Annotated in this window: 102 protein-coding genes and 3 pseudogenes (1 of these 105 cut by a window edge); 44 read left to right on the top strand and 61 right to left on the bottom strand. The window is 60.8% G+C overall.

Translation table 11 applies throughout. The features are described from left to right. Positions 1-161: 161 nt before the first annotated feature. The 4 genes from PSH91_RS06775 to PSH91_RS06760 all read right to left on the bottom strand — a co-directional run bounded on the left by PSH91_RS06775 (position 162) and on the right by PSH91_RS06760 (position 3667). A complete protein-coding gene (locus tag PSH91_RS06775; RefSeq protein ID WP_305467665.1) occupies positions 162-1379 on the bottom strand; it encodes an SAM-dependent methyltransferase in 1218 nt (405 codons plus the stop codon). Positions 1380-1529: 150 nt separating this feature from the next. Next, the gene (locus tag PSH91_RS06770; protein ID WP_047228014.1) at positions 1530-2147 is read right to left on the bottom strand and encodes a TPM domain-containing protein; all 618 of its coding nucleotides are present in this window, start codon (positions 2145-2147) and stop codon (positions 1530-1532) included. Between the two features lie 28 nt (positions 2148-2175). Continuing rightward, entirely contained in the window at positions 2176-2922 is a 747-nt protein-coding gene (locus PSH91_RS06765) for a YgcG family protein (protein ID WP_173407285.1), read from the bottom strand. 136 nt (positions 2923-3058) lie between these two features. Continuing rightward, positions 3059-3667 (bottom strand): LemA family protein, encoded by a 609-nt coding sequence (locus PSH91_RS06760; protein ID WP_305467663.1) that lies wholly within the window; start codon positions 3665-3667, stop codon positions 3059-3061. A 262-nt stretch (positions 3668-3929) separates the two neighbouring features. Between PSH91_RS06760 and bglX the strand changes: the two genes are divergently transcribed. Further along, a complete protein-coding gene (gene bglX, locus PSH91_RS06755; protein ID WP_305467662.1) occupies positions 3930-6221 on the top strand; it encodes a beta-glucosidase BglX in 2292 nt (763 codons plus the stop codon). A 126-nt stretch (positions 6222-6347) separates the two neighbouring features. On the opposite strand, the gene PSH91_RS06750 is transcribed toward bglX, so the two are convergent. From PSH91_RS06750 to PSH91_RS06730, 5 genes are all read right to left on the bottom strand, one after another. Further along, on the bottom strand, positions 6348-7505 hold the full coding sequence (locus PSH91_RS06750) for a phosphatidylserine/phosphatidylglycerophosphate/cardiolipin synthase family protein (RefSeq protein WP_305467660.1): 1158 nt from the start codon (positions 7503-7505) through the stop codon (positions 6348-6350). Between the two features lies 1 nt (position 7506). Beyond that, on the bottom strand, positions 7507-8097 hold the full coding sequence (locus PSH91_RS06745; RefSeq protein WP_047228019.1) for a YceI family protein: 591 nt from the start codon (positions 8095-8097) through the stop codon (positions 7507-7509). A gap of 100 nt (positions 8098-8197) precedes the next feature. Then, positions 8198-8509, bottom strand: a complete 312-nt coding sequence (locus PSH91_RS06740) for a hypothetical protein (RefSeq protein ID WP_047228020.1) — start codon at positions 8507-8509, stop codon at positions 8198-8200. Beyond that, positions 8506-9600: a serine hydrolase gene (locus PSH91_RS06735; RefSeq protein WP_305467659.1), complete on the bottom strand. Its 1095-nt coding sequence runs from the start codon at positions 9598-9600 to the stop codon at positions 8506-8508. The genes PSH91_RS06740 and PSH91_RS06735 overlap by 4 nt, the downstream gene beginning before the upstream one ends. A gap of 169 nt (positions 9601-9769) precedes the next feature. Further along, positions 9770-10642, bottom strand: a complete 873-nt coding sequence (locus PSH91_RS06730) for an acyl-CoA dehydrogenase (protein ID WP_305467658.1) — start codon at positions 10640-10642, stop codon at positions 9770-9772. 145 nt (positions 10643-10787) lie between these two features. Here PSH91_RS06730 and olsB point away from each other — a divergent pair, with 145 nt between their 5' ends. Both olsB and PSH91_RS06720 read left to right on the top strand, forming a co-directional pair. Continuing rightward, complete coding sequence (gene olsB, locus PSH91_RS06725) at positions 10788-11543, top strand: L-ornithine N(alpha)-acyltransferase (protein WP_047228023.1); 756 nt, start codon at positions 10788-10790, stop codon at positions 11541-11543. Next, positions 11543-12334 carry a lysophospholipid acyltransferase family protein gene (locus PSH91_RS06720; protein ID WP_107322057.1) on the top strand — a complete coding sequence of 264 codons (792 nt, stop codon included), beginning with the start codon at positions 11543-11545 and terminating at the stop codon, positions 12332-12334. Before olsB ends, PSH91_RS06720 begins: the two co-directional genes overlap by 1 nt. A gap of 145 nt (positions 12335-12479) precedes the next feature. On the opposite strand, the gene PSH91_RS06715 is transcribed toward PSH91_RS06720, so the two are convergent. Then, positions 12480-13064 (bottom strand): ACP phosphodiesterase, encoded by a 585-nt coding sequence (locus PSH91_RS06715; protein ID WP_047228025.1) that lies wholly within the window; start codon positions 13062-13064, stop codon positions 12480-12482. Positions 13065-13220: 156 nt separating this feature from the next. Here PSH91_RS06715 and PSH91_RS06710 point away from each other — a divergent pair, with 156 nt between their 5' ends. The 4 genes from PSH91_RS06710 to PSH91_RS06695 all read left to right on the top strand — a co-directional run bounded on the left by PSH91_RS06710 (position 13221) and on the right by PSH91_RS06695 (position 16624). Next, positions 13221-13523 (top strand): helix-turn-helix transcriptional regulator, encoded by a 303-nt coding sequence (locus tag PSH91_RS06710; protein ID WP_047228026.1) that lies wholly within the window; start codon positions 13221-13223, stop codon positions 13521-13523. Positions 13524-13540: 17 nt separating this feature from the next. Beyond that, on the top strand, positions 13541-14707 hold the full coding sequence (locus PSH91_RS06705) for an MFS transporter (protein ID WP_047228027.1): 1167 nt from the start codon (positions 13541-13543) through the stop codon (positions 14705-14707). Between the two features lie 32 nt (positions 14708-14739). Further along, positions 14740-15789, top strand: coding sequence for an alkene reductase (locus tag PSH91_RS06700; protein ID WP_076386007.1), 1050 nt, complete (start codon positions 14740-14742; stop codon positions 15787-15789). A gap of 328 nt (positions 15790-16117) precedes the next feature. Next, positions 16118-16624 carry a hypothetical protein gene (locus tag PSH91_RS06695; protein WP_076386009.1) on the top strand — a complete coding sequence of 169 codons (507 nt, stop codon included), beginning with the start codon at positions 16118-16120 and terminating at the stop codon, positions 16622-16624. A 211-nt stretch (positions 16625-16835) separates the two neighbouring features. Here PSH91_RS06695 and PSH91_RS06690 read toward each other — a convergent pair whose 3' ends face one another. Continuing rightward, positions 16836-17468, bottom strand: a complete 633-nt coding sequence (locus tag PSH91_RS06690; RefSeq protein WP_305467654.1) for a TetR family transcriptional regulator — start codon at positions 17466-17468, stop codon at positions 16836-16838. Positions 17469-17733: 265 nt separating this feature from the next. Here PSH91_RS06690 and PSH91_RS06685 point away from each other — a divergent pair, with 265 nt between their 5' ends. From PSH91_RS06685 to PSH91_RS06670, 4 genes are all read left to right on the top strand, one after another. Further along, a complete protein-coding gene (locus PSH91_RS06685) occupies positions 17734-18891 on the top strand; it encodes an efflux RND transporter periplasmic adaptor subunit (RefSeq protein ID WP_047228031.1) in 1158 nt (385 codons plus the stop codon). Positions 18892-18894: 3 nt separating this feature from the next. Beyond that, entirely contained in the window at positions 18895-22059 is a 3165-nt protein-coding gene (emhB, locus tag PSH91_RS06680) for an efflux RND transporter permease subunit EmhB (RefSeq protein ID WP_305467652.1), read from the top strand. Next, positions 22056-23513 (top strand): AdeC/AdeK/OprM family multidrug efflux complex outer membrane factor, encoded by a 1458-nt coding sequence (gene adeC, locus PSH91_RS06675; RefSeq protein WP_047228033.1) that lies wholly within the window; start codon positions 22056-22058, stop codon positions 23511-23513. The genes emhB and adeC overlap by 4 nt, the downstream gene beginning before the upstream one ends. Before the next feature lie 1408 nt (positions 23514-24921). Continuing rightward, a complete protein-coding gene (locus PSH91_RS06670; protein ID WP_076386014.1) occupies positions 24922-26175 on the top strand; it encodes an OprD family porin in 1254 nt (417 codons plus the stop codon). A gap of 497 nt (positions 26176-26672) precedes the next feature. On the opposite strand, the gene pcaC is transcribed toward PSH91_RS06670, so the two are convergent. From pcaC to pcaR, 10 genes are all read right to left on the bottom strand, one after another. Then, entirely contained in the window at positions 26673-27065 is a 393-nt protein-coding gene (gene pcaC / locus PSH91_RS06665; RefSeq protein WP_047228308.1) for a 4-carboxymuconolactone decarboxylase, read from the bottom strand. Between the two features lie 11 nt (positions 27066-27076). Further along, positions 27077-27877, bottom strand: a complete 801-nt coding sequence (gene pcaD / locus PSH91_RS06660; protein WP_305467648.1) for a 3-oxoadipate enol-lactonase — start codon at positions 27875-27877, stop codon at positions 27077-27079. A 12-nt stretch (positions 27878-27889) separates the two neighbouring features. Continuing rightward, a complete protein-coding gene (locus PSH91_RS06655; RefSeq protein ID WP_305467647.1) occupies positions 27890-29254 on the bottom strand; it encodes a 3-carboxy-cis,cis-muconate cycloisomerase in 1365 nt (454 codons plus the stop codon). Between the two features lie 210 nt (positions 29255-29464). Beyond that, entirely contained in the window at positions 29465-30031 is a 567-nt protein-coding gene (gene pcaG, locus PSH91_RS06650; protein ID WP_047228311.1) for a protocatechuate 3,4-dioxygenase subunit alpha, read from the bottom strand. A 1-nt stretch (position 30032) separates the two neighbouring features. Next, positions 30033-30737 (bottom strand): protocatechuate 3,4-dioxygenase subunit beta, encoded by a 705-nt coding sequence (gene pcaH, locus PSH91_RS06645; RefSeq protein ID WP_305467646.1) that lies wholly within the window; start codon positions 30735-30737, stop codon positions 30033-30035. 37 nt (positions 30738-30774) lie between these two features. Continuing rightward, positions 30775-31980, bottom strand: coding sequence for a 3-oxoadipyl-CoA thiolase (gene pcaF, locus PSH91_RS06640; RefSeq protein ID WP_305467645.1), 1206 nt, complete (start codon positions 31978-31980; stop codon positions 30775-30777). Further along, on the bottom strand, positions 31977-32759 hold the full coding sequence (locus PSH91_RS06635; RefSeq protein ID WP_305468509.1) for a CoA-transferase subunit beta: 783 nt from the start codon (positions 32757-32759) through the stop codon (positions 31977-31979). Before PSH91_RS06635 ends, pcaF begins: the two co-directional genes overlap by 4 nt. Beyond that, positions 32756-33613: a CoA transferase subunit A gene (locus tag PSH91_RS06630; RefSeq protein WP_047228315.1), complete on the bottom strand. Its 858-nt coding sequence runs from the start codon at positions 33611-33613 to the stop codon at positions 32756-32758. The genes PSH91_RS06635 and PSH91_RS06630 overlap by 4 nt, the downstream gene beginning before the upstream one ends. A 292-nt stretch (positions 33614-33905) precedes the next feature. After that, positions 33906-35252 (bottom strand): MFS transporter, encoded by a 1347-nt coding sequence (locus PSH91_RS06625; RefSeq protein ID WP_047228316.1) that lies wholly within the window; start codon positions 35250-35252, stop codon positions 33906-33908. Positions 35253-35544: 292 nt separating this feature from the next. Continuing rightward, positions 35545-36387 carry a pca regulon transcriptional regulator PcaR gene (gene pcaR, locus PSH91_RS06620; RefSeq protein WP_092397150.1) on the bottom strand — a complete coding sequence of 281 codons (843 nt, stop codon included), beginning with the start codon at positions 36385-36387 and terminating at the stop codon, positions 35545-35547. A gap of 562 nt (positions 36388-36949) precedes the next feature. Between pcaR and PSH91_RS06615 the strand changes: the two genes are divergently transcribed. Both PSH91_RS06615 and PSH91_RS06610 read left to right on the top strand, forming a co-directional pair. Then, positions 36950-37150 (top strand): hypothetical protein, encoded by a 201-nt coding sequence (locus PSH91_RS06615; RefSeq protein ID WP_047228318.1) that lies wholly within the window; start codon positions 36950-36952, stop codon positions 37148-37150. 362 nt (positions 37151-37512) lie between these two features. Further along, positions 37513-38988 (top strand): inorganic phosphate transporter, encoded by a 1476-nt coding sequence (locus PSH91_RS06610; protein ID WP_047228319.1) that lies wholly within the window; start codon positions 37513-37515, stop codon positions 38986-38988. Between the two features lie 254 nt (positions 38989-39242). Here PSH91_RS06610 and ccoM read toward each other — a convergent pair whose 3' ends face one another. The 3 genes from ccoM to PSH91_RS06595 form a co-directional block, all read right to left on the bottom strand. Further along, positions 39243-39359, bottom strand: coding sequence for a cytochrome c oxidase subunit CcoM (gene ccoM / locus PSH91_RS06605; protein WP_025212288.1), 117 nt, complete (start codon positions 39357-39359; stop codon positions 39243-39245). A gap of 146 nt (positions 39360-39505) precedes the next feature. Beyond that, positions 39506-39667, bottom strand: coding sequence for a hypothetical protein (locus PSH91_RS06600; RefSeq protein ID WP_171061412.1), 162 nt, complete (start codon positions 39665-39667; stop codon positions 39506-39508). 94 nt (positions 39668-39761) lie between these two features. Next, positions 39762-40103 (bottom strand): aspartate-semialdehyde dehydrogenase, encoded by a 342-nt coding sequence (locus PSH91_RS06595; protein ID WP_305467642.1) that lies wholly within the window; start codon positions 40101-40103, stop codon positions 39762-39764. Positions 40104-40351: 248 nt separating this feature from the next. Here PSH91_RS06595 and rapA point away from each other — a divergent pair, with 248 nt between their 5' ends. After that, positions 40352-43198, top strand: a complete 2847-nt coding sequence (gene rapA / locus PSH91_RS06590; protein ID WP_047228321.1) for an RNA polymerase-associated protein RapA — start codon at positions 40352-40354, stop codon at positions 43196-43198. Positions 43199-43429: 231 nt separating this feature from the next. Here rapA and PSH91_RS06585 read toward each other — a convergent pair whose 3' ends face one another. The 3 genes from PSH91_RS06585 to PSH91_RS06575 all read right to left on the bottom strand — a co-directional run bounded on the left by PSH91_RS06585 (position 43430) and on the right by PSH91_RS06575 (position 46365). After that, a complete protein-coding gene (locus tag PSH91_RS06585; RefSeq protein ID WP_047228322.1) occupies positions 43430-44314 on the bottom strand; it encodes an ATPase in 885 nt (294 codons plus the stop codon). A 108-nt stretch (positions 44315-44422) separates the two neighbouring features. Then, positions 44423-45415, bottom strand: coding sequence for an NAD(P)-dependent oxidoreductase (locus PSH91_RS06580; RefSeq protein WP_139050964.1), 993 nt, complete (start codon positions 45413-45415; stop codon positions 44423-44425). A gap of 56 nt (positions 45416-45471) precedes the next feature. Then, positions 45472-46365 (bottom strand): LysR family transcriptional regulator ArgP, encoded by an 894-nt coding sequence (locus PSH91_RS06575; RefSeq protein ID WP_047228324.1) that lies wholly within the window; start codon positions 46363-46365, stop codon positions 45472-45474. A gap of 96 nt (positions 46366-46461) precedes the next feature. Between PSH91_RS06575 and PSH91_RS06570 the strand changes: the two genes are divergently transcribed. The 4 genes from PSH91_RS06570 to PSH91_RS06555 all read left to right on the top strand — a co-directional run bounded on the left by PSH91_RS06570 (position 46462) and on the right by PSH91_RS06555 (position 51791). Then, complete coding sequence (locus PSH91_RS06570) at positions 46462-47064, top strand: LysE/ArgO family amino acid transporter (protein WP_047228325.1); 603 nt, start codon at positions 46462-46464, stop codon at positions 47062-47064. A gap of 175 nt (positions 47065-47239) precedes the next feature. Beyond that, positions 47240-47836 (top strand): superoxide dismutase, encoded by a 597-nt coding sequence (locus PSH91_RS06565; RefSeq protein WP_047228326.1) that lies wholly within the window; start codon positions 47240-47242, stop codon positions 47834-47836. A 304-nt stretch (positions 47837-48140) separates the two neighbouring features. Beyond that, positions 48141-50192 carry a bifunctional diguanylate cyclase/phosphodiesterase gene (locus tag PSH91_RS06560; protein ID WP_188252327.1) on the top strand — a complete coding sequence of 684 codons (2052 nt, stop codon included), beginning with the start codon at positions 48141-48143 and terminating at the stop codon, positions 50190-50192. Positions 50193-50456: 264 nt separating this feature from the next. Continuing rightward, entirely contained in the window at positions 50457-51791 is a 1335-nt protein-coding gene (locus tag PSH91_RS06555) for an imelysin family protein (protein ID WP_047228328.1), read from the top strand. Positions 51792-52006: 215 nt separating this feature from the next. Here the strand turns inward: PSH91_RS06555 and PSH91_RS06550 are convergent, their stop codons facing one another. The 4 genes from PSH91_RS06550 to PSH91_RS06535 form a co-directional block, all read right to left on the bottom strand. Continuing rightward, positions 52007-53242: an RNA polymerase sigma factor gene (locus PSH91_RS06550; RefSeq protein ID WP_305467639.1), complete on the bottom strand. Its 1236-nt coding sequence runs from the start codon at positions 53240-53242 to the stop codon at positions 52007-52009. Next, the gene (locus PSH91_RS06545; protein ID WP_288915437.1) at positions 53242-53718 is read right to left on the bottom strand and encodes an SRPBCC family protein; all 477 of its coding nucleotides are present in this window, start codon (positions 53716-53718) and stop codon (positions 53242-53244) included. Before PSH91_RS06545 ends, PSH91_RS06550 begins: the two co-directional genes overlap by 1 nt. A 27-nt stretch (positions 53719-53745) precedes the next feature. Continuing rightward, positions 53746-54090 (bottom strand): YciI family protein, encoded by a 345-nt coding sequence (locus PSH91_RS06540; protein WP_305467637.1) that lies wholly within the window; start codon positions 54088-54090, stop codon positions 53746-53748. A 67-nt stretch (positions 54091-54157) separates the two neighbouring features. Then, positions 54158-54592 (bottom strand): nuclear transport factor 2 family protein, encoded by a 435-nt coding sequence (locus tag PSH91_RS06535; protein ID WP_047228332.1) that lies wholly within the window; start codon positions 54590-54592, stop codon positions 54158-54160. Positions 54593-54734: 142 nt separating this feature from the next. Between PSH91_RS06535 and PSH91_RS06530 the strand changes: the two genes are divergently transcribed. Continuing rightward, positions 54735-55220 carry a GNAT family N-acetyltransferase gene (locus PSH91_RS06530; RefSeq protein WP_047228333.1) on the top strand — a complete coding sequence of 162 codons (486 nt, stop codon included), beginning with the start codon at positions 54735-54737 and terminating at the stop codon, positions 55218-55220. Between the two features lie 133 nt (positions 55221-55353). Here the strand turns inward: PSH91_RS06530 and PSH91_RS06525 are convergent, their stop codons facing one another. Both PSH91_RS06525 and PSH91_RS06520 read right to left on the bottom strand, forming a co-directional pair. Beyond that, positions 55354-55842 carry a GyrI-like domain-containing protein gene (locus tag PSH91_RS06525; RefSeq protein WP_047228334.1) on the bottom strand — a complete coding sequence of 163 codons (489 nt, stop codon included), beginning with the start codon at positions 55840-55842 and terminating at the stop codon, positions 55354-55356. 75 nt (positions 55843-55917) lie between these two features. Beyond that, on the bottom strand, positions 55918-56583 hold the full coding sequence (locus PSH91_RS06520) for a LysE family translocator (RefSeq protein ID WP_107321632.1): 666 nt from the start codon (positions 56581-56583) through the stop codon (positions 55918-55920). 210 nt (positions 56584-56793) lie between these two features. Between PSH91_RS06520 and alaC the strand changes: the two genes are divergently transcribed. Further along, positions 56794-58011 carry an alanine transaminase gene (gene alaC, locus PSH91_RS06515; RefSeq protein ID WP_076386034.1) on the top strand — a complete coding sequence of 406 codons (1218 nt, stop codon included), beginning with the start codon at positions 56794-56796 and terminating at the stop codon, positions 58009-58011. 168 nt (positions 58012-58179) lie between these two features. On the opposite strand, the gene PSH91_RS06510 is transcribed toward alaC, so the two are convergent. Together PSH91_RS06510 and PSH91_RS06505 are read right to left on the bottom strand one after the other, a co-directional pair. Further along, a complete protein-coding gene (locus PSH91_RS06510) occupies positions 58180-59532 on the bottom strand; it encodes a GntP family permease (protein ID WP_047228337.1) in 1353 nt (450 codons plus the stop codon). A gap of 92 nt (positions 59533-59624) precedes the next feature. Further along, entirely contained in the window at positions 59625-60158 is a 534-nt protein-coding gene (locus tag PSH91_RS06505) for a gluconokinase (RefSeq protein WP_076386036.1), read from the bottom strand. Between the two features lie 215 nt (positions 60159-60373). Here PSH91_RS06505 and PSH91_RS06500 point away from each other — a divergent pair, with 215 nt between their 5' ends. The 3 genes from PSH91_RS06500 to PSH91_RS06490 all read left to right on the top strand — a co-directional run bounded on the left by PSH91_RS06500 (position 60374) and on the right by PSH91_RS06490 (position 62824). Next, positions 60374-61405 (top strand): LacI family DNA-binding transcriptional regulator, encoded by a 1032-nt coding sequence (locus PSH91_RS06500; protein WP_047228339.1) that lies wholly within the window; start codon positions 60374-60376, stop codon positions 61403-61405. A gap of 159 nt (positions 61406-61564) precedes the next feature. Beyond that, positions 61565-62119, top strand: coding sequence for a hypothetical protein (locus tag PSH91_RS06495; protein WP_076386038.1), 555 nt, complete (start codon positions 61565-61567; stop codon positions 62117-62119). A 282-nt stretch (positions 62120-62401) separates the two neighbouring features. Continuing rightward, positions 62402-62824 (top strand): GNAT family N-acetyltransferase, encoded by a 423-nt coding sequence (locus tag PSH91_RS06490; RefSeq protein ID WP_047228341.1) that lies wholly within the window; start codon positions 62402-62404, stop codon positions 62822-62824. A 121-nt stretch (positions 62825-62945) separates the two neighbouring features. Here the strand turns inward: PSH91_RS06490 and def are convergent, their stop codons facing one another. The 3 genes from def to PSH91_RS06475 all read right to left on the bottom strand — a co-directional run bounded on the left by def (position 62946) and on the right by PSH91_RS06475 (position 64799). Next, positions 62946-63485: a peptide deformylase gene (def, locus tag PSH91_RS06485; RefSeq protein ID WP_047228342.1), complete on the bottom strand. Its 540-nt coding sequence runs from the start codon at positions 63483-63485 to the stop codon at positions 62946-62948. 2 nt (positions 63486-63487) lie between these two features. After that, positions 63488-64432, bottom strand: a complete 945-nt coding sequence (locus PSH91_RS06480) for a YihY/virulence factor BrkB family protein (RefSeq protein WP_047228343.1) — start codon at positions 64430-64432, stop codon at positions 63488-63490. Positions 64433-64607: 175 nt separating this feature from the next. Then, complete coding sequence (locus PSH91_RS06475; protein WP_047228344.1) at positions 64608-64799, bottom strand: CsbD family protein; 192 nt, start codon at positions 64797-64799, stop codon at positions 64608-64610. A gap of 195 nt (positions 64800-64994) precedes the next feature. Here PSH91_RS06475 and PSH91_RS06470 point away from each other — a divergent pair, with 195 nt between their 5' ends. Then, positions 64995-65372 (top strand): hypothetical protein, encoded by a 378-nt coding sequence (locus PSH91_RS06470; RefSeq protein WP_030139341.1) that lies wholly within the window; start codon positions 64995-64997, stop codon positions 65370-65372. Positions 65373-65598: 226 nt separating this feature from the next. Here the strand turns inward: PSH91_RS06470 and fadD1 are convergent, their stop codons facing one another. Together fadD1 and fadD2 are read right to left on the bottom strand one after the other, a co-directional pair. Then, positions 65599-67290 (bottom strand): long-chain-fatty-acid--CoA ligase FadD1, encoded by a 1692-nt coding sequence (gene fadD1 / locus PSH91_RS06465; RefSeq protein WP_076386040.1) that lies wholly within the window; start codon positions 67288-67290, stop codon positions 65599-65601. Positions 67291-67658: 368 nt separating this feature from the next. Beyond that, the gene (gene fadD2 / locus PSH91_RS06460) at positions 67659-69347 is read right to left on the bottom strand and encodes a long-chain-fatty-acid--CoA ligase FadD2 (protein ID WP_047228346.1); all 1689 of its coding nucleotides are present in this window, start codon (positions 69345-69347) and stop codon (positions 67659-67661) included. A 245-nt stretch (positions 69348-69592) separates the two neighbouring features. Between fadD2 and PSH91_RS06455 the strand changes: the two genes are divergently transcribed. After that, positions 69593-70537, top strand: coding sequence for an alpha/beta hydrolase (locus PSH91_RS06455; RefSeq protein ID WP_076386042.1), 945 nt, complete (start codon positions 69593-69595; stop codon positions 70535-70537). Positions 70538-70577: 40 nt separating this feature from the next. After that, positions 70578-71048: a MaoC family dehydratase gene (locus PSH91_RS06450; RefSeq protein ID WP_003184579.1), complete on the top strand. Its 471-nt coding sequence runs from the start codon at positions 70578-70580 to the stop codon at positions 71046-71048. A 154-nt stretch (positions 71049-71202) separates the two neighbouring features. On the opposite strand, the gene PSH91_RS06445 is transcribed toward PSH91_RS06450, so the two are convergent. The 4 genes from PSH91_RS06445 to PSH91_RS06430 all read right to left on the bottom strand — a co-directional run bounded on the left by PSH91_RS06445 (position 71203) and on the right by PSH91_RS06430 (position 74894). Then, entirely contained in the window at positions 71203-72066 is an 864-nt protein-coding gene (locus PSH91_RS06445; RefSeq protein WP_076386044.1) for an HlyD family secretion protein, read from the bottom strand. Between the two features lie 10 nt (positions 72067-72076). Continuing rightward, positions 72077-72283 (bottom strand): DUF1656 domain-containing protein, encoded by a 207-nt coding sequence (locus tag PSH91_RS06440; protein WP_047228349.1) that lies wholly within the window; start codon positions 72281-72283, stop codon positions 72077-72079. After that, positions 72270-74270 carry an FUSC family protein gene (locus PSH91_RS06435; protein ID WP_305467632.1) on the bottom strand — a complete coding sequence of 667 codons (2001 nt, stop codon included), beginning with the start codon at positions 74268-74270 and terminating at the stop codon, positions 72270-72272. Before PSH91_RS06435 ends, PSH91_RS06440 begins: the two co-directional genes overlap by 14 nt. Before the next feature lie 159 nt (positions 74271-74429). Continuing rightward, entirely contained in the window at positions 74430-74894 is a 465-nt protein-coding gene (locus PSH91_RS06430) for a PA2169 family four-helix-bundle protein (protein WP_047228351.1), read from the bottom strand. 205 nt (positions 74895-75099) lie between these two features. Between PSH91_RS06430 and PSH91_RS06425 the strand changes: the two genes are divergently transcribed. Then, on the top strand, positions 75100-75336 hold the full coding sequence (locus tag PSH91_RS06425) for a DUF3820 family protein (protein ID WP_047228352.1): 237 nt from the start codon (positions 75100-75102) through the stop codon (positions 75334-75336). Positions 75337-75348: 12 nt separating this feature from the next. Beyond that, the gene (locus PSH91_RS06420; protein WP_305467630.1) at positions 75349-76536 is read left to right on the top strand and encodes an aminotransferase class V-fold PLP-dependent enzyme; all 1188 of its coding nucleotides are present in this window, start codon (positions 75349-75351) and stop codon (positions 76534-76536) included. A gap of 242 nt (positions 76537-76778) precedes the next feature. On the opposite strand, the gene PSH91_RS06415 is transcribed toward PSH91_RS06420, so the two are convergent. From PSH91_RS06415 to zwf, 3 genes are read right to left on the bottom strand one after another with little or no spacing between them, the layout of a single operon-like run. After that, positions 76779-77444, bottom strand: coding sequence for a bifunctional 4-hydroxy-2-oxoglutarate aldolase/2-dehydro-3-deoxy-phosphogluconate aldolase (locus PSH91_RS06415; protein ID WP_047228354.1), 666 nt, complete (start codon positions 77442-77444; stop codon positions 76779-76781). A 17-nt stretch (positions 77445-77461) separates the two neighbouring features. After that, positions 77462-78175 (bottom strand): 6-phosphogluconolactonase, encoded by a 714-nt coding sequence (pgl, locus tag PSH91_RS06410; protein WP_305467628.1) that lies wholly within the window; start codon positions 78173-78175, stop codon positions 77462-77464. Then, positions 78162-79631: a glucose-6-phosphate dehydrogenase gene (zwf, locus tag PSH91_RS06405; protein ID WP_047228356.1), complete on the bottom strand. Its 1470-nt coding sequence runs from the start codon at positions 79629-79631 to the stop codon at positions 78162-78164. Before zwf ends, pgl begins: the two co-directional genes overlap by 14 nt. 196 nt (positions 79632-79827) lie before the next feature. Between zwf and PSH91_RS06400 the strand changes: the two genes are divergently transcribed. After that, the gene (locus tag PSH91_RS06400; protein WP_171061416.1) at positions 79828-80688 is read left to right on the top strand and encodes a MurR/RpiR family transcriptional regulator; all 861 of its coding nucleotides are present in this window, start codon (positions 79828-79830) and stop codon (positions 80686-80688) included. Positions 80689-80822: 134 nt separating this feature from the next. Here PSH91_RS06400 and PSH91_RS06395 read toward each other — a convergent pair whose 3' ends face one another. The 11 genes from PSH91_RS06395 to edd form a co-directional block, all read right to left on the bottom strand. Continuing rightward, a complete protein-coding gene (locus tag PSH91_RS06395; RefSeq protein WP_047228357.1) occupies positions 80823-81677 on the bottom strand; it encodes a D-hexose-6-phosphate mutarotase in 855 nt (284 codons plus the stop codon). A 157-nt stretch (positions 81678-81834) separates the two neighbouring features. Beyond that, positions 81835-83181 (bottom strand): carbohydrate porin, encoded by a 1347-nt coding sequence (locus PSH91_RS06390; protein ID WP_047228358.1) that lies wholly within the window; start codon positions 83179-83181, stop codon positions 81835-81837. Positions 83182-83325: 144 nt separating this feature from the next. After that, the gene (locus tag PSH91_RS06385; RefSeq protein ID WP_047228359.1) at positions 83326-84486 is read right to left on the bottom strand and encodes an ABC transporter ATP-binding protein; all 1161 of its coding nucleotides are present in this window, start codon (positions 84484-84486) and stop codon (positions 83326-83328) included. Positions 84487-84488: 2 nt separating this feature from the next. Beyond that, positions 84489-85334 (bottom strand): carbohydrate ABC transporter permease, encoded by an 846-nt coding sequence (locus tag PSH91_RS06380; RefSeq protein WP_047228360.1) that lies wholly within the window; start codon positions 85332-85334, stop codon positions 84489-84491. After that, positions 85327-86235 (bottom strand): carbohydrate ABC transporter permease, encoded by a 909-nt coding sequence (locus PSH91_RS06375; protein WP_047228361.1) that lies wholly within the window; start codon positions 86233-86235, stop codon positions 85327-85329. The genes PSH91_RS06380 and PSH91_RS06375 overlap by 8 nt, the downstream gene beginning before the upstream one ends. 180 nt (positions 86236-86415) lie before the next feature. Beyond that, the gene (locus PSH91_RS06370) at positions 86416-87717 is read right to left on the bottom strand and encodes an ABC transporter substrate-binding protein (RefSeq protein ID WP_047228362.1); all 1302 of its coding nucleotides are present in this window, start codon (positions 87715-87717) and stop codon (positions 86416-86418) included. A gap of 116 nt (positions 87718-87833) precedes the next feature. Continuing rightward, positions 87834-89093, bottom strand: coding sequence for an AGE family epimerase/isomerase (locus PSH91_RS06365; protein WP_305467626.1), 1260 nt, complete (start codon positions 89091-89093; stop codon positions 87834-87836). A 244-nt stretch (positions 89094-89337) separates the two neighbouring features. Continuing rightward, the gene (locus tag PSH91_RS06360; RefSeq protein ID WP_047228364.1) at positions 89338-90807 is read right to left on the bottom strand and encodes an ATP-binding protein; all 1470 of its coding nucleotides are present in this window, start codon (positions 90805-90807) and stop codon (positions 89338-89340) included. Continuing rightward, entirely contained in the window at positions 90797-91528 is a 732-nt protein-coding gene (locus PSH91_RS06355) for a response regulator (protein WP_047228365.1), read from the bottom strand. Before PSH91_RS06355 ends, PSH91_RS06360 begins: the two co-directional genes overlap by 11 nt. Positions 91529-91712: 184 nt before the next feature. Further along, positions 91713-92672 (bottom strand): glucokinase, encoded by a 960-nt coding sequence (locus tag PSH91_RS06350; RefSeq protein WP_047228366.1) that lies wholly within the window; start codon positions 92670-92672, stop codon positions 91713-91715. Continuing rightward, positions 92669-94495 carry a phosphogluconate dehydratase gene (gene edd / locus PSH91_RS06345; protein WP_305467623.1) on the bottom strand — a complete coding sequence of 609 codons (1827 nt, stop codon included), beginning with the start codon at positions 94493-94495 and terminating at the stop codon, positions 92669-92671. Before edd ends, PSH91_RS06350 begins: the two co-directional genes overlap by 4 nt. Positions 94496-94714: 219 nt before the next feature. Here edd and gap point away from each other — a divergent pair, with 219 nt between their 5' ends. The 7 genes and pseudogenes from gap (at position 94715) to PSH91_RS06310 (ending at position 102884) form a co-directional block, all read left to right on the top strand. Then, positions 94715-95716 carry a type I glyceraldehyde-3-phosphate dehydrogenase gene (gene gap, locus PSH91_RS06340; protein ID WP_047228368.1) on the top strand — a complete coding sequence of 334 codons (1002 nt, stop codon included), beginning with the start codon at positions 94715-94717 and terminating at the stop codon, positions 95714-95716. A 157-nt stretch (positions 95717-95873) separates the two neighbouring features. Further along, positions 95874-96392, top strand: a complete 519-nt coding sequence (locus tag PSH91_RS06335) for an RNA polymerase sigma factor (protein WP_047228369.1) — start codon at positions 95874-95876, stop codon at positions 96390-96392. Between the two features lie 169 nt (positions 96393-96561). Beyond that, positions 96562-97467: a FecR domain-containing protein gene (locus PSH91_RS06330; RefSeq protein WP_218575611.1), complete on the top strand. Its 906-nt coding sequence runs from the start codon at positions 96562-96564 to the stop codon at positions 97465-97467. A 118-nt stretch (positions 97468-97585) separates the two neighbouring features. Then, positions 97586-100181: pseudogene (locus PSH91_RS06325) on the top strand (TonB-dependent receptor). 168 nt (positions 100182-100349) lie between these two features. Beyond that, positions 100350-100940: a biliverdin-producing heme oxygenase gene (locus PSH91_RS06320; protein WP_139050982.1), complete on the top strand. Its 591-nt coding sequence runs from the start codon at positions 100350-100352 to the stop codon at positions 100938-100940. Between the two features lie 135 nt (positions 100941-101075). Continuing rightward, entirely contained in the window at positions 101076-101510 is a 435-nt protein-coding gene (locus PSH91_RS06315; protein ID WP_047228373.1) for a YbaN family protein, read from the top strand. Positions 101511-101537: 27 nt separating this feature from the next. Then, complete coding sequence (locus PSH91_RS06310; protein WP_305467620.1) at positions 101538-102884, top strand: CoA transferase; 1347 nt, start codon at positions 101538-101540, stop codon at positions 102882-102884. Positions 102885-102974: 90 nt separating this feature from the next. Here the strand turns inward: PSH91_RS06310 and arcD (PSH91_RS06305) are convergent, their stop codons facing one another. Further along, positions 102975-104402: an arginine-ornithine antiporter gene (arcD, locus tag PSH91_RS06305; protein ID WP_047228375.1), complete on the bottom strand. Its 1428-nt coding sequence runs from the start codon at positions 104400-104402 to the stop codon at positions 102975-102977. Between the two features lie 395 nt (positions 104403-104797). Between arcD (PSH91_RS06305) and arcD (PSH91_RS06300) the strand changes: the two genes are divergently transcribed. From arcD (PSH91_RS06300) to PSH91_RS06275, 6 genes are all read left to right on the top strand, one after another. Continuing rightward, a complete protein-coding gene (gene arcD, locus PSH91_RS06300; protein ID WP_047228376.1) occupies positions 104798-106225 on the top strand; it encodes an arginine-ornithine antiporter in 1428 nt (475 codons plus the stop codon). Between the two features lie 31 nt (positions 106226-106256). Then, the gene (arcA, locus tag PSH91_RS06295; RefSeq protein WP_107321619.1) at positions 106257-107513 is read left to right on the top strand and encodes an arginine deiminase; all 1257 of its coding nucleotides are present in this window, start codon (positions 106257-106259) and stop codon (positions 107511-107513) included. A gap of 71 nt (positions 107514-107584) precedes the next feature. Next, positions 107585-108595 carry an ornithine carbamoyltransferase gene (locus PSH91_RS06290; RefSeq protein WP_281459483.1) on the top strand — a complete coding sequence of 337 codons (1011 nt, stop codon included), beginning with the start codon at positions 107585-107587 and terminating at the stop codon, positions 108593-108595. Positions 108596-108776: 181 nt separating this feature from the next. Continuing rightward, complete coding sequence (gene arcC, locus PSH91_RS06285) at positions 108777-109706, top strand: carbamate kinase (RefSeq protein WP_047228379.1); 930 nt, start codon at positions 108777-108779, stop codon at positions 109704-109706. Between the two features lie 64 nt (positions 109707-109770). After that, positions 109771-110130, top strand: a complete 360-nt coding sequence (locus PSH91_RS06280; RefSeq protein ID WP_047228380.1) for a DUF5064 family protein — start codon at positions 109771-109773, stop codon at positions 110128-110130. 232 nt (positions 110131-110362) lie between these two features. After that, entirely contained in the window at positions 110363-110539 is a 177-nt protein-coding gene (locus PSH91_RS06275; protein ID WP_172833804.1) for a hypothetical protein, read from the top strand. A gap of 7 nt (positions 110540-110546) precedes the next feature. Here PSH91_RS06275 and PSH91_RS06270 read toward each other — a convergent pair whose 3' ends face one another. Beyond that, the gene (locus PSH91_RS06270) at positions 110547-111440 is read right to left on the bottom strand and encodes a helix-turn-helix domain-containing protein (RefSeq protein WP_076386064.1); all 894 of its coding nucleotides are present in this window, start codon (positions 111438-111440) and stop codon (positions 110547-110549) included. Between the two features lie 163 nt (positions 111441-111603). Between PSH91_RS06270 and pobA the strand changes: the two genes are divergently transcribed. Then, entirely contained in the window at positions 111604-112794 is a 1191-nt protein-coding gene (gene pobA, locus PSH91_RS06265; protein WP_305467618.1) for a 4-hydroxybenzoate 3-monooxygenase, read from the top strand. A 53-nt stretch (positions 112795-112847) separates the two neighbouring features. Next, positions 112848-114357 (top strand): annotated as a pseudogene (locus tag PSH91_RS06260) (MDR family MFS transporter); the annotation flags it as partial. Here PSH91_RS06260 and PSH91_RS06255 read toward each other — a convergent pair. After that, a pseudogene (locus PSH91_RS06255) lies at positions 114346-115343 on the bottom strand (spinster family MFS transporter); its annotated part runs 310 nt beyond the window's last position; the annotation flags it as partial. The pseudogenes PSH91_RS06260 and PSH91_RS06255 sit on opposite strands and share 12 nt — an antisense overlap.

Genomic DNA, 115343 nt, shown 5'->3' with positions numbered 1-115343 from the left:
GGATAAGCGGCGATTACCTGACGGGCTGCACATCGCTGGATGCTGAATGCAACGTGTGGGAGCGAGCCTGCTCGCGATTCAGGCGACGCGGTTTTTCAGGTGCACCGCGTCATCGTTCAATCGCGAGCAGGCTCGCTCCCACAGGGTAATGTGTCAGTCACTCAGGCGAGGTAACCGTCAGCCCGCAGCAGGGTTTCGAGGCAGTGCTCGGTGATGTGGTAGAACGCCTTGAGTTCCTGGATCTTCGCCAGCAGCTCTGCCGGGTCCACCGGTTCGGCGCGTTTGACCGCCAGGATCATCTTGTTCTTGTTGGTGTGGTCCAGGGAAATGAACTCGAACACCTTGGTTTCGTAGCCGCACGCCTCCAGAAACAGCGCCCGCAGACTGTCAGTGACCATTTCTGCCTGCTGGCCCAGGTGCAGCCCATATTGCAGCATCGGCTTGAGCAACGCCGGACTCTGGATTTGCAAGCGGATCTGCTTGTGGCAGCACGGCGAGCACATGATGATCGAAGCGCCCGAGCGAATGCCCATGTGGATCGCGTAATCGGTGGCGACATCACAGGCATGCAAGGCAATCATCACATCCACCGCGGCCGGCGCCACGCTGCGCACATCGCCGTGCTGGAAGCTCAGGCCCGGGTGCTCCAGCCGCGCGGCAGCTTCGTTGCACAGCTTGACCATGTCCTCTCGCAGTTCGACGCCGGTCACGATCCCTTCAGCCTGCAAGGTGTTACGCAGGTAGTCATGGATGGCGAACGTCAGATAACCCTTGCCCGAGCCAAAGTCCGACACCCGCACCGGCTGATCCAGGGCCAGCGGCGAAGATGTCAGCGCATGGCTGAAGACTTCGATGAACTTGTTGATCTGCTTCCACTTGCGCGACATCGCCGGGATCAGCTCGTGCTTATGGTTGGTCACGCCCAAATCCGCCAGGAACGGGCGGTTCAGGTCGAGGAAGCGGTTTTTCTCGCGATTGTGCTCGGCCGATGGCACTTCTCGCAGCTGCTGGGGCTTGCTCTTGAACAGCGAGCTTTTGCCCTTTTTGCTGTATTCCAGCTGCGCTTCGTCGGTGACAGCCAGCAGGTGCGCGTTCTTGAACGACATCGGCAACAACGCGGCGATGGTCGCCACGCCTTCGGCCAGCGGGAAATTCTTGGTGATGTCGCGGGTTTTGTAGCGGTAAACGAAGGACAGGCATGGCTGATCCTTGACCGTCAACTGCTTGATGATCAGCCGTTGCAGGTCCGCTTCGTCACCGACGTACTTGGCCAGCACCAGTTTGATGAAGGCGTTCTGCTCAAGGCTGCTTTGCAGCAGCTCGATGAACTGGGCGTGGTGATCCGGCGCAGGACGGGCGGGGGTAGCGGTGACAGACATGGAAAAAGCGGCCTCGGGGCGGGCGGATCGGGAATGGCGGTTATTTTAGGGGGGATGGGCAGTGAGGGCACGGAAAAGTTCGTGTGGCGAGCAGTATCCCCTGTGGGGGCAAAGCTTTGCTCCCACAGGCTTGTGCTGGCAGAAATTTTTTCAGCCCAGCACCACCAGCCGATTCGGCAATTCATTGCGCGCGTGAGTCACGGGTACATGCTCCTTGAGCAATTCGCCGCAGGCCTCGATGCAGGTGACAAAACCCTGCAACGTCTGTCCTTGGCGGACCTGCTGGGTGAAGGTGGCGACAATGGCCTCCCAGCGCGTGTTGTCGAGACGCTTGGAAATGCCTTCGTCCACCAGGATTTCCACATACCGCTCGGCCTCGCAAACGAAAATCAACATTCCTGTGCCGCCGACGGTGTGGTGCAGGTTCTGCTCGAGAAACTGCCGGCGCGCCAGATTGGAGGCGCGCCAGTGGCGCACGGAACGGGGGATCAGGTGAGTGGTGATTGCAGGAATGCGAAACACCAGGCACAGCACGATAAACAGGACCCACTGCACCAGCAGCAGACTGTGCATGTTCAGCCAGCCCGTGAGGTAATGCACCATGCCGGGCACCACCAAGGCCAGCAGGCTGGCCCACAGCAGCGGGATGTAGGCGTAGTCGTCGGCGCGGGCAGCAAGCACGGTGACCAGCTCGGCATCGGTATCGCGCTCCACCCGGGCGATGGCCTCGGCGACCTTGCGTTGTTCGTGTTCAGTCAGTAATGCCATGGTTAAAAGTGCCCACTCATTATTATTGTCACCAGCCGCCCGACGAACCGCCGCCCCCGAAACTGCCCCCACCACCACTGAAGCCGCCGCCACCACCGCCGCCAAAACCGCCGCCACCGCCATAGCCGCCCCCGGAACCACCGCGTCCGGCCGGCAGGATACCGAGCATCTGGCACACGAACACCGTTACGATGAACAGCAGCACCAACAACACGAACAGCCCCGGATGGCGCCCGACGAAATCGCCCTCCTCCTGGCCGTCGGCACCGTACACCGCAGCCGGCTCATCCAGCGCATTGCCGCCCAGCACCATCAGCATCGCCGCTACGCCGTCGCTGATACCTTTGTTGAAATTGCCGGCCTTGAACGCCGGAGTGATCACCTGGTTGATAATCACCGAACTCTGGGCGTCAGTCAGGCGGTCTTCCAGACCATAGCCCACTTCGATCCGCAGTTTACGGTCATCCCGGGCCACGATCAGTAGCGCGCCGTTGTTTTTATCCTTCTGCCCAATGCCCCAGTGACGCCCCAGTTGATAACCGAAGTCTTCGATGCTGCTGCCTTGCAGGTCCGCCAGCGTGACCACGACCACCTGTTCACCGGTGGCCTGTTCATGGGCCTTGAGCTGTGCATCCAGTTGCGTGCGCACCGAGGGTTCCAGCATCTGGGCAGTGTCCACCACCCGCCCGGTCAGTGTCGGAAAACTCAACTCGGCCTGGGCCGTGATGGCAAAGACCCAGAGCAACAGCACCAGGCCAAATTTCAACACTCGCATCGTAACTCCTGTGTGGGAGCGAGCTGGTGTGGGAGCTGAGCTTGCTCGCGATGAAGGCACCTCGGTCTTTCTAATGACCGCGTTATCGTTCATCGCGAGCAAGCTTTGCTCCCACAGGCTAGCGCCCACAGTTTTTTCAGAATTTCACTTCAGGGGCTTTTTCGGCGTTGGGGCTGGTGGCTTCGAAGGTTTCGCGGATCGGCAGATCGCTGTACAGCACGCTGTGCCACAAGCGACCGGGGAAGGTGCGGATTTCGGTGTTGTATTTCTGCACCGCCAGGATGAAGTCGCGACGAGCCACGGCGATGCGGTTCTCGGTGCCTTCGAGTTGTGATTGCAAGGCCAGGAAGTTCTGGTTGGCCTTGAGGTCCGGATAACGCTCGACCACCACCATCAGCCGGCTCAACGCATCACTCAACTGGTCCTGGGCCTGCTGGAACTGCTTGAGTTTTTCCGGGTTGTCCAGGGTGCCGGCATCGACCTGGATGGACGTGGCCTTGGCCCGCGCCTCGACCACCGCCGTCAGGGTTTCCTGTTCGTGCTGCGCATAGCCCTTGACGGTTTCCACCAGGTTGGGGATCAGGTCGGCTCGGCGCTGGTACTGGTTCTGCACCTGTCCCCAGGCGGCCTTGGCCTGTTCGTCCAGGGTTGGAATGTTGTTGATGCCGCAACCGGCCAGCAGCGTGGTGAACAGTATCAGCGCCAGTATTGGCAGGTGGCGAAGGTGATCGAGTCGTAGATTCATCGGTTGAAACTCCCCTATACAGTCCATTGAAGAAAACACAGCCACCTATCTCACCAGCGTCTGGGGCATAATCTGCCGCCGCCACGGGATTGAATCGGGTCGATGGGCTAAAAGATGCCCGGTGCGAAACTAAGTTCATCCGCGTGCGTTCGAAAACAGTGCTGCTCTTATTCAGACAATACTCGAACAACAATAGCCGCTCCTCACATTTTGCTGACCGGCGAGTCCTGATTACCGCCCTTAGGCTTGCGAGAAACCATTCATGAAGAAGCTGTGTTTGCTGGGCCTGTTCGTCACACTGGCCAGTCAATCCGTATTAGCCGACAACCTGCCAACCCCGATAGAGAACAAGAATGCCTTCATCAGCAACCTGATGAAGCAGATGACCCTCGAGGAAAAGATCGGCCAGTTGCGCCTGATCAGCATCGGCCCCGAGATGCCTCGGGAGATGATTCGCAAGGAAATCGCCGCCGGCAACATCGGAGGAACGTTCAACTCCATCACCCGGGCTGAAAACCGCCCGATGCAGGACGCGGCCATGCGCAGCCGGCTGAAGATCCCGATGTTCTTCGCCTATGACGTGATCCACGGCCATCGCACGATTTTCCCGATCCCCCTGGCCCTGGCCTCCAGCTGGGACATGGACGCCATCTACCGCTCCGGCCGCGTCGCTGCCAAGGAAGCGGCGGCCGACAGCCTGGACATCACCTTCGCGCCGATGGTGGATATTTCCCGCGACCCCCGCTGGGGCCGGACCTCCGAGGGCTTTGGCGAGGACACTTACCTGGTGTCGCGCATCGCCGGGGTGATGGTCAAAGCATTCCAGGGCAGTGGCGCCAACGCGGCCGACAGCATCATGGCCAGCGTCAAGCACTTCGCCCTGTACGGCGCGGTGGAAGGTGGCCGGGACTACAACATCGTGGACATGAGCCCGGTGAAAATGTACCAGGACTACCTGCCACCCTACCGCGCCGCCATCGATGCGGGTGCCGGCGGGGTGATGGTCGCGCTGAACTCCATCAACGGCGTGCCCGCCACCGCCAACACCTGGCTGATGCACGATCTGTTGCGCAAGGAATGGGGGTTCAAGGGCCTGGCGGTGAGTGACCACGGCGCCATCTTCGAACTGATCAAGCATGGCGTGGCCCGGGACGGTCGCGAAGCGGCGAAGCTGGCGATCAAGGCCGGCATCGACATGAGCATGAACGACTCGCTGTACGGCAAGGAGCTGCCTGGACTGCTCAAGGCCGGTGAAATCGAGCAGAGCGACATCGACAATGCGGTGCGCGAAGTCCTCGCCGCCAAATACGACATGGGCCTGTTCAAGGATCCGTACCTGCGCATCGGCAAGGCCGAGGACGACCCGGCCGACACCTACGCCGAAAGCCGCCTGCACCGCGACGATGCCCGTGACGTGGCCCGCCGCAGCCTGGTCCTGCTGGAAAACCGCAACCAGACCCTGCCCCTGAACAAAAACGCAAAAATCGCCCTGGTCGGACCGCTCGCCAAGGCTCCGATCGACATGATGGGCAGTTGGGCCGCTGCCGGGCGCCCTGCGCAATCGGTGACCTTGTTCGACGGCATGACCCGCGCACTGGGCGCAGAATCGAAACTGATCTATGCCCGTGGCGCCAACATCACCGGCGACAAGAAGGTGCTCGACTACCTGAACTTCCTCAACTTCGACGCCCCGGAAGTGGTGGATGACCCGCGCCCTGCCCAGGTGTTGATCGACGAAGCGGTAAAAGCCGCCAAGGATGCCGATGTGGTGGTGGCCGCCGTGGGTGAGTCGCGCGGCATGTCCCACGAATCCTCGAGCCGCACGGAACTGAGCATCCCCGCCAGCCAGCGCGAGCTGATCAAGGCCCTGAAGGCTACCGGCAAACCACTGGTGCTGGTGCTGATGAACGGCCGCCCGCTGGCGCTGGTGGATGAAAAGCAACAGGCCGATGCGATCCTGGAAACCTGGTTCAGCGGCACCGAAGGCGGCAACGCCATCGCCGACGTGTTGTTCGGCGACTACAACCCGTCGGGCAAACTGCCGATCTCCTTCCCGCGCTCGGTAGGACAGATTCCGACCTACTACAACCATCTGAGCATTGGTCGACCGTTCACGCCGGGCAAGCCGGGCAACTACACCTCGCAATACTTCGATGACACCACTGGCCCGCTCTACCCGTTCGGCTACGGCCTGAGCTACACCGAATTCAGCCTGACGGACATGGCCCTGTCGTCCACCACGCTGAACAAGACCGGCAAGCTCGATGCCAGCGTGACCCTGGAAAACACCGGCGAGCGTGACGGCGAAACCGTGGTGCAGCTCTATATCCAGGACGTGACCGGCTCGATCATCCGCCCGGTGAAGGAGCTGAAGAACTTCCGCAAGGTGATGCTCAAGGCCGGCGAGAAGAAAGTCATTCACTTCACCATCACTGAAGACGACTTGAAGTTCTACAACGCCCAGCTCAAATACGCCGCTGAACCGGGCAAGTTCAACGTCCAGATCGGCCTGGATTCCCAGGATGTGAAGCAACAGAGTTTCGAGTTGCTCTGATTCATCAACAGCGCAAATAACCGTGGGAGCGCGCCTGCTCGCGATGAAGGCCTACCAGTCACCGCATCATTGACTGTCAGGCCACCATCGCGAGCAGGCTCGCTCCCACATTGTTTTTGCTGAACCTTAACCCCGCCGCCCCAGCACATTCACCACCAACCGATCCACCAACCCCCACACCCGTTGCTTGACCCGTTTCCACAGCGGCCGGCGCTTCCAGGCATCGAGACTGACCTCCAGGCTCTGGGCGAAGTCACGCTCGAAACTCGCCGCCACTGCCGTGCTGAGTGCGGAGTCGAGGGCTTCGAGGTTGGCTTCCAGATTGAAGCGCAGGTTCCAGTGATCGAAATTACAGGAGCCGATGCTGACCCAGTCGTCCACCAGCACCATCTTCAGGTGCAGGAAACACGGCTGGTATTCGAAGATTTTCACCCCAGCCTTGAGCAGACGCGGGTAATAACGGTGCCCGGCGTAGCGCACGGACGGGTGATCGGTGCGCGGGCCGGTGAGCAGCAGGCGCACATCGATGCCCCGGGCGGCAGCCTTGCGCAAGGAGCGACGCACGTTCCAGGTCGGCAAAAAGTATGGGGTCGCCATCCAGATCCGCTTCTGGCCGCTGTTCAGGGCCCGGGACAACGATTGCAGAATGTCGCGATTCTGGCGGGCATCGGCATAAGCCACCCGCCCCATGCCCTCACCCATCGGCGGAACCCGGGGCAAGCGCGGCAAGCCGAAGTTGGAAGCCGGTTTCCAGGCACGGCGATGGCGGTTGGCGAGCCATTGGCGGTCAAACAGCAACTGCCAGTCGAGCACCAAGGGGCCGACGATTTCCACCATGACCTCGTGCCACTCGCAGCGGTCATCCAGCGGGCTCCAGAACTCATCGGTGACCCCGGTGCCGCCAACCACCGCCAGGCGCTGGTCCACCAACAGCAGCTTGCGGTGGTCCCGATATAAATTCCGTACCCAGCGGCGCCAACTCAGGCGATTGTAAAAACGCAGCTCCACGCCCGCCTCGATCAGACCGTGGCGCAGGTCCTGGGTAAACGCCAGGCTGCCGTAGTCATCGAACAGGCAACGCACGCGAACACCGCGCTCGGCAGCCTGGACGAGTGCCTGGACCATCGCCTCGGCGCAAGTTCCCGCCTCCACCAGGTACAGCTCCAGCTCGACCTGTTCCTGGGCGCGGGCAATTTCCACCAGCATGCGCGGGAAAAACTGCGGGCCATCGATCAACAGCTCGAAGCGATTGCCCTCGCGCCACGGAAATACCGGGCCTCCCATGTCAGCGCGCCGTGAAAATCAGCACCGCATTCACCGGCACTGCGAGGCTGATGGCCGACAGCCCGGCCTGTTTGCGCAACTTCTCCAATCCCGGCGCCAGATCGAAATCCGCCGCATTGAGCACCACCGGCTCCAGGGTCACGACCTGGAACCGTCGTTCATCCAGGCGCGTTGCCAGCAGTTCGGCCTGATACACATGTTGCTTGCCGTGCAGGTCAACGGTCAGCGGCAAACGCAGTTCCAGTTGAGCGCCGTTGGCCAGGTCCTGAATCGGTAACAGGTCGAGCTGCGCGGTAATGGCGGCGTCGGCAAATTGCTTGATCTCGAACAACTCGGCGCGCATGCGCTCGTCACGCAGGGGAATGCCACTGTTGACCGACTCCAGCTCCACTTCCAGCCGGACCATCCCCTTGGGCTGGACCTGACCATGAAGCACCAGGAAACGCTGGACCTCGGAAACGTTGCCGTTTTTGCTGCTGATAAACGACAGCCGCGACGATTCGCCGTCCAGATACCAATTGGCTTGGACCGGCAGCGCGGCGCAGGCCAGCAGCAAGGTCGCGACAGCGTGAGAAAAAGACCGCTTGAACATACACACTCGGAGGGCAGATAAACCTGTGGCGAACCTTAACCGGGCCGAGGGCACTTGCAAACCTTCTGTTTCAATCCTCTATGGGAATACACAGGTCCGGTCACGGCTCCAACCGACAGCCCTGCCGCTCCCCCAGCCATCGTGCGCTATTGCTTCGTCCCAACCCGGCGACGGTGATGCGTTTCGCTTCAGGCGTTTCGAGAAAATCGCTGATGGGCACCGACTGCTTTACATAGCCACGGCAATAGTCAGCCGGTTGCTCCATCACGTAGCGACACGAGCAATACTCCTTGGCGGTGTAGGCGCTGATGATGTCGGGGAAGGCCCGCAGCGCCACCCGCTCGAGCCAGATCCAGCCGAGCAGCGCCACAACAAGCACCGACATCAGCGTGAGCAGCGGTCTGCGTCTCATGGCTGCACCGTCCCGGCGAACGCCGCCATGGCTCGCTTGAGCAACTCGTTGTGGCGGTAGCTGCCGTCGCGGTCATCAGCGTAGCGCACGATCACCAACCGGGCGCTGGGGATCACGTACAACGCCTGCCCCCAATGGCCCAGCGCGGCAAACGTATCCGGCGGTGCATCGGGCCACGGGTGGATGGCCGGGTCGGCCGCGCGGTTGAGCCACCAATGCCCACCGGGCACCGCTTCATCCTGGCCGGCCCGGAAGCGGGCGAAGGGCTCGCGATTGAACGCCACCCAGGCTTGCGGGATCAGTTGCCGCTCGCCCCAGCGCCCCTCGCGTTGCATCAACAGCCCCACACGCGCCAGGTCCCGCGCCGTGAGGTAGGCGTAGGAGGACCCGACAAACGTGCCGGCGGCGTCGGTTTCCCAGGTGGCGTGGCGGATACCCAGCGGCTCGAACAGGGCCGTCCAGGGGTAATCGGGATACCGCGCCGGGCCGACGATATTTTTCAATGCCGCGGCCAGCAGGTTGCTGTCACCGCTGGAGTAACGAAACACCTGCCCCGGCGGACTGTCGCGTTCATGCTGCGCAGTGAACGCCGCCATGTCATGACGCCCACGGGTATAAAGCATCGCCACCACCGAGGACTTGAGCGGTGCGTATTCGTAATCTTCCTGCCAATCCAGCCCCGAGGCCCAATGGAACAGATCGGCCAAGGTCATGTCCGGATGCTTGCTCAACGCCGGGTAATACCTGGCGACAGGATCCTGCAGACTGAACAGCTTTTGCCCATAGGCCACGCCAAACACCGTCGCCATCAGGCTTTTGCTGATCGACCAGGTCAGGTGCGCAGTGTCGGCACGGGTGGGCCCCGCATAACGCTCGTAGACCAGCCGACCGTCCTGTATCACCAGCAGCGCATCGGTGCGGATGCCCTGGCGAGTGGCATCGTCGCGGGGTGGGAAGGCGTATTGCTCCAGGGCTTCGATGGCCGGCCCGGTGGGGGTCGGGCCGCTTGACCATTGCTCACCGGGCCAGTCTTCAGCCTGGGCGTACAGGTTGAGCAATAGCAGCGGGATCAGGAACCAGCCTTTGGACATGCTCGGGGCTCGCAGGATTGAACCTTCGGAGCCTATTCAGACTTGATGACAATTTGGGTATGGGTGGCATTTCCCTGTGGGAGCGAGCCTGCTCGCGATAGCGCTGGCTCAGCAGCATTGATGTCAACTGACACTCCGCTATCGCGAGCAGGCTCGCTCCCACAAAGGGTTATCCCAACGCCTTGGCCAACCGCTTGGCCCGCGCACCCGCCGCCATATCCATCACGGCTTTATCTCGCGTCCACATCTCGCGCCACACCGCCGGGCCGGCGGCCAGGGCGTCGTTCAGTTCTTCATCGAGCCCGTTGAACTGGGCGAACAACCCACCCAGCAGCACATGCCCGGCCGCGCTGGACGGGTTGTGACGACTCACTTCAGCGCAACCGGCCAGCAATCCCAGCAGACGCAGCTGCAGGGCTTGGGGCCAAGCGCACTCCTGCCCCACGCCATACAGCCAGGCGGCCATGGCACTGAGCACATAAAGGTCTTCCAAGGTGCGGAACGGTTTGACGTAGGCGTCCCAACCGTCCCCGGCCAACAACTCGCACAGCGCGCCATCCAACAGCACCCGGCCATGGCTGATGTCTGGCATCAGGGCGATGGCCGGGAGTTTTTCCAGGGTCACCCCCGGCTCTCCGGGATAAACCACCGCAAGATTCAACCGCGGCGGCTCGCCGGCTGCTTCGCTGCGGGCGGCAATCAGCAGCCACTCGGCCGCATCGCCCGCAGTAACGAAATCCTTGCGCCCGTTCAATCGCAGGTCGGTGATGCGAGTCTGCATGTCCGCCGGGCGCAGGCTGCGCTGCTCCGTGGCGCACAAGGCGCCCAGGCTCTGGGGCGCGCTCGGCCAAAGCACCCGCAGCGCCGCCTGATACCCCACCAGAAAAGCCAACCCCGGCGTTGCCATCAATCGCGCCCCCATGACGGCCAGTTCGAACGGCGTAACCGGCCCCAGGCGTTGCAGCAAGGCCGCATAACCCTCAGCCAGGTCCGGATGGGCGGGCAACCGCTCGCCGCGTTCGATCAGGTTTTGCCAGGGCATGGGAGGCTCCTCAATGGGCTGTCATATAAGCATCACCAAAGCTTCATGGCGATGACACCGGGGCTACATAGCCTGACTTTGCACAACATGGCTGCATAAAGAAAGTCGATCGGCTGCAACTGAACAGCCCGCACGGAGATTCGCTATGACTCAGATCGCCCGCATCAGCGACACTGGCAATGAACGCCGCCTGCAAGCCGAACGCCTGATTGGCGCCAAGGCTTTGCAAGAAGCCCAGGCCCTGCGCTTCAACGTCTTCAGCGGCGAATTCAACGCCAAGCTCAAAGGCGCGGAAATGGGTCTGGACATGGATGACTATGATGTTCACTGCGCCCACATCGGCGTACGCGACCTGAATACCGGCCGACTCGTGGCGACGACACGCCTGCTCGATCACCACGCTGCCAGCAGCCTGGGCCGATTCTACAGCGAAGAAGAATTCAACCTTCACGGCCTGGTCCATCTCAAGGGCCCGATCCTGGAAATCGGCCGCACCTGCGTCGATCCGGCCTACCGCAACGGCGGCACCATCGCGGTACTGTGGGGCGAACTGGCCGAGGTGCTGAACGAAGGCGGCTACAGCTACCTGATGGGATGCGCGAGCATTCCAATGCAGGACGGCGGCGTCCAGGCCCAAGCGATCATGCAGCGTCTGCGCGAACGTTATCTGTGCACCGAACACCTGCGGGCGGTGCCGAAAAAACCGTTGCCGGCCCTGGACGTACCGTCCAACGTCATCGCCGAAATGCCACCTCTGCTCAAGGCTTACATGCGCCTGGGCGCGAAGATTTGCGGTGAGCCGTGCTGGGATGAGGATTTCCAGGTGGCCGACGTGTTTATCCTGCTCAAGCGTGACGAACTCTGCCCACGCTACGCCCGCCACTTCAAGGCAGCGGTGTGATGAGTCGGTTGCGGGTGTACGCGCGAATCGCGCGAGTGTTGCTGGTGGTGACGCTGGGGCTGAGCATGGCCAGCGTATTCGGGCTGTTCGAACGGTTGGGTGTGGCCAACTCCATGGTGCGCCGCCAGCGCTGGTCGCGTTTTTTCATGGCGCGCCTGAGCAATGCCCTGCCCTTCTGCGTGACGGTGCACGGGCAAATGCCGCAACAGCCCATGCTGTGGGTCAGCAACCATGTGTCCTGGACCGATATCCCGCTGCTGGGCATGCTCACGCCAATGTCCTTCCTGTCCAAGGCCGAAGTACGCACCTGGCCAGTGGCCGGATGGTTGGCGGCCAAGGCTGGCAGCCTGTTTATCCGGCGCGGCTCGGGCGACAGCCAGTTGATCCGCAAGCAAATGAGCCGACACCTGGAACAGGCCCATCCGCTGCTGATGTTTCCCGAAGGCACCACCACCGATGGCCGCTCCCTGCGCACTTTCCACGGTCGTTTATTGTCGGCGGCCATCGATGCGGACGTGGCGCTGCAACCGGTGGCGATCCGCTACCTGCGCAACGGTGAACCGGACTCGCTGGCGCCGTTCGTTGGCGATGATGATTTGCTGTCGCACCTGATGCGCCTGTTCGCCAATGACCGGGGCGAGGTGCACATCCATCTGCTGGAACCGATTGCCTGCCACGGCCAGGAGCGGGCTGCCCTGGCCTTTCAGGCGCAACAGGCGGTGCACAAGGAATTGTTTGGCGAAATCCCACAAAAGCAGCAAGTGCCGATGCGGCCTGCGATCGCGGCCTGATCCGGCGACCCTATGCAGAGCCCTTGTGGGAGCGAGCCTGCTCGCGATAGCGGTCAGTCAGTTGGTTCTTGACTGCCAGGCCTTCATCGCGAGCAGGCTCGCTCACACATTTGAACTTCAGTGACGGCAAGAACCGGCTCCAACATCACCCCTGCCGTGTTGTCTGGCTCAACGCAAAATCCTGCAACTGCGGGTAGAACAGCTGAAAGTCTTCGCTCAACGGTTCATAGAGCCTGATCAATTCTTCCATGGCCCCGGCCAGTTCCTCCGGCCGGGACAGGCGTCGGGAAATCCCCCGCAATACTTGCCCAAGCACATCGAATTCTCGATAAGACCCCAGCCAGTCATCCGCAGCCATGTAAGGCGCGATTTGCGCCAGACGCCCAGGCAACTGCGGCTCGGCGGCGAGCACTCGGTAGACCTGGGAGGTGAAGTCCATCAACGGCCCTTCGCCATACAGCGCCCAGTCCCGGGCCAGGCAATGATCAAAAAACACGTCGAGCACAATTCCGGCATAGCGCCGCCGTACGGTGGAAAAGCGCGACAAAGCGATATCCACCACGGGGTGGCGGTCGGTGTACATGTCGATGCGTCGATGCAGGGCAATCGCCGCTTCGATCTGCGGATCGTACAGCCCTTGCAACGGCCCTTTGACGAAGTCGCCGTAGAGGCTGCCGAGCAGTCGTTCCCGGCCGGGGCCGCCGAGGTGCAGGTGTGCGAGATAGTTCATGGCGCGAAGCTTAGCACCGCCGCGCCAATATCGTTATAACCCGATATAACGATTTATTCGGTTTTCAGATCAAATCCATATTGGTGTATCGCGAAATAACGATTTAAAGTTCGCCCCATCGCGATATAGCGTTTTACTCATTCCGAGCAGCCAACCATGCCCCTCGACCTCGACGAAATAATAAAAGCCCTGGCACACCCAGTACGGCGAGACATCCTCAACTGGCTCAAAGACCCCAAGGTCCAGTTCCCCGAACAGCTGCACAACCACGAATTCGGCATTTGCGCCGGGCAGATCGACCAGCGTTGCGGCCTGTCGCAGTCCACGGTGTCCGCCCATCTGGCGGTGTTGCAACGGGCGGGGCTGATCACCAGCCAGAAGGTCGGTCAATGGCATTTCTTCAAACGCAACGAGGACGTGATCCAGCAGTTCCTCAAGCAAATGAGCCAAGAGCTCTGACCCGACAAGGATCCACCATGCCCCTCTCACTTCTCATCCTGGCCCTGAGCGCCTTCGCCATCGGCACCACCGAGTTCGTCATCATGGGCCTGTTGCCTGAGGTGGCGGCCGACCTGGGTGTATCGATTCCCGGTGCCGGCTGGCTGGTGACCGGCTACGCCCTGGGCGTGGCCATCGGGGCACCGTTCATGGCCCTGGCCACCGCACGGTTGCCGCGCAAGGCCGCCCTGGTCGCGCTGATGGGGATCTTCATCGTCGGCAACCTGCTCTGCGCCATCGCCAGTGATTACAACGTGCTGATGTTCGCCAGGGTCGTCACCGCCCTGTGCCATGGCGCGTTCTTCGGCATCGGTTCGGTGGTGGCCGCCGGCCTGGTGGCACCCAACAAGCGCGCCTCGGCCGTAGCCCTGATGTTCACCGGCCTGACCCTGGCCAACGTACTCGGCGTACCGCTGGGCACCGCGCTGGGTCAGGAAGCCGGCTGGCGCTCGACCTTCTGGGCCGTGACCGTCATCGGCGTGATTGCACTGATCGGCCTGATCCGTTTTCTGCCGGCCAAGCGCGATGAAGAAAAACTCGACATGCGCTCGGAACTCGTCGCCCTCAAGGGCGCAGGCCTGTGGCTGTCCCTGAGCATGACCGCGCTGTTCTCCGCCTCGGTGTTCACCCTGTTCACTTACGTCGCCCCGCTGCTGGGAGAAGTCACTGGCGTATCGCCCCGCGGCGTGACCTGGACCCTGGTGCTGATCGGCCTGGGCCTGACCCTGGGCAACATCATCGGCGGCAAGCTGGCGGACAAGAGCTTGGCGAACACGCTGATGGGGGTTTTCACCACCATGGCTGTGGTGTCCACCGTATTGAGCTGGACCAGCGTCGCGCTGATCCCCACTGAAATCACCCTGTTCCTCTGGGCCACCGCCTGCTTCGCCGCCGTGCCGGCCCTGCAAGTCAACGTGGTGACCTTCGGCAAAGACGCGCCAAACCTGGTTTCCACCCTGAACATCGGCGCCTTCAACATCGGCAACGCCTTGGGCGCCTGGGTCGGCGGCAGTGTCATCGACCACGGCCTGGGCCTGACCAGCGTGCCCCTGGCCGCCGGTGCGCTGGCCGTGCTGGCGCTGCTGGTCACCCTGATCACTTTCCGCCAGGGCGGCAATGCCGACCTGGCCCCTGCCACTCACTGACTTTTAACCCTTAACTTTCGAGGTTGTAATTGATGACGACTATTTTCGATCCAATCAAACTCGGCGACATCGAGCTGAAGAACCGCATCATCATGGCGCCGCTCACCCGCTGCCGTGCCGACGCCGGCCGTGTGCCCAACGCGCTGATGGCCGAGTACTACGTGCAGCGTGCCTCCGCTGGCCTGATCCTCAGCGAAGCCACCTCTGTCACGCCCATGGGCGTGGGCTACCCCGATACCCCCGGCATCTGGTCCAACGACCAGGTGCGCGGCTGGAGCAACGTGACCAAGGCCATCCACGGCGCCGGCGGCAAGATTTTCCTGCAACTGTGGCACGTGGGCCGGATCTCCCATCCGTCTTACCTGAACGGCGAATTGCCGGTGGCGCCCAGCGCCATCCAGCCCAAGGGCCATGTAAGTCTGGTGCGTCCGCTGGCCGACTACCCGACGCCACGCGCGCTGGAAACCGAGGAGATCGCCGATATCATTGAGGCTTACCGCGTAGGCGCCGAGAACGCCAAGGCCGCCGGTTTCGACGGCGTGGAAATCCATGGCGCCAACGGCTACCTGCTCGACCAGTTCCTGCAAAGCAGCACCAACCAGCGCACCGACAACTATGGCGGCTCCCTGGAAAACCGTGCCCGCCTGCTGCTGGAAGTGACCGACGCTGCCATTGAAGTCTGGGGCGCCGGCCGGGTTGGCGTGCACCTGGCACCACGCGCCGACTCCCATGACATGGGCGACGAGAACCGCCTGGAAACCTTCAGCTATGTGGCCCGCGAGTTGGGCAAGCGTGGCATCGCCTTTATCTGCTCCCGTGAAAAGGAAGGCGAAGACAGCATCGGCCCGCAGCTCAAGCAAGCTTTCGGTGGCCCGTACATCGCCAACGAACGTTTCACCAAGGACAGCGCCAACGCCTGGCTGGCCGAGGGCAAAGCGGATGCCGTTGCCTTTGGTGTGCCGTTCATTGCCAACCCGGACCTGCCGGCGCGCTTGAAAGCTGACGCACCGCTGAACGAGCCGCATCCGGAAACGTTCTATGGGAAAGGCCCGGTGGGTTACATCGATTACCCCGTGATGTAAATAAAAAACCGGCCTTACAAAAAGCCCCGACTCGCAAGAGCCGGGGCTTTTTTACATCTGTTGACGGCTGACGCAATCAAACTCCGCAGACATCGAAACATCAAATAACAACACCACACTTACTCACCATGGATTAACACACCGGACAGCGCTAATAATAAGCCCGAACAACAACCCACTCAACCAATGGATTTAACCGACATCTATCAAACTTAATAAGCAACTTCAATTCTTGTAAAAAACAACACTAAACCAAGTAACTTCAATTACGCGCCATTATCTTACGCAGGCTTTAGCGCGCCTCGTAATACATGAGAGACACATTACAATGAACATGATGAAAAAATTAATCCTCGCTCTGCTACTGGGACCGGCAGCCGTCGCCACCAGCCTGGCCAACACCGGCATCACCGTGGAGCTGGTAAACAAAACTTCTCACGCCTTGGAAATGACCAACATTTTAAGTGAGCAACCCACGCCCCCGGACATGTCCTTGAGCGCTTATGATGTCCCCGCCAAAACAACCCGCGAATTCTATTTCGCCCATAACAGGAAATTCACTTATCCCGCTGCTGGCTGGCAACCGACGCTGAGAAAAATCAAACCGATTGAATTAGTTCTCTCCTATCAAATGAGCACCTTCAACTTCGGCTGCCAAATGCAAACCCGCTTTGAAGCCCCCATCGGTTTTGGCGTCCTGGAATCCAGTTACAGGCCAAACAGGAAAAGCAAAACTGCGTATACCGGCAATGGTGAATATACCTGCCGCTCGGAAATCTTCCAGAAGATGCTCGAACCCCCTTTCAACTATTCCGTGCGCCTCATTGTTGAATAAACCAGAGGGTCGGTAACAGGCCGGCACGACAAGTACAGGCGCCTCAATGGCGCCGGTACATCAACACGCCATAATCCTCCTGCACAATCGCGAATCGCGAGCGATCAACGTGTCTGCAGTTCGTCTATAAATGACTCTGCCGGGATCAAGGCCCGGCGGGGTCCTCGCCGTTCAGCTATTGACACAAACCGATGAAATTGAGCATTTTGTTTTATTTGCGCAGGTTGGGGCTCAGGTGCAGTATATCCAGCCCGATCTCCACCCAGCGCTCGGCCTCACCCGCCAGTGCGAAGCTGTCGGGAGCCAGTAGCCACTGGTACAAAATGCCGTCGATGTATGCATGTATGGCGACCGCTGCCCTTTCGGGATCCAGATCGTCCGGCAACTGGCCACGCTTCATCGCATTGCGCAACGACAACGCGATACGCACGTTGCAATCGAGACTGACCTGGCGCCGCTGCTGGCGCAAATCGCACATTTCATCGGTGAATTCGCACTTATGAAACAAAATCTCATTAATGCGTCGGGTTTTCGGGTCCAGGGCCACCTGTTGGAACAACCGCACCAGCAGCTTGCGAACACAACCCAGGGGGTCAAGCTCCTCTTCACTTTCACTGGCGCGGGCCAGATCGTCGAGCGGCTCGTGCAAGGTATCGAGCATGGCCTGGAGCAGGTCCGCCTTATTGCTGAAATGCCAGTAGATGGCACCGCGCGTTACACCGGCCAGCGTCGCGATGTCAGCCAGTGTCGTGCGGGCCACACCGCGCTCGAAAAAGGCTTTTTCGGCCGCTTCGAGTATCTGGCTGCGAGTCTCCAGAGCTTCCTCTTTGGTACGACGGACCATGGCAGTAAACACCTCAATCAGGATGCGTAAGCAATGCGTAAGGATCAACTGAACAAAATGTGAGGCGGCGTTTTTCACAACGCTTCTGCGACCTGCGCAGGCCTTTTGTCAGGCTTTTGTAAATACCGATGGTACGCAATTTGGGTGTTTACAAACAACCGTGTACGTAAGTATATTTCTTAGCATCCTACTAATTGTTTATCTCGCTCTTTTTCACCTTCCACTTTCTTGTGCGCCTCTTACGCGCCTGGACCCGAGGAGTTCCATGCAATTCAAGCCAGCTGTTACCGCTCTGGTTACCGCCATCGCCCTGGCATCGCTGCTCAGCGGATGTAAAAAGGAAGAGGCGGCACCTGCCGCACCGGCTCCTCAGGTCGGCGTCGTAACCCTCAAGACCCAGCCGTTCACCCTGACGTCGGAGCTTCCCGGTCGCACCAGCGCGTTCCGCATCGCGGAAGTTCGTCCGCAAGTCAACGGCATCATCCTCAAGCGCCTGTTCAAGGAAGGTGCCGACGTCAAAGCCGGCCAGCAGCTGTATCAGATTGACCCGGCCATGTACGAAGCGACCCTCAAAAGCGCCGAAGCAAACCTGCGCTCAACCAAGTCCATTTCCGATCGCTATAAACAATTGGTGGACGAACAGGCCGTCAGCCGCCAGGAATACGACACCGCCTTGGCCAACCGCCTGGAGTCGGAAGCCAATCTGCAGACCGCCCAGATCAATGTGCGCTACACCAAGGTCTACGCACCGATTTCCGGTCGCATCGGTCGCTCCTCGGTGACAGAGGGTGCGCTGGTCAGCAACGGCCAGGCCGATGCCCTGGCAACCATTCAGCAACTGGACCCGATTTACGTCGACGTGACGCAGAGTTCCGTGGAACTGCTGCAACTGCGCCGTGAACTGGAAAGCGGCCGCCTGCAGAAGGCTGGCGACAACGCCGCCATGGTCAAACTGACCCTGGAAGACGGCAGCCAATATGCCCATGAGGGCAAGCTGGAGTTCTCCGAAGTGTCGGTCGACCAGACCACCGGTTCGGTAACCCTGCGCGCGGTGTTCCCTAACCCTGACCACACCCTGCTGCCGGGCATGTTCGTCCACGCGCAATTGCAGGCCGGGGTCAACAGCGCGGCGATTCTCGCGCCGCAGCAAGGCGTGACCCGCGACCTCAAAGGCATGCCGACCGCCCTGGTGGTGGGCCCGGACAACAAGGTCGAGCTGCGCCAGCTCAAGGCCAGCCGTACCGTCGGTAGCCAGTGGCTGATCGAAGACGGGCTCAAGGCTGGCGATCGTTTGATCACCGAAGGGTTGCAGTACGTACGGCCAGGGGTGGAAGTCAAAGCCACTGAGGCCACCAACGTTGGCGCAAAGAACCCGGCCCCCGCACAGGCAGCTGACAAAGCCGCCGGCGGCAAAGGGGAGTAAACCATGTCGAAATTTTTTATCGACCGTCCGATTTTCGCCTGGGTTATCGCCCTGGTGATCATGTTGGTCGGGGCCCTGTCGATCCTCAAATTGCCGATCAACCAATACCCCAGCATCGCGCCGCCGGCCATTGCGATCCAGGTCACCTACCCGGGCGCATCCGCGCAGACCGTGCAGGACACCGTGGTGCAGGTCATCGAGCAACAGCTCAACGGCATCGATAACCTGCGTTATGTCTCCTCGGAAAGTAACTCCGACGGCAGCATGACCATCACGGCGACCTTCGAACAAGGCACCAACTCCGATACCGCCCAGGTGCAGGTCCAGAACAAGTTGAACCTGGCCACCCCGCTGCTGCCGCAAGAAGTGCAGCAACAGGGCATCCGCGTGACCAAGTCAGTGAGAAACTTCCTGATGGTGATCGGCGTGGTGTCGCGCGACGGCAGCATGACCCGGGAAGACCTGTCCAACTACATCGTGTCCAACATGCAGGACCCGATCTCGCGCACAGCCGGTGTCGGTGACTTCCAGGTCTTCGGTGCCCAGTACGCAATGCGAATCTGGCTCGACCCGGCCAAGCTGAATAACTACAGCCTGACCCCGGTAGATGTGACCAACGCCATTTCCGCGCAGAACGTCCAGATCGCGTCCGGCCAACTCGGCGGCTTGCCTGCCCTGCCCGGTCAGCAACTGAACGCCACCATTATTGGCAAGACCCGCCTGCAGACCGCCGAACAGTTCAAGGCCATCTTGCTCAAGGTCAATCCGGATGGCTCGCAAGTGCGCGTCGGCGACGTGGCAGATGTCGCCCTGGGCGGCGAGAGCTACAGCATCAATGCCCAGTTCAACGGTGCCCCGGCCTCCGGTCTGGCAGTGAGACTGGCCACCGGTGCCAACGCCCTCGACACGGCCAAGGCCCTGCGCCAGACCGTCGAAGATCTCAAGCCGTTCTTCCCGCAAGGCCTGGAAGTGGTGTTCCCCTACGACACCACACCGGTGGTGAGCGAGTCGATCAAGGGTGTGGTTGAAACCCTGATCGAAGCGGTTGCCCTGGTGTTCCTGGTGATGTTCCTGTTCCTGCAGAACTTCCGCGCCACCATCATCACCACGATGACGGTGCCGGTGGTATTGCTCGGCACTTTCGGGATCCTCGCGGCATTCGGCTTCAGCATCAACACCCTGACCATGTTCGGCATGGTGCTGGCCATCGGTTTGCTGGTGGACGATGCCATCGTCGTGGTGGAGAACGTCGAACGGGTCATGAGTGAAGAAGGCCTGTCACCCAAGGAAGCCACCAAGAAATCCATGGGCCAGATCCAGGGCGCCCTGGTGGGTATCGCCCTGGTGCTCTCGGCGGTGCTGCTGCCGATGGCGTTTTTTGGCGGCTCCACCGGCGTGATCTACAAGCAGTTTTCCATCACCATCGTCTCGGCCATGGCCCTGTCGGTACTGGTGGCCCTGATCTTTACCCCGGCCCTGTGCGCCACCATGCTCAAGCCGATTCCCAAGGGTGAGCACGGCACGCCGAAACGCGGCTTCTTCGGCTGGTTCAACCGCACCTTCGACCGCGGCGTCCGAAGCTACGAGCGCGGTGTGGGCAACATGCTCAAGCACAAGGCGCCGTACCTGCTGGCCTATGTGATCATCGTGGTTGGCATGGTCTGGCTGTTCACCCGCATCCCGACGGCGTTCCTGCCGGAAGAAGACCAGGGCGTGCTGTTTGCCCAGGTGCAGACCCCGGCCGGTTCCAGCGCCGAACGGACCCAGGTGGTGGTGGACAACATGCGCGAGTTCCTGCTGCGTCCAAGCAAGGATGGCGGTGAAGGCGATGGCGTGGCCTCGGTGTTCACCGTGACCGGCTTCAACTTCGCTGGTCGTGGCCAGAGCTCCGGCCTGGCGTTCATCATGCTCAAGCCGTGGGAAGAGCGTGACGCAGAGAACAGTGTGTTCAAAATCGCTGGCCGCGCCCAGCAACACTTCTTCACCTTCCGCGACGCAATGGTGTTTGCCTTCGCTCCGCCGGCGGTGATGGAACTGGGTAACGCCACCGGTTTCGACGTGTTCCTGCAGGACCGCGCCGGCATCGGCCATGAGAAGCTGATGGAAGCCCGTAACCAGTTCCTGGGCATGGCTTCCCAGAGCAAGATTCTCTCCCAGGTGCGTCCGAACGGCCTGAATGACGAGCCGCAGTACCAGTTAGAAATCGATGACGAGAAGGCCAGCGCCCTGGGCATCACCCTCTCGGACATCAACAACACCCTGTCGGTTGCCCTGGGCAGTAGCTACGTGAACGACTTCATCGACCGTGGTCGGGTGAAGCGGGTGTACGTCCAAGGTCAGCCGAATGCACGCATGAGCCCCGAAGACCTGCAGAAGTGGTATGTGCGCAACAGCGCCGGGACTATGGTGCCGTTCAGCGCATTCGCCAAGGGCGAATGGGTCTACGGCTCGCCGAAACTGGCCCGTTACAACGGCGTGGAAGCAATGGAAATTCTGGGGTCCCCGGCCCCGGGTTACTCCACCGGTGAAGCCATGGCCGAAGTCGAGGCCATCGCCCAGAAACTGCCGGCCGGCGTCGGTATTTCCTGGACGGGTTTGTCCTACGAGGAACGTCTTTCCGGCTCCCAGGCGCCTGCGTTGTACGCCTTGTCGCTGCTGATGGTATTCCTCTGCCTGGCTGCGCTGTATGAAAGCTGGTCGATTCCGATCGCGGTCATGCTCGTGGTACCACTGGGGATCATCGGTGCCTTGATGGCGACCAGCCTGCGCGGCCTGTCCAACGACGTGTACTTCCAGGTGGGCTTGTTGACGACCATCGGTCTGGCGGCGAAAAACGCTATTCTGATCGTGGAATTCGCCAAGGAACTTCACGAACAGGGCCGCACGCTGGTGGAAGCCGCCATTGAAGCCTGTAGGATGCGTCTAAGGCCGATCATCATGACGTCCCTGGCGTTCGTTCTCGGCGTGGTGCCGTTGGCGATTTCCACCGGCGCAGGTTCAGGCAGCCAGCACGCCATCGGCACCGGTGTGATCGGCGGTATGTTGACCGCCACCATCCTGGCGATTTTCTGGGTGCCATTGTTCTTCGTGACTGTGTCGTCGATAGGCCGTCGCAAAAATATCGACCAGGACGACACTCCTGAAACTTCTAAAGAGGCTGGCCAATGAGCAAGTCGCTCCTCTCTCTGACCATCGCCGCCGTCGTGCTCAGCGGCTGCTCGCTGATCCCCGATTATCAGCGGCCCGAAGCACCGGTCGCCACGCAGTACCCGCAAGGTCCGGCCTACGAGCCGGCCAAGGCGGCCAGCCAGGCCGCCGCCGAACAGGGCTGGAAACAGTTTTTCCATGACCCGGCCTTGCAACAGCTGATCCAGGTTGCCCTGGAAAACAACCGCGACCTGCGCGTCGCGGCGCTGAATATCGATGCTTACGCCGCGCAATACCGCATCCAGCGGGCGGACCTGTTCCCGGCGGTCTCGGCCACCGGTTCCGGCAGCCGTCAGCGAGTACCGGCACGGGCGTCGCAAACCGGTGAGGCAGCCATCAGCAGCTCCTACTCCGCGACCCTGGGCATCAGTGCTTATGAACTGGACTTGTTCGGCCGGGTGCGCAGCCTGAGCGAGCAAGCGCTGCAAAGCTACTTCGCCACCGAAGAGGCCCGTCGCAGTACCCAGATCAGCCTGGTGGCCAGCGTTGCCAACGCCTACCTGACCTGGCAGGCCGACAAGGAACTGCTCAAGCTGACCCAGGAAACCCTGGGCACCTACGAGCAAAGCCTCAAGCTGACCTCGCGCAGCGCCGAAGTCGGCGTGGCCTCGGCCCTGGACCTGAGCCAGGCACGCACGGCGGTGGAAAACGCCCGCGTACAACTGGCGCGCTATACCCGCCAGGTGGCTCAGGATGAAAACAGCCTGACCCTGCTGCTGGGCACCGGTCTGCCGTCCAACCTGAGCACCCAACCGCTGAGCGATGACCTGCTCAGCGAAGTGCCGGCGGGGTTGCCGTCAGACCTGTTGCAACGTCGCCCAGACATCCTCCAGGCCGAACGCAACCTGCTGGCCGCCAACGCCAACATCGGCGCCGCACGGGCCGCGTTCTTCCCCAGCATCAGTCTGACGGCCAACGCCGGCACCCTGAGCCCGGACCTGTCCGGCCTGTTCAAGGGCGGTTCGGGCACCTGGACCTTCGCCCCGCAAATCAACCTGCCGATCTTCAACGCCGGCAGCCTGCGGGCAAGCCTGGATTACGCCAAAATCCAGAAAGACATCAACGTCGCCAATTACGAGAAGTCGATTCAGACCGCGTTTCAGGAAGTCTCCGACGGCCTGGCCGCACGCCGGACCTACAATGAACAGTTGCAGGCCCAGACCGCCTTCGTCGCCGCCAACCAGGACTACTACAGCCTGGCCGAGCGTCGCTATCGCATCGGTGTCGACAGCAACCTGACCTTCCTCGACGCCCAACGTCAGTTGTTCAGCGCCCAACAATCGCTGATCACCGACCGCCTGGCGCAACTGACCAGCGAGGTCAATCTGTACAAGGCGTTGGGCGGTGGTTGGAATGCCGAACCCGGCAAGAACGAACCGGTGGCGGAGAAAGCGCCGCCGTTGAAACTGTTCTGACTTGATGCCTGAACGCTGAAACACGAAGCCCACCGGAAGGTGGGCTTTTTGTTTGTGCACGCTGTGTGGGAGCAAGGCTTGCCCGCGATGGCGGCCTGACAGTCGGCCAGGGTTTTGTTGATTGCGTACATATCCGTTTCTGCGGTAACGGCCACTTAGGGTTCCGCCCTTACGGCGGGTCACTTTCGAAAATCCGGAAGCCGGCCCAGGCGAAAGTAAGCAAAACGCTTCTGCCCCACCACTCGGTGCCTCGCCTAGGCTCGGCATGCCCGCACTCCGGCATTGCTCCGTGGGCCCGCCGCGAAGGGCCATCCATGGCCCAGCGCGGCTACCTCGGCATCCATGCCGAGGTGCCCACTGCGCAATGCCTGCGTTCGGCCAGCGTGGTTAACGGGGCGCCCGAGATCAACGTCCACCGCGAGGCGGCCTGATAGCCGACCTGATTTTTGGTGATCGCGTTCCTCCTGTGGGAGCGAGCTTGCTCGCGAAGAGGCCAGCACATCCAACATCGCCGCAAACTGACCCTACGCTATCGCGAGCAGGCTCGCTCCCACATAGGTTTGCGGGTGTTCACAACATTCGCACACGATACAAAAACCTGTGGGAGCGAGCTTGTTCGCGATGACGCCAGCACATCCAACACCACCGCAAACTGTCCCTCCGCCATCGCGAGCAAGCTCGCTCCCACAGTTGGATCGGGGTATGGCCGGAGAGACAGGTCGGCTGTCAGACCGCCTTCGCGAGCGGGCTCGCTCTCACAATGGGATCGGCGTACGACCGGGAGAGCCAGGTCGGCTACTAGGCCGCCTCGCGGTGGACGTTGATCTCGGGCGCCCCGTTAACCACGCTGGCCGAACGCAGGCATTGCGCAGTGGGCATCCCGGCATGGATGCCGGGATAGCCGCGCTGGGCCATGGATGGCCCTTCGCGGCGGGCCCACGGAGCAATGCCGGAGTGCGGGCATGCCGAGCCTAGGCGAGGCACCGAGTGGTGGGGCAGAAGCGTTTTGCTTACTTTCGCCTGGGCCGGCTTCCGGATTTTCGAAAGTGACCCGCCGTAAGGGCGGAACCCTAAGTCGCCGTTACCGCGAAATGGATATGTACTCAGTCAAAAACATCCTGGCCGACTGTAGGCCGCCATCGCGATCAGGCTCACTCCCACAAAGATCCAATCAATTTTTGCCGTTCGATAATCGCCCAAAACCCGCAAACGACAATTGAACCGATCCCAGCCGGCCCTTCACCATCCCTCGCACAAAACCAATAACAACAGGTTCGATGCCATGCCCATAGACCCCGCCTCATCCGGCTGATCCTTCGATCGCCTTACCGTCCAGCTCCACAGTGCCGACTGCAACCCAAGGTTGCGGCAGCGACCCGCTTTGCCCACAAAAACTAGAGACATGCCCATGAAACCTACACAGCATTTGTTTCCCAGCCTTATCGCTATCGCCCTGTCTGGCGCCACCCTGCCCGTCCTGGCCGCAGAGTCGGGTTTTGTCGAGGACGCCAAGGTCAATCTCAACCTGCGCAACTTCTACATCAACCGCAACTTCACCAACCCGGCTAACGCCCAAGGCAAAGCCGAGGAATGGACCCAGAGTTTCATTCTCGACGCCAAGTCCGGCTTCACTCAGGGCACAGTCGGTTTCGGTATGGACGTGCTGGGCATGTACTCGCTCAAGCTCGACGGTGGTCGCGGCACTGCCAATACCGCCTTGTTACCGGTGCATGACGATGGCCGCCCGGCCGATGACTTTGGTCGCCTGGGTGTCGCACTCAAGGCCAAGGTGTCGAAAACCGAGTTGAAGGTGGGCGAATGGATGCCGGTGCTGCCGATCCTGCGCTCTGACGATGGCCGGTCCCTGCCGCAGACTTTCCGCGGCGGTCAGGTCACCTCCACCGAGATCAACGGCCTGAGCCTGTACGGCGGCCAGTTCCGCGCCAACAGCCCGCGTAACGACGCGAGCATGGAAGACATGTCGATGAACGGCCGCGGCGCGTTCACGTCCGACCGCTTCAATTTCGGCGGCGGCGAATACGCTTTCAACGACAAGCGCACTCAGGTCGGCGTCTGGTACGCGGAACTGTCGGACATCTACCAGCAAAAATATTTCAACCTGACCCACAGCCAGCCCATCGGTGACTGGACCCTGGGCGCCAACCTGGGCTACTTCATCGGCAAGGAAGAAGGCAGTGCCCTGGCGGGCGACCTGGACAACAAGACCGCGTTCGCCATGCTCTCGGCCAAATACGGTGGCAACACCTTCTACGTCGGCCTGCAAAAACTCAGCGGCGACGATGGCTGGATGCGCGTCAACGGCACCAGCGGCGGCACCCTGGCCAACGACAGCTACAACTCCAGCTACGACAACGCCCAGGAAAAATCCTGGCAAGTGCGCCACGACTTCAACTTCGCCGCCGTCGGCGTACCGGGCCTGACCCTGATGAACCGCTACATCAGCGGTGACAACGTACACACAGGCACCATCACCGACGGTAAGGAATGGGGTCGCGAAAGCGAACTGGCCTACACCGTACAGAGCGGTGCGTTGAAGAGCCTCAATGTGAAATGGCGTAATTCGACGATGCGTCGGGATTACAGCACCAATGAGTTCGATGAGAACCGGCTGATCGTCAGCTATCCGATCAGCTTGTTGTAAAAGCCAAACATGGGTGGAGGCTGTACCGGCGTCATCGCGAGCAGGCTCGCTCCCACAGGGGGATCAGTGTCGAGCATAAAATTTGTGCTCACTGAAGATCCAGTGTGGGAGCGAGCCTGCTCGCGATGGCGTCATCACATTCAACATCGATGCAAGCTGACCCACCGCTTTCGCGAGCAAGCTCGCTCCCACAGGGGGATCAGCGTTGAGCATAAAATTTGTGCTCACTGAAGATCCAGTGTGGGAGCGAGCCTGCTCTCGATGGCGTCATCACATTCAACATCGATGCAAGCTGACCCACCGCTTTCGCGAGCAAGCCCGCTCCCACAGGGGATCAGTGTCGAGCATAAAATTTGTGCTCACTGAAGATCCAGTGTGGGAGCGAGCCTGCTCGCGATGGCGTCATCACATTCAACATCATCGCCAACTGACCCACCGCTTTCGCGAGCAAGCTTTGCTCCCCCAGTCTTGACTTCCACAGGGATTGGCGGTGGATCTCAAGCCCGTGATTCGACGCCCAGTTCATCCCACACCGACTCGGCCAGGTGGAAGGTGGCGTTGGCCGCGGGGATGCCGCAATAGATAGCACTCTGCATGATCACTTCCTTGATCTCGCTGCGGCTCACACCATTATTGGCAGCAGCGCGCAGGTGCAGTTTGAGTTCTTCGCTGCGGTTCATGCCGATCAGCATGGCGATGGTGATCAGGCTGCGGGTGTGGCGCGGCAGGCCCGGGCGGGTCCATATGTCGCCCCAGGCATGACGAGTGATCATCTCCTGGAATTCGCTGTTGAACTCAGTCAAGGCATTCAGGCTGCGGTCGACGTGGGCATCGCCCAGCACCGCGCGGCGTACTTGCATGCCTTCGTCGTAACGTTGCTTCTCGTCCACAAAATACTCCCTCAAGAACGACTGGAACCCAGCAGGAAAGCCAGCACCCGTTCGCTGAACGCAGCGCCGGCCTGGACGTTGGACAGATGCGCGGCATGGAATTCGGCGTATTCGGCGCCGTTGACCCGCTCCTGGATAAAGTGCCCGCCCGACGGTGGGGTCACGGCATCTTCGGTGCCGGCGACCACCAAGAGCGGCACGCGAATCGACGACAACTGCTCGCGGAAATCGGCATCGCGCACCGCCGCGCAGTTAGCCGCGTAGCCCTGGGGCGAAGTGGCAGCAAGCATGTCGGTGATTTTCCTGACCCTCTCTGGATGAGCCTGGGCAAAGTCCGATGTGAACCAACGGGCAATCGAGGCATCCCGCAGCGCGACCATCGCCGCCTTGCCATCACGCAGTACGGTTTCGATCCGCGGGTCCCATACGGATGGGTCGCCGATCTTGGCGGCGGTGTTGCACACCACCAGTTTGTGCAGCCGCTCACCGGCATTGATCCCCAGCCATTGGCCGATCAATCCGCCCATGGACAACCCACAGAAATGCACCTTGTCGATGTTCAGCTGATCGAGCATCGCCAGCACGTCGCGGCCCAGTTGTTCGATGCTGTACGGCCCTTCAGTCACCAATGATTGACCGTGCCCACGCGTGTCGAAACGCAGCACGCGAAAGTGTTCACTGAAGGCGGCGATCTGCTCGTCCCACATGTGCAGGTCGGTGCCCAGGGAGTTGGAGAGCACCAGCACCGGGCCATCCTGCGGTCCATCGAAACAATAGTTCAGTTCGCCTTCGGCGAGTTTGACGAATCCCACAACAGTCTCCTTTCAGGCGTTCAAGGCAAGGTGTTCAGCCACCGCGCGCGCGACCCAGGTCTGGGCCTGGCCGAGGTAGTGGGCGGGGTCGAGCAAATGATCCAGCTCAGCGGCAGACAACTGCGCAGTGACTTGGGGCTCGTCCCCCAACACGCCCCGCAAATGACGCTGCTCCGCCACGGCGCGTTTGCAACATTGCTCCAACAGATGATGCGCGGTGTCGCGTCCGACCCGCTGGGCCAGGACGATGCTCACCGCCTCGGCCAGCACCAACCCTTGGGTCAGTTCCAGATTGCGAGCCATGCGCGCCGCGTCCACTTCCAGACCTTCGGCCAGCAGCCGCGCCTGTTGCAGGGCGCCGGACACCAGGCAGCAGATCTCCGGCAAGGTTTCCCATTCGGCGTGCCACAGGCCCAGGCTGCGTTCGTGCTCCTGGGGCATGGCGCTGAACAGCGTCGACAACAGGCCAGGGACTCGGGTCGCCGCACCGATCAGCACCGCCGCGCCCACCGGGTTACGTTTGTGCGGCATGGTGGACGAACCGCCCTTGCCCGGCGCCGAGGGTTCGAACGCTTCACCGGCCTCGGTCTGCATCAACAAGCTGATGTCGCGGCCCAGTTTGCCCAGGCTGCCGGCGATCAACCCCAGTACCGAACCGAACTCAACCAGGCGATCGCGTTGGGTGTGCCACGGCTGCTCCGGCAAGCTCAGTTGCAGCTCGGCGGCCAGGGCTTCGGCGATGGGCAAGGCCTGCTCACCCAGTGCGGCAAGCGTTCCGGAGGCACCACCGAACTGCAACACCAGCAAGCGCGGTTTGAGCTCATTCAGGCGCTGGCGGCTACGGGTGATGGCTCCCAGCCAACCGGCGATTTTCATGCCCAGGGTCACCGGTGTTGCCTGTTGCAACCAAGTGCGCCCGGCCAATGGCGTGGCGGCGTAGCGTTCGGCTTGGCGGGCGAGAATCGTGGCCAGTTGCACCAGTTCGCCTTCAATCAAAGCCAATGCCTGGCGCAGTTGCAGCACCAACCCACTGTCCATCACGTCCTGACTGGTAGCCCCCAAGTGCACATAGCGCTCAGCCTCGGCGTCTTGCGCGGCAATGCGCTTGCCGAGGGCCTTGACCAGTGGAATCGCCGAATTACCCGCCGTGGCAATCGCCTCGCTCAACGCCGAAAAATCGTACAACTGCGCGTCACAGGCCTTCTCGATCGGAGCCACTGCACTGACAGGGATCAAGCCCACCTTCGCTTCAGCCCGGGCCAGCGCCGCCTCGACATCGAGCATGGCCTGCACCCGGCCCGCATCACAAAACACCTCGCGCATGTGGCGGGTGGTGAAGTAGGCATCAAAGAGCTGATTACCCGGTCGTTCGCTCATAAAAAGTCCTTGGGTGTGCAGGTCTGCCGGCCTGACGCGGTTGGGTCAAAAGCTGCGACGTAAATACGTGGGTTGTCGCACATCCTATTCATCACCCCCGCAGGCCAACCCTACGCCTTCGGGTGGAACAGGGTCATCAGTATTTTGTACGACCCACGCCCCACCGTTGTTGCGGGGCTGGGCCAAGAGCCTTCGCCACACGGGTTTCAATCAGTAGTCGAAGAACACCGTCTCGGCATCCGTCCCCTGCAAAACCACGTTCCACTGATACACGCCCGAAGCATCGGGCTTGCTCACGATAGTGGCGCGACGTTCCTCGGGCACGCAGGCCAGCAGCGGGTCGGTTTCGTTGGCCTGCTCGCCATCGAAGTAGATTCGCGTCAGCAAATGCTTGACCAGACCGCGGGCGAACACCAGCACGACAAGATGCGGCGCCTGGGTCGTGCCGCCAAGGCCCGGCACGGAGCCCGGCTTGATGGTGGTGAAACGAAAACGCCCTTCGGCATCCACCGGCACCCGGCCAAAGCCTTCGAAATTCGGGTCCAGGGGCTTGTCCTGGTCGTCTTCCGGGTGTGCGTATTTGCCGGCGGCGTTGGCCTGCCAGACTTCCAGCATCGCGTCATTGACGAATTCGCCGTTGCCGTCGATCACCTGCCCGGTGATCGCCACGCGCTGGCCGAGGGTTTGGGCGACGGTCAGGTCTTCGCGGTTCAGCCAGGTCAGGCCGATGTGGTAGTAAGGACCAACGGTGTGGGAGGTGGTGGCAGTGAGCGTCATCTTATTTCTCCATCGGCGTGGCATCGCGGCCGCGCAATACGATGTCCCAGCGATAACCGAGGGCGTAGTGAGGAATGGTTTTTTCCAGGTCGAAACGGGCGATCAGACGTTCCTTGGCGCTGGTGTCCGGCACGCAGTTGTAGATCGGATCGTAGGCCAGGAGTGGGTCGCCGGGGAAATACATCTGCGTCACCAGGCGCGTCAGGATGCTCGGGCCGAACAGTGAGAAATGGATGTGCGCCGGGCGCCAGGCATTGTGATGGTTGCCCCACGGGTAGGCGCCGGGCTTGATGGTCTGGAACTGGTACCAGCCACCGGCGTCGGTGACGGTGCGACCGGTGCCGGTGAAGTTCGGGTCCAGCGGTGCGTCGTGCAGGTCGCGGTCATGGTTGTAACGACCGGCGGCGTTGGCCTGCCAGATCTCCACCAGGATGCCAGGGACGGGTTGGCCATGCTCATCCAGCACGCGCCCGTGAATGATGATTCGCTCCCCCAGTGGCTCGCCGGCATGCTGGGCAGTCAGGTCGTTGTCCTTCTCCTGCAGGCGATCGGCACCTACGGTCGGACCGGTAATTTCCGACAGCGAATGGGGCAGGTACACCAACGGCTTTGAAGGCGAGCGCAGGTTGGTGGACTGGTACGGCGGGTGCAGGTACTCCGGTTGGGTGCCCGCTTGGGGGCGACGATAACCAGGCTTGTCAGTCATGAAGCATTCCTCGGTTTCTTATTAGTGGAACGACGTGTCAGACGCGTTCGATTGCCAACGCCAGACCCTGGCCGACGCCGACACACATGGTCGCCAGGCCTTTCTTGCCACCGGTCTTTTCCAGATGATGCAGCGCCGTCAGCACCAGCCGTGCTCCGCTCATACCCAGCGGATGGCCGAGGGCGATGGCGCCGCCATTGGGGTTCACCTGCGGCGCGTCGTCCGCCAGCCCCAGATCGCGCAGCACCGCCAGGCCCTGGCTGGCGAAGGCTTCGTTGAGTTCGATCACATCAAAGTCTGCGACCGCCAGGCCCAGGCGCTCAGTGAGTTTGCGCACCGCGGGCACCGGGCCGATGCCCATCACCCGTGGGGCCACGCCGGCACTGGCCATGCCCAACACTTTACCCCGAGGCGTCAGCCCGTGTTTTTTCACCGCTTCGGCCGAAGCCAGGATCATAGCCGCCGCGCCATCATTCACGCCCGAGGCGTTGCCGGCCGTGACGGTTTTGTCTGGACCGTTGACCGGTTTGAGTTTGCTCAAGGTCTCCAGCGTGGTGTCGGCGCGAGGATGCTCGTCCTGCTCGACCACGGTTTCGCCTTTCTTGTGGGCTACGCGCACCGGGACGATTTCCTCGGCGAAATACCCTGCGGCCTGGGCTGCCGCCGTGCGCTGCTGACTGCGCAGGGCGAAAGCATCCTGGTCAGCGCGGGACACTGCGTAATCATCGGCCACGTTATCGGCGGTCTGGGGCATCGCGTCCACACCGTACTGGGTTTTCATCAACGGGTTGATGAAGCGCCAGCCGATGGTGGTGTCTTCCAGTTTCATGTTGCGGGAGAACGCGGCATCGGCCTTGCCCATCACGAACGGTGCGCGGGACATCGACTCCACGCCGCCGGCGATGGCCAATTCCATTTCGCCGCTGGCGATGGCGCGGAACGCCGTGCCGACGGCGTCCATGCCCGAGGCGCAGAGGCGGTTGAGGGTTACGCCGGGAATGCTCTGCGGCAGGCCAGCCAGCAGCAGCGCCATGCGCGCCACGTTGCGGTTGTCTTCCCCGGCCTGGTTGGCGCAACCGAGAAACACTTCGTCCACGGCAGTCCAGTCCACCGATGGGTTGAGTTCCATCAGCGCCTTGATCGGCACCGCGGCCAGGTCATCAGCGCGCACCGCGGCCAAACCGCCCCCGAAGCGACCGATGGGGGTTCGAATCGCATCACAGATATAAACGTCGCGCATCACGCTTCTCCCGGTGCCTGGCCGTGGGCCGCGGCAGTGCGAGCTTCCAGGTCGCGCAGTGCGCGCAGCTCTGTTTCGGTCGGCTCGGCGGTGGTTTGCACCTGGCCGGCAAAACGAATCGCCCAACCGGTGGCGGCAACGACTTGCTCGCGGGTCACGCCGGGGTGCAGCGCAGTGACCACGAACTCATGGCTGCCGGCTTCCGGCTCCATGATGCACAAGTCGGTGATGATACCGACCGGACCTGCGCCCGGCAGGCCCAGGCGTTTACGCGAATCCCCGCCCTCGCCGTGACCGACCGAGGTGATGAAATCCAGCTTGTCGACAAACGAGCGCGCCGACTGCTTGAGGATGATCAGCACGCTCTTGGCCGAACCGGCGATTTCCGGTGCACCACCGGCGCCCGGCAAGCGGACTTTCGGTTGATGGTAGTCGCCCACCACCGTGGTGTTGATGTTGCCGAACCGGTCGACCTGAGCTGCACCGAGAAAGCCGACGTCGATGCGTCCGCCCTGCAACCAGTAGCGAAAAATCTCACCGGTGGGTACGACAGTGTCCGCGGTTTCAGCCAGCTCACCATCACCGATAGACAGTGGCAATACGCTGGGTTTGGCCCCGATCGGACCGGACTCGTAGATCAGAACGACATCCGGCGACGAGGTCAGCCGCGCCAGGTTGGCTGCCTTCGATGGCAGGCCGATGCCCACGAAGCACACAGCGTTGTTCTGCAATCGACGGGCTGCGGCGACGGTCATCATTTCATTGGTGGAGTACGTCATTATTTCACCTGCGAAGTGGCAGCCAGTCGGGCCTGGAATTCACTGAAATCTTTCGTTGCGTGGATGTATTCATTGATCCATGCGGTAAAGGTCTCACGGTCCCGGGCGATCGGATCCCACGCCTGGTAGAAACGGTTGTCACGTTCGGTGTAGCCGTGCGCGTAGGAAGGATGAGCGCCGCCCGGTACATGGCACACCGCGCTCAGCGCCCAGGTCGGCAGCACGCAGGCGTTCATCGGTGCGTTGAGGTCATCGACGATTTCTTCCACGGTGACGATGCAGCGCTTGGCGGCCAGGGCGGCTTCTTTCTGCACGCCGAGAATGCCCCACAACAGGACGTTGCCCTTGCGGTCGGCTTTTTGAGCGTGGATCACTGTAATGTCCGGGCGCACGGATGGCACGGCGGCCAGCACTTCCCCGGTGAAGGGGCAGGTCACGGTTTTGATCAACGGATTGACCTTTGGCAGGTCGGAGCCGGCGTAGGCCCGCAGCACCGCGAATGGCAGGCCCGAGGCCCCGGCGACGTAGGCATTGGCCAGGTCGGCGTGGCTGTGCTCTTCGATCTCCAGCGGCTGCGGCCATTGTTTTTCCACGGCATCGCGCAGCCGGTGCAGGGAGCCCACCCCAGGATTGCCGCCCCAGGAGAAAATCAGCTTGCGAGCACAACCGGCGCCGATCAACTGGTCGTAGATCAGGTCGGGCGTCATCCGCACCAGGGTCAGGTCTTTCTTGCCCTGGCGAATGATTTCATGACCCGCCGCCGTCGGAATCAGGTGAGTGAAGCCTTCGAGCGCGACGGTATCGCCGTCATTGACGAATTGCTTCACTGCGTCGTGCAGCGAAAGGATTTCAGCCATGGGGCAGGCTCCCGTTTTTCAGTAGACCAAGATGAAGAAAAAGGCGCGAGGTTAAGCGCCGGAGTGACTGAAGATTAAGCTCGGGGTGACAGCCAAACAATCCGATAATCGACTGAGTGTTCGTTTATCGAACAGATTGTTGTTTGGCTATCGATTTCCCAGACACCCTGATCCTGTGGGAGCGAGCCTGCTCGCGATTGAGGTGGGTCAGTCAACACTTATGCAAGTTGACCCACCGCTATCGCGAGCAGGCTCGCTCCCACCGGTCTGTCGCAAGGTTCAGATCATTGGCTCACGTCGCATCCGCATGACTGACCATACCCTTGATCACCACCGCCGCAGTCGCCAGGGCCGCTGGAATGACCAGGGCGGTCAGGACCTGTTCGAAGTTCCAGCCCAGGCCCAACAATGTCGCGCCCATCCAGGCGCCGAGGATCGCGCCGAACCGGCCGATACCCAGCATCCACGAGACACCGGTGGCCCGGCCTTGGGTCGGATAGAACCGCGCCGCCAGCGACGGCATCGCCGATTGCGCGCCGTTGACGCACATGCCGGCCACCAGCACCAACGTGGCAAGCAAGGTAATGTTGCCCAGACTCTGCCCTACCGCGTAGGCGAATATCCCGGCCATCAAGTAGAAAATGCCGATGACTTTGTGCGGATTGAACCGATCCATCGCCCAACCCACCCCAACCGCGCTCAATACGCCGCCGAACTGAAACAACGCCCCGATAAACGCCGCCTGCTCCATGCTCGCGCCGCTGTCGCGCATCAGCGTCGGCAACCAACTGGTCAGCAGGTAAACAATTACCAGCCCCATGAAATAGGTCAGCCACAACAAGAGCGTCCCGGCGCTGTAGGTGCCGGAGAAAATCACCGCCAGCACGTTGCGGGCTTTAACGATTTTTTGTTCCGGCACACTGAAACTCGCCGCCTGGGCGACGGTGTGCGGATCGATCGGGGCCAGGGTCTTGCGCACCTTGTCCGTGCCGCGATTGCGCACCACCAGATAACGTGCCGACTCCGGCAACCAGAACACCAGCACCACCGCCAGGATCAACGGCAGGATCCCGCCGATCAGCAGCAGACTGTGCCAACCGAACGCCGGTATCAACTTGGCCGAGATAAACCCGCCGCCGGCCATGCCCAGGTTGAAGCCGCAGAACATGCTGGTCACCAGCAACGACTTTTTACGCTCCGGGGTGTATTCCGACAGCAAGGTAGTGGCGTTCGGCATACCGGCGCCCAACCCCAGGCCGGTCAGAAAGCGCAGCACCAGCAATTGATCGATGTTGGTGCTGTAAGCCGATGCCAGGCTGAACGCGCCGAACAGCACGACCGCGCCTACCAGCACAACTTTTCGGCCGAAACGGTCTGCCAACGGACCGGAGCCGAGAGCCCCGAAGACCATGCCGATCAGCGCCGCACTCATGACCGGACCCAGGCTGGCCCGATCAATGCCCCAGTCCTGAGAGAGCGCCGGAGCGATGAAGCCCATGGCCGCAGTGTCGAGGCCGTCGAGAAAAACAATCAGAAAGCACAGAATCACTACCCGCCATTGATAGCGCGAGATGGGTTGAGCGTTGATGAAGGACTGCACGTCGAGGCAATTGCCTACGGAGGTCTGGGGTTGGTTCATCTTGTTTTTATTCCACGCAAGAAAACGCAGGCGAACAGAGGCCCGGCAAATAAACCGCAAGGCTGCAAAAAAGGTGTTGGTTAGCGGGCGATCCGGGACAGACAGGTCGGTCGATCGTCAAGGTGAAGGCCGAGCAAGGTATACATGGCAGGTGTGCCTCTCATTATTATTGGGCCGCCATCCATCGGTCGAGCCAGGCTCGATCACGTCGGATGACGCTGCCGCGACATTAATGATCCGAGGCAAATACCGTCAATTCGTCAGAGGCGACTCTGTGCGTTTATCGAACAGCTTAAGTGAACAGTTGCGCGCTCAAGTCGCGGCTGGCTCCCAACAGCCCCGGCAGGAAGCGCTGTTCCAGTTCATTGCGGCTGACCCGCCCGGCATGGGTACTGACATTCAGCGCCGCCACCACCTGGCCGGAGGCGTCGTAGACTGGCACGGCAATCGAGCGCAGCCCCTGCTCCAGTTCCTGATCGACGATGCACCATCCCTGCTGCCGCACCTCTTGCAAACACTCCAGCAAAGCCTGGGGAGTGTGCAGGGTCCGGCTGGTCTTGGCCTGCAGGTCGGCATGGTCGAGGTAATCACGCAGGGAAGCGTCGTCCAGTGCCGCCAGAAGAATCCTGCCCATCGAGGTGCAATAGGCCGGCAGACGTCCACCGACGGACAGGTCCACGGATATCAGCCGCTGGGTGGTGGCCGAACGGGCGATATAAAGAATGTCGTCGCCTTCAAGCGTCGCCATATTACAGGCCTCATGCAGCTGTTCGCTCATGCGATCCAGATACGGCTGCGCGGACACGGCCAGAGGCGTCGATGACAGATAGGCATGGCCCAGGGTCAATACTTTGGGCAGCAGCGAATAGGTTCGTCCGTCGGTGGTGGCGTAGCCGAGTTTGATCAAGGTATGCAGGCAACGTCTGACGGCGGCGCGGGGAATTTCCGTGCGGTGGCTGATCTGAGCGATGGTCAAGTGCCGCTTGCGCTCCTGGAACGCCTGGACCACGGCCAACCCTCGGGCCAGGGACGTCATGAAGTCCGGGTCACCGGTCAGGGCCTGGATGCGCTTGGCCGGCGAAGCAACGATGGGTGGCGCTACAGAAGCAAAGGCGTTGCGCAATTGGTCGTTCATATCTGGTCCTTCCCGGGGAATGGCGGCTATTACAAGCGGCTGCCCGCTGAGCAGACAAGGGCTGGCTGTCAGCACCGTTCGATTATCGAACCATCAACCGATAATCGCAATCAAGGCACCCTACCCCCCTCTTGCTTCTGTGTGAAGGGTTGATAAATAAGTAAGACGACACGAGTATTGAACGTAGTTCGCGCCAGCAGAGTGGATAGCGACATTGTCTGGCATTGCCTGAAACCTAATTGCCACAAGTTGCACATACAAATATTGATTCACACAACAACAGATTCTTTTAACTTTTCCCGATAGTGTTCTTCGGGCAGCCCGCTATAATGCACCACAGTGACGGTGCGGCAATCGACCGCTCCCGTCCGCAGGCATTGCAGGTTTCTATCCTGCGTGGTGCCGGCAGCCGGTGCCCGAAGCACCCGGATGGCGCTTCCCCGTATCGGCGGTATACGAAACTCCTGATGCTACGTCAGCTGTCAGCTCTGGTGCCGTGGCCGTCTGCATGTCTACATGCAGTGCGTATCACCAGATCCAATTCAATCCATTAGGTAATACTGTGACGAAAGACGAACTGCGCGCGGAACTTGAGCGCCAGGAACAACGTTACAAGGAAGTTTACGGCGGGGAAATCACCACCTACGCCGCGCAACCTGAACCGGAACGCAAACCCTGGCGTAAACGCGCCACCGTTCAGGACCAGGCCTTTACCCAGGAACTTCAGAAAATGGAACAGGAACTCAAAGCGGAAGAGCGGTAATGCTCAGCGCTTGATGTTCTTGTGAAGCGGTATCCGGCCGACACCCTGGCCGGCCCCGTACCGGACGCCCGCCATGAGCGGGCCGCCATTTCCCCGACAACGGTCGAGGAATGGCCTTGGCTTACCTTCTTTTCGGATTTTTCGCACAACCGCTTAAGGCTCTTGCAACGACGAGCGGCCCCTTGCCTGGCGCGTTTTCCGTTCCCGAATCAATGGCTTGCGCAACCCGCTAAAAGCCAGGGTTCGAAAGGGTGCCTGCAAATTATTTCGTTGAAGAATGTTACCGATGAGCAGGCAATGCATCGATTACCGAGGTTTTCTGGCATAATCGCGCCCCCTTACGACCGGGTCAGAAAACCTTCATGATCGATTTATTTAGCGGACTGGATGCTTGGGTGCTTGTGAGCCTCTTGCTCGCCCTGGCCTTTGTCCTCGCCTTCGAGTTCATCAACGGCTTTCATGACACCGCAAACGCGGTGGCCACTGTTATCTACACCAAAGCCATGCCGCCTCATCTGGCGGTGTTCTTTTCCGGTGTGTTCAACTTCCTCGGCGTGCTGCTGGGCGGTGTGGGCGTGGCGTATGCCATCGTTCACCTGCTGCCGGTAGAGCTGCTGATCAATGTGAACACCGGACACGGGCTGGCCATGGTGTTTTCGCTGCTCGCAGCGGCCATCACCTGGAACCTGGGCACCTGGTATTTCGGTATCCCAGCCTCCAGCTCCCACACGCTGATTGGTTCGATCCTCGGCGTGGGCCTGGCCAACGCGCTGATCAACGATATCCCGTTGGCCGACGGAGTGAACTGGCAAAAGGCAATCGATATCGGTGCCTCCCTGGTGTTCTCGCCCATGGCGGGCTTCCTGATTGCCGCACTGGTATTGATCAGTCTGAAGTGGTGGCGTCCGCTGTCGAAGATGCACAAGACGCCGGAACAGCGCCGCAAGATCGATGACAAGAAACACCCCCCGTTCTGGAATCGCCTGGTGCTGGTCATTTCAGCCATGGCCGTCAGCTTCGTCCACGGCTCCAACGATGGCCAGAAAGGTATCGGCCTGATCATGCTGGTGCTGATCGGTATCGTACCGGCGCAGTTCGTGCTTGACCTGAACAGCACCACCTACCAGATCGAGCGTACCCGCGACGCGACGTTGCACCTGAGCCAGTTCTACCAGCGCAACAGCGAATCGCTGGGTGAATATCTGGCGCTGGGCAAAAGCGTGAAGGGCGATCTGCCAGAGAAATTCCGCTGCAACCCGCAGCAGACCGAGCCCACCATTGCGGCGCTGCTCGACACCCTCAAAGGCGTGGCGGATTACCAATCGCTGCCGTCGGAAAGCCGCATCGAGGTTCGCCGCTACCTGCTCTGCCTGGATGACACGGCGAAGAAGGTTGGCAAGCTGCCAGGCCTGGCAGCTCGGGAAAAAGACGACCTGAACAAGCTGCGCAAGGACCTGACCGCCACCACCGAATACGCCCCGTTCTGGGTGATTCTGGCAGTCGCCCTGGCCCTGGGCCTGGGCACCATGGTCGGCTGGAAGCGTGTGGTGCTGACCATCGGTGAGAAGATCGGCAAGCAAGGCATGACCTACGCTCAAGGTATGTCGGCGCAAATCACCACGGCGTGCATGATCGGTGCGGCGAACATCTTCAGCCTGCCGGTTTCCACCACCCACGTACTGTCGTCCGGCGTGGCGGGCACCATGGTCGCCAACAAGAGCGGTCTGCAAGGTGGCACGGTACGGACCATCCTGCTGGCCTGGGTACTGACCCTGCCGGCGACAGTGGCCCTCTCGGCCGCGCTGTTCTGGCTGGCGTCCAAGGCCATCGGCAGCTGATATCAGCGGCTTGCAAAAAAGGTGCGACCCTTACGGTTCGCACCTTTTTTTATGCCCGGACACCTGACTACTGTGGGAGCGAGCTTGCTCGCGATGGCGCCGGGTCAGTCAACACATGTATCTACAGACATACCGCTATCGCGAGCAAGCTCGCTCCCACAATGGGCTTGTGTGGAACAGGGGAAATCTGCTCAAAAAAAAGGGCGACCGAAGTCGCCCAAAATGCCTTGCGTGCTCGTTGTAGCTGGAAAGACCTACGGCTTTTTGCGCTTGTGTGCATCTTTCCAGATGAATAATCCGAAGCCGGCGAAAAACACGAACATGAGGCCGACGGTCAACACTCCGGCAAACACCACATTATCGAAAAACATGACTGGCCTCCTGGTCTTGCCCCTGTTGCGATGGGTGCAAGTTAACCAATCAGGCCTGGATGAAAATTGACCGGGGTCAATAACGCTCGCGACGCGGCGAAAAGGAAGGGAAATAACTGATCTGTATCAATGGATAGAGGGGGGAGTCAGCGCTTTTTGGGTTTTTTCTTCGGTTTTTTCTGGGCTTTGCCCAATGGCATGGCTTGCTCAAAAGCCTGGCGGACTTCGTTAAGGCGTTTTTCGTTGAGGTCGTGAACGCGCTTGGCGCGCTCAGCACTGAGGTCGATCAGTTTGTCGTCTTGGCTCATGGCGTGTCGGCATCGTACGGTGAACTGCGGATGCTCTCATGATGAAGGCTGTCGAGCGGGTTGACCAGCCTGCATGCGTCGACAAAAGCCTGGATCAGACCTGGATATCGACCCACAAGCCCTGACGCTCTTCCCCTTCCACCAACGGCACCACAGGCACGGTGTTATCGGCGTTCAGTTCAGTGCCCCGTACGGCCAGGTGCGCTTCGGGATCTTCGTCGGCTTCGCGGCGGCGCTTGTTGCGTTCCTGCTGGCGCTGTTGCTCCTCGCGCAGCAACAGAGCAGCCTCCTCAGGGTCGCGATTTTTCAGGTCGATGGTGCTTTCGTTGGAGCTTTGCTGCACCGGGACCACGGGCGGTATGTCCGGCCGCTGGCGGACCGGATCCTGTTGAGCGGTGATGGGTACGGCGCTCAAAGGGAGCATGGGTGGCAACATAAAGGTCTCCTGTCTTCAGGTTGTCGGCTGAGCGAAGGACAGCTTGAACCGCTGGTCTGAAACTTGTGACCCGGTTGGCATTATCACAATAGGCCGGGCCGAGCTTGTTTGATCACCCAGCACACTTAAGTTCCGCACCGCCGGTAAGTAATCAATGCCCATGGCGACCCGATGTCTACGTAAATCCTTTGGTCTGAGGGATCATTCCGTTAAGATAACCGGCTTTTTCAAGGCGGGAGTCAGGCAGCATGGCGCAGCAGTATCAACCGGGGCAACGCTGGATCAGTGACAGCGAAGCCGAGCTGGGTTTAGGCACCGTTCTGGCACAGGACGGCCGCTTGTTGACCGTGCTCTATCCGGCCACTGGCGACACTCGCCAGTACGCGCTACGGAATGCGCCCCTCACCCGCGTGCGGTTTTCGCCGGGCGATGTGATCACTCACTTCGAAGGCTGGAAAATGACCGTGCGCGAAGTCGACGATGTCGATGGGCTGCTGGTCTACCACGGCCTCAATGGGCAGAACGAGGTTGTCACTCTGCCGGAAACCCAGCTGTCGAACTTTATCCAGTTCCGCCTGGCCAGTGACCGTCTGTTCGCCGGCCAGATTGACCCGCTGGCATGGTTTTCCCTGCGCTACCACACCCTGGAACACACCAGCCGCCAGTTGCAGTCGCCGCTCTGGGGCCTGGGTGGCGTACGTGCCCAGCCCATCGCCCACCAATTGCACATCGCCCGTGAAGTGGCCGACCGCATCGCGCCACGGGTATTGCTGGCAGACGAAGTGGGCCTGGGCAAGACCATCGAAGCCGGCCTGATCATCCACCGCCAACTGCTCTCCGGCCGCGCCAGCCGCGTGCTGATCCTGGTACCGGAAAACCTTCAGCATCAGTGGCTGGTGGAAATGCGCCGGCGTTTCAACCTGCAGGTCGCCTTGTTCGACGAAGAACGCTTCATCGAAAGCGATGCCAGCAACCCGTTCGAAGACACCCAACTGGCCCTGGTGGCGCTGGAGTGGCTGGTGGACGATGAGAAGGCCCAGGACGCGCTGTTTGCCGCCGGCTGGGACCTGATGGTGGTCGACGAAGCCCATCACCTGGTCTGGCACGAAGATCAGGTCAGCCCGCATTACGCTCTGGTCGAACAGCTTGCCGAAACGATTCCCGGCGTACTGCTGCTGACCGCGACCCCGGAACAGCTGGGCCAGGACAGCCACTTCGCCCGCCTGCGCCTGCTGGACCCGAACCGCTTCCATGACCTCAAGGCCTTCCGCGCCGAGAGCGAGAATTATCGCCCGGTGGCCGAGGCCGTGCAGGAGCTGCTGGACAAGGGCCGTCTCTCACCCGAGGCGCACAAGACCATTCACGGCTTCCTGGGTAACGAGGGCGAAGCGCTGCTGACCGCCGTCAATGATGGCGATGTAGAAGCCAGCGCCCGCCTGGTCCGCGAACTGCTGGACCGCCACGGCACCGGCCGCGTGCTGTTTCGCAATACGCGCGCCGCCGTACAGGGTTTCCCGGAGCGCAAACTGCACGCCTACCCGCTGCCGTGCCCGGACGAATACCTCGAGCTGCCGTTGGGTGATCACGCCGAGCTGTACCCGGAAGTCAGCTTCCAGGCTCAGCCGGACGCCAACGAAGAACAGCGCTGGTGGCGTTTCGACCCACGGGTCGAGTGGCTGATCGACACCCTGAAGATGCTCAAGCGCACCAAAGTGCTGGTGATCTGCGCCCACGCCGAAACCGCCATGGACCTGGAAGATGCCCTGCGCGTACGTTCCGGCATCCCGGCCACGGTGTTCCATGAAGGCATGAACATCCTGGAGCGCGACCGTGCGGCGGCTTATTTCGCCGACGAAGAGTTCGGCGCCCAGGTGCTGATCTGCTCGGAAATCGGCAGCGAAGGCCGCAACTTCCAGTTCGCCCACCATTTGGTGCTGTTCGACCTGCCCTCGCACCCGGACCTGCTGGAACAGCGTATTGGCCGTCTGGACCGGATCGGCCAGAAGCACACCATCGAGCTGCATGCGCCGTACCTGGAAACCAGCCCGCAAGCGCGGCTGTTCCAGTGGTATCACGAGGCCCTGAACGCGTTCCTCAATACCTGTCCGACCGGCAACGCCTTGCAGCATCAGTTCGGCCCGCGCCTGCTGCCATTGCTGGAAGAAGCCGATGACGGCCAGTGGCAAGCCTTGATCGACGAAGCCCGCACCGAACGCGAACGCTTGGAGGCCGAGCTGCACACCGGTCGCGACCGTCTGCTGGAGCTCAACTCTGGCGGCGCGGGTGAAGGCGATGCCTTGGTAGAGGCCATTCTCGAACAAGACGACCAGTTCGCCCTGCCGATCTACATGGAAACCCTGTTCGATGCGTTCGGCATCGACAGCGAGGACCATTCGGACAACGCGCTGATCCTCAAGCCGAGCGAAAAAATGCTCGACGCCAGCTTCCCGCTGGGCGACGACGAAGGCGTGACCATCACCTACGACCGCAACCAGGCGCTGTCTCGCGAAGACATGCAGTTCATTACCTGGGAGCACCCGATGGTGCAAGGCGGCATGGACCTGGTGCTGTCCGGCTCCATGGGCAATACCGCCGTAGCGCTGATCAAGAACAAGGCCCTCAAGCCCGGCACCGTGTTGCTGGAACTGCTCTATGTCAGTGAGGTGGTTGCCCCGCGCTCACTGCAACTGGGCCGTTACTTGCCGCCGGCCGCCCTGCGCTGCCTGCTGGACGCCAACGGCAACGACCTCGCCGCCCGAGTCTCGTTCGAGACTTTGAACGATCAGTTGGAAAGCGTGCCTCGGGCCAGCGCCAACAAGTTCATCCAGGCCCAGCGTGACCAGCTCTCGCCACGGATCAACGCCGGTGAAGAGAAGATCGCCCCGCGTCACGCCGAACGCGTGGCCGAAGCCCAGCGTCGCCTGGCAGCCGATACCGACGAAGAACTGGCGCGCCTGACCGCCCTGCAAGCGGTCAACCCGACGGTACGCGACAGCGAACTGGTGGCTCTGCGCCAACAGCGTGAGCAAGGTCTGGCGATGCTTGAGAAGGCGGCGCTGCGCCTGGAGGCCATACGGGTGTTGGTGGCGGGCTGAATTGCCGCCGTTACTCAACAAAAGGCCCGCAGCGATGCGGGCCTTTTTTTGTGCATTTGTCTGGTCCCACTTGCCGATCAGCGCAAGGATCGGCAAGCCCACCGGTTTGCAGCGGCTGAACACTTTGCAAGCGCACGACTCACGATGTGGGAGCGAGCCTGCTCGCGATGGCGGTGGCACATCAGCCATTGATGCAAACTGACTGACCCACCGCTCGCGACTACAGCCTCGTCACTGAGCTCGGCTGCCAAGTTGCTGCTGCAGGTTGCGGATCTGCGCTTGCAGCGTGTTGATATTGCGGGTGACCTGGCCGCGGAAGGCGTCGAACTCGGCGGTGTTGCTGCCCCCGTTGTCCTGTTGGCTCTTGAGCACGATCACGTCCTGCTCCAGACGCTCGATGGCAGAATTGGAAGTGGCGCGTTTCAGGGCGGTGATGTCGGCACCGATGCTCTTGAGCCGGGCATCGAGAGCACCATCCTCGCCCTGGTTTTTCAGGGCGGAAACTTCAGCCGCCAGCGCCTTGACCTGGTCCTGGAGTTCCTTGTTGGAAGCTTGCAACTGAGTGCTGGCGTTCTGCTGCTCAGTGGTCTGGGCAATGATCTGGGCCAGCTCCTTGTCCAGGTCGGCGGACGGACCGAACGCGACCATCTGTTGTTTGTACTGCTCCTGCAGCTTGCTTTCGAATTGCTTGCCCTGCTCCTGGAGCTTGCCTTCCAGCTGTTTGATCTGCAACTTCAAGGCTTCACTGTCGCTCATGACATTGGACTGACCGGCTACCACCTTGCCGGAAATGTCCTGCAAGCGCCCCGCCGCGTCTTCACTGATACGGGCGAAACTTTCCTGGGTGGCCACCAGCTGCTGTTCCATCAAGGAAATCTGCTGGAAGCTCCACCACGCCAGGAAGGCAAGCGCACACAACAGCGCACCGACCAGTGCCCACAGTGGCCCGGTACTGGCCCCCTTGACCTTGGCCGCCGCAACGGGTGCCGGGCGCGCTTGCACGTGGGGCGGGCGTTCGCGCTCAGGCAGAAAGTCATCGTCATCGGGAATGTCGGCCCGCATCCGCAAGCTCGGTATATCATCGAAGTCGTCGTTGGAATCGTTACGCATGGGCATTGGGTTCAACCTTTGGGAAACCGGTGTTGGCTTGATGCAGCGAGTATAACCCCCTCGCCCGCCGCACCGATTGACCCCGAACCTGGCACTCGGTTCATGACGGGGCGATCAGCGGGCATCCTGGGCTTTCCACCAGGCGCAGAACTCATCAAGAGCGGTCCACAGGCTGACCTGTGGATCGTAATCCAGATAATGCCGGGCCCGGCTGATGTCCAGGGTGAAATTCTTGTTCATGACCTGCATGCCCAGGCGCGACAACGTCGGTTCGGGACGGCCCGGCCATAACGTGCAAAAACCTTCATTCAGGGCGGCGACGCTGTAGGCCAGCCGGTAGGAACGATAACGCCGGACCTGTGGGACTTCCATCTGTCGCATCACATAATTGACCACATCCCACAACGGCACCGGCGTGCCGTTGCTGATGTTGTAAGCCTTGCCAAGGGCCGATTCGCCGGCCAAAAGACTGCTGAGCAGCGCTTCGTTGAGATTCTGCACGCTGGTGAAATCCACCTTGTTCAACCCGTTGCCGACAATGGCCAAGCGGCCCTTGCGTTGCATTTTCAACAGCCGGGGGAAAATGCTCATGTCGCCGGCGCCGGTGACAAAGCGCGGGCGCAGAGCCAGTACTTCGAGACCGAACTCCTGGGCCCCGAAGACTTTCTGTTCAGCCAGGTATTTGGTGGCGGCGTAGGGATGTTTGAAGCGTTTGGGCACCTGTTCTTCGGTCAGGTCCAGATGGTCCCGGCCGTCGAAGTAAATAGACGGTGATGACAGATGAACCAGACGCCGGACCTTCTGCTTGAGGCAGGCCTCGACAATATTTTCCGTGACCTGGACGTTGCCCTGGTGAAAATCCTGATAGCGGCCCCAAAGCCCCACGGAACCGGCGCAATGCACGACGCTGTCAACATCAAGGCACAGGTCGCGAGCCAGCAACGGGTCACTCAGATCCCCCTGAATGAACTGCGCCCCGCGACGCACCAGGTGCTCAACGCTCTCGGCCCGGCGACCGTTGACCCGTACATCCAGGCCCTGCTCCAGAGCGAAACGCGCAAAGCGCCCGCCAATGAAGCCACTTGCGCCGGTAACCAGAATTTTCATGAAGACTCCTAAAATCAGATTCGAGCTTCAAGCTACAAGCTTCAAGCCAATCGCTTTCAACTTACCGCTTGGAGCTTGCTGCTTGCCGCCTTGATCAATCGTTCAGTCAACAAACCCAGTAACTGCCCACCATTGCGCCAATGATGCCAGTACAACGGCACATCAATCGGTTTATCTGCCAGCAATTCCACCAACTCGCCCCGCTCCAGTTGCTCACGCATTTGCAACTCAGGCACCAGTCCCCAGCCAAGCCCCGCTTCGGCGAGCCGAATGAAACCTTCGGACGACGGGCAGAGATGATGTTCGAAACCGCCTTCGACCCCCAGGGAAGCAAGGTAGCGATGCTGCAGGAAATCATCCGGGCCGAACACCAGCGCCGGCGTGCGCGCCAGTTGATCGGCGCGCACCCCATCGGGGAAATGCCTGGCGATGAACGCCGGGCTGGCCAACGCCCGGTAGCGCATGGCCCCCAACAACACACTACGGGCACCAGCCACCGGACGTTCACTGGCGCAGACGCACGCCGCCACCTCACCAGCACGCATGCGTTTGAGGCCGACGGTCTGGTCTTCCACCACCAAGTCGAGCAACAGATGATGTTCGGCGCAGAAATCTCCAACGGCCACCGCCCACCAAGTGGCCAGGCTGTCGGCATTCAAGGCGATCCGCAGGCGCTCAGGCAGCCCCTCCTCATCCAGCGCTGGCACCAGGCTTTGCAGGTCGCGCTCCAACAGCCGCACCTGCTGCACATGGTTGAGCAAGCGGCGACCGATTTCGGTCGGTGCCGGCGGCGTGACGCGCACCAGCACCGGCTGGCCGACCCGCGCCTCCAGCAGTTTGATCCGCTGGGAAATCGCCGACTGCGACAAACCCAGCACTTGGGCGGCACGCTCGAATCCGGCCTGTTCGACAACCGCCGCCAGAGCGGAAAGCAATTTGTAATCGAACATCAGTTTCCCTAATGAGCAATCAGCAATATTGGTTTTTCTTATACCGCTTTGCACCAGAGAATGACACCGCATTCATACCTACTCGGGGAGTAATTTATGTGGCAAAGCTACATGAACGGACTACTGGTGGCCCTCGGGCTGATCATGGCCATCGGCGCTCAGAACGCCTTCGTGCTGGCGCAAAGCCTGCGCCGCGAACATCACTTGCCGGTCGCCGCCCTGTGTGTAACTTGCGATGCGTTGCTGGTGGCCGCCGGGGTGTTCGGCCTGGCGACACTGCTGGCCCAAAGCCCGTTGCTGCTTTCAATAGCCCGCTGGGGCGGCGCCGGGTTCCTGCTCTGGTATGGCAGCCTGGCGTTGCGTCGGGCCTGTTCGAAACAAAGCCTGCAACAAGATGAAAAACAGGTCGTGCGCTCGTTACGGGCGGTGCTGCTCAGTGCGTTGGCGGTGACCCTGCTCAACCCCCACGTCTATCTCGACACCGTGTTGCTGATCGGTTCCCTCGGGGCCCAGCAAAGCGTGCCTGGCGCCTATGTCGTGGGAGCGGCCAGTGCCTCGTTGCTGTGGTTCTTCACACTGGCAATCGGTGCGGCATGGCTGGCACCGTGGCTGGCCCGGCCGAGTACCTGGCGGATACTGGATGTGCTGGTGGCAACGATGATGTTCAGCGTGGCCATACAGTTGATCGTCTCTGGCTGATTATTCCAAACCGCTCTGGAACCTCTATCCCACACAGTTGTTGCGTGGTTATGCCGTTCCCCCGGTGCTATGATCCGACTCCTGCGCCGCAATGAGTACAAACTCCCCGGCGCTAGTCTGGCCGCCCGTGATCGGCCTTGCGCTCACCGCAACTGACCTGATTAGGAGAATCACCATGGCTTTCGAATTGCCGCCGCTGCCTTATCCACACGATGCACTGCAGCCGCACATCTCCAAAGAGACTCTGGAATTCCACCACGACAAGCACCACAACACCTACGTCGTGAACCTGAACAACCTGGTACCTGGCACCGAGTTCGAAGGCAAGACCCTGGAAGAAATCGTCAAGACTTCCTCGGGCGGTATCTTCAACAACGCCGCTCAGGTCTGGAACCACACCTTCTACTGGAACTGCCTGGCGCCAAACGCCGGTGGTCAACCTACCGGCGCGCTGGCCGACGCCATCAACAGTGCGTTCGGCTCGTTCGACAAGTTCAAGGAAGAATTCACCAAGACTTCCGTCGGCACCTTCGGTTCCGGTTGGGGCTGGCTGGTGAAAAAGGCTGACGGTTCCCTGGCCCTGGCCAGCACCATCGGCGCCGGCAACCCGCTGACCAGCGGCGACACCCCGCTGCTGACCTGCGACGTTTGGGAACACGCCTACTACATCGACTACCGCAACCTTCGTCCGAAGTACGTCGAAGCGTTCTGGAACCTGGTCAACTGGAAGTTTGTGGCCGAGCAGTTCGAAGGCAAGACCTTCACCGCTTGATCCGTAATGCCAGACAAAAGAACCCGGCGCTTTGCCGGGTTTTTTTTAGCTGGCACAAAGCCCCGGAATCTTGTCCGGCCCCCTACCTCGTGTCTGAAATCCAACAAAAATCAAACCCAGGCCTCAAGTTGCGGGCCCTTCCATCCGACACAATGGTCGTAGAGCAATAACTCTGGAAACACCGTATAACGGCCAGGTTTCAGGCGAAGACCCTTGTGTTTGATTGTCCCTTTGACTGACATCACAGGATTGCCAATACTCATGGCAACTTGACGCTACTCGCACGGAACAAGGAACCCCCTCTTTGAAGCTGGAACTCAAGAACAGCTTGTCTGTGAAGTTGCTCCGGGTCGTGCTCCTTTCGGCATTGATCGTCGGCGTGGTATTGAGCTGCGCCCAGATCGTTTTCGATGCCTACAAAACCGACCATGCCGTCGCCAGCGATGCCCAACGAATTCTTGATATGTTCCGCGACCCTTCGACCCAGGCCGTCTATAGCCTTGACCGGGAGATGGGCATGCAAGTGATCGAGGGGCTGTTTCAGGACCAAGCGGTGCGCATGGCTTCTATCGGTCACCCTCACGAGACCATGCTCGCCGAAAAAACCCGGCCTTTGCAGCACTCTGGAAGTCGCTGGCTGACCGACCTGATCCTTGGCAAGGAACGCACATTCACCACGCAACTGGTGGGTCGCGGGCCTTACAGTGAATATTACGGTGACCTGAGCATTACTCTCGACACCGCCACCTACGGCCAGAGTTTCATCGTCAACTCTGTGATCATTTTTATATCGGGCATGTTGCGAGCCCTGGCGATGGGCCTGGTGTTGTACCTGGTCTATCACTGGCTGCTGACCAAACCGCTGTCGCGGATCATCGAACACCTGACCGAAATCAACCCCGACCGGCCGAGTGAACACAAGATCCCGCAGCTACGCGGCCACGAACAAAATGAGTTGGGGCTCTGGATCAACACCGCCAACCAATTGCTCGCCTCCATCGAGCGCAATACACACCTGCGCCACGAGGCGGAAAACAGCCTGCTGCGCATGGCCCAGTATGACTTCCTCACCGGCCTGCCCAATCGTCAGCAGCTTCAACAGCAATTGGACAAGATCCTGGTGGATGCCGGGCGCTTGCAACGCCGGGTGGCCGTACTGTGTGTGGGGCTGGATGACTTCAAGGGCATCAACGAACAGTTCAGCTATCAAACCGGTGACCAGTTGCTGCTGGCCCTGGCAGATAGGCTGCGAGCCCACAGCGGACGCCTTGGCGCGCTGGCGCGACTGGGGGGCGACCAGTTCGCCCTGGTCCAGGCCGATATCGAACAACCTTACGAAGCCGCCGAGTTGGCCCAGAGCATCCTCGATGACCTGGAGGCGCCGTTCATCCTCGATGATCAGCAAATCCGCCTACGGGCGACCATTGGCATCACCCTCTTTCCCGAGGACGGGGACAGCACCGAGAAGTTGTTGCAGAAAGCCGAGCAGACCATGACCCTGGCCAAGGCCCGCTCGCGCAATCGCTACCAGTTCTACATCGCCAGCGTCGACAGTGAAATGCGCCGCCGTCGCGAGCTGGAAAAAGACCTGCGCGAGGCTCTGCTCCTCGAGCAGTTCAGCCTGGTGTACCAGCCGCAGGTCAGCTATCGCGACCTGCGAGTGGTCGGTACCGAGGCGCTGATTCGCTGGCATCACCCCGAACACGGCCTCGTGCCGCCGGACCTGTTCATTCCCTTGGCCGAACAGAACGGCACCATTATCGCCATCGGTGAATGGGTCCTGGATCAGGCTTGCAAACAGTTGCGCGAATGGCATGACCAGGGCTTCGTTGACCTGCGCATGGCGGTCAACCTGTCCACCGTACAATTGCACCATGCCGAACTACCGCGGGTGGTGAACAACTTGCTGCAGATGTACCGCCTGCCGCCGCGCAGCCTGGAGCTGGAGGTCACGGAAACCGGCCTGATGGAAGACATCACGACAGCCGCCCAGCACTTGCTCAGCCTGCGCCGCTCCGGCGCGCTGATTGCCATTGATGACTTCGGGACCGGTTATTCGTCCCTGAGTTATCTCAAGAGCCTGCCGCTGGACAAGATCAAGATCGACAAGAGCTTCGTCCAGGACCTGCTCGATGACGAGGATGACGCGACCATCGTCCGGGCCATCATCCAGTTGGGCAAGAGCCTGGGGATGCAGGTAATCGCCGAGGGGGTTGAGACGGTCGAGCAGGAAGCCTACATCATCTCCGAGGGCTGCCATGAAGGTCAGGGGTATTACTACAGCAAACCGCTGCCGGCACGGGAGTTGGGCATCTATCTCAAGCAGGCGCAGCGCAGCAAAGTCTCCATCATCTGATTCTTTCTCCTCGGGTAGTCATGCCTCTGCCGGAGTTGGCGAAGCCTGCGCTCTTTGGTTTGTTCGCTTGAGACTCAAGCGTCTGGGCAGAGATCGCCGCCTCGCTTCGCTCGGCGGCGCCTACGGAAGGCTGCCCGCGCCGCATCACAAATAAGAAATATTTACAGCTACAACCCTTTACACATAATGCAAATCTTTCGCATTATGTCGCAGCTTTGCGCACCTCGCGCCTGTCCCATCCATCACCGAAGCAGGATGTTCGCCATGATTCGTATGCCTCTGGCTACCGCCAGTTTGCTGGCCATCGCTATTTCCCTCGCCGGTTGCGGCGAAGGCAAAGACAAGGCCGCCGCGCCGCAAGCGCCCACGCCTGCAGCCAGCACCGCCGCCCCAGCCGCAGCCGGCAAAATCGACGAAGCCGCTGCCAAGGCCGTTGTCGCGCACTACGCCGACATCGTCCATGCGGTCTACAGCGATGCCGAATCCACCGCGAAAACCCTGCAAACCGCGATCGATGCGTTCCTGGCCAAACCGAACGACGAGACCCTCAACGCCGCCAAGGCCGCCTGGGTCGCTGCGCGCGTCCCTTACCTGCAAAGCGAAGTGTTCCGCTTCGGCAACACCATCATCGACGACTGGGAAGGCCAATTGAACGCCTGGCCGCTGGATGAAGGCCTGATCGACTACGTCGACACCTCCTATGCGCACGCATTGGGTAACCCGGGCGCCACCGCCAATATCATCGCCAATACCGAAGTCCAGGTAGGCGAAGACAAGGTCGACGTGAAAGACATCACCCCGGAGAAACTCGCCAGCCTGAACGAGCTGGGCGGTTCCGAGGCCAACGTCGCCACCGGCTACCACGCCATCGAATTTTTGCTGTGGGGCCAGGACCTCAACGGCACCGGCCCTGGTGCCGGCAAGCGTCCGGCTTCCGATTATCTGGAAGGTGCCGGGGCTACTGGCGGTCACAACGACCGTCGTCGCGCCTACCTCAAGGCCGTGACCCAATTGCTGGTCAGCGATCTGGAAGAAATGGTCGGCAACTGGAAGCCAAACGTGGCTGACAACTACCGCGCCACCCTGGAAGCCGAGCCTGCCGAAACCGGCCTGCGCAAGATGCTGTTCGGCATGGGCAGCCTGTCCCTCGGCGAACTGGCGGGCGAACGTATGAAGGTGTCCCTGGAAGCCAACTCGCCAGAAGACGAGCAGGACTGCTTCAGCGACAACACCCACAACTCGCACTTCTACGATGCCAAAGGCGTGCGCAACGTTTACCTGGGCGAATACACCCGCGTCGACGGCACCAAGATGACCGGCGCCAGCCTGTCGTCCCTGGTGGCCAAGGCTGACCCGGCCGCTGACAACGCCCTCAAGGCCGACCTGGCCGACACCGAAGCCAAGATCCAGGTCATGGTCGATCACGCCAACAAGGGTGAGCACTACGACCAACTGATCGCTGCGGGCAACACCGCTGGCAACCAGGTCGTGCGCGACGCCATTGCCGCACTGGTCAAGCAAACCGGCGCGATCGAACAGGCCGCGGGCAAACTGGGCATCAGCGACCTGAACCCGGACAGCGCTGATCACGAGTTCTGATCAAGGCTGGTTGACTGACGGGTTATGCCCGTCAGCCAAGCCATAAAACCCTGTGGGAGCGAGCCTGCTCGCGATAGCGATGTTTCAGCCAACAGCAATGTGACTGACATGACGCTATCGCGAGCAGGCTCGCTCCCACAGTGATTTCGGCTGTTCATAAATACGATGCACACCACAACGCCCGCTCCCACAGGAAATTTCATCGTTTGTGGTCATCACTGCAACCCCGCAAGCCTCCCCTCGATAAACCGCCTCTCCGGCAATTGCTGAGTCAATTCAAGCGCGCGTCGATATGCCGCCCTCGCCTCCTCCACGCGTCCCAACTGCCGACAGAGTTCTGCCCGCGCCGAGTGGGCCAGGTGATAATCGAGCAACTCGCCCCGGTCCAGAATCGCGTCGATCCGCTGCAAGCCCGCTTGCGGTCCATCGCGTTTGGCCAGGGCCGCGGCGCGGTTGAGTTCGATCACCGGCGAAGGCACCGCACGCAGCAACACATCATAGAGGCCGACGATCTGCGGCCAGTCGGTCTCCTGCGCCGTGGGGGCTTCGGCATGCACTGCCGCAATCGCAGCTTGCAGGCAATAAGGCCCGAACCTTCGGGTATTGAGCGCGGCTTCCACCAGGGCGCAGCCTTCGGCGATCATGTCGGCGTCCCACAAGGACCGGTCCTGCTCATCCAGCAGGATCAGTTCACCGCTGGGAGAGGTTCGCGCTCGCCGCCGCGACTCGTGCAGCAGCATCAACGCCAACAGCCCCATGACTTCGGCTTCAGGCAACAGCTCCATCAACAGGCGGGCCAGGCGGATGGCTTCGCGGGTCAAATCTTCACGCGTCACCTCAGCCCCCATCGAGGCCGAATAGCCTTCGTTGAATACCAGGTAGATCACTCGCAACACACTGTCCAGCCGCTCGGGCAGTTCCGAGCGGGACGGTACCTGATAGGGGATCTTCGCATCGCGAATTTTTGCCTTGGCCCGCACGATGCGCTGGGCGATGGCCGCCGGGGCGGCGAGAAAAGCCCGGGCGATCTCTTCGGTGGTCAGGTCGCACACTTCCCGCAACGTCAGCGGCACCTGGGCATCAGCGGCCAGGGCCGGGTGGCAACAGGTGAAGATCAGCCGCAGGCGATCGTCTTCCACGTCCTCATCACTCCAGTCGCTCTGCTCCAGTTCTTCGAGCTGGGCAATCAGCATCGGCCGGCTCGCCGCGAAGCGAGCGCGCCGGCGCAAACTGTCGATGGCCTTGAAGCGCCCGGCCGACACCAGCCAGGCCCGAGGATTGTCCGGCACACCGTCGCGCTGCCAGCGCTCGACCGCGATGAAGAAGGCCTCGTGCAAGGCCTCTTCAGCAAGGTCGAAATCCCCCAGCAGGCGAATCAGCGTCGCCAGGATGCGCCGCGAGTCTTGCCGATAAACCTGCTCGACCCGTGCACTGACTTCTTCGGCCGACATCAGTCGGGCATGCCCTGGGTCACCAGCGCTTCGAGCCGGTCAAGGCTCTGGCCCCAGCCGTCATGAAAGCCCATGGCTTCGTGGGCCTGGCGGTCTTCTTCGTTCCAGTGCAGGGCGCGGGCGGTGTAACGGGTTTTATCGCCCACTTCCTCAAGCAACACTTCGCCGGTCATGAAGGCTTTGCCGGAGGGGATCCAGCCGGGCACAAACGCATCGGTGAAGACCAACCGCTGCGGGGCAACGATTTCCAGGAACACGCCCATGGTCGGATATTCACTGCCGTCCGGGGCACGCATCAGGGTGCGAAACTGACCACCGACCCACAGCTCCATTTCGCACTCCGGCGTAGTCATGCCGTGGGGTCCCCACCATTGGACAAGCAGCGCCGGCTCGGTCCAGGCGCGGAAAATCTTCTGGCGCGAGGCGTCGATCACTCGGCTGATGGATAACTCGAACGCGGCAGGTTTGAGGTTCATGAATGAAATCCAGTTTGTGATTGTTGTTCAGGGACTCAGTTGGCGTACCGGTCGGACCTCGACGCAGCCGACCCGGGCCGCCGGAATGTTGCCGGCGACCTGGAGGGCTTCGTTCAGGTCCTTGGCGTCGATCAGGTAGAAGCCCGCCAGTTGCTCCTTGGTCTCGGCAAATGGACCGTCCGTGATCGACAACTTGCCGGCGCGCATGCGCACCGTGGTAGCGGTCTGCACCGACTCCAGGGCCTCGGCGGCAATCATACGACCGCTGCCCTGGATCGACTCGGCGTAGGCCATGCATTCAGCGTCCTGCGGGCTGTCGGGTGAGTTGTGCAGCGCATGCTCGTTGCTATAGACCAGGCATAAGTACTTCATGGAAAGCTCCGTGATCGAACTGATCAACTATGGACCGCAGAAAAGCGCTCAGCGAAGAAACCGACGATCAGGGCTGCAGGTCGAACATCACCGTACCGGCCATCGGATCAAACGGCGCGGACCAGTGTTCGTGGACAATCTTCCATTGCCCGGCCACCCGTTGATAGCAGGCGGTCGTGCGCATCCAGCAAGCCTGCTCTTCACCTTTGTCGTTGGTGCCGCCGCAATAGGCCAGCCAGTGAGCGAAGGCGATCGTGTCAGCTGCGGTAATCTCGATCTGATGGAAGTCGAACTTGTGCGGTCCAGGGCACATCTCCATGCACGCCTGCCAATGGGCCCGGTAAGCGACTTTGCCCTTGAATTGCAGGGCCTGGATGGCATCGAACGAAACGATGTTGTCGTCATAGAGCGCCATGACTTTTTCAACATTTTTTTCCATGACAGCCTGGCGATAAGTCTCGATCAAGGCCTTGATTTCGGTTTCGGTGGCTTGGGTATTCATGGTGATTCTCCGCAGGTTTTTGTTGAAGACACCCTTTGTCGTTTAGAGAAACTGCGAATCGACAACCCAAACAAAAATAATTCAAAGAAAAAAATTCGCTAGAATCCCAGGCCCATTCTGTCGGCAAACAACGGATGCTTTTGTGACCGCTCAGCTCGTACCCTACGAAGACCTCACCGAGCTGCAGCGCACGCAGGTCGAAGCCATCGAAATCCACCCCGAACAGATCAAGTTCGCCGGCGATATCCACGGCGCACTGCACACGCTGCTGTCCAGGCCCGGCCCTGGCGTCAAAGGGTTTGCGTTGCTGGCTGGCGAGGTGCCAGTGGCGTTCCTGTTACTCAAGCGCCCGCCAGTACTGCCCGCCTGGGCCAACGAACACAGCGCCACCCTGCACGCCCTGCAAGTCGATTATCGGGCCCAGGGCAAGGGTTACGGCAAGGCCTGCCTGCAAGCGCTTCCTGCCGCAGCTCAGGCGGCATGGCCGCAAATCAGGGGACTGGAGCTTTCGGTCGACGCCGACAACGTCTCGGCCATCGGCCTGTACACCCGGTTGGGCTGGGTCGACAGTGGCGAAGCGTACAAGGGCCGCATCGGTTATGAGCGGCGGATGGGGCTGGTGTTTTGACCAGGACATAACCTGTCTGTGAGCGCGAGCCTGCTCGCGATTGTGGTGGGCCAGCTTGCATGAATGTTGGATGTGGCACCGCTATCGCGAGCAGGCTCGCTCCCACCGGTTTGCATTGCCGAGAGGATGGCAATCAGCTCGGTTTGAGAGGAATCCAGATTTCCAGAGAGCCTTCGCCGGTCCTGGGGTTGAAGTCTTCGCTGTAGCGTTCGAACTCCGGGGCCTCGGCAGCTGTGTGGCCGGATCGCGGCAGCCACTCTTTCCAGATGTAGTGGAACGTCTGCGGCAGGGCTTTCAATGGGCCTTTGTGTTCGAACACTGCGTAGTGCGCAGGCTGTATTTCGATCCAGCGCAACTGTTCAGGCAAGTCATCGAGCCGGCTGACTTCCACGCCGGCAATGTATTCAAACCCACCCTTCCCGTCCGGGTTGCAACACACGCCATAGGTGACCTCATCTTTCTGCCCTGGCACTTTACCGAGCCAGGGCAAAAACTTTTCCCAGAGCAGCGGGATATCCTCGGCGGTGTCCGGGGTAAAACAGCCACCAAAACCGGCGATTATCTGAAAACGTCCGTGTTCGAAGCGTGGTTCGGCTGCGTTATCGGGTTCGTGCTTTTCCATGCGTCAACACTCCAGAAACGTGAGGTCGGGTGTTGCAGTATAGAAGCCTGATGAAGATTGCCAGGCCCGTTTCGCTTATCCGAGTCCAGGCACCACGGCCGGCGCCACTTTCCCGATAAACTCGTTGTAGCCAGAAACAATCACGTACACCGCGAAATAGCAGAAGATGGCGGCCGATGCCCAATAGCAATAGCGCAACAGTTTATCCCCCAGCAGCCTGCCGCCCTGGGTTGCTGCCAGGCACAGGCCTGCACACCAGAGAAGTCCGGCACAGAGAAATCCACTCAGGAACAGCGCCGAGCTGAGGATCGTTCCGCCGCCCGAGCGAGCGATCAATGTGCCGCCCACCGCCGCGAACCAGAGAATGGCACTGGGCGACGACATCGCCAGGAAAATCCCGCGAAAAAACTCCTGCCCGGATGAATGACTCCGCACCTCGCCAGCCTCGGCCAACGCCGCATGGTGATAGATCGCCGAATGAATCATCTTCGCTGCGAAATACAGCAGCACCACCGAGCCGCCGATCCACAGCACCCAGCGCACCGTTTCGTATTGCAGCAGCACCGTCATGCCGGCCAAGGCCAGGACCGCGTAGATCAGGTCCCCCACACATGTGCCCAGGCCCAGGGCGAAACCCTGGAAATAGCCACGTTGCATGGCCAGGGTAATCATCGCGATATTGGCCACGCCAATGTCCAGGCACAAAGAAAGGCTCAGCAGGAAACCGCTGGAAAATTCCATCATTCAGTCCATTCGTTTTTTGAACAGGGCGAGTCGTGCAGTGCGCAGGTGTTACTGAAAGTCCCCTGAGCGGATCGACAGTGTCGTCGAAAATAGTTGCGCGCCGCTACTGGACAATTGGCCATCAGCCCCTTTATCTTGCGCCGCAGGCCACCGCAGTGGCCAACGTCGCTCGGACGGTTCCGGGCGCTCACGTATCTCGAGGCAATAATGGCCAACCAAGGTTCGCCGCGCCGCTTTGCGCGCATCGATCGACTCCCCCCGTATGTATTCAATATCACTGCCGAGCTGAAGATGGCTGCGCGTCGGCGCGGCGAGGACATCATTGACTTGAGCATGGGTAACCCCGACGGCGCCACACCTCCACATATCGTTGAAAAGCTGGTCACCGTCGCCCAGCGTGAAGACACCCACGGTTACTCCACCTCCAAAGGCATACCGCGCCTGCGCCGCGCCATTTCGCGCTGGTACAAGGACCGCTACGAGGTGGACATCGACCCGGAAACCGAAGCCATCGTCACCATCGGTTCCAAGGAAGGCCTGGCGCATCTGATGCTAGCGACCCTGGACCAGGGCGACACCGTGCTGGTGCCCAATCCCAGTTATCCGATCCACATCTACGGCGCAGTGATCGCCGGCGCCCAGGTGCGTTCGGTGCCACTGGTGCCGGGGGTGGATTTCTTCGACGAGCTGGAGCGCGCCATTCGCGGCTCGATTCCCAAGCCGAAAATGATGATCCTGGGCTTTCCGTCCAACCCTACCGCGCAATGCGTGGAGCTGGATTTCTTCGAACGGGTCATCGCCTTGGCCAAACAGTACGACGTGCTGGTGATCCACGACCTGGCCTACGCCGACATCGTCTACGACGGCTGGAAAGCCCCGTCGATCATGCAGGTGCCGGGTGCAAAAGACATTGCCGTGGAATTCTTCACCCTGTCCAAAAGCTACAACATGGCTGGCTGGCGTATCGGCTTCATGGTGGGCAACCCGGAACTGGTCAACGCCCTGGCGCGGATCAAGAGCTACCACGACTACGGCACCTTCACACCGCTGCAAGTGGCGGCCATCGCCGCGCTTGAAGGCGATCAGCAGTGCGTGCGGGATATCGCCGAACAGTACCGCCAGCGCCGCAATGTGCTGGTCAAGGGCCTGCATGAACTGGGCTGGATGGTGGAAAACCCCAAGGCGTCGATGTACGTCTGGGCCAAGATCCCCGAGGCTTATGCACACTTGGGTTCGCTGGAGTTTGCCAAGAAACTGTTGGCCGAAGCCAAGGTCTGCGTCTCGCCGGGGGTGGGGTTCGGTGAATATGGCGATGATCACGTGCGCTTTGCACTGATCGAAAACCAGGACCGGATTCGCCAGGCCGTTCGCGGCATTCGCGGGATGTTCCGGGCGGATGGGTTGGTAAGCAAACCGAACGCCTGATACCAAAATCGATGTGGGAGTTTGCTCCCACTCTGGATCTTCAGATCACCAGAAGCCAATGTGGGAGCGAGCCTGCTCGCGATAGCGGCATGACAGTCGACTTCGTTGCTGACGGTCAGTGCGCTATCGCGAGCAGGCTCGCTCCCACAATGGGTGATGCGTCGTCGCTTAGATCACCAGCGACAGCAACAGGATGAAGATCAGCGCTACCACGGACAGGATGGTTTCCATCGCGGTCCAGGTCTTGAAGGTTTCGGCCACGGTCATGTTGAAGTACTGCTTGACCAGCCAGAAACCGGCATCGTTGACGTGAGACAGGATCAGCGAACCGGCACCGGTCGCCAGGACCAGCAGCTCACGGTTCACACCCGGAATCATCCCGACCACCGGCACCACGATCCCGGCACCCGTGATGGTTGCCACGGTCGCCGAGCCTGTGGCGATGCGAATCACCGCCGCCACCAGCCAGGCCAACAGGATCGGTGAAATCTGCGCACTCACCGCCATGTGACCGATCACATCACCCACACCGCTGGTGACCAGCATCTGCTTGAAGCCACCGCCTGCACCGATGATCAGAATGATTGCCGCAGTCGGTGCCAGACTCGCGTCCAGCCACTTGAGTATCTGGCTCGAACCGATGCCCTGCTTGTAGCCGAAGGTGTACAGCGACAGCAGTAATGCCAACAGAAGTGCAGAAATCGGATGCCCGATCAGGTCCATGAACGTGCGGAAGAAATTGCCTTCAGGCAACACCACATCGGCAAAGGTCTTGAGCAGCATCAGGAACACCGGCGAGAGCACGGTGATCAGCGTGATGTTGAAGCTCGGCAGATCGGCAGAATCGGTCTCACGTGCCAGTTGGTCCACCAGCTCCTGATTCGGATGGCCGGGGATATGCTTGGCAATGAATGTACCGAAAATCGGCCCGGCAATAATGGCCGTCGGCAGCGCCACGATCAGGCCATAGAGAATGGTTTTACCGATGTCGGCACCGAATACGCCAATCGCCAGCAGCGGGCCCGGGTGCGGTGGTACCAGGCCGTGGACCGCGGAAAGACCGGCCAGCAGCGGGATACCGATCTTGATGATCGAGACACCGGTGCGACGCGCCACGATGAACACCAGCGGGATCAGCAGCACGAAACCGATTTCGAAGAACAGCGGAATGCCCACCAGGAAGGCGGCGAACATCATGGCCCACTGCACTTTATCCTTGCCGAAGGCGCGGATCAGGGTTTGGGCGATCTGATCGGCCCCGCCCGATTCGGCCATCATTTTACCGAGCATCGTACCCAACGCCAGAATGATGCCGACAAAGCCCAGCACGCCACCGAAGCCGTCCTGGAACGCCTTGATGATGGTGCCGATCGGCATGCCCGAGGTCAGGCCCAGAAAAGCGGCCGCGATGGTCAGTGCAATGAACGGGTGGAGTTTGAACTTGGTGATAAGGACGATAAGTCCGATCACCGTAACCACTGCATCAAGCAGCAGAAACGTCTCGTGGGACATGCCGAACATGGGAGGTGTCTCCTGATTTGTTGTTGTTATTGAAGCGGTTATTTGTAAGCCGTCGGGACAGCGCTATCTTTCTGACGCAAAATTTTTGCAACTCAACTGGCCAGCTTCAAACCGTGATCCACCCACCAGACATAAGCCTGATGAGCCAGTTCATCGACGCTGTGGCTGGATGCATCCAGAGCCAGGGTCAGGGGCTCGCCAACAGGGGATTGAAGGGTGGCAAACTGGCTGTCGATCAGGGTCGACGGCATGAAATGCCCCGGACGATGGGACACGCGGTCGGCGGCCACTTCAGGGGTCAACTCAAGAAATACGAAGCCCAGGCCCGGCAAGGCACTGCGCAGACGCTCGCGATAACTGTGCTTGAGGGCCGAACAGGTCAGCACCGGACGCTCGCCCATCGCATCGACACGGCGCAACTCGTCGCACAGGCTGTCAAGCCAGCCGGCACGGTCGTCGTCGTTCAAGGGGATACCGGCGCTCATCTTCTGGATGTTGGCCGCAGGGTGGAAAGTGTCGCCTTCAATGGCGGTGGCGCCGCTCAACTGGCACAGGGCCTGGCTGACGCAAGTCTTGCCGCAACCGGCAACGCCCATGATGACCAGGGCGGTGATGGGATTATTCATGTAACACCTCAGCGCGCAGACAGCGCTACCTTTGCAAGTTGTGACACCAGAGCAAAAGCAGAAGTTGCCGACGCCTTCTTGTCATTTTTGTGGTTGCAGCATGTTCGTTCACAACGCTAACGGTCAGGGCTCAGGCAAACCCCGCTCACGCATTTGCAGCCGCGTCGAGACAGCGCTACCTTAGTGCCTTGATTTTTGTTTGGCAAGCCGCCCTGATGACCGTCACTAAAAACGATAAGAATACCCGCACCACCGGTCGCCCCACGCTCAACGAAGTCGCACGCCTGGCCGGTGTCAGTCCTATCACCGCCTCCCGTGCCCTGCGCGGCGTCAGCACCGTTGCCGAAAGCCTGGTGGAAAAAGTCCGCCAGGCCGCCCGCGACCTGAACTACGTGGTCAACCCCGCCGCCCGCGCCCTGGCTTCGGCCCAGAGCCATTCGGTGGTGGTGCTGGTGCCGTCGTTGTCCAACCTGTTGTTCATCGACACCCTGGAAGCCATTCATCGTGTGCTCAGGCCCAAGGGCTTCGAAGTGGTGATCGGCAACTATCACTATTCCCGGGACGAAGAAGAAGACCTGCTGCGCAACTACATGGCCTATCAGCCACGCGGTCTGTTGCTGACCGGCTTCGACCGTACCGAAAGCGCCCGGCGCATGATCGAGGCCAGCAACATTCCCTGCGTGTACATGATGGAACTGGACCCCGGTGCGGGCCTTAACTGCGTCGGCTTTTCGCAACTCAAGGCCGGCGAGACGGCGGCCGAGCACTTGATCTCCCGGGGTCGCAAGCGCCTGGCCTATGTCGGCGCACAACTGGACCAGCGCACGTTGCTGCGTGGCGAAGGTTTTCGCCGTGCTTTGCAGAAAGCCGGCCTGTACGACCCGGATCTGGAACTGCTGACCCCACGGCCATCCTCGGTGGGCCTGGGCGGCGAACTGTTCCTGCAGTTACTCGCCAGCCATCCGGACGTCGATGCAATCTTCTTCGGCAACGACGACCTGGCCCACGGCGCGCTGTTCGAAGCCCTGCGCTGTGGCATCAAGATTCCCGAACAGGTTGCGGTCCTGGGCTTCAACGATTTGCCCGCCTCGGCCCACATGGTGCCGCGCCTGAGCAGCATCAGCACGCCACGGGAAGCCATCGGCCAGCGCGCCGCCGAACAGATGCTCACGTTGATGGCCGGCAACCGCATCGCTCAGCCGGTGGTGGACATGGGATTTGAACTCAAGGTTCGCGAAAGCACCTGAGCCCGACGGTCATGTGCGGTCGATCCATGCCGTCCGACGGCAAGGATTGGCCGCCATGATCGCCGGCATACGCTACACAGGCCTTTGGATCCAGGGCTCGCGACGGCGGCATGGGATTTGCTCCTGCACATGGCTCAGCCATAACCGCAGGTATCCATCATGTTGGTCAGTGCACAACAGCAAACGATGATTTTGCTGCCCAAGCGTCCGGGCGAGGATCCCACCGCAGAAGCCGCCAGCGGCCTGCAAAGCGCCGCGCTGCAGGCATTGCGCGATAACGTCCAGGCTCAGGCCAGCCAGGGCAGCACGCAGGTGCAGGCTTCGATCGCGCGACAAGCCACACAGCAGGTCAATGCCGCCACCGCCATCAGCGACAAGGTTGATGAAGCGTTTGCCAAGACCCGGGTTCAGTTGCAGACCGTTGCTTCATCAGCCTCCGATGAGGCCAAGACACAGGGCAGCTCTGCTCTGGACGCATTCAAGGACTACATGAGCAAGACGCCTGAAGAGCGTCTGCGCGACAGCATTCTTGAAGAGATGGGCATCACCCAGGAGGAGTTCGAGGCGATGCCGCCCGAGAAGCAATTGGCGGTCAGTCAGGAGATTGCCCAGCGCATGCAGGACAAGACGGCGATGGCGCAGGTCGAGAAGGACCAGGAAAGTCGCACTTCCGGCAAAGACCCGGCTACGGACATGTTCCTCGCCTCGCTTTGATAGGCTGCTGGGGTCAGCGGGCCGATGGCCGGGATGCATCCCTGGCCCGTCGCCCGCTGGCGTCGATTCAATGACCGAACAGATTCACCTTCTTGGCCTTTTTGTCGGCGCGCTTTTCATCGGCGGTCTTCGCCGGTTTTTTCTTTGCCGCTTTTTTTGAATCCATGCCTTTGGCCATGATACGTACTCCACTCATACGGGATGTGAAGTCAGGTATACACCTATCGCCGCAGACATGTTCTTTTATAATCACCCTCCCCTTCACCGCCCCCTGACTTTGCCATGTCCCAGATCCACTACACGCGGCTCGACGAACCCTTGTGGCCGCTGATGAACAAGTTTTATCGCGCCCACCAATCTTCAATGAAAGCGGTGCGTGAAGCGCAGTTGTGGGTGGCGCGGCAGGATGAAATCATCGCGGCCCTGTGCTTGCGAGCGGTGTCGGGTGGGCATTGGCTGACGGGGTTGTTTGTCGACCCGACGTATCGCATGCAGGGGATCGCGGCGCGCTTGATCGACGAAGCGGTGAAAGGCGTGGAAGGACCGGTCTGGTTGTTCTGCCATCCTGATTTGCGCGGCTTTTATGAGCGGCTGGGGTTCAGCTTCGACCCCGTGCTGCCTTATGCGATGGCCGAGCGCCTGAGTCGCTATGCGCGCAGCAAGCCGATGATTGCGATGGGGATGGAGCCTAAAACACTCTCCTGAAGCGCATCACAATCCAATGTGGGAGCGAGCCTGCTCGCGATAGCGGCGTGTCAGTCAACAGCTTCATAGCTGACTCACCGCTATCGCGAGCAGGCTCGCTCCCACAGAGGGTTTGCGTAGGCTAGTCGTCCGCCGCCGGGTCCAGGTCCGGAAACATGACCTCGGTAAAGCCGAACTTACTGAAATCGGTGATGCGCGAGGGGTACAGCCGCCCGATCAGGTGGTCGCACTCATGCTGCACTACCCGCGCATGAAAGCCCGAGGCCGTGCGCACAATGGCTTCGCCTTTGGGGTCAAAGCCTTCGTAGCGAATGTGTTGATAGCGATCGACCGCACCGCGCAGGCCCGGCACCGACAAGCAGCCCTCGAACCCCTCCTCCATCAGTGGGCCCAACGGCGTAATCAGCGGGTTGATCAGGATCGTCTGGGGCACCGCCTCGGCGTCCGGGTAACGCTCGCTGTGCTCGAAGCCAAAGATCACCAGTTGCAGGTCGACACCGATCTGCGGCGCGGCCAGGCCGACGCCGCCCACACTTTCCATGGTCTGGAACATGTCGTCGATCAACTGCCACAACTCTGGGCTGTCGAACATTTCCGGCGGCACCGGCGGGGCAATACGCAGTAGGCGTTCGTCGCCCATTTTCAGGATTTCACGAATCATGGTCAGGTTTCGTCAGTGTGGGGGTGAGGAATGGAATGGTCACGGCCCAGGCCCGACACATGCTGTTTTTCGTGCTCGCCCGGGCTCTTTTCACCACGGTCCTTGCCCTCGGCGGACATGTGCTCGATCACCGCGTTCATCTCCGCACCGAGCAACAGCACCGCCGAAGAAATGTAGAAGTACAGCAACAGCACGATGATCGCGCCGATACTGCCATACATGGCGTTGTAGTTGGCGAAGGTCTTGACGTAAAACGCAAAGCCCAGGGACGCGATGATCCACACCACCACCGCCAGCACCGACCCCGGTGTAATAAAGCGAAACTCCTGTTTGACGTCAGGCATCACGTAATAGATCAACGCCACAGCCACCATCAGCAAAAACACGATCACCGGCCAGCGCACGATGGTCCAGAGTGTGACGATGAACTCCTCCAGCCCGACCTGGGCCGCGATCCAGCCCATCACCTGCGGCCCGAGCACCATCAGCGCCGCGGCGGCCAACAACATGCCGGCGATGCCGATGGTGTAGAAAATCGACAGCGGGAAGCGCTTCCAGATCGGACGGCCCTCTACCACATCGTAGGCGGCGTTCATCGCACTCATCATCAACCGGACACCGGCCGAGGCAGTCCACAACGCAATGACGATACCCACCGACAACAACCCCCCCTTGGATTGCTGAAGCTGGTCGATCACCGGGTTGACCTGCTCCAGGGCCTGGGGTGGCAACACCAGCTCCGATTGCAGGCGCAGCCAGGAGAAGAAGTCCGGCAAATGCAGGAAACCGATCAGTGCGATCAGGAACAGAATGAAGGGGAACAGCGAAAACAGCATCTGGTAGGCCAATGCCGAGGCGTAGGTCGACATCTCGTCGTCGAGAAACTCGGTCACGGTGCGCATCATCACACGATGCAAGGGCAAGCCTTTCAAGGCCGGGAACATCATGTGCGTCTCCTTTCGCCGCAAAAAAGGAAGGTCGCCTGGCGACTCTCGGGGTTGCTATCCAAGACAAAAGTAACCTGTTTGGCGACTTTGGAACAATTTCCCCGGTGCAAGTTCGAGCAGACATGACAACGGCCACCCGCGGATGGCCGTTCCAATCGGTTATTCAACAGGCCGGTTATGCCTCGTCAACGCCTTTCTTGACTGCGTCCTTGGCCTTGCCCACGTTTTGCTGAACCTCACCTTTTTTCTCCTGAACCACGCCCTCAGCGCGCATGCGGTCATTGTCGGTGGCCTTGCCGACGCCTTGCTTGATGTTGCCGACGGCTTCGTTGGCAACGCCCTTCACTTTATCGCTCGTGCTACCCATGATGTCTCTCCTGTGAACAACTGTACGAAAAGTCATTACATAAGGGTTGACCGAGGCCGTTTGCGGGGAGTTTCATTTTTTCAGCAGCGCATTTCATCGTCAGATGCAGGTTGAGCTTTATGTTTGCCGATCCACCCCCGAGAATGCCCCACGTATTCAGGCTGCGACCTGAAGCTCCAATCTCGTAGGAACGTTATGAAACTCGATAAAAAGCAGGCCATCGCCCGCAGAAACCAGGAACTGGGCGGCGCCGTACTGGGCGTCAATAACTGCCACTTCAGCGAATTGAACCGCAACCGCAACATCTTCTGGTTCGATATCCCGGTGGCACGCCTGGCCATCGGTCAGTACGAATGGATCCACCTGCTGCTGCACACGCCGGCCACCGATGAGCTGCTGCACCTGAAGGTACCGACCGTGTTCCTGCGCGAAAAAATGGAAGGCCTGGAAGTACGCAACCAGGGCAAGCGCAAGGCGGCCCTGAGCCTGGAGCTGAGCGCCGACAAGGATTCGTACCTGCAGGACATGCGCCCGGGTGGCACCAACCTGGATTTTGCCCAGTTTCGGTTGTAACCAATCCGTATGGCTGCCGGGCTTCCTGTGGCGAGGGGATTTATCCCCGCTGGGCTGTGAAGCAGCCCCACGCTTTCATGAGCCACACCAATCTGTCATACAAGAGGCAGGGGGTTGCTGCGCAACCCAGCGGGGATAAATCCCCTCGCCACAGATTTTTGGGGCCTGCCAGGGCAATCCCAAACAAAAAGCCCCGCACTGGCGGGGCTTTTTGTTGGCAGCGGTTTTACTTCTTCAGACCCAACTTCTTCAGTTCTTCATCACGTAACTCGCGTCGCAGGATCTTGCCCACGTTGGTGGTTGGCAGCGCGTCGCGGAATTCCACCGCCTTGGGCACTTTGTAGCCCGTGACGTTGGCGCGCATGTGTTCCATCACCTGCTCTTTGGTCAGCGTGACACCCGGGCGGGGCACAATGAAAATCTTGATTGCCTCGCCGGATTTTTCGTCCGGTACACCGATGGCCGCGCACTGCAGGACGCCCGGCAGGGTCGCCAGCACGTCTTCCAGCTCGTTGGGGTATACGTTGAAACCGGAGATCAGGATCATGTCTTTCTTGCGATCGACGATGCGCATGTAGCCGTCCGGCTGGATCAGCGCGATATCGCCGGTCTTGAGCCAGCCTTCGCTGTCGAGGATCTCGTCGGTGGCGTCCTGGCGCTGCCAGTAGCCCTTCATGACCTGTGGACCTTTCACACACAGTTCACCGATTTCGCCCAATGGCAGTTCTTCGCCAGCGTCATTGATAATCTTGCACAGCGTCGACGGCACCGGAATGCCGATGGTGCCAATCTGGATTTTCTGGATCGGATTGACCGTGGCGACCGGGCTGGTTTCGGTCATGCCATAACCTTCGCAGATCGGGCAGCCGGTAACCTCTTTCCAGCGCTCGGCCGCCGCCAGTTGCAGGGCCATGCCACCGGACAACGTCACCTTCATTGCCGAGAAATCCAGGTTGCGGAAGGCTTCGTTGTTGCACAGGGCCACGAACAACGTGTTGAGGCCGACAAAACCGCTGAACTTCCACTTCGACAGTTCCTTGACCATCGCCGGGAGGTCGCGCGGGTTGCTGATCAGGATATTGTGGTTGCCGATCAGCATCATCGCCATGCAATGGAAGGTGAAAGCGTAGATGTGATACAGCGGCAGCGGCGTGATCAGGACCTCGCAACCTTCGTTGAGGTTGGACCCCATCAGCGCCTTGCACTGCAACATGTTCGCCACCAGGTTGCGATGGGTCAGCATCGCGCCCTTGGCCACGCCAGTGGTGCCGCCGGTGTACTGCAACACGGCCACGTCGTCACTGGTGGGGTTGGCTTCGGTCACTGGCTGGCCGTGGCCCTTGCTCAGCACATCGTTGAACTTGATGGCCTTGGGCAAGTGATAAGCGGGGACCATCTTCTTGACGTACTTGATCACGCTGTTGATCAGCAGACGCTTGAGTGGCGGCAGCAAATCGGCAACTTCGGTGACGATCACATGCTTGACGCCCGTCTTGGGCACCACAGCCTCGGCCAGGTGCGCCATGTTCGCCAGGCACACCAGCGCCTTGGCGCCGGAGTCATTGAACTGGTGTTCCATTTCCCGCGCGGTGTACAGCGGGTTGGTGTTGACCACGATCAGGCCGGCGCGAATCGCACCGAACACGGCAACCGGGTACTGGAGAACGTTGGGCAGTTGCACGGCGATTCGATCGCCAGGCTGCAAGTCGGTATGCTGTTGCAGATACGCAGCAAAGGCACCGGACAATTCATACAGTTCCCCGTAGGTAATTGTCTTGCCCAGGTTGCTGAATGCCGGCTTGTCGGCGAAGCGTTGGCAGGACTGCTTCAACACCGCCTGAATATTCGGATACTCGTCTGGATTGATGTCGGCAGCAATCCCAGCTGGGTACTTATCCTTCCAAAAGTCTTCGATCATGGAAGCCCACTCCTCAGCAACGCGAATTCTCACCGCATTTGATGCGATTATTATTGGTGTGTGTTTATTGGTGAATCTGGCCTAATTCAACGCCGAGAAGTCACAAAAGCGCGCCGAGAGTAGCAGCTTTGCCAAGGGTCGCCTAGAGCCAAAAGTGGCCCCTATAGTCATAAATATGACTCAAGAATATGCAGTGGTCATTTTTAGAGTAAAAATACTAAGCACTGGTTAATCACTGCGAATACATAAAAACCGTGGGAGCGAGCCTGCTCGCGATGGCGGCGCCTCAGTCGACATCTCTGTCACTGATACACCGCCATCGCGAGCAGGCTCGCTCCCACAGGGTTTATTCCAAAGGATGGCCGGCCTCAGGCGATATCCCGCAACTCCCGCCGCAATATCTTGCCCACTGGCGTCATCGGCAACGACTCTCGCAGCACGATGTGCTTGGGTATCTTGTAGCCGGTGAAGTTCTCCTTGCAGTAAGCCTTGAGCTCCTCAAGGCTGACGCCCGTTTCGCGTGGCACCACGAACAGTTTCACCGCCTCCCCCGAACGTTCGTCCGGCACACCGATCACCGCGCAGTTGGCAACTTTCGGATGGGCCATTACCACGTCTTCGATTTCGTTGGGGTATACGTTGAAACCCGAGACGATGATCATGTCTTTCTTGCGATCGACGATGCGCACGAAACCGTCCGGGTCGATCACCGCGATGTCACCGGATTTGAACCAGCCTTCGCTGTCCAGCACCTCGGCGGTGGCTTCGGGTTTGTTCCAGTAGCCTTTCATGATTTGCGGGCCCTTGATGCACAACTCACCGCGCTCGCCCAGTGGCTGTTCGGCGCCGTCGTCGCTGACCACTTTCATGAGCGTGCCCGGCACCGGCAGCCCCACCGTGCCCAGCCGGGACTTGGTGCCGTAGGGGTTGGTGCAGGCCACCGGCGAGGTTTCGGTCAGGCCATAGCCTTCGGTGATACGGCAGCCGGTGAGCTGTTCCCAACGCTCGGCCGTGGCCTTGACCAGCGCAGTGCCACCGGAGTTGGTGAGCTTGAGGCTGGAGAAATCCAGGGTCTTGAAATCCGGATGGTCCATCAACGCCACGAACAGCGTGTTGAGCCCCAGCAGCGCCGAAAAACGCCAGTTCTTCAGCTCCTTGATAAAGCCACCGATGTCCCGCGGGTTGGTGATCAGCACGTTGTGGTTACCGGTGACCATCATGCACATGCAATTCGCCGTGAAGGCATAGATGTGGTACAGCGGCAGCGGCGCGATCATCACCTCCTGGCCTTCGCGCAGCAACGGTTGGCCGTCGTCGCCGAACTGGCCCAGGCATGCCCGGGCCTGCTGCATGTTCGCTACCAGGTTGCCATGGGTCAGCATCGCCCCCTTGGCAAGGCCGGTGGTGCCGCCGGTGTATTGCAGCACCGCGATGTCCTCGAGGCTGACTTTCAGCGGTTTGATGCCATGGCCCCGCCCCAGGCGCAACGTGCTCTTGAAGGAAACGGCCTGGGGCAGCGAATAGTCAGGGACCATCTTCTTGACCTTGCTCACCAGCGTATTGACCAGCCAGCCCTTGGCAGTGGGCATCAGGTCGCCCATCTTCGCCTCGATGAGATACTGCAGATCGGTGTCAGGCAGCACCTCCTGGACTTTCTGTCCGAACAGGTTCATGTACACCAGTGCCCGGGCGCCGGAGTCCTTGAACTGGTGGCGCATTTCCCGCGGGGTGTACAACGGGTTGGTGTTGACCACGATCAGCCCGGCGCGCAAGGCACCGAACACGGCGATGGGGTATTGCAGGACATTGGGCATCTGCACCGCGATACGATCGCCAGGCGCCAGGTCGGTATGGGCTTGCAGGTAACCGGCGAAGGCAGCGCTGTAGCGCTCGAGTTCGGCATAGGTCAGGGTAACCCCCATGTTGCTGAACGCCGGACGGTCGGCGAATTTCTTGCAGGAACGCTCGAACACCTCGATCACCGATTTGTAGGCCCCCACGTCAATGTCCAGGGGCACGCCGGCCGGGCGTTTGTCATTCCAGAAATCAGGCTGCATTGTTTTTATCCTCTTTACCTGAACGTGTCCGGGCCGCTTCTGTGGCTCTTGCACAGGCGGTGCTCTTGGGACACTAGCAGCTATGGCCAATCAGGCAAATATGGCAACCTGCTTCATAGATTGTGTGAATCTACCTGCCACGACTAACGTAACGTGACTTGATCAGGCGAGACGCAACGGATGCGCTATACAATGCAGCGACGCTGTGTTTGCCCTTGTGTATGCCCGTGAGTAAAGGAATGACCATGATCCACCAAACGTTCATGCTCACCGCCACCGACCACACCCGCCTGTTCGTCAATCAGTGGCTGCCTGAAACCGCCCCTGAAGCGGTGATCATGCTGGCCCACGGCATGGCCGAACACAGCGGCCGCTACGCGCGTCTGGCCCGGGCGCTGTGCGATGCAGGCTACGGTGTCTACGCGCCGGACCTGCGCGGCCATGGCAAAACCGGCGAAGCAGCGACGCTCGGCCATTTTGCCGACGAGGATGGCTGGGCCAAGGTGGTCGGCGACCTGGCCAGCCTCAATCAACACATCGGCCAGCAACACCCCGATGTTCCCATCGTGTTGCTGGGTCACAGCATGGGCAGCTACATCGCCCAGGGTTACCTGTTACATCACAGCGCCAGTCTGCACGGGGCGATTCTCAGCGGCTCGAATTTCCAGCCCGTGGCGCTCTATCGTGCCGCGCGCCTGATCGCCTGTTTCGAGCGCAAGCGCCAGGGCCCAAAGGGCCGCAGCGCCCTGATCGAGTGGCTGTCCTTCGGCAGTTTCAATAAAAAATTCAAACCCACGCGTACCCCCTTCGACTGGCTCAGCCGCGACCCGGCCGAGGTCGACAAGTACCGCCTCGACCCGCTGTGCGGCTTTCGTTGCACCAATCAGTTGTGGGTCGACCTGCTCGGCGGGTTGCAGCAGATCAGCAAAGCGTCCAATCTCGCCCAGATCGATCCGGGCCTGCCCCTGCTGGTGATCGGCGGTGAATGTGATCCGGTGAGTGAAGGCAAACGTCTCAAGGATCTGGCCGACGCCCTGCGCGGCGCCGGCAGCCAGCACTTGCAATTGACGATTTACCCGCAAGCCCGGCACGAACTGTTCAATGAAACCAACCGCGATGAAGTGACGGCCGACGTGCTGGCCTGGATTGCCCAGGCCCTGAGTCACAAGCGACCGCCACGCAGCGAATAGGTTTGCAGCGTTTTCCTTTACTCGTCACAGGATTTGATAGATGACCCAGGTTACCAACATCCCCTACGAAGCCCTCGAAGTCGGTCAGACCGCCAGCTACAGCAAGACCGTCGAAGAGCGCGACATCCAGCTGTTCGCCGCCATGTCGGGCGATCACAACCCGGTGCACCTGGATGCCGAATTCGCTGCGGCGAGCATGTTCAAGGAGCGCATCGCCCATGGCATGTTCAGCGGTGCACTGATCAGCGCGGCGGTGGCCTGCGAGCTGCCTGGGCCGGGCACCATCTATATCGGCCAGCAGATGAGCTTCCAGAAGCCGGTGAAGATTGGCGACACCCTGACCGTGCGCTTGGAGATCCTTGAGAAACTGCCGAAATTTCGCGTACGCATTGCCACTCGCGTGTTCAATCAGCGCGATGAGCTGGTGGTGGACGGCGAAGCGGAAATCCTCGCGCCACGCAAGCAGCAGACCGTGACCTTGCCGACGCTGCCGGCGATTACTGTCGGCTGATTACCACTATCTAAAGTGAATGACCTGTGGCGAGGGGATTTATCCCCGCTGGGCTGCGAAGCAGCCCCCTGCGCTCGGGCAGACACACCTCAGAGGTCTTGAGATATTGGGGCCGCTTCGCGCCCCAGCGGGGATAAATCCCCTCGCCACAAAGTTATTGCAAGTCTTCACGCACCTGCACGCTCGCCGTCATCCCCGCGCTCAGGTTTACCCCTTCAGGCACCTTGTCCAGCTTGATCCGCACCGGAATCCGCTGGGCCAGGCGCACCCAATTGAAGGTCGGCTCGACCTCCGCCAGCAACTGCGCATCGGGATTGGTATTGCGGTCGGTAATGCCGCGGCTGATGCTTTCGACGTGGCCTTGCAGGGCATGACCGGCGCTCATCAACCAGACCTTGACCGGATCGCCCACGCGGATCCTGGGCAGTTTGGTTTCTTCGAAATAGGCCTGCACATAAAACGTTGAATCGTCGATCAGCGCCATGACCGGTTGCCCGGCATTCACGTAGTTGCCCTCGGCCAGGCGCAGGTTGGTGATATGGCCGCCCCGTGGGGCCAGGACCTGGCTGCGGGCCAGGTTGAGTTCGGCGACCTTGGCCTCGGCCTGGGCCTCGCGCAGTTCGCCCCGGGCGATGCCGGCGTTGATCTGGGCGTTTTCCCGCAACTCGGCGCTGATAGCCTGGGGCCCCAGAGCGGCGCGTCGACTGGCTTCGTGTTCACGCAAACTCAGTTGCTGCTGCCGGGTCTGGACCACCGCCCGGGCTTTCTCCAGCGCGGCCTCGAAACGTTCGCGGTCGATGCTCAGCAATAAATCGCCGGCCTTGACCTGCTGGTTGTCCACCGCCTTGAGCTCGCGCACCCAACCCGACACGTCGGGGGCGATCACCACCACGTCGGCGCGAATCCGCGCATCCCGGGTCCAGGGCGTGAGCATGTAGTACTGCCACAGATGAAACCCGGCGAAGATCGCCACGGCCACCACGCTCAGCGTGACGGCAACACGTACGGAAGTACGCATGTTCAACTCCTTATAGCGGTCCGAGGACCACGGTAATAACAGTCAGGACACAGACATACAGGGCGCAGTCGAACAAGGCTTCATGCCAGATCCAGCGCCCGGCCGGCACGAGGCTGAGCAACAGGCGAAGCCCACCGGTCACCAGCAAGGCCAGCACCACATAAATCAAGAACGGGCTGAGCAAAACCCCGCCTATCGACCACTCACGCAAGCCCATGGCTGTGCTCCCGTTGTTCAGGTTCGTGCTGACGGCACCAGGCGCGCCAGCTGTTCTGCAATTGCACCACCGCGCCCTGGGCCAGTTTCAGCGCATCGCCGGGCGGTTGCGTCGACAACACCTTCAGGAACTCGTCGCTCGCCGGGCCGAGTGCTTCGGCCTGATCAACTGCCGGACCGCGCTCAAGCACCTGCTCCAGCGCATCGAAGTAACGGCGCTGGGCCCGGTTGTCGGGCATTTGGGCGACGGCCAGACTCAAACGCAGGTGCAGCAACTCGTCACCCATGTCCAGGCCAAGCAATCCGTCATCCCAACGGCTACGCGCCGGCACCGGCAGTTCGGGATAATGCCGCGCCAGTTGCAACAGCCGATCAGCCATGCGTCCGCCGAACCAGCTCTCGGCGCCCCGCAGGCTACGGCGCGTCAACCGCACCAGATCATCCAGCGTGGCGGCCAGCAGGCGCCGGCTATGCCAGGCCGGATCGCGCAGAATCAGCAGGTTGAAGGCCAACACCGCCGCACCCACACCGATCATCATCGCTTGAGCATTGTTGAAGAACGCCGCCACGTCATATTTCATGGCGTTGAGCGGCGATATCAGCACCACGAAATGCAGACAGAACGAGGTGGCCGTGGCGAAAATCTGCGGCTTGGCCATACCCAGCGCTCCCAGGAACAGCGGCACGCCCATGGCCATGCACAACATCGCAAAACTGCTCCACTGCGGCAGCAAAATCTCACCGATGACAAACGCCGTCGGCACCGCCAACAGAATTCCCCGAAGAAAACTCATGCCGATCTGCGCGCCGTTTTCGCGACTGGCGAACAGACTGCACACCACGCAGGTGAGCACCAGCGCGCCTGAGGCGGCGGGCCAGGCAGTCGCCAGCCAGAAACAGGCGACCGCCAGAAACGCCAGGGCGCTACGCGCACCAAAGACCATGGCCAGGGGCAGGTCACGATGGGGCGCCAGGGTGCGAGGCGGATCCACCGCCTCCCTGCCCTCTTGCACCGCCTTCAAGGCTGCGCAGGCAGCCAGGGCGGTATCGAGCAACAAGGCGAAGCGGGCCAGGCAATAACTTTGCGCCGGGCTGATCAGTGGATCGTGGGATGCATCCAGCACCCGTGGTCGCAAGGCTTGCAGGGTCGCGCTGTCGGCGTCGAGGGCTTGTTGCACCTCGCTCATCCACGGCTTGAGGGCCTCGGCTTCCTCAGGATCGAGTTGTTTCCATTGCCGCCGAACCGAGCGGGAGATGCGCAGCAGCATCAACAGTTTCTGGCTCAGAGCGCTGATGGCCCGAGCCCGTTGCCGACCCAGGCTGCCTTCGAACCAGGCGTGTTCACGCTGGGCGTCCACGGCGACGATCTTGCCGAGGATTTCCAGCAGTCCTTTACGGGCCTGGGCGTCGCCCCTCAGGGTGGCACGGGCCGCCTGCATGCCGCTCTGCCAGGCGACACGGGCCTGATCGGCCAATTGCCGCTCGACCCGCAACGGCCAGAGCAACGCGCTGGCCGCCGTGGCGCAGACAATGCCCAGACTGATCTCCGTACAGCGCGCCACGGCCTGATCGAACACCCCCAGCGGATGGGAAATGGCCGGCAAGGCAATGATTGCCACTGTGTACCCGGCCAGCACGAACGAATAGGACCAGGCGCTGCGCAGCAGTGTGGAGCAAGCCGTGCACAAGCCCAGCCACACGGCCAGCGCCAGTAGGAACAACCAGGGTGCCTGAGCAAACAGCCCCATGAACACCACCGACATGACGGTGCCTACCAGTGTGCCGACCAATCGCGCCAAGCCTTTCTGCACCACCATCCCGGACAGCGGTTGCGCCACGATGATCGCGGTCATCAACGCCCATGAAGGCTGCTCCAGGCCCCAGCGCAAGGCCAGCCAAAGCGCCAAGCCGCCACCAAGCACGGTCTTGATGGCGAATTGCACAGCGAGGCGGTCGGGAGCGAACAGGGCCTGGAAAGTAATGGGCACGCGAAAAACTCTTATGAGGACGCAGTAACGATAGATGCAATAAAGGGTGATGGAGGGCGCAATTATTAGCTGGCTATCTATTTGAGTCCAGAGCCACCGTTACATGATCGGCATAAAAAAACGCCAGACAGGCTGGCGTTTTTTGTAAAGCGCGCGTGTTTAGCTGGCGCGCGCCTGGTTACGCAGGGCTTTTACCTGGTCATGGTTGCGCTGCACACCATGGTACTGACGCTCAACCAGATCGCGAATACCAACCAGGTTGTGCTTGCTGATTTTCTCCATGGCTTCTTTGTAAGCCTTAAGGGCATGGTCTTCACCGCGCTCGGCTTCGTTGAGCACTGCTTCTTCGTCCTTGCCAGTGAACATGGATTTCACGTCCACCCAACGGCGATGCATATCACCGGCAACGCTGGTGGAAGTTTCCGGATCGCCACCCAGGGCCCGTACGGCAGCTTGCAGCTCAGCCGCGGCGGCAGCGCAGTCTGCGGCGCGCTGGACGAACAAATCCTTGAGTTGTGGATGCTTGATGTCTTCAGCGCAAGTCTTGAAACCTTCCTGACCATCTTTGCTGGTCTCGATCAGGTCGTTCAGGACGGAGATGGATTCTTTGTTGATGTCGGTCATTTTTCAATTCCTTTGCTTGGTGAATAAAAAACCTACAAGGAATATTGCATCGGTCGTGCCAGCCGCAATCACAAATAAAAACATTAAAAATCAATAAGTTAATCAATCGCTCGATAACTGTATCCGTGTTCTTTGCATGATCTGTCATTTGGCCTGCATGCAGAATGCCTGTATTTTCCAGGCTGACTGAATCAAGACCCCTGCCATGAACCCGGAAAAGCTCGAACTGCTGGTGACACGCCAGATGCCCTTCGGCAAATACAAAGGCCGAATCCTGGCCGACCTGCCCGGGCAGTACCTGAACTGGTTCGCTCGCGAGGGTTTTCCTCACGGGGAACTGGGCGGTTTGCTGGCGCTGATGCAGGAGATCGACCACAACGGTCTGTCGGATCTGCTTGACCCCCTGCGTGCCAAACACGGCAAACCCAAGCCCCAACATTGATTGAGCCACGCCATGCCCGAGAACACCCTGCGCGCCCACGATGAAGCTTTCTGGGAAACTTTTGTGGGTCGCTACGATGTCGACCCCAATGGGCCGCTCAATCTGGAAAACGGCTACTTCGGCCGCATGTCCCGGACCGTGGTCGAGGAGTACCAACGCAATATTGAGTTCGTCAATCGCGGTAACTCGGTGTACGTGCGCCAGCATTTCGACCGGGACCATGGCGAAGCGATTCGCCAGCAAGTGGCGCAACTGATCCACGCGTCCCCCGCTAGCGTAGCGCTGGCCAACAGTGCCGGCGACGCCCTGCAAACGCTGATTCGCAACTACAACGGTCTCAAGCCTGGCGATCAGGTGCTGATCTGTGATCTGGAATACGCGTCGGTCAAAAGCGCAATGCGCTGGCTGGCCCGGCAGCGTGGCGTAGAGGTGATTGAACTCGTCCACCCGCACCCCGCCAGTTTCGAAAGCCTGGTGGGCACTTATCGCCAAGCGTTCATTCGTTACCCGCGCCTCAAGCTGATGGCGCTGACCTACGTCAACCACCTCACTGGGCTGGTGATGCCGGTCCAGGCCATTGCCGAAACCGCCCGTGAGTTTGGCGTCGATATCATTCTCGACGGTGCCCACGCCCTGGGCCAGATCGATTTCGATCTGAAGAAGCTCGGTATCGAATTCGCCGGGTTCAACCTGCAGAAGTGGATCGGCGGGCCGCTGGCCCTGGGCTTTTTATACATCGCACCGCAACGGCTGGCCGACATCGACCCGGACATGGACGAAGATCATTATCCAGCCGCAGACGTGCGCTCGCGAACGCCCCACAGCACGCCCAATATCCCGGCTTTGCTCACCCTGCCCTTGGTCCTGGAGGAGCACCGCTCATTGGGTGGCGCATCGGCCAAGGGCGTGCGGCTCAGTTATCTGCGCGACCTGTGGGTGAACGCCGTGCGTGATGTACCGGGGATCGAAATCATGACGCCGGACGATCCGCGCCTGTACTGTGGCATCACGTCGATGCGCTTCACCGCCCAGCCCGATCAACAGGCGATGGCCGATCGACTGCTCAATGACTACGGGATCTTCACCGTGGTGCGCAACACCAGTGTCGGGCCGTGTATTCGCATTACCCCAGGGTTGATCACCTTGGCGAAGGATATCGAGCGGTTGACTGCGGCGCTGATTAACCTGAGCCGAATGTAGTTGTGGCGAGGGGATTTATCCCCGCAGGGCGGCGCAGCAGCCCAGCAAGGAGGACTTAACTTATCTGACGCACCGAGATGTCGGTTTCGGGGCCGCTGCGCGCCCCAGCGGGGATAAATCCCCTCGCCACAAATCCAGCGTTCATCCAGCGCGGTACGATAAAACCCAGGCAAAAAAAAACGGCGCGCCGACCAAGCGCACCGTAAAACCGTAGAACACCCAACGAAGGTTCGGTAAGACAATCAGTCCAGCAGCGCCAGCGCCTCGGCGGTGCACTCCTGGATGCGGGCCCAGTCGCCGTTCTTGATCCACTCAGGATCAAGCATCCAGCTACCGCCCACGCACATCACGTTTTTCAACGCCATGTAGCTCTTGATATTGGCCGGGCTTACGCCGCCGGTCGGGCAGAATTTCACTTCGCCGAACGGGCCGCCCAGGGCCTTGATAGCCGCGACACCGCCGCTGACTTCCGCCGGGAACAGTTTGAAGCGGCGATAACCCAGGCCGTAGCCTTCCATGATGCCGGAGGCGTTGCTGATGCCCGGCAGCAACGGGATCGGGCTGTCGACGCTGGCTTCCAGCAGATCACGGGTGATGCCTGGGGTGACGATGAACTGCGAACCGGCAGCCTCGGCAGCGGCCAGCATATGGCGGTCCAGCACCGTACCGGCCCCGGTCACCAGTTCCGGACGTTGCTCGCGCAGCACCTGGATGGCCTTGAGGCCGTATTGGGAACGCAAGGTCACTTCCAGCGCCGTCAGGCCGCCGGCGGCCAGGGCATCGGCCAGCGGCAGGATGTCCTGCTCACGGGCGATGGTGATCACCGGCAGAATCCGCGCCTTGGCGCAGAGGCTGTCGATCAGGGTAACTTTGTCCGCCATGGAAACGGTCGGGGATGGGTTTGTCATAGCGGCTGATCCTTGGTTCATGGGCACCAGTAAATCTCTAACGTAGGTTGCAAAAACGCGCGGATCGGCATTTCGGCGACATTGTCACCGGCCACCGCAACGTTCAGGGTGGTCAATTTCGACTGACCGGAAATCGACAGCACTTTGTGTTTCGCCGAGGCCAGCAAAGCGCGACTCATGGTCAGGCGCTGGTGCGGCACGGTGGGCGCCAGCATCGGCCAGCAGCGGCGAGCACCATTGGCATCCAAGGCTTGAGCCAGGTTCGGACTGTCGGGGAACAGCGACGCGGTGTGCCCGTCATCGCCCATGCCCAATATCAGTACGTCGATGGGCGGCAGCTCGGCCAGCAAACGATCGGCCTGCTCGGCTGCGGCTTCCAGGTCGGCGCTGGCGCTGTAGAGGCTCAGGAACTGGGCCTTCGCCGCCGCACCTTGGAGCAGGTAACGCTTGAGCAGACCGGCGTTGCTGTCAGCGTGCTCAACCGGCACCCAGCGCTCATCGGCCAGGCTCACCACCACGCTCGACCAGTCCAGCGCCTGTTTGGCCAGGCTCTGGAAAAACGCCACGGGGCTGCGACCACCGGAGACCACCAGGGTCGCCGTGCCGTGCGCCTCGATGGCCTCGCGTAATTGCTCGGCCACCTTCAACGCCAAGCCCTCGGCCAGCAGCACCGGGGTTTTGAATTCGTGGGCGCTGACACCCTGCGGCAGTTTCACTTCAGATATCGCCATACCATGACCTCCCGTCCCGCGTGATCAGTGCAATGGAGCTCATTGGCCCCCAGGACCCGGCCGCATACGGCTTGGGCGCATCGCCGGATTTCTTCCATCCGGCAATCAACTGGTCACACCACGTCCACGCGGCTTCAATTTCATCTTTACGGACAAACAGGTTCTGATTGCCGTTCATGACTTCCAGCAACAACCGCTCGTAGGCATCGGGAATCCGCGCGCTGCGATAGGTGTCGGAAAAGTTGAGTTGCAACGGACCACTGCGCAATTGCATGCCCTTGTCCAGGCCTTGCTCCTTGGTCATCACTCGCAAGGAAATCCCTTCGTCCGGCTGCAGGCGGATGATCAGTTTGTTGCTGATCTGCAAGCGCTGCTCGGGGGCGAAGATGTAGTGGGACGGTTCCTTGAAGTGAATGACGATCTGCGACAGTTTCTGCGGCATACGCTTGCCGGTGCGCAGGTAAAACGGAACCCCGGCCCAGCGCCAGTTGCGAATGTCGGCGCGCAGGGCCACGAAGGTTTCGGTATCGCTCTGGGTGTTGGAGTTGGGCTCTTCCAGGTAACCCGGCACCGACTTGCCCTCGCTGTGGCCGGCGATGTACTGGCCGCGCACCACCTGAGTGGTCAGGCCTTCCGGGCTGATGGGGGCCAGGGCCTTGAGCACTTTGACCTTCTCGTCACGGATGCTGTCGGCGGACAGGTCGGCCGGCGGGTCCATGGCAATCAGGCAGAGCAACTGCAACAGGTGATTCTGGATCATGTCGCGCAGTTGGCCGGCTTTGTCGAAATAGCCCCAGCGGCCTTCGATGCCGACCTTCTCGGCGACGGTGATTTCCACATGGGAAATGTAATTCTGGTTCCACTGGGTTTCGAACAGGCTGTTGGCGAACCGCAGGGCGATCAGGTTCTGGACCGTCTCTTTACCCAGGTAGTGGTCGATGCGATAGGTGCGGTTTTCCGGGAAGAACTGCGCCACGGCGTCGTTGACCTTGCGCGACGATTCCAGGTCCGAGCCGATGGGTTTTTCCAGCACGACGCGGGTGTTTTCGCACAAACCGACCTTCGCCAGGTTCTCGCAGATCGCTCCATACACCGCCGCTGGGGTGGCAAAATAGGCAATGACCTGCTGGGCTGAACCGGCCTGCTCGGCCAGGGCGACATAGTCCTCGGCCTTGAGGAAATCCACGTGCAGATACGTCAGTCGCCCCAGGAAGCGTTCAACCACGGTCTCGTTCAGATCCTTGTCGCCCACGTAGCGGCGCAACTCCGCGGCGATGAACGCCAGGTGTTGCTGTTCGCTACCCGGCTCCCGGGCCAGGGCAATGATCCGCGTGTCCTCGTGCAACAGGTCCGCGCCATCGAGCTGATAAAGGGCAGGAAACAGCTTGCGCAAGGCCAGGTCGCCCAACGCGCCGAACAAGGCGAAGGTGCACGGTTCAACCGTAATCGAATGCATGATGTTTGTTCTTTTATCAAGTTAAGCTACAAATACCTTTTTTCAAGGCATCACTCAAGGAAAAATGTAGTAATAACCACAACATTTTTCGAAAATACCGATTCCGAGTGGTGGTACACCGGAGCCATCAGTAGGATAGGCCACCGCAAAGGGTCGTATCAAAGACCCGTCTTTCTAGGAATCTTGTATGGACCGCGTGCGAAATTTACTGGAACAGATCCAGAGTCGCCTTGAAGACCTGAACAAGGCAGAACGCAAAGTGGCCGAAGTGATCCTGCTCAACCCACAGCAGGCCACCCGCTTCAGCATCGCCGCCCTCGCCCAGGCCGCTTCGGTCAGCGAACCGACCGTCAACCGCTTCTGCCGCTCATTCGGCGTCAGCGGCTACCCGGAACTCAAGCTGCAACTGGCCCAAAGCCTGGCCAGCGGCGCCGCTTACGTCAGTCGCGCAGTGGAGGCCGATGACAACCCGGAAGCCTACACCCGGAAAATCTTTGGCAGTGCCATTGCCTCATTGGACAGCGCCTGCCAGGCCCTTGATCCCAATTTGATCAGTCGTGCCGTGGATCTGCTGATCCAGGCCCGGCAGATTCACTTCTTCGGCCTCGGTGCCTCGGCACCGGTGGCGCTGGATGCCCAGCACAAATTCTTCCGCTTCAACCTGGCGGTGACCGCCCACGCCGATGTGCTGATGCAGCGGATGATCGCGTCAGTGGCCCACACGGGCGAGCTGTTCGTGATCATTTCCTACACCGGCCGTACCCGCGAGCTGGTGGAAGTCGCACGCATCGCCCGGGAGAACGGCGCGTCGGTACTGGGGCTGACCGCCGAAGGCTCGCCCCTGGCCAAGGCCAGCACCCTGAGCCTGAACATCCCGCTGCCCGAAGACACCGACATCTACATGCCGATGACCTCGCGGATCATCCAGCTCACTGTGCTGGACGTGCTCGCCACCGGCATGACCTTGCGCCGCGGTGTGGACTTCCAGCCGCATCTGCGCAAGATCAAGGAAAGCCTCAATGCCAGCCGGTATCCGGTGGGGGATGAGTTCAACTGAACTGGCTTGGGTAATTGAGCGCCTGACAGGCCGTCATCGCGAGCAGGCTCGCTCCCACAATGGATCTGCGGTCAATGAAGATCCACTGTGGGAGCGAGCCTGCTCGCGATGGGGCCAACAGCTGCCCCCCTTGATCAAGCCCCCACCCGCGCCTGCAAACTCAAATGCGCCCGCTCCCCCGGCGCCAGGCAGAGGCTGTCAGTGCCACCGCTGGCCGCTTCGACGCAGACGAACTCCGACACCTCATCCCAACTCACCCCCAGCAAAGGCCGGGCACCGGGATGCCACACCACGGTATCGGCGCTGGCTCCGGTGTCGATGCACAGCTCACGCTGCCAGGCGTGGTCCTTGAGCTGCAGTTCACCCTCGTGCTGGAACACCCGCTGACAACCGCCCTCGACCCGCAAATCGCCTTCCTGCTGGCAGGCTGCACGGTTCAACTGGTCGTAGCCCAGCGCGCCTTCAAGCCCAGACAGCGCTATCTCACCCACGTCACCAATACGCCAATAGGCGTGCAGAGCCTGGCTCAATTGGCACGGCAGGCTGTCTTGATGCTCGGTGCTCAAGCGTAATTCCATGCGTTCGCCCAGATCGGCGTACAGATCGACCTGCCAGTCGCACAACTGGAGCTGCCAGTGCAGGTGCACACCGTCTTCATCGCTGCGGCTGTCGAGCAGTTTCCAGTCGATCAACCGTGCCCAGCCATGGGACGGCCAGGCGTTTTCGCTGGGATGACGGCCATACCACGGCCAGCACACCGGCACACCGCCGCGGATCGCACCGACTTGTGGCCACTTGGCCGCACACCACAACCAGGGTTTCTGCCCCCGCGGCTGAAAGTGCAACAGCTGCGCGCCCTGGCGACTGAACACCGCCTGGCACAGAGGATGATCGATCACCAACACATCACGTTGCTGATAGCGCTCCCACGCAAACACCGGGCGCTCGCGCAAGGATCTGAAAAAGCGTTGTAGCGGATGCTCATGCATGAGCTGCGGTCCTGGAAATCATTGAACTGGATTGATGCGACAGCTTTTTGTGGCGAGGGGATTTATCCCCGCAGGCCTGTAGGCCTCACAAAAAAAAGCGGACAGCCTTGGCCATCCGCAAATATGCGCACATAGAGAGGAGCTTATCGCAACAGCGTTAGAACACCGACTGAATTTTCAGACCGGCGACCAGCGCGTCGTCGACTTCATTCACACCACCCGGATGAGTGATGTATTGCAGGTTAGGGCGTACGGTCAGCCAGTTGGTCACGTGGAAACCATAGTTGATTTCGTAGTTGTATTCGGTGCCACGCAACGGCGAGAACAACGGATCGTCGTAGTCGCTGACACCATTGGCCGCGTTGACCAGCTCGGCGTTTTTCTTCACATCTTCGTTGACATGGATGCGGGAGAAACCAATCCCGACGTCATCTTTAGGACGCGCATTGAACGGCCCCTTGTACACGAACATCAGCGACTGGTAGTTGTCGACGACGTTGGTTTCCTTGTCATGGAAGGTGGCGTTGGCCGCAATGTTCAGACCGCGCGATGCATCACCGTTGTGGGTGGTGAGCTGTTGCTGCACCACGAACCAGTAGCCATCCTTGCTGCTGTGGCTGCGGTAGGCGTTACCGGTTGTCGCGGCATCCTGGCCATTGTCGTCTTCGCGCACGTCGTCAGCCTTGGCCGTACTTTTGTAGTAACCGACACGGTATTCGCCTGGCAGGCCATTGAGCTTGGGCGACCAGACCAACTCGACCGGAATGAGCGTGCCCTTGGTGCCACTGCCGCTGAGCTTGTAGCGGTTTCCGTTTTCCAGCTGCGAAGGGTTCTGGTTGTAAGCACCGATCTGCGCATAGAGTTCGGGCGTGAGGTTGTACTTGACGCGAATCGCCGCCTGCATGATCGGCCAGTTGTACCAGATGCCGGTTGCCCAGTTACCCGCTTGCGAACCGCAGAACGCCAGGTTCTGGAACTCGCACGGGAAACTGTTGAAATCTTCACCGACCCCGTAATAACCGGCTTTGACATCCAGCTTACTGTCGAAATACTGCTGCTTGATCCACAACTGCGTCAGACGGGTGGTTTGCCCACGGCCCCAGACTTCCTGGGAAGAGCTGAGGGTGCCGGCACGTGGATCACCGATACGGTCGTTGGAGATGTTGCGACCGTCACGGCGAGTGAATTGAATCTTGGCCGTGGTATCACCCCAACCTGCCAGTTTCTCCAGGTCGAGGGCTACACCCAAGCCAAACTGCTGGGACCAACGCGCAGTCTTGTCATCGTTGTAACCGCCGTCGAGATTGGCCCCCATCTCACCGACGAAATCAGCCTTGATATCGATACCTTGCTCGATCAGCCTGGTCCGCTCGCCACCCCAGTCGCCCGTCATCCACTGCGAATCGGCGCTGAAAGCCTCGGCCGCGTGCGCACTACCGGCCAGCATCATCGCCGCAACAGCGGACAATTGGCAGACACGCCGGGCGTTGTTGTTCTTCTTCATCCCTACATCCTCGTCTTTATTGTTATTAACTGTTTTTATCTAACGCGGTTTACAACGATTGCGGCGAATGGTCCCCCACTCACCGCATACTCCCTTGTGGGAGAGAGCTTGTTTGGGAGCAAAGCCCCCTCCCCCATTTGTTCTTCATCGGCCTTTGAACTGCGCTACGTTTGCGGTCCGGGCATCTGTCTGCACTTGGCCGGCCACGCCCAGGCGTTCGCCGGACTTGGCGTCGAACAGCAGCACTTTCGAAGGATCGAATTGCAGCGTCAGGGTCTCCCCCACCTGCGGCGCCACGTCCGGCGCCAGGCGGCAGCAGACCTTGGTGTCGTTCAGGTTGACGAACACCAGCGTGTCCGGTCCGGTAGGTTCGGTGACCTGGACTTCGGCGCGAATGGTCGGCAAACCATTGGGCTCGTTGCCCGCCAGCATGATCTGTTCCGGGCGCAGGCCGAGGATCACTTCACGGTCTTCCAGACCCGCATCCTGCATGCCCATCGGCAGCTCACAACGAGCCTGGCCGCTGTCGAGCAAGGCCAGCAGACGGCCGTCCTTGCGTTGCAGGCGCAGGGGGATGAAGTTCATCGGTGGCGAACCGATGAAGCTCGCCACGAACAGGTTGGCCGGGTTGGTGTAGATGTCTTTCGGCGTGCCGAACTGCTGGATGATGCCGTCCTTCATCACCGCCACTTTGTCGCCCAGGGTCATGGCTTCGATCTGGTCGTGGGTGACGTAGACCGTGGTGGTCTTCAGGCGCTGGTGCATCAGTTTCATTTCAGTGCGCATCTCGACCCGCAGCTTGGCGTCGAGGTTGGACAGCGGTTCGTCGAACAGGTAGATCTTCGGCCGCCGCGCCAGCGCCCGGCCCATGGCCACGCGCTGTTGCTGGCCGCCGGAAAGCTGGCCGGGCTTGCGGTTGAGCAGGTGTTCGATCTGCAACAGCTTGGCCACGCGGGTGACTTCTTCGTCGATGGCCGGCTGGCTCATCTTGCGAATCTTCAGACCGAACTCGATGTTCTCCCGCACGCTCATGGTCGGGTACAGCGCGTAGGACTGGAACACCATGGCGATGTCGCGATCCTTCGGACTCATGCCGCTGACATCCTGGTCACCGATCATGATCGCGCCGCCGGTAATGGTTTCAAGGCCGGCGATGCAGTTCATCAGCGTCGACTTGCCGCAGCCCGAAGGGCCGACGAGGATCAGGAACTCACCGTCCTTGATCGACAACTCGATGTTCTTCAGGGTGTCCGGCAGGCCGGCACCATAGGTCTTGTTTACATTGCGAAGTTCGAGCGTTGCCATGATTACCCCTTGACTGCGCCGGCCGTCAGACCGCGCACGAAATACTTGCCTGCCACTACATAGACCAGCAGGGTCGGCAGCCCGGCGATCATCGCCGCCGCCATATCAACGTTGTATTCCTTGGCCCCGGTACTGGTGTTGACCAAGTTGTTCAGCGCCACCGTGATGGGCTGCGAATCGCCGCTGGAGAACACCACGCCGAACAGGAAGTCGTTCCAGATCTGGGTGAACTGCCAGATCAGGCAGACCATGATGATCGGGGTGGACATCGGCAGGATGATCCGCCGGAAGATGGTGAAGAAACCCGCACCGTCCAGTCGCGCCGCTTTCACCAGCGCATCGGGAATGCTCACGTAGTAGTTACGGAAAAACAGCGTGGTGAACGCCAGGCCGTAGACCACATGTATGAACACCAGCCCCGTGGTGGTACTGGCCAGGCCCATCTTGCCGAGCGTGAACGAAGCCGGCAGCAGGACGGTCTGGAACGGCAGGAAGCACCCGAACAACAACAGGCCGAAGAACAACTGCGAACCGCGAAAGCGCCACATCGACAACACGTAGCCGTTCAATGCACCGATCGCGGTGGAGATCAGCACCGCCGGGACGGTGATCTTGATCGAGTTCCAGAAATACCCGTCAACCGTGGCCCAGGCCTTGACCCAGCCGATGCCGGTGACCACGGTCGGCCAGCTCAGCAGGTTGCCGGTGCTGATGTCTTCCGGGGTCTTGAAGCTGGTCAACAGCATGACTACCAGCGGCACCAGGTAAAGCAATACGGCAAGGATCAGTACCGCGTAGATCGCGATGCGACTCAGGCTGATGGAAGGTTTGGCAGCGAGACTAGTCATGACGCTTGGTCCTCAGCTCGGAGTACAGGTAAGGCACGATGATTGCGAGAATCGCACCGAGCATCAGAATCGCACTGGCCGAGCCCATGCCCATCTGGCCGCGACTGAATGTGAAGGAGTACATGAACATGGCAGGCAGGTCAGAGGAGTAACCCGGGCCGCCGGCTGTCATCGCCGCCACCAGGTCAAAGCTCTTGATCGCGATGTGCGCCAGGATCATTACGGCGCTGAAGAACACCGGACGCAGGCTCGGCAGCACCACTTTCCAGTAGATGCGCGGCATGCTCGCGCCATCGATCTGCGCAGCCCGGATGATCGATTGATCCACCCCACGCAGGCCGGCCAGGAACATCGCCATGATGAAACCCGAGGCCTGCCACACTGCGGCGATCACCAGGCAATACACCACACGGTCCGGGTCGATCAGCCAGTCCAGGCGAAAACCTTCCCAGCCCCAGTCACGCAACAATTTGTCCAGGCCCATGCCCGGGTTGAGCAACCACTTCCAGGCCGTACCGGTGACGATCATCGAGAGCGCCATCGGGTACAGGTAAATGGTGCGGATGAAACCTTCACGACGAATGCGCTGGTCAAGAAACACCGCCAGCAGCACGCCGATCACCAGGGTGATGCCGATGAACATGCCGCCAAAGAGCGCCAGGTTCTTGCTCGCCACCCACCAGCGGTCGTTGTCCCACAGCCGCGCGTATTGCGCCAGGCCCGCCCACTTGTAGTTCGGCAGAAAGGTCGAGGTGGTGAACGACAGAACAAACGTCCACAAGATATAACCGTAGAAGCCCACCAGAACGATGAACATGCTCGGCGCCAGCACCAGTTTTGGGAGCCAGCGCTGCAATGCATCGAACGGCGAGGCCTTGCTGAACACAGCAACAGAACTCATGGGAAGATCCAGTACTTGAGAAAAAGACTACTCGCATCCCTTGTGGGAGCGGGCTTGTGTGGGAGCTGAGCTTGCTCGCGATGAAAGCGCTACGGTCTTTCGAATGACCGCGTTATCGTTCATCGCGAGCAAGCTTTGCTCCCACAGGCTCGCTCCCACAGGGGGTCGCGGTGCTAACGGTTACTTGGCAGACTGGACCGCTGCGCCAAGTTTCTTGGCGGCGTCGGCTGGGTCGGCTTTCGGGTCGTTGATGAAGTTGGTCACCACGTCAAAGAACGCGCCCTGTACTGCCAACGTGGTCGCCATGTTGTGCGCCATGCTCGGCTGCAGGCCGCCGGACTTGGCGTCCGCCAGGAAGTCCTTGGCAGCGGTCTGGGCGCAGGAATCGAAACCGTACTTGGCCATGTCGGCCAGCATGTCGTTGCGCACCGGGATCGAACCCTTGTTGATGCTGAAGACTTTCTGGAAGTTCTCACCCAGCACGACCTTGGCGATGTCCTTCTGACCGGCCGCGGTGCCTTCGTCTTTCTGCTTGAACACCGCCAGGGAGTCGATGTTGTAGGTGAAGGCCTTGTCGGTCCCCGGGAAAGCTACGCACTCGTAGTCCTTGCCGGCGACTTTCTTCGCAGCGGTCCATTCGCTCTTGGCCCAGTCACCCATGATCTGCATGCCGGCCTTGCCGTTGATGACCTTGGCCGCTTCCAGGTTCCAGTCCTGCCCCTTGCCGTCCACGTCCATGTAGGTCGCGACTTTCTTGAGCTCGGTCAACGCCTTGACCATGTCCGGACCGGTCAGGGCTTTGTTGTCCAGATCGACCAGGGCTTTCTTGTAGCCATCGACACCCATGACCGAGAGCACCACGGCTTCGAACACCGTGCTGTCCTGCCAAGGCTGGCCGCCGTGGGCCAGCGCAATGAAGCCTGCTGCCTTGAGCTTGTCGCCGGCGGCGTAGAATTCTTCGAGGGTGGTGGGGTTTTTGGTGATGCCGGCTTTCTTGAAGACTTCCGGGTTGATCCACAGCCAGTTGACGCGGTGGATGTTCACCGGCACGGCAACGTAGTCACCTTCGTACTTCACGGTATCGGAGACTTTCTTGTCGAGCAGGCTGTCCCACTTCTCTTCTTTGGCAACGTCTTTCAGGACGTCGGTGTCGAGCAGTCCGGTAGACGCCCACTCCTGGATGTCCGGGCCTTTGATCTGGGCCACACCCGGTGGGTTACCGGCCACGGCACGACTCTTGAGCACGGTCATGGCAGTTGAGCCGCCACCACCGGCAACAGCGCCATCCTTCCAGGTAAAGCCGTCTTTCTCTACCTGGGCCTTGAGCACATCGACCGCGGCTTTTTCGCCACCGGACGTCCACCAGTGAACGACTTCCACGCTGCCTTTGGATTCGGCGGCAAGGGCACTGACAGGGAATGCTGCGACGGGAAGCAGGGAAGCAAGAGAAATGACAGTAGCGAGGCGAGAAATCGCATTCATCTAGAAGTACCTTTCTTGTTGTTATGCATGCAAGTCTGGTGCTTGCGCTGCATGGATTCTAAACAGGGGAAATCCCTTCGCAGGTAACGAAGGGACGCGTAAATGTCACGGCATGGTTACACAGGCGCGGGACTGGAGAGTTTCGCCAACGCCGTCGCCATGCTGGGGGCGAGGGGCAAACGCGGGATCAGCACGGCCTGCCAGGCGTGATACAGGTCCGGCTTGCCCGGCCAGATGTCGGCGCTGGGGCGGTTTTGCGGATCGAGCTCGTGGTACCAGCTGCCGTTGCAACGGTCGATGAAATGTTTGTCACAGAACTCCCAGAACCGCCGGTACCAGGCTTCGTATTGCGCCTCGTCGGTGCGTTTGAGCAAGGCACTGGCGGCGGCCGCTGCTTCGGCATGCACCCAATGCAGGCGATGGCGAACTACCGCGCGATTGTCCCAGTCCAGGGTGTAGACAAAGCCTGGGGCGCCGTCGACCTCCCAACCGTGGCGGCAATTCTGGTCAAAAAGTTTCTGCGCATCCTGGGCCAGCCAGCCCGGGGTCAACATGCCAATCTGCACCCGTGCAGCCTCAAGGTGCAACAGCAGCCGCGCCCATTCGAAACCATGGCCGGGCGTGGTGCCGTAAGGGCGAAAACCGTCGGCGGGGTTGTCGTGGTTGTACTCGCGCAGCGGCTGCCAGTGACGATCGAAATGCTCCACCACCAGGTAGTCATTGGCGGCGGCGTGGCCGTGGATTACCCGCTCAACGATACGCAGCGCGCGGACCAGCCAGCGGGGCTCGTCCGTGGCATCGGCCAGGGCCAGGAAGGCTTCGGTGGCGTGCATGTTGCTGTTGGCGCCGCGATAGGCTTCTTCGTCGCTCCAGTCGCGGTTGAAGGACTCGCGCAGGGCGCCCTCCTCTTCGCTCCAGAAGTGCGTATCGATCACCCGCACGGCTTCATCCAGCAACGCCTGGGCGCCAGGACGTTGGGCCACCACTGCGGAACTGGCCGCCAAGGCGACAAATGCGTGCAGGTAGGCGGCCTTGCCGGTGTCGTTCTCATGGGGTTGCGCCGTGGCGAACCAGCCGCCGTGCTCGGCGTCCCGCAGAGGGCCGCTGAGGGCCTGGACACCGTGGTCCACCAGCTCGGAGAACCCCGGCAGCCCCTGGATATGGGCCATGGCGAAGCTATGGGTCATGCGTGCAGTGTTCATGGTTTCAGCCCGGGCATCGTCCGGCAGGCGACCCTGCTCGTCCAGGTTGCCAAAGCCGTCCGGCAGCTTCGAGGCCTTGGCGAACGCCAGCAGACGCAAGCCTTCGGCGGCAAGCCATTGCTGGTGGGCAGGCGCATTCAGCCAACTGCTGAAGGCCGGTTGGAAGGTGTCCATGGGAGTACCTTTTTTTGTTGTTTTGACGCAGGGAGTCTAAACAAGGGATGGCGGGTGGCAGGTAACGAAAGGGGCGAGTTATGTCACCGACTTGTGACATTCACTTGAGCGATGTGCTGAAGCTGACGGCATCATCGCGAGCAGGCTCGCTCCCACATTGGCGCCAGGGAATAAACAATTTTTGTGGTCACCACCGAGCCCTGTGGGAGCGAGCCTGCTCGCGATCAACGAGAACGCGGTCCGACTAATCCACACTGCGAGGCAACTGCAATGTCACCCGCAACCCACCCTCGCGCAGGTTCTGCAGGCTGACTTCGCCGCCATGGCTATGGGCGATGTTGCGGGCGATGCCCAGGCCCAGGCCATAGCCCTGCTGCTGCCCGGCCAGGCGAAAGTGCGGTTCGAAGACTTGCTCCAGACGTTGCTCCGGCACACCTGGCCCCTCGTCGTCGACGTGCAGGATGAACGCGGTGTCATCGTCATCGATGTGCAAATGGGCGTTTTGCCCGTACTTCAGCGCATTGTCGATCAGGTTACCGATGCAGCGCTTGAGGGCCAGTGGCTTGCCAGGATACGGCGCCAACGCGCGGCCATCCTGGGTCACCCGACCATTGCCATTGGGCGCCAGGTACGGCTCGACCAGGCAATCGAGCACATGGTTGAGGTCCACCGGCTCGATGTTTTCGTGAATGTCGGTGTCCTTGACGCATTGCAACGCACCTTTGACCAATAACTCCAGCTCGTCCAGGTCGCGGCCGAACTTGGCCTGCAGGTTTTCGTCCTCCAGCAGTTCGACCCGCAAGCGCAGCCGCGTGATCGGCGTGCGCAAGTCATGGGAAATCGCGCTGAACAATTGGCTGCGTTCGGTCAGGTAACGGCTGATGCGTTCACGCATGGCATTGAATGCCCTGCCCACTTCCACCACTTCGCTGCCGCCGCCTTCAGCTACCGGTTCCACTTCGGCGCCCAGGGACATGTCGCGTGCCGCGCGGGCCAGGCGTTTGAGGGGCCGGCTCTGCCAATGCACCAGCAAACCGATGAACAGCAACAACAGGCTGCTGGTCAGCACGATGAAACCGACCTGCTGCGTCGGCAGGCTCTGCTCTTCAAGGCTGGTGTAGGGCTCTGGGAGCAGCGAAGCGATGTACAGCCATTCGCCCGGCGCCATCTGGATTTGCGTAACCAGCACCGGCGGGTTCACCGGTTCCAGGGTCAAGGCGTAGTGGGCCCAGGAGCGCGGCAATTCATCAAGCTTCAGGCCGCCATTGAAAATCCGCAGGTCTTCGGGGCTGACAAACTTCACCGAGATGTCGGCGCTGTTGCCCAGGGATTTTCGCAGTACGTCATCCACCGCCTTGAGCACCGCCAACTTGCGCGGCGTAACCGGCAGCACGTCCATGCCCAGGGGTTTGTCGTTGAGCGTGACGACAAACCGCGTGCCGCCCATGCTGCGCAATTGATCCAGCACCAATGGCCGGTAAGCCACCGGCAACGAGCGCAGATAGCTGACACTGGCGGTCATCGAATGAGCCAGGCTACGGGCGCTGGTGACCAGGCCTTCGAGCTGGGTGGCGCGCAGTTGCGAGACCCAGATCAGACTGGACAGGGTCTGGGCGAACAGCACCACCAGCAGGGTCAGCAGCAGCATTCTTCCAAGCAACGAACGCGGCACCGGCACCCGGCGGGCTATTTTCTTGATCCAATCAATGACCATTGCTGGCAATCACACTGGCCGCCAGTTGATAACCACTGCCGCGCACCGTGCGGATCAACCGTGGTGGCTTGTCGGTGTCACGCAGGCGCTGGCGCAGACGACTGACCGCCATGTCGACGATTCGGTCCAGGGGCATCAACTCCCGACCGCGAGTGGCGTTGCCAATGGTGTCGCGGTCGAGGATTTCCTGGGGATGGTCAAGAAACAGCTTGAGCAAGGCGAAATCGGCGCCGGAGAGGATCACTTCTTCGCCGTCGGTGTGGAACAGTCGATGACTGACCATGTCCAGCCGCCACTCGTCGAAGGCCAACACTTCGCCGCCGGAGCGTTCCTGGCCAAACTGCGCACGACGCAACAGCGCCTTGATGCGCGCCTGGAGTTCACGCGGACTGAAAGGTTTGCCCAGGTAATCATCGGCCCCCAGCTCAAGGCCGATAACCCGGTCGGCCTCGTCGGAACTGGCCGTGAGCATGATGATTGGTACGTGGGCCTGGCGCGGGTGCTGGCGAACCCAGCGGCAAAGGCTGAAGCCGTCCTCGTCGGGCAACATCACGTCGAGGATCACCAGATCGCTGGCTGCTTCGTTAAGTGCCTGGCGAAACCCGGCGCCATCAGGGGTAGTACGTACCTGAAAACCCGCGCGACTGAGGTAAGTGTCCAGCAGTTCGCGAATCTCCTGGTCGTCGTCGACCAACAAAATCGATTTGTTCACTGAACTCACGGGGCCTCGTCCTTGTTGTTTGGGTTGGGCGGATTATGCCTGAAGGACGGAATCTACAAACACTGCAAAACCTTGTGGGAGCGAGCCTGCTCGCGATAGCAGTGTTTCAGTCGCCACGAATGTTGGCTGATACACCGCTATCGCGAGCAGGCTCGCTCCCACAGGGGGAGGCCACACTTCAACTTTAAACCGGGTTCGACTGCTCCAACGCCACACCCGCGCCCATCAGCCCGGAATACGGCGCGGTCACCAGCCAGACTGGAATGCCCTTGAAATAATCGCTCATGCAGCCCTTGTCGGCGAAGCAACGGGCGAAACCACTTTCAAGGAAAAAATCGGCGAATCGCGGGACCACCCCGCCGACGATGTATACACCGCCACGCCCACCCACCGTCAGCACATTGTTACCGGCCACCCGCCCCAGCCAGCGGCAGAATTGCTCGAGCACTTCCAGGGCAATGGGGTCTCCGGCCAGGCCGGCGGCGGTGATGGATTCGGGCGTGTCGAGCACCGGCGTATGGCCATCCACCGCGCAGATGGCGCGGTACACCCGAGGTAACCCGCTGCCGCTCAGGGCGGTTTCGGCACTGACATGACCGATCTCGTTGTAGATGTGCTGCCACAGTTGGGTTTCCCGCGGGCTGCTCATGGGCAGGTCGACATGGCCCCCCTCCCCCGGCAATGCCGCGAAACGACCGCCGCCCAAATCCAGCAACGTGCCCACACCCAGCCCGGTGCCAGGACCGATCACCACCGCCGGACGCAACGGCTCCGGCGTGCCCTCGCAGACAACCCGGTATTCATCGGGACGCAAGCACGTCATGCCCAGGGCCATGGCCGAAAAGTCATTGACCAGCAGCAGCTTCTCGACCTCAAGGGTCTTGCAAAAGGCCAGATTGCTCAGGCGCCAGTGATTGTTGGTGAAGCGAAACTCATCGCCGCTGACCGGCCCCGCCACGGACAGGCACACCGAACCGATCGAACCCGGCTTCAGGCCCACGCCGCTCAGGTAAACCTTGATGGCATCTTCGGGGCAGGCGTAATCCGCGGTCGCCAGCACCTGGATATTTTCCAGGTTGTGGTTCTTCCACAAGGCGAACCGGGCGTTGGTCCCACCGATGTCACCGACCAAAGCCAGTTTCAATTAAGCGTCTCCAGGGCAGAAGTGAAGGCGCTGGCGCCCTGCTCTGCCGAGCTGAAGGCCATGCGCATGAAACCAAACAGCTCGCGACCGGTGCCAATGTTGTTGCCTAACAAGCCCTTGGCCGGTGTGCGTGCGGCGAATTCCTCGGCGTCCACCTTCAACTCCAAGGTGCCTTTGACGCCATCGACGCGGATGATATCGCCCTCCTGCACGCGGGCCAATGCGCCGCCGACGTAGGCTTCGGGGCTGACGTGGATAGCCGCCGGAATTTTCCCCGACGCGCCGGACATGCGTCCGTCCGTCACCAACGCCACTTTGAAACCGCGATCCTGCAATACGCCGAGGAACGGTGTCATCTTGTGCAGCTCCGGCATGCCATTGGAGCGCGGGCCCTGGAAGCGCATCACCGCGACAAAATCTTTCTCCAGCAGGCCGGCCTTGAACGCATCGGCCAGGTCCTGTTGATCCTGAAAGACCATGGCCGGGGCTTCGACGACCTGGTTTTCCAGGGCCACCGCCGAGACTTTCATCACGCCGCGCCCCAGGTTGCCTTCCATCACCCGCAACCCGCCCTCGGCCGAGAACGCGCGGGCCACCGGGCGCAGGATGTTTTCATCGAGGCTTTCGATCGGGCCTTCGCGCCATACCAGTTCGCCGTCTTCGAGAAACGGTTCCTGGGTGTAGCGGCTCAGGCCGTGACCCAGCACGGTGTTGACGTTTTCGTGGAGCAAGCCGGCTTCCAGCAATTCGCGGATCAGGAACGACATGCCGCCCGCCGCCTGGAAGTGGTTGATGTCGGCCTTGCCGTTCGGATAGACGTGACTCAGGGTCGGCACCACCTCGGAGAGGTCGGCCATGTCCTGCCAGGTCAGCTGGATGCCTGCGGCCATGGCAATGGCTGGCATGTGCAAGGTGTGATTGGTGGAACCGCCGGTGGCGTGCAGCGCGACAACGGAATTGACCAGCGACCGCTCGTCGACGATTTCGCCGATGGGCATGAAGTTGCCGCTCTGCTTGGTCAGATGCGTGACCTGGAACGCCGCTTCGCGAGTCAGCGCATCACGCAACGGCGTGTTCGGGTTGACGAACGAGGCACCCGGCAAGTGCAGACCCATTACCTCCATCAACAACTGGTTGGTGTTGGCCGTGCCGTAGAAGGTGCAGGTGCCGGGGCTGTGGTAGGACTTCATCTCCGACTCCAGCAGCTCTTCGCGGGAGGCCTTGCCCTCGGCATAGCGCTGACGCACATCGGCTTTCTGCTTGTTGGAAATGCCTGAGACCATGGGCCCGCCTGGCACGAAAATCGTCGGCAAATGACCGAAACGCAGCGCGCCCATCATCAGGCCTGGCACGATCTTGTCGCAGATGCCGAGCATCAGTGCGCCGTCGAACATGTTGTGGGACAACGCGACCGCCGTCGACAGTGCGATCACTTCGCGGCTCGGCAGGCTCAGCTCCATCCCCGCCTCACCTTGGGTCACGCCATCGCACATGGCCGGCGTGCCACCGGCAAACTGGCCGACCGAGCCGATCTCGCGCAAGGCTTTCTTGATCTGTTCCGGGAAGGTTTCGTAGGGCTGGTGGGCCGAGAGCATGTCGTTGTAGGAAGACACGATGGCGATGTTGGCGGCATTCATCATCCGCAGGTGATGCTTGTCTTCGGTGCCGCAACCGGCCACGCCGTGGGCGAAGTTGGCGCATTGCAACTTACCGCGCATCGGACCGTCGCTGGCTGCACCGCGGATCAATGCAAGGTAAGCCTGACGCGTGGCGCGGCTGCGGGCGATAAGCCGTTCGGTGACCTCAAGTACGCGGGGATGCATGTGTAGAACTCCAGGCTAACGGGTGTGGCGACCTGATTGTCTATGCTGGTCAAAACCCCGCCACGCATTGGGCGACAGCGGATTTCTTGACCATTCGGACCAGTTGATTCAGGTCACTCGTTGTAGATAAAACAAAATATTGCCACTAAAAAGGCTTGTTTTCTATTTTTATGCGAATAATCTTGTAATTCCAACAACAAATCGACGGCGGCGCAGTTAATGACTCTTCGAATCGCAATCAATGGTTTTGGCCGCATCGGCCGCAACGTCCTCCGTGCACTGTATACCCAAGGTTATCGTCGCGACTTGCAGATCGTCGCCATCAACGACCTGGGCGACAGCGCAATCAATGCTCATCTGCTCAAGTTCGACACGGTTCACGGCACCTTCGATGCCGACGTGCAGCACGATCACGAAAGCCTGACGGTCAATGGTGACCGTATCTCGGTCAGCGCCATCCGCAACCCGGCCGAACTGCCCTGGGCCGCCGAAAAAATCGACGTCGTGTTCGAATGCACCGGTTTGTTCACCGACCGCGCCAAGGCCGCCGCCCATATCAGCGCCGGCGCCCGCAAGGTGATCATTTCGGCCCCGGCCAAGGGTGCCGACGCCACCGTGGTGTACGGCGTGAACCACGATATTTTGCGCCAGTCCCACCAGATCATCTCCAACGCTTCGTGCACCACCAACTGCCTGGCCCCGGTGGCTCAGGTGCTGCACCGCGAGCTGGGCATCGAAAGCGGCCTGATGACCACGATCCATGCCTACACCAATGACCAGAACCTGACCGACGTCTACCACAGCGACCCATACCGCGCCCGTTCGGCCACGCAGAACATGATCCCGAGCAAGACCGGTGCCGCCGAGGCGGTGGGCCTGGTGCTGCCGGAACTGGCGGGCAAGCTGACCGGCATGGCCGTGCGCGTGCCGGTGATCAACGTGTCGCTGGTGGATTTGACCGTGCAGCTCAAGCGTGAAGCGTCGGCCGAAGAAGTCAACGAACTGCTGCGCCAGGCCAGCCAGCATTCGAAAATTCTCGGCTACAACACCCTGCCGCTGGTCTCCAGCGATTTCAACCACAACCCGCTGTCGTCGATCTTCGACGCCAACCACACCAAGGCCAGCGGCAAGCTGCTCAAGGTACTGGCCTGGTATGACAACGAATGGGGCTTCTCCAACCGCATGCTGGATAACTGCCTGGCGTTGTGTAACGCCGAGTAACTCACCGCGCAGCCGGTAATGTGGGAGCAAGCTTTGCTCCCACAGGCCTGCTTCCAAGGCTTGCTCCCCACATGGACTCGGGGTGGTGAAATGAGGGCTTGACCCGTCAACTGGATGATAAGCATTATCATCTAGTCAAATCGAATCGGGCCCTACCGTGAGTCAATCGCGCTTTCATCACGTCTTCCTTGCCCAGCGCACGCCACTGCTGCGCACCCTCCAGCGCATGGTCAACAACCCCAGCACCGCCGAAGACCTGCTTCAGGAAACCTACCTGCGTGTCACTCGCGCCTTGGGCGAGCGCACGGTCGAGCACCTCGAACCCTTCGTTTTCCAGACCGCCCGCAACCTGGCGCTGGACCACTTGCGTGCGCGGCGTATTCAGTCCCGGACCCTGCTGGACGACGTGCCGCAGGAAGTTGTCCACAACGTGGTCGCCCCCCAAAGCAGCGCCGAAGACGCGGCCCATGCCGAGCAGATGCTCGAACGCCTCAATCTCCGCCTGCAAGCGCTGAGCCCGCGACAGCAGCAGATTTTTATCCTCAGCCGGCTGCACGGTCACAGTTACCAGGACATCGCTAAACGGCTGGACGTGTCGCTGAGCACCGTGCAGAAGGAACTGAAGCTGATCATGGCGATCTGTGTGGGCGTGGCCGAACGCCTTGGTGGCGACTGAACCTGTAAGGATTTTCTCTAAGAGGCCGTCGCCGATTGCGCTGGCCTGCGACCCTGCTAGGCTTGGTCGCTGACGCTAAATAGCCGTGCAAAAGACACTGCGAGGAACCACCGTGACAGACAAACAACGTGCCCCTGAGCACGCTGCGGCGCAGGACACCGCCCATGCCATGGAACAGGCGCTGGACTGGCTCATTCTGCTGGACAACCCCAGCGAGGAGCAGACCCGGCAGTTCCAGGCCTGGCTGGCGGCCGATCCGCGCCATGGTCAGGCATTCAAGCGGGCCCAGGCGATCTGGAACGGCCCGCAAGTGATGCAAAGCGCCCGGCAACTCAAAGGCCGCCCCCAAGCCAGTGCACTGTCACGCTTGCGCGCCCATTGGAAACCCTTGGCCACCGCTGCCGTGCTGTTTCTGGGCCTGTTCAACTTCAGCGACCTGCCCCTGCGTCTGCAGGCCGATCACCTGACCGTGGTCGGTGAACGCCAGCGCCTGCAACTGGAGGATGGCTCCAAGGTCCTGCTCAACACCGACTCGGCCTTTTCCAGCACGTTCAACGACCAACGGCACATAGCTCGGTTGTACAAAGGCGAGGCGTTTTTCGAAGTCCCGGACACACGCACCCTGCCTCTGCAAATCGACGCCGGGCCGGTCATCGCCAGCGTCAGCAACACCACCTTCGCGGTGCGCTACCTCGATGGCGTGACGCAAGTGCAGGTGCAGCGCGGTGATGTGGATTTGCGGGCCACGCGTTATGACGCCCATGTCAGGCTGTCGGCCGGGGAAAGCATCCGCATCGGCCCCAACGGCTTCGACCGCCCTGCCCGGATGGATGCCAGCACCGATCTGGCGTGGGTCCAGGGACGACTGGTGTTCGAGAATCGACCGCTGAACCAGGTACTGGCCGAGCTGCGACGCTACTACCCTGGCTGGATCATCAACAACAACGAACAGTTGGCCCAGGTCGCAGTGACCGGCAATTATCGCCTCGACCAGCCGCTGGACGTGGTCCGTTCTCTGGCCCACATCACCTCTGCGCGCCTCCAGGAATTCCCGGCGCTGGTGATCCTGAACTAAATGAGAATTATTTTTACTCGATAGGCTTCGCTGGTTCGTCTCGTTATAGCCAATGCAATTGATTCGCATCCAGCGACATCATCTGCACCTATAACAGATGCGACACGGAGCGCTATCGATGTCCTCTCGCCTTACCCGCCGGTCCCTTGCCCCTGCGTGCACGCTGTCATTGCTGACCGCCGCCATCCTGATCGCCGGCACCGCGCCGACCGCCCTCGCCGCCACCACCGTGCAGCCGCCTGCGCGCAATCTTGGTGATTACACTTTTGCCATTGCCCAGCAACCGCTGGTCTCGGCACTGAATGCGTTCACCGCCGTCACGGGCTGGCAGGTCGGCTTGCCCGCAGAACTGGCCGAAGGCGTCGCGTCGCCTGGCGTCAACGGCTCGCTGCCAGCGGAAAAAGCCCTGGAGCGCCTGTTGGTGGGGACCAACCTGAGCTACCGCAAGCTGGGCAACACCAGCATTGTTCTGCAAAAGCACAGCACCAGCAGCGTACTGAACCTGCAGCAGGTGACGATCAGCGCCACCCGCCAGGAACAGGACATCGTCAGCGTACCCAGCAGCGTCAGCGTCCACGACCGGCAGGAACTGGACCGCAACAACGTCAACACCCTCAAGGATCTGGTGCGCTATGAACCCGGCGTTTCAGTGGGTGGGGCAGGCCAGCGCGGCGGCATCAGCGGCTACAACATTCGCGGAATCGACGGCAACCGGGTGCTGACGCAGGTCGACGGTGTGGAAATTCCCGGGGGTTTCTTCAACGGCCCGTACGCCAAGACCCAGCGCAATTACGTGGACCCGGAAATCGTCAAGCGCGTGGAGATCCTCCGCGGCCCGGCCTCGGTGCTGTACGGCAGCAATGCCATCGGCGGCGCTGTCAGCTATTTCACCCTTGATCCGGACGACATCATCAAACCGGGTAACGACGTCGGCGCCCGCCTGAAGACCGGCTACAGCTCCGCCGACGAAAGCTGGCTCAAATCCGCCACCCTCGCAGGTCGCAGTGGGCCGTTCGACGGCCTGTTGCATTACAGCCAGCGCGACGGTCATGAAACCCAATCCTACGGCAATAACAACGGCACCGGCCTGGACCGCACCGCGGCCAACCCTGAGGACGTGCGCACCCACAATGTGCTGGCCAAGCTCGGCTGGAACTACAACGATGATTCGCGCCTGGGCCTGGTCTACGAGAAGTACAAGGATGACCGGGACACCGATCTGAAAAAGTGCCTATGGCGGCCCCTACTCCGACGGCCAGCCGGCAATTCCTGACTTTGTATTGCCCGGCGGCATGTATCAGTGGCGCACCGGTAACGACACCATCAGCCGCGAACGCTTCGGCCTGGAGCACAGCTTCGCCCTCGACAGCCTGCTGGCCGACCACGTGAAGTGGAGCCTGAACCACCAGATCGCCAAGACCGACCAGAGCACCGCCGAGTTTTACTTCCCCATCACCCGCCAGGTGCTACGCACACGAGAGACCCTCTACGAAGAAAAACAGTGGGTTCTCGACGCCCAGTTGGACAAGGCCTTCAGCCTCGCCGACACCGATCACGCGCTGACCTACGGCACCACGATCAAGCAGCAGAAAGTCACCGGTTCGCGCAGTGGCAATGGCGTCTGTCTGGCCGTCGGCGTGGGTTGCTCAGCCGTCGGTGCCATCAGCACCCGGGACGTGCTGGAAAAAGCCAGCGACTTCCCGGACCCGACCATCAACACCTACAGCCTGTTCGCCCAGGATCAGATCCGTTGGAACCGATGGACTTTCACGCCGGCCCTGCGTTACGACTACACGCGGCTCAAGCCGCACCTGACCGAGGCATTCCTCAACACCGTGGACCCCACCAGCGGCGGTCAAGTCAGCGACAAGAACAAGACCTGGCATCGCGTCTCGCCCAAATTCGGCCTGACCTACGCCCTGAGCGACCAGTACACCTGGTACGGCCAGTACGCCGAAGGCTTCCGCACGCCAACCGCCAAGGCGCTGTATGGTCGCTTTGACAATCCCGGCGCCGGCTACAGCGTGGAACCCAACCCCGATCTGGAACCGGAAAAAAGCAAAAGCTATGAGACTGGCCTGCGGGGCCGTTTCGACTCCGGTTCGTTCGATGTGGCGGTGTTCTACAACAAGTATCGCGACTTCATCAACGAAGATGCGATCACGCCCGGGGCCGATGCGCTGACCTTCCAGAGCAACAACATCAAGCACGCCACCATCAAGGGCGCCGAGGTCAAGGGACGCCTGAACCTGGATCTGTTCGGCGCACCGCAAGGCCTGTACACCCAAGGCTCGGTGGCCTATGCCTACGGTCGCAATAACGACACAGGCGAGCCGATCAACAGCGTCAACCCGCTCACCGGCGTGTTCGGCCTGGGTTACGAGCAGGACCGGTTCGGCACGTTGCTCAGCTGGACCCTGGTCAAGAAAAAAGACCGCGTCGACGACAGCAACTTCAACTCGCCCGATGGCGTCAGCAGCCAGTTCAAGACCCCGGGCTTCGGCATCCTCGACCTGACCGGTTTCTACAAGGTGACCCACGACGTCACCGTCAGCGGTGGTCTCTACAACCTCACCGACAAGAAGTACTGGCTGTGGGATGACGTGCGTGGCTACGACAGCGTTGGCGAAGCAGCGGTGCTGAGCCCCGCCAACCTCGACCGTCTGACCCAGCCCGGGCGTAATTTCGCGGTCAATCTGATCTGGGATATCTGACTCGCTTGCCAGGCAAAACAAATACCTGTGGCGAGGAGCGTCATGTGGGGAGCAAGGCTTGCCCGCGATGAAGGTGATGCGGTCTTCCAGGAATCGAGGCGCCTGTTCGCGAGCAAGCTTTGCTCCCACAGCCTCTCGCCACAATGTGCTCATTCGAAGGAGTTTTTCATGACTACCCAACACCCCGTTTTACGCTCCCAACGCTTGAACCAGATCACCCACGAGCCCCACAGCAGGCTCGATGCACTGGTCAAGGCCCACGCCCCGTTCGAAACCAAGGCCAACTTCGCCCGCTTCGTCGTGGCCCAGTACCTGTTCCAATCGGAACTGGTGGCGCTGTACAACGACGCCGAACTGTCCAGCCTGATCCCCGACCTGCCGGCCCGTTGCCGGGCAGAAGCGGCCAAGGCAGATCTTGCGGACCTGGACACCGACGTCCCCGCGCCAGTAGCCGGCGCGGTAAAAAATCCGACCCAGGCCGAGGCCCTGGGTTGGCTGTTTGTCTCCGAAGGCTCCAAGCTCGGTGCTGCATTTTTGATCAAGCGCGCCGTCGGCCTGGGCCTGAGCGAAACCTTCGGCGCTCGGCACCTGGCAGAACCTGCCGGCGGTCGTGCTGAAGGCTGGAAAACCTTCATCCGCACCCTCGACGGCCTGGCCTTCACTGAACAGCAGGAAGCCGAAGCGGACAAAGGCGCGCTGGATGCCTTCAATCGGTTTACGGTGTTGCTCGAGCACGCCTATGAAGCTGAACTGGCCTGAAATTCACCACCACTGCCTGTGGGAGCGAGCCTGCTCGCGATTGCGGTGTGTCAGCCTCCAATGATGGCGCCTGGCACACAGCTATCGCGAGCAGGCTCGCTCCCACAAGGAAATGCGTAGGCCTGAAAGAAGTTCATGAACTGTCCAGCCTCGAAAACCGCCCAACTACTCTTCGCCCTGCTCGCCTACACCAGCCTGGCCATCGGCCTGGTCGCCATCGTCGTGCCCGGCCTGCCGACCACCGAGTTCATCCTGTTGGCAGCCTGGGCCGCCACCCGCAGTTCACCGCGACTGAGCGCCTGGCTGGAAAGTCACCGGCTGTTCGGGCCGATGCTGCACAACTGGCGCAACGGCAAGGTCATCCCGCGCCGGACCAAGGTCGGTGCCACCGCCAGCATGCTGTTCTGCGCCGGGCTGATGCTGGTGATGCTCGACCACGGCTGGCCGGTGTATCTGGCCTTGGCCGGCATGGTCCTGGGTAACCTGTGGATCTGGTTCCGCCCGGAACAAGTGCGGGAGCTTGCTCCCGCTGGGCCGCAAAGCGGCCCCCAACGCGATTTTGAACTATGATCGCCCTCTCGTTCCGGAGGGCTTTCGATGTCAGATCTGCTCACGTCCATGCAAGCCGCGCTTGGTTTGCCCACGACCCCGATCCCCTTCACCGGCGTCGGTGCCCTGCCGTCGGCGTTCGCCGTCACGGAGCTGGCCTGCGCCAGTATTGCCGCAGCCGGCCAAGCCGCCGCCGAGCTCATCCACCAACAAACCGGCCGTCTGCCGGCCCTGGAGGTCGACCGACGGCTGGCGTCGTTCTGGTTCTCCACCTCCCTGCGCCCCATCGGCTGGAGCGTACCGCCGATGTGGGATCCGGTAGCCGGCGACTACCCAACCACCGACGGCTGGATTCGCCTGCACACCAATGCGCCGCATCATCGCCTTGCCGCGGAAAAAGTCCTCGGCACCTGCACCGACCGCGCCGACATGGCGGCCAGGGTGGCCCGCTGGAACAAGGCCGAGCTGGAGCAGGCGGTGGTCGAGGCGGGCGGTTGCGCCGCCGAGATGCGTTCATGGCAAGCGTGGCAAACCCACCCTCAAGGCCTGGCAGTCAATGCCGAGCCGCTGGTGCACCTGAGTGACACGACTGGAGAGCAGCGCAAGCCTTGGCTCGGCTCCGTGACCCAGCCACTGGCGGGCCTCAAGGTACTGGATCTGACCCGCGTCCTGGCAGGCCCTATCGCTAGCCGTTTCCTCGCAGGCCTGGGAGCCGACGTGCTGCGCATCGACCCACCGAGCTGGAACGAGCCCGGCGTGGTGCCGGAAGTCACCCTCGGCAAACGCTGCGCCCGCCTGGATTTGCACCGAGCTGAAGATCGCGTGGCTTTCGAGGCTCTGCTCAAGGACACCGACATCCTCCTGCATGGCTACCGCGCCGACGCCCTGGAACGTTTGGGCTACGGTGCCGAACAACGCCAGCGAATCGCCCCTGGTCTGATCGATGTCAGCCTCAACGCCTACGGCTGGAGCGGCCCCTGGCAGAACCGGCGCGGCTTCGACAGCCTGGTGCAAATGAGCAGCGGCATCGCCGAAGCCGGCATGGGCTGGAAACACACAGACAAGCCAACCCCGCTGCCGGTGCAGGCCCTGGACCACGGCACCGGATACCTGATGGCCGCCAGCGCGATTGTGTTGCTGTCCCGACGATTGATGAGCGGCCAGGGCGGCTCGGCACGCTTGTCACTGGCGCGCACGGCGAAGCTCTTGATCGAGCGTGGCGCGGGGGATCCGACCTCATTGCGGGCCGAGGCCGAGGATGATCAGGGACTGGTGGTCGAACAGACGCCGTGGGGACCGGCCCATCGCCTGCAGGTGCCCTTGAAAATCACCGGAACACCACTGCAATGGACCTTGCCGGCGGCGGAGTTGGGCGCGCATCGGGCCCGGTGGTGACGACCGTCCGTTGTGGCGAGGGGATTTATGTGGGAGCAAGACTTGCTCCCACATAAATCCCTCAACGCCCCCAAAAAGCTGACCTTCGCCTCAAAGCGCCAAAAACCCACTGTACAACCCATAAGCCGCCATGCCCGCCCCGGCCATCACACAGGCAAAGACCCCCTTCTCAACGTGAGTGAACAAGGGCTGCCCCTGCTCTCGCTTGGCCTGGGCGAACAGGATCACCCCGGGCGCATACAACAGCGCCGACAACAGCAGGTATTTCACGCCACCGGCATACAACAACCACACCGCGTAGCACAGGGCAACGCCACCGATGCACAGGTCTTTCATGCGCCGAGCCGAGGCCTGTTCATAGGTTTCCCCACGGGCGCACAGCAGCACCGCATAGGCCGCCGACCACAGATACGGCACCAGAATCATCGACGAGGCGAGATAGATCAGGCTGGTGTAGGTACCGGCGGAAAACAGGGTGATCAACAAAAACAGCTGGATCATGCCATTGGTCAGCCACAGCGCATTGACCGGCGCATGGTTGGCGTTTTCCCTGGTCAGGAATGCCGGCATGGTCTTGTCCCGGGCGGTGGCGTAAAGAATTTCCGCGCACAACAACGCCCAGGACAGCAGCGCGCCGAGCAGTGACACCGCCAGTCCCACACTGATCAGCAACGCGCCCCACGGCCCGACGATATGCTCCAGGACGCCGGCCAAGGATGGGTTCTGCAACTGCGCCAGTTCAGGCTGGCTCATGACCCCCAGGGACAGCACATTCACCAGCACCAGCAACGCCAACACCCCGAGGAATCCGATCACTGTCGCACGCCCTACGTCCGCGCGTTTTTCTGCCCGCGCCGAATACACACTGGCGCCTTCGATACCGATGAACACGAACACCGTGACCAGCATCATGTGCCGCACCTGGTCCATCACACTGCCCAGGTCCGGGCTCAGTGTGCCCCAGATATCGCGGGTGAAAATCTCGGCCTCGAAGGCCACCCCGGCCATTACAACGAACATCAACAGCGGCACGATCTTGGCCACGGTGGTCACCAGGTTGATGAACGCCGCTTCTCTGATGCCCCGCAGCACCAGGAAATGCACCGCCCACAGCAGCAACGATGCACAGCCGATGGCCACCGGCGTATTGCCTTGGCCGAACACCGGGAAGAAATAGCCCAAGGTACTGAACAGCAGCACGAAGTAACCGACGTTGCCCATCCAGGCGCTGATCCAGTACCCCCAGGCGGACGAAAAACCCATGTAGTCACCGAACCCGGCCTTGGCATAGGCATACACGCCCGAGTCCAGTTCCGGCTTGCGATTGGCCAGGGTCTGGAACACAAAGGCCAGGGTCAGCATGCCGACGGCGGTAATGGCCCAGCCAATGAGCACCGCTCCGACATCCGCCCGAGCCGCCATGTTTTGCGGCAGGGAAAAGATCCCTCCACCGATCATCGACCCCACCACCAATGCGATCAGGGCGCCGAGGGGTAACTTTTCGATGGGCTGCGGCATGTTCTCTCACTATTTAAATAAGTAAATAAAGCGACATAACGTTTTTGAATAACGCCATCCACGAAAATTCCAAATACTTATGGACCGACCATTGTCCAATGGCATCAATTAAAAAGTCCATGTGGCAAGATTATTTTTGTCATGTCAGCAGCCTACAAAATAGTTGCGACTCATTGAAAATCAACTAGCGTGAATAATCCCGAGGGAAGGAAACTTTATATTCCCCTGCCGAACGCCCCATAGAGTGGGCCTTTCGCACAACTACAGACGCCTACGGACGCCGTTAACGCCTTCATTAACAATGGAATGTTGTCATGCACTGATCCAGATCAGCTATTCAACTTTCAAATCGACTTAGTCTGTTGATTCTCTTCTCCTGCGCTGGAGTCTCGCAAATGTCTGATACCCCCGCAAAACTTCGATTGGGTGCACTGGTCGCCCTGGTCGTCGGTTCGATGATCGGCGGCGGAATCTTTTCCTTGCCGCAAAATATGGCGGCCAGTGCCGATGTCGGCGCCGTGCTCATCGGCTGGGCCATTACCGCCGTCGGCATGCTGACCCTGGCTTTCGTATTCCAGACCCTGGCCAACCGTAAACCCGATCTGGACGGGGGTGTATATGCCTATGCCAAGGCCGGGTTCGGTGACTACATGGGCTTCTCGTCGGCCTGGGGTTACTGGATCAGCGCCTGGCTGGGCAACGTCGGTTACTTCGTGCTGTTGTTCAGCACCCTGGGCTACTTCTTCCCGGTGTTTGGCGAGGGTAATACCGTCGCGGCGGTGATCGGTGCATCAGTGCTGCTCTGGGCGGTGCATTGGCTGGTCCTGCGGGGCATCAGAGAAGCGGCGTTCATCAACTTGGTGACCACCATCGCCAAGGTGGTGCCGCTGTTGCTGTTCGTGCTGATCGCGGTGTTCGCCTTCAGGCTCGATATCTTCACCGCCGATATCTGGGGCTTGAAGAACCCGGACCTGGGCAGCGTGATGAATCAGGTGCGCAACATGATGCTGGTCACCGTGTGGGTGTTCATCGGCATTGAAGGGGCAAGCATATTTTCCGCCCGTGCCGAGAAACGCACAGACGTAGGCAAGGCGACCGTGATCGGTTTCATCACCGTGCTGCTGTTCCTGGTACTGGTGAACGTGCTGTCCCTGGGCATCATGACCCAGCCTGAACTTGCAAAGTTGCAGAACCCGTCCATGGCCGCCGTGCTGGAGCACGTCGTCGGCCATTGGGGCGCGGTACTGATCAGCGTCGGCCTGATCATCTCGCTGCTCGGTGCCCTGCTGTCCTGGGTGCTGCTGTGCGCCGAGATCATGTTCGCCGCGGCCAAGGACCACACCATGCCCGAGTTCCTGCGCCGGGAGAACGCCAACCACGTACCGGCCAACGCCCTGTGGCTGACCAATGCGATGGTCCAGCTGTTCCTGATCATCACTTTGTTCTCGGCCAGCACTTACCTGTCACTGATCTACCTCGCCACCTCGATGATCCTGGTGCCCTACCTGTGGTCGGCGGCTTACGCCGTGCTGTTGGCGGTACGCGGCGAGACCTACGAAAACGCCCTGGCCGACCGCCGCAAGGATCTGACCGTGGCGGCTATCGCCCTGATCTACGCGGTGTGGCTGCTGTATGCCGGCGGGATCAAATACCTGCTGCTCTCCGCCCTGCTCTACGCCCCCGGCGCGATCCTGTTCGCCAAGGCCAAGCGCGAGCTGGGCAAACCGATTTTCACCTCTGTCGAGAAGCTGATTTTCGCCGCAGTGATCGCAGGCGCCCTGGTGGCCGCCTATGGGCTCTACGACGGCTTCCTGACCTTGTAGCTGGCTGATTGTCTTAACTGGAGGATTTGTAATGACCACGGAAAAAGTGAAATACGGCGTTCATTCCGAAGCCGGTAAATTACGTAAAGTCATGGTGTGTTCCCCAGGCCTGGCCCATCAGCGGCTGACCCCGAACAACTGCGACGAGCTGCTTTTCGACGACGTGATCTGGGTCAACCAGGCCAAGCGCGATCATTTCGATTTCGTCACCAAGATGCGCGAGCGTGACATCGACGTGCTGGAAATGCACAACCTGCTGACCGACATCGTCGCCATCCCCGAAGCCCTGGACTGGATCCTGCAGCGCAAGATCACCGCCAACTCGGTGGGCCTGGGCCTGGTGAATGAAGTCGGTTCCTGGCTGCGCAGCCTGGAGCCACGCCATATCGCCGAATTCCTGATCGGCGGCGTCTCGGCCGATGACCTGCCGGACAGCTTCGGCGGCAAAACCATCCAGATGTTCCGCGACTTTCTCGGGCACTCAAGTTTCATCCTGCCGCCGCTGCCCAACACCCAGTTCACCCGCGACACCACTTGCTGGATCTACGGCGGCGTGACCCTGAACCCGATGTACTGGCCGGCACGCCGCCAGGAAACCCTGCTGGCGAGCGCCATCTACAAGTTCCACCCGGAGTTCACCCAGGCTGACTTCCAGATCTGGTACGGCGACCCGGACCAGGATCACGGCAACGCGACCCTCGAAGGCGGCGACGTGATGCCCATTGGCAACGGCGTCGTGCTGATTGGCATGGGCGAACGCTCGTCGCGCCAGGCCATCGGTCAACTGGCGCTGAACCTGTTCAAGCACAAGGCCGTGGAACGGGTGATCGTCGCCGGCTTGCCGAAATCCCGCGCCGCCATGCACCTGGACACCGTGTTCAGCTTCTGCGATCGCGACCTGGTGACGGTTTTCCCGGAAGTGGTGAGCCAGATCGTCGCCTTCTCCCTGCGCCCAGACGAGAGCAAGCCCGGCGGCATCGATATACGTCGCGAAGAAGGCAGCTTCCTCGACACCGTCGCCACGGCCCTCAAGCTGCCGGCGCTGCGGGTGGTGGAAACCGGCGGCAACAGCTTTGCCGCCGAACGCGAACAATGGGACGACGGCAATAACGTGGTGGCCCTGGAACCGGGCGTGGTGATCGGCTACGACCGCAACACCTACACCAACACCCTGCTGCGCAAGGCCGGGGTGGAAGTCATTACCATCAGCGCCAGCGAACTGGGCCGCGGCCGGGGCGGTGGTCACTGCATGACCTGCCCGATCATTCGCGACCCGATCGACTACTGACCTTTGAGCCTGGGCCGGTATTTACCCAATACCGGCCCAGGGGATAACCGAAACCCAAGGAGATCCAAATCATGGCTTTCAACATGCGCAACCGCAGCCTGCTGAGCTTGATGCACCACACCAACCGCGAACTGCACTATCTGCTGGACCTGTCCCGCGACCTCAAGCGTGCCAAGTACACCGGCACCGAACAACCGCACCTCAAGGGCAAGAACATCGCGCTGATCTTCGAGAAAACCTCGACCCGCACCCGCTGCGCCTTCGAAGTCGCGGCCCATGACCAGGGTGCCCACGTCACCTACATCGACCCGGTGTCGTCGCAGATCGGCCACAAGGAAAGCATGAAAGACACCGCCCGGGTGCTGGGACGGATGTTCGACGCCATCGAGTATCGCGGCTTCGAGCAGGAGATTGTCGAGGAGCTGGCCAAGTTCGCTGGCGTGCCGGTGTTCAACGGCCTGACCGCTGAATTCCACCCCACTCAAATGATCGCCGACACCCTGACCATGCGCGAGCACAGCGACAAGCCGCTGCACGACATCAGCTACGCCTACTTGGGCGATGCCCGCTATAACATGGGCAATTCGCTGCTGATGATCGGCGCCAAACTGGGCATGGACGTACGCATCGGTGCGCCGAAGGCCCTGTGGCCGCACCAGGATTTCATCGACCAGTGCCAGGCCTTCGCCGCCGAAAGCGGCGCACGCATCACCATCACCGAGGACCCGAAGGATGCCGTCAAGGGTGTGGACTTCATCCACACTGACATCTGGGTCTCCATGGGCGAGCCGGTGGAAGCCTGGGACGAGCGCATCGAGCAACTGCTGCCCTACCAGGTCAACGCGCAAATGATGAAGGCCTCGGGCAACCCGCGGGTGAAATTCATGCACTGCCTGCCGGCGTTCCATAACAGCGAAACCAAGGTCGGCAAGGACATCGCCGCGCGCTATCCGAACCTGGCCAACGGCGTGGAAGTGACCGAGGAGGTGTTCGAATCCCCGGCCAACATCGCCTTCGAGCAAGCGGAAAACCGCATGCATACCATCAAGGCGATCCTGGTGTCGGCGCTGGCGGATATCTAGAACCTCAGGCAACTCGCGCGTTCTGGAGCAGAACTGTGGGAGCAAGGCTTGCCCGCGATGCAGACACCTGGGTGTAGCTGATGGACCAGGCGATGCCATCGCGGGCAAGCCATGCTCCCACAGGCCAGCTCCCACAAGGGGGCCGAGTCGTCCATTATTTTCTCTGTCAGAGGACAGCATTATGCGCATCGTCGTAGCCCTGGGCGGCAACGCCCTTCTGCGTCGGGGTGAACCCATGACCGCCGACAACCAACGCAGCAACATCCGCACGGCGACCGAACAGATCGCCAAAATCCACCCCGGCAACGAGCTGGTCATCGCCCACGGCAATGGCCCCCAGGTCGGCCTGTTGTCGCTGCAGGCCGCGGCCTACACCTCGGTCTCGCCGTATCCGCTGGACGTGCTCGGCGCCGAGACCGAGGGCATGATCGGTTACATCATCGAACAGGAACTGGGCAACCTGCTGGACTTCGAAGTGCCGTTCGCCACGTTGTTGACCCAGGTCGAAGTGGACGCCAACGACCCAGGCTTCCAGAACCCCACCAAGCCCATTGGCCCGGTCTACACAAAGGCTGAGGCGGAAAAACTCGCGGCTGAAAAAGGCTGGTCCATCGCCCCGGATGGTGACAAGTTCCGCCGCGTGGTCGCCAGCCCTCGCCCCAAGCGCATCTTCGAAATCCGCCCGATCAAGTGGCTGCTGGAAAAAGGCAGCATCGTGATCTGCGCTGGCGGGGGTGGTATCCCGACGATGTACGACGCCGACGGCAAGCTACGGGGCGTGGAAGCGGTGATCGACAAAGACTTGTGCTCGGCGCTGCTGGCTGAACAACTGGAAAGCGATCTGTTGGTGATTGCCACCGATGTCAACGCCGCGTTCGTCGATTTCGGCAAGCCGACCCAGAAAGCCATTGCCCAGGCCCACCCCGATGAAATGGACAAGCTGGGGTTCGCCGCCGGTTCCATGGGGCCGAAAGTCCAGGCCGCCTGCGAATTTGCCCGCAACACTGGCAAGGTCGCGGTGATCGGCTCACTCTCGGACATCGAAGCGATCGTCCAAGGCACCGCCGGCACCCGCATCAGCACGGCCCAACTTGGCATCGCTTATCGATAACAGGAAACTTGCGGGGCAGATTCACGGTCTGCCCTACACCCACGCCTTCGAAGGAGAGTCGTTTATGGCCATGTTCGAACCCGGTCACCTGCACATGGAACGCCATGCACTGAACAAGGATGATTTCAGCTATAACCTGTGCATCGACTATAAGGTCGACCAGAACAAAAAAGAGGGCACGGGCATGTCGTTCCGGGTGCATGGCACCGTTGAAGACAAGCCTGTGGACGAAGAATTTTTCCTGGCCAAGGACCAAGCCTTCGACTTCGCCCGCCATGCCACGCGCATCGCCCAGAAATACGGCCTGCCCAAGACCGCCAGCATCGGCTCGATGCACAAGTACTACGACGAGATGTTCGAAGACGTACGCAAGCAACTGGACGTCAAGCCGGGCGACCCGATGAAGCCTGAACACCTGGAGTAACCTGGTTCAAAGCCCCCCAATTCCCGGTGGGAGCGAGCCTGCTCGCGATAGCGGTGCAACAGTCAACATCAATGGGGGCTGACCCACCGCATTCGCGAGCAAGCCCGCTCCCACAAAGGGTTATCAGCGTCCTGAATATCGGTTACATCAAACCACTGACTGGCTGGCAACCCGCTACGGCTGACCTATGCTGAAAGTAGTACCCACGGGTATTCGTTCAGAGGTCATCGCCATGAACATTAAAACAAGAAGACGCCTCGCCATTTTTATCACCTGCACCGCCACGCTTGCGCTGTATGGCACGGCAGCCTATCGGGTCGAACAGACTAGGCAGTTGCCGCGTGAATACGCCAGTTGCAACTTCGAACGCTGCATTCCTCACACCGCGACCCTGAACGCCTTGCGCTGAGGCGTGTTCAGTCGTCCGGTTGATCGGTCTTGAGCCGGTCCCGGAATGCCTTGGGAGAGATGCCAACCCGCCGGCGAAACAACCGGGTGAAATTGGTCGGGTCGGAAAAGCCGAGCATTTCAGAGATCTCGTAGATGGTCATGCCGGTGTAGGTCAGCAGCCGTTTGGCCTCCAGCAGTTGGCGCTCATGCATGATCTGCAGGGCCGGCTGCCCCGCCAGTTCCCGACAGGTGCCGTTGAGGTGCGACACGGAGATGCCCAGACGATGGGCCAGGTCTTCGACCTTGACATGCTGGCGATAGGTTTCTTCCACCAACTGAATGAACCCGTTGAGGTACTCCCGCGCGCGTTGTGGGCGCTGGGCCTGCGTACGCCGCTGCATCACCTGACGACTGACCCAGACCATGATCACGCTGACCAAGGCATGCATCAGCATTTCCCGGGCCGGCTGATGCCCACCGTATTCAGCCTGCAGGGCGCTGAACAGGCTATTGAGGTACTCGGCATCTTCCAGGGCCGGGTAACTTTCGGCCTGGGCCAGCACGTTGACCGAATGACCCAGCTGCGATTGCAGGTGCGTCACCAGCGGTGCGGCCAGGGTCACCACGTAACCCTGCACATCCTCGGAAAAACGGAAGCCATGCACCGACAACGGCGGCAGGATCTGCACCGCCGGCTCGTCGAGCTGTGTGCGCTGGCCTTCGATTTCCAGCTCCGCCTGGCCCTTGAAGACAAACAACAACTGACAGAGATCGGCGTGCCGATGGGGTTTGATCTCCCATTGGTGCTCTCGGCTGCGCTTGGAAATGGTTTCACAGTGCAGCAGGTCCGGGGTCGGCCAATCCTGGCTCTCGCCGTAGAGCTTGAATACCGGGATTGAAGGCAGGTCTGTTTTTTTCATCACGAGGATCGGCCTGGGTTGCGGGCGATAATCGCACCGATTGGTAGAAAGTACAGGTATCGGCTCAGTTTTCCCCTTCAATTGACAGGTCCGCAAGCGAAAAATGCAAGCACCCCAATCAACACCGACCCTGGTCAGGTGCTTCGTGCGAGTCATAACAACAATGAAAACCCTCAAGACCCAAGTTGCCATTATCGGTGCCGGCCCTTCTGGGCTGCTGCTCGGCCAGTTGTTGCACAACGCTGGAATTGACACGGTGATCCTCGAACGCCAGACCCCGGACTATGTGCTGAGCCGCATCCGCGCCGGTGTGCTGGAGCAAGGCATGGCCCAACTGCTGCGCCAGGCCGGCGTCGGCCAGCGCATGGACGCCGAGGGACTGCCCCATGACGGCTTTGAGCTGGCGCTCAACGGCCGTCGGGTGCACATCGACCTGAAGGGGCTGACTGGCGGTAAAAACGTCATGATCTACGGCCAGACTGAAGTCACCCGCGACCTGATGGCCGCCCGAGAAGCCGCCGGCGCCCGCACGCTTTATCAGGTCGGCAATGCCCAGCCCCACGACATGCAAACCGAGAGCCCCTTCGTGATCTTCGAGCACCAAGGGCAAACCTGGCGCCTGGACTGCGATTACATTGCCGGTTGTGACGGTTTCCATGGTGTGGCGCGCCAGTCGATCCCCGCGGAAAAACTCAAGGTCTTCGAGCGGGTCTACCCGTTTGGCTGGCTCGGCATCCTGGCCGACACCCCACCGGTTCACGAGGAGTTGGTCTACGCCCGTCACGAACGTGGTTTTGCCCTGTGCAGCATGCGTTCCAAGACTCGCACCCGTTATTACCTGCAAGTGCCCGCCGAGGAGCAAGTGGCCGATTGGCCGGACGAGCGCTTCTGGTCTGAACTGAAAAACCGCCTGCCAGCCGACCTGGCCCAAGCACTGGTGACAGGTCCCTCCATCGAGAAAAGCATCGCGCCGCTGCGCAGCTTCGTGGTCGAGCCAATGCAGTATGGACGGATGTTCCTGGTGGGGGACGCGGCCCACATCGTTCCGCCCACCGGCGCCAAGGGGCTGAACCTGGCGGCCAGCGACGTCAGCACGCTGTTCAACATTCTGCTCAAGGTCTATCGCGACGGCCGTACGGACTTGCTGGAAAAATATTCCGCCATTTGCCTGCGGCGGGTGTGGAAAGCCGAGCGTTTCTCCTGGTGGATGACGTCCATGCTGCACCGCTTCGACGACGACGCCTTCAACCAGCGCATCAGCGAAGCGGAGCTGGAATATTTCGTCGACTCCGAGGCGGGTCGAAAAACCATCGCGGAAAACTACGTCGGACTTCCTTACGAGGCTATCGAATAGCCGGCTATCGACTTAAACTGCGGGCTCAGTCCTATTCGCCCCCCCCAGGCGTGATGCCCGCAGGTTCTGCCTTGACTCAACTCCATACCTCCCAAGCCCCACAGCCTGCCATCCGTAGTGTGCTGGTGGCCCTGATGCTGGCGATTTTTCTCGGCGCACTGGATCAAACCATCGTCGCCGTCTCGATGCCGGCCATCTCCGCCCAATTGGGTGATGTCGGCCTGCTGGCCTGGGTGATTTCCGGCTACATGGTCGCCATGACCGTGGCGGTGCCGATCTACGGCAAGCTCGGTGACCTCTACGGGCGGCGGCCGTTGATGCTGTTCGGCATGGGGCTGTTCACCCTGGCCTCACTGTTCTGTGGGCTGGCGCAAAACATGGAGCAACTGGTGCTGGCGCGCATTTTCCAGGGCATCGGCGCCGGCGGGATGATCTCGGTGAGCCAGGCGATCATCGGCGACATCGTGCCGCCCCGCGAACGTGGCCGTTATCAGGGCTATTTCAGCAGCATGTATGCGCTGGCCAGTGTGGCGGGGCCGGTATTGGGCGGCTACATGACCGAGTACCTGTCGTGGCGCTGGGTGTTCCTGATCAACCTGCCCTTGGGCCTGGGGGCCTGGCTGATTGCCCGGCGCACCCTCGTCGGGTTGCCGGTGCCGCACCGTAAGCCGATCATCGATTACCTGGGCACCGTATTGTTGATCATCGGCCTGACCGCGCTGCTGCTGGGCATCACCGAGGTTGGCCAGGGCCACGCCTGGCACAGCAGAGAGGTACTGGGGCTGCTGGGTTGCGCCGTGGTGGCATTGTCAGTGTTCATCTGGCAGGAGCGCCGGGCCCGGGAACCGTTGTTACCGATGCACCTGTTCGTCAACCGCAACGCCGTGTTGTGCTGGTGCACGGTGTTTTTCACCAGTTTCCAGGCGATTTCCCTGACCGTGCTGGTGCCGTTGCGCTATCAGAGCGTGACCGGGGGCTGGCGCCGACAGCGCAGCGTTGCACTTATTGCCGCTGGCGATGGGGTTGCCCATGGGGGCGTATTTCGCCGGACGCCGTACCTCGATCACTGGCCACTACCAACCGATGATCCTCAGCGGCGCCCTGCTCTTCCCGTTTGCCATCCTCGGCATGGCCTTCACCCCGCCCGACGCGTTCTGGCTCAGCAGCCTGTTCATGCTGCTCAGCGGCATCGCCTCCGGCATGCAGTTCCCGACTTCGCTGGTGGGGTCGCAAAACTCGGTGCAACAGCAGGACATCGGGGTCGCCACCAGCACCACCAATCTGTTCCGCTCCCTCGGCGGCGCCGTGGGCGTGGCGCTGATGTCGGCGTTGCTGCTGGCTTTGCTGCAGGACTCAAGCGTTGCCCAACTCGCCGGTTCGTCGCGGTTGGGTGAAGGGCATTCCGGCAATGTTTTGCTGGATGGCTTGAACGCTGCCCCCGGCGAAGCACAACACGCCTTGCGTCAGCAATTGCAGACGACGTTCCGGCATTTGTTGCTGATCAGCGCCGCGGTGTCGTTGTTGGGGCTGGCGGCGGCAGTGGCGATGCCCAATCGCGTCCTTCATCCGCTTGGCATCGCGCACGAAACAGCGCGACGCCAGGAACAGGAACACCATGGTCAGGAACAGCGCCACCGGAATCAGGAACATCGCGTCATGCAAGCCAATGGCCTTGAACGCCTCGGTCATCTGCGAGGCGCCGGTCGCGGCCATGGCCGCATGGGCAAAGTAGTCAGACAAGCCACCCACCACCACCGGCCCCATGCCTCCGCCCAACAGATACAACCCGGCAAAGAACAACGCCATCGCCGTGGCCCGCAGACGCGGTTCGACTACGTCCTGGATCGCCGTGTATACGCACGTATAAAAGGTATAGGCAAACAGCCAGCCGACACTGAACACCGCAACGAACACACCAATTTCAATCCGCCCGGCATACAACGCCCAAGCGGTGGTGGCCGTGGAGATCACCAGGCTGAACGCGGCGAACAGCAGGCGTCCGTTGGGCACCCGTTGATGAATCTTGTCGGCAATCCAGCCGCCCAGGGTCAACCCGAACAGCCCGGTCACGCCCACCATGATCCCGGTGGCAACCGCCGCGTCGTGCAGCGGCATCAGGAAATAGCGCTGTAACATGGGTACCAGGAACGAGTTGCAGGCATAGGTGGCGAAGTTGAAACACAGCCCCGCCAACACCAGCCACAGAAAAGTAGGAATTGCCAGCACTCGACGGATCGGCTTGTCGATTTTTTCCTGGGAGATCTGCACCGCTTCCGCCGCGCCGCGCTTGGGCTCCTTGATGAAAAACATAAACACCGCCAGCACCAGCCCCGGCACCGCCGCGATAAAGAACGGCGCGCGCCAGCTGTCGAAGGCCTTGACCATCGCCCCGATGGTGAAGAACGCCAGCAGCAAACCGATAGGCAGGCCGAGCATGAAGATGCCCATGGCCCGCGCCCGACGGTGGGCCGGAAACAGGTCGCCGATCAGCGAGTTGGCCGCTGGCGCGTAACTGGCTTCACCGATTCCCACGCCCATGCGTACCACCA

The organism is Pseudomonas sp. FP1154 (assembly GCF_030687245.1).
In the GTDB taxonomy this organism is placed as follows: Bacteria; Pseudomonadota; Gammaproteobacteria; order Pseudomonadales; family Pseudomonadaceae; genus Aquipseudomonas; species Aquipseudomonas rhizophila.
The sequence above is the reverse complement of the archived record's forward strand: the minus strand, read 5'-3'. Positions and strand labels throughout refer to the sequence as shown.

What these genes read in the sequence shown, in the direction of transcription:
- PSH91_RS06775 (WP_305467665.1), bottom strand. Translation starts at nt 1,379, where the DNA reads ATGTCTGTCACCGCTACCCCCGCCCGTCCTGCGCCGGATCACCACGCC.
- PSH91_RS06770 (WP_047228014.1), bottom strand. Translation starts at nt 2,147, where the DNA reads ATGGCATTACTGACTGAACACGAACAACGCAAGGTCGCCGAGGCCATC.
- PSH91_RS06765 (WP_173407285.1), bottom strand. Translation starts at nt 2,922, where the DNA reads ATGCGAGTGTTGAAATTTGGCCTGGTGCTGTTGCTCTGGGTCTTTGCC.
- PSH91_RS06760 (WP_305467663.1), bottom strand. Translation starts at nt 3,667, where the DNA reads ATGAATCTACGACTCGATCACCTTCGCCACCTGCCAATACTGGCGCTG.
- bglX (WP_305467662.1), top strand. Translation starts at nt 3,930, where the DNA reads ATGAAGAAGCTGTGTTTGCTGGGCCTGTTCGTCACACTGGCCAGTCAA.
- PSH91_RS06750 (WP_305467660.1), bottom strand. Translation starts at nt 7,505, where the DNA reads ATGGGAGGCCCGGTATTTCCGTGGCGCGAGGGCAATCGCTTCGAGCTG.
- PSH91_RS06745 (WP_047228019.1), bottom strand. Translation starts at nt 8,097, where the DNA reads ATGTTCAAGCGGTCTTTTTCTCACGCTGTCGCGACCTTGCTGCTGGCC.
- PSH91_RS06740 (WP_047228020.1), bottom strand. Translation starts at nt 8,509, where the DNA reads ATGAGACGCAGACCGCTGCTCACGCTGATGTCGGTGCTTGTTGTGGCG.
- PSH91_RS06735 (WP_305467659.1), bottom strand. Translation starts at nt 9,600, where the DNA reads ATGTCCAAAGGCTGGTTCCTGATCCCGCTGCTATTGCTCAACCTGTAC.
- PSH91_RS06730 (WP_305467658.1), bottom strand. Translation starts at nt 10,642, where the DNA reads ATGCCCTGGCAAAACCTGATCGAACGCGGCGAGCGGTTGCCCGCCCAT.
- olsB (WP_047228023.1), top strand. Translation starts at nt 10,788, where the DNA reads ATGACTCAGATCGCCCGCATCAGCGACACTGGCAATGAACGCCGCCTG.
- PSH91_RS06720 (WP_107322057.1), top strand. Translation starts at nt 11,543, where the DNA reads ATGAGTCGGTTGCGGGTGTACGCGCGAATCGCGCGAGTGTTGCTGGTG.
- PSH91_RS06715 (WP_047228025.1), bottom strand. Translation starts at nt 13,064, where the DNA reads ATGAACTATCTCGCACACCTGCACCTCGGCGGCCCCGGCCGGGAACGA.
- PSH91_RS06710 (WP_047228026.1), top strand. Translation starts at nt 13,221, where the DNA reads ATGCCCCTCGACCTCGACGAAATAATAAAAGCCCTGGCACACCCAGTA.
- PSH91_RS06705 (WP_047228027.1), top strand. Translation starts at nt 13,541, where the DNA reads ATGCCCCTCTCACTTCTCATCCTGGCCCTGAGCGCCTTCGCCATCGGC.
- PSH91_RS06700 (WP_076386007.1), top strand. Translation starts at nt 14,740, where the DNA reads ATGACGACTATTTTCGATCCAATCAAACTCGGCGACATCGAGCTGAAG.
- PSH91_RS06695 (WP_076386009.1), top strand. Translation starts at nt 16,118, where the DNA reads ATGAACATGATGAAAAAATTAATCCTCGCTCTGCTACTGGGACCGGCA.
- PSH91_RS06690 (WP_305467654.1), bottom strand. Translation starts at nt 17,468, where the DNA reads ATGGTCCGTCGTACCAAAGAGGAAGCTCTGGAGACTCGCAGCCAGATA.
- PSH91_RS06685 (WP_047228031.1), top strand. Translation starts at nt 17,734, where the DNA reads ATGCAATTCAAGCCAGCTGTTACCGCTCTGGTTACCGCCATCGCCCTG.
- emhB (WP_305467652.1), top strand. Translation starts at nt 18,895, where the DNA reads ATGTCGAAATTTTTTATCGACCGTCCGATTTTCGCCTGGGTTATCGCC.
- adeC (WP_047228033.1), top strand. Translation starts at nt 22,056, where the DNA reads ATGAGCAAGTCGCTCCTCTCTCTGACCATCGCCGCCGTCGTGCTCAGC.
- PSH91_RS06670 (WP_076386014.1), top strand. Translation starts at nt 24,922, where the DNA reads ATGAAACCTACACAGCATTTGTTTCCCAGCCTTATCGCTATCGCCCTG.
- PSH91_RS06655 (WP_305467647.1), bottom strand. Translation starts at nt 29,254, where the DNA reads ATGAGCGAACGACCGGGTAATCAGCTCTTTGATGCCTACTTCACCACC.
- pcaG (WP_047228311.1), bottom strand. Translation starts at nt 30,031, where the DNA reads ATGACGCTCACTGCCACCACCTCCCACACCGTTGGTCCTTACTACCAC.
- pcaH (WP_305467646.1), bottom strand. Translation starts at nt 30,737, where the DNA reads ATGACTGACAAGCCTGGTTATCGTCGCCCCCAAGCGGGCACCCAACCG.
- PSH91_RS06630 (WP_047228315.1), bottom strand. Translation starts at nt 33,613, where the DNA reads ATGGCTGAAATCCTTTCGCTGCACGACGCAGTGAAGCAATTCGTCAAT.
- PSH91_RS06625 (WP_047228316.1), bottom strand. Translation starts at nt 35,252, where the DNA reads ATGAACCAACCCCAGACCTCCGTAGGCAATTGCCTCGACGTGCAGTCC.
- pcaR (WP_092397150.1), bottom strand. Translation starts at nt 36,387, where the DNA reads ATGAACGACCAATTGCGCAACGCCTTTGCTTCTGTAGCGCCACCCATC.
- PSH91_RS06610 (WP_047228319.1), top strand. Translation starts at nt 37,513, where the DNA reads ATGATCGATTTATTTAGCGGACTGGATGCTTGGGTGCTTGTGAGCCTC.
- ccoM (WP_025212288.1), bottom strand. Translation starts at nt 39,359, where the DNA reads ATGTTTTTCGATAATGTGGTGTTTGCCGGAGTGTTGACCGTCGGCCTC.
- PSH91_RS06600 (WP_171061412.1), bottom strand. Translation starts at nt 39,667, where the DNA reads ATGAGCCAAGACGACAAACTGATCGACCTCAGTGCTGAGCGCGCCAAG.
- PSH91_RS06595 (WP_305467642.1), bottom strand. Translation starts at nt 40,103, where the DNA reads ATGTTGCCACCCATGCTCCCTTTGAGCGCCGTACCCATCACCGCTCAA.
- rapA (WP_047228321.1), top strand. Translation starts at nt 40,352, where the DNA reads ATGGCGCAGCAGTATCAACCGGGGCAACGCTGGATCAGTGACAGCGAA.
- PSH91_RS06585 (WP_047228322.1), bottom strand. Translation starts at nt 44,314, where the DNA reads ATGCCCATGCGTAACGATTCCAACGACGACTTCGATGATATACCGAGC.
- PSH91_RS06580 (WP_139050964.1), bottom strand. Translation starts at nt 45,415, where the DNA reads ATGAAAATTCTGGTTACCGGCGCAAGTGGCTTCATTGGCGGGCGCTTT.
- PSH91_RS06575 (WP_047228324.1), bottom strand. Translation starts at nt 46,365, where the DNA reads ATGTTCGATTACAAATTGCTTTCCGCTCTGGCGGCGGTTGTCGAACAG.
- PSH91_RS06570 (WP_047228325.1), top strand. Translation starts at nt 46,462, where the DNA reads ATGTGGCAAAGCTACATGAACGGACTACTGGTGGCCCTCGGGCTGATC.
- PSH91_RS06565 (WP_047228326.1), top strand. Translation starts at nt 47,240, where the DNA reads ATGGCTTTCGAATTGCCGCCGCTGCCTTATCCACACGATGCACTGCAG.
- PSH91_RS06555 (WP_047228328.1), top strand. Translation starts at nt 50,457, where the DNA reads ATGATTCGTATGCCTCTGGCTACCGCCAGTTTGCTGGCCATCGCTATT.
- PSH91_RS06550 (WP_305467639.1), bottom strand. Translation starts at nt 53,242, where the DNA reads ATGTCGGCCGAAGAAGTCAGTGCACGGGTCGAGCAGGTTTATCGGCAA.
- PSH91_RS06545 (WP_288915437.1), bottom strand. Translation starts at nt 53,718, where the DNA reads ATGAACCTCAAACCTGCCGCGTTCGAGTTATCCATCAGCCGAGTGATC.
- PSH91_RS06540 (WP_305467637.1), bottom strand. Translation starts at nt 54,090, where the DNA reads ATGAAGTACTTATGCCTGGTCTATAGCAACGAGCATGCGCTGCACAAC.
- PSH91_RS06535 (WP_047228332.1), bottom strand. Translation starts at nt 54,592, where the DNA reads ATGAATACCCAAGCCACCGAAACCGAAATCAAGGCCTTGATCGAGACT.
- PSH91_RS06525 (WP_047228334.1), bottom strand. Translation starts at nt 55,842, where the DNA reads ATGGAAAAGCACGAACCCGATAACGCAGCCGAACCACGCTTCGAACAC.
- PSH91_RS06520 (WP_107321632.1), bottom strand. Translation starts at nt 56,583, where the DNA reads ATGGAATTTTCCAGCGGTTTCCTGCTGAGCCTTTCTTTGTGCCTGGAC.
- alaC (WP_076386034.1), top strand. Translation starts at nt 56,794, where the DNA reads ATGGCCAACCAAGGTTCGCCGCGCCGCTTTGCGCGCATCGATCGACTC.
- PSH91_RS06510 (WP_047228337.1), bottom strand. Translation starts at nt 59,532, where the DNA reads ATGTTCGGCATGTCCCACGAGACGTTTCTGCTGCTTGATGCAGTGGTT.
- PSH91_RS06505 (WP_076386036.1), bottom strand. Translation starts at nt 60,158, where the DNA reads ATGAATAATCCCATCACCGCCCTGGTCATCATGGGCGTTGCCGGTTGC.
- PSH91_RS06500 (WP_047228339.1), top strand. Translation starts at nt 60,374, where the DNA reads ATGACCGTCACTAAAAACGATAAGAATACCCGCACCACCGGTCGCCCC.
- PSH91_RS06495 (WP_076386038.1), top strand. Translation starts at nt 61,565, where the DNA reads ATGTTGGTCAGTGCACAACAGCAAACGATGATTTTGCTGCCCAAGCGT.
- PSH91_RS06490 (WP_047228341.1), top strand. Translation starts at nt 62,402, where the DNA reads ATGTCCCAGATCCACTACACGCGGCTCGACGAACCCTTGTGGCCGCTG.
- def (WP_047228342.1), bottom strand. Translation starts at nt 63,485, where the DNA reads ATGATTCGTGAAATCCTGAAAATGGGCGACGAACGCCTACTGCGTATT.
- PSH91_RS06480 (WP_047228343.1), bottom strand. Translation starts at nt 64,432, where the DNA reads ATGATGTTCCCGGCCTTGAAAGGCTTGCCCTTGCATCGTGTGATGATG.
- PSH91_RS06475 (WP_047228344.1), bottom strand. Translation starts at nt 64,799, where the DNA reads ATGGGTAGCACGAGCGATAAAGTGAAGGGCGTTGCCAACGAAGCCGTC.
- PSH91_RS06470 (WP_030139341.1), top strand. Translation starts at nt 64,995, where the DNA reads ATGAAACTCGATAAAAAGCAGGCCATCGCCCGCAGAAACCAGGAACTG.
- fadD1 (WP_076386040.1), bottom strand. Translation starts at nt 67,290, where the DNA reads ATGATCGAAGACTTTTGGAAGGATAAGTACCCAGCTGGGATTGCTGCC.
- fadD2 (WP_047228346.1), bottom strand. Translation starts at nt 69,347, where the DNA reads ATGCAGCCTGATTTCTGGAATGACAAACGCCCGGCCGGCGTGCCCCTG.
- PSH91_RS06455 (WP_076386042.1), top strand. Translation starts at nt 69,593, where the DNA reads ATGATCCACCAAACGTTCATGCTCACCGCCACCGACCACACCCGCCTG.
- PSH91_RS06450 (WP_003184579.1), top strand. Translation starts at nt 70,578, where the DNA reads ATGACCCAGGTTACCAACATCCCCTACGAAGCCCTCGAAGTCGGTCAG.
- PSH91_RS06445 (WP_076386044.1), bottom strand. Translation starts at nt 72,066, where the DNA reads ATGCGTACTTCCGTACGTGTTGCCGTCACGCTGAGCGTGGTGGCCGTG.
- PSH91_RS06440 (WP_047228349.1), bottom strand. Translation starts at nt 72,283, where the DNA reads ATGGGCTTGCGTGAGTGGTCGATAGGCGGGGTTTTGCTCAGCCCGTTC.
- PSH91_RS06430 (WP_047228351.1), bottom strand. Translation starts at nt 74,894, where the DNA reads ATGACCGACATCAACAAAGAATCCATCTCCGTCCTGAACGACCTGATC.
- PSH91_RS06425 (WP_047228352.1), top strand. Translation starts at nt 75,100, where the DNA reads ATGAACCCGGAAAAGCTCGAACTGCTGGTGACACGCCAGATGCCCTTC.
- PSH91_RS06420 (WP_305467630.1), top strand. Translation starts at nt 75,349, where the DNA reads ATGCCCGAGAACACCCTGCGCGCCCACGATGAAGCTTTCTGGGAAACT.
- PSH91_RS06415 (WP_047228354.1), bottom strand. Translation starts at nt 77,444, where the DNA reads ATGACAAACCCATCCCCGACCGTTTCCATGGCGGACAAAGTTACCCTG.
- pgl (WP_305467628.1), bottom strand. Translation starts at nt 78,175, where the DNA reads ATGGCGATATCTGAAGTGAAACTGCCGCAGGGTGTCAGCGCCCACGAA.
- zwf (WP_047228356.1), bottom strand. Translation starts at nt 79,631, where the DNA reads ATGCATTCGATTACGGTTGAACCGTGCACCTTCGCCTTGTTCGGCGCG.
- PSH91_RS06395 (WP_047228357.1), bottom strand. Translation starts at nt 81,677, where the DNA reads ATGCATGAGCATCCGCTACAACGCTTTTTCAGATCCTTGCGCGAGCGC.
- PSH91_RS06390 (WP_047228358.1), bottom strand. Translation starts at nt 83,181, where the DNA reads ATGAAGAAGAACAACAACGCCCGGCGTGTCTGCCAATTGTCCGCTGTT.
- PSH91_RS06385 (WP_047228359.1), bottom strand. Translation starts at nt 84,486, where the DNA reads ATGGCAACGCTCGAACTTCGCAATGTAAACAAGACCTATGGTGCCGGC.
- PSH91_RS06380 (WP_047228360.1), bottom strand. Translation starts at nt 85,334, where the DNA reads ATGACTAGTCTCGCTGCCAAACCTTCCATCAGCCTGAGTCGCATCGCG.
- PSH91_RS06375 (WP_047228361.1), bottom strand. Translation starts at nt 86,235, where the DNA reads ATGAGTTCTGTTGCTGTGTTCAGCAAGGCCTCGCCGTTCGATGCATTG.
- PSH91_RS06370 (WP_047228362.1), bottom strand. Translation starts at nt 87,717, where the DNA reads ATGAATGCGATTTCTCGCCTCGCTACTGTCATTTCTCTTGCTTCCCTG.
- PSH91_RS06365 (WP_305467626.1), bottom strand. Translation starts at nt 89,093, where the DNA reads ATGGACACCTTCCAACCGGCCTTCAGCAGTTGGCTGAATGCGCCTGCC.
- PSH91_RS06360 (WP_047228364.1), bottom strand. Translation starts at nt 90,807, where the DNA reads ATGGTCATTGATTGGATCAAGAAAATAGCCCGCCGGGTGCCGGTGCCG.
- edd (WP_305467623.1), bottom strand. Translation starts at nt 94,495, where the DNA reads ATGCATCCCCGCGTACTTGAGGTCACCGAACGGCTTATCGCCCGCAGC.
- gap (WP_047228368.1), top strand. Translation starts at nt 94,715, where the DNA reads ATGACTCTTCGAATCGCAATCAATGGTTTTGGCCGCATCGGCCGCAAC.
- PSH91_RS06330 (WP_218575611.1), top strand. Translation starts at nt 96,562, where the DNA reads ATGGAACAGGCGCTGGACTGGCTCATTCTGCTGGACAACCCCAGCGAG.
- PSH91_RS06320 (WP_139050982.1), top strand. Translation starts at nt 100,350, where the DNA reads ATGACTACCCAACACCCCGTTTTACGCTCCCAACGCTTGAACCAGATC.
- PSH91_RS06315 (WP_047228373.1), top strand. Translation starts at nt 101,076, where the DNA reads ATGAACTGTCCAGCCTCGAAAACCGCCCAACTACTCTTCGCCCTGCTC.
- PSH91_RS06310 (WP_305467620.1), top strand. Translation starts at nt 101,538, where the DNA reads ATGTCAGATCTGCTCACGTCCATGCAAGCCGCGCTTGGTTTGCCCACG.
- arcD (WP_047228375.1), bottom strand. Translation starts at nt 104,402, where the DNA reads ATGCCGCAGCCCATCGAAAAGTTACCCCTCGGCGCCCTGATCGCATTG.
- arcD (WP_047228376.1), top strand. Translation starts at nt 104,798, where the DNA reads ATGTCTGATACCCCCGCAAAACTTCGATTGGGTGCACTGGTCGCCCTG.
- arcA (WP_107321619.1), top strand. Translation starts at nt 106,257, where the DNA reads ATGACCACGGAAAAAGTGAAATACGGCGTTCATTCCGAAGCCGGTAAA.
- PSH91_RS06290 (WP_281459483.1), top strand. Translation starts at nt 107,585, where the DNA reads ATGGCTTTCAACATGCGCAACCGCAGCCTGCTGAGCTTGATGCACCAC.
- arcC (WP_047228379.1), top strand. Translation starts at nt 108,777, where the DNA reads ATGCGCATCGTCGTAGCCCTGGGCGGCAACGCCCTTCTGCGTCGGGGT.
- PSH91_RS06280 (WP_047228380.1), top strand. Translation starts at nt 109,771, where the DNA reads ATGGCCATGTTCGAACCCGGTCACCTGCACATGGAACGCCATGCACTG.
- PSH91_RS06275 (WP_172833804.1), top strand. Translation starts at nt 110,363, where the DNA reads ATGAACATTAAAACAAGAAGACGCCTCGCCATTTTTATCACCTGCACC.
- PSH91_RS06270 (WP_076386064.1), bottom strand. Translation starts at nt 111,440, where the DNA reads ATGAAAAAAACAGACCTGCCTTCAATCCCGGTATTCAAGCTCTACGGC.
- pobA (WP_305467618.1), top strand. Translation starts at nt 111,604, where the DNA reads ATGAAAACCCTCAAGACCCAAGTTGCCATTATCGGTGCCGGCCCTTCT.